The organism is uncultured Dysgonomonas sp., from assembly GCF_900079725.1.
Taxonomy (GTDB): Bacteria; Bacteroidota; Bacteroidia; order Bacteroidales; family Dysgonomonadaceae; genus Dysgonomonas.
Window position 1 is genome coordinate 288,357 of the sequence record NZ_LT599032.1, and the last position, 115,343, is coordinate 403,699.

At 39.1% G+C, this 115,343-nt stretch carries 88 protein-coding genes, 3 tRNA genes and 3 rRNA genes (2 of these 94 cut by a window edge); 27 read left to right on the forward strand and 67 right to left on the reverse strand.

Going from position 1 to position 115,343, the window contains the following annotated elements:
- The 3 genes from QZL88_RS01160 to QZL88_RS01170 form a co-directional block, all read right to left on the reverse strand.
- Positions 1-370: the 5' portion of a methyltransferase domain-containing protein gene (locus QZL88_RS01160; RefSeq protein ID WP_296938091.1), read on the reverse strand. Its footprint begins 257 nt before the window's first position; only the first 370 of its 627 coding nucleotides appear in the window; it begins with the start codon at positions 368-370; the stop codon falls past the left edge of the window.
- 10 nt (positions 371-380) lie between these two features.
- Positions 381-950 carry a DUF5698 domain-containing protein gene (locus QZL88_RS01165; RefSeq protein WP_296938093.1) on the reverse strand — a complete coding sequence of 190 codons (570 nt, stop codon included), beginning with the start codon at positions 948-950 and terminating at the stop codon, positions 381-383.
- Between the two features lie 278 nt (positions 951-1,228).
- Positions 1,229-2,104 carry a hypothetical protein gene (locus QZL88_RS01170; protein WP_296938094.1) on the reverse strand — a complete coding sequence of 292 codons (876 nt, stop codon included), beginning with the start codon at positions 2,102-2,104 and terminating at the stop codon, positions 1,229-1,231.
- A gap of 202 nt (positions 2,105-2,306) precedes the next feature.
- On the opposite strand from QZL88_RS01170, the gene QZL88_RS01175 reads away from it, so the two are divergent.
- Positions 2,307-3,317, forward strand: a complete 1,011-nt coding sequence (locus QZL88_RS01175) for a pirin family protein (RefSeq protein WP_296938096.1) — start codon at positions 2,307-2,309, stop codon at positions 3,315-3,317.
- A 35-nt stretch (positions 3,318-3,352) separates the two neighbouring features.
- On the forward strand, positions 3,353-3,868 hold the full coding sequence (locus QZL88_RS01180) for a 5'(3')-deoxyribonucleotidase (protein WP_296938098.1): 516 nt from the start codon (positions 3,353-3,355) through the stop codon (positions 3,866-3,868).
- 675 nt (positions 3,869-4,543) lie between these two features.
- Here the strand turns inward: QZL88_RS01180 and QZL88_RS01185 are convergent.
- The 9 genes from QZL88_RS01185 to QZL88_RS01225 all read right to left on the reverse strand — a co-directional run bounded on the left by QZL88_RS01185 (position 4,544) and on the right by QZL88_RS01225 (position 17,081).
- Positions 4,544-5,068 (reverse strand): DUF1573 domain-containing protein, encoded by a 525-nt coding sequence (locus QZL88_RS01185; protein ID WP_296938100.1) that lies wholly within the window; start codon positions 5,066-5,068, stop codon positions 4,544-4,546.
- Positions 5,069-5,082: 14 nt separating this feature from the next.
- Complete coding sequence (locus QZL88_RS01190) at positions 5,083-7,230, reverse strand: DUF4838 domain-containing protein (RefSeq protein ID WP_296938102.1); 2,148 nt, start codon at positions 7,228-7,230, stop codon at positions 5,083-5,085.
- Complete coding sequence (locus QZL88_RS01195; RefSeq protein WP_296938103.1) at positions 7,217-10,045, reverse strand: tetratricopeptide repeat protein; 2,829 nt, start codon at positions 10,043-10,045, stop codon at positions 7,217-7,219. The genes QZL88_RS01190 and QZL88_RS01195 overlap by 14 nt, the downstream gene beginning before the upstream one ends.
- Before the next feature lie 30 nt (positions 10,046-10,075).
- Positions 10,076-11,539, reverse strand: coding sequence for a glycosyltransferase (locus QZL88_RS01200; RefSeq protein ID WP_296938104.1), 1,464 nt, complete (start codon positions 11,537-11,539; stop codon positions 10,076-10,078).
- An 11-nt stretch (positions 11,540-11,550) separates the two neighbouring features.
- Complete coding sequence (locus QZL88_RS01205; RefSeq protein WP_296938107.1) at positions 11,551-12,723, reverse strand: HEAT repeat domain-containing protein; 1,173 nt, start codon at positions 12,721-12,723, stop codon at positions 11,551-11,553.
- 350 nt (positions 12,724-13,073) lie between these two features.
- Positions 13,074-13,514: a DUF1893 domain-containing protein gene (locus QZL88_RS01210; RefSeq protein ID WP_296938109.1), complete on the reverse strand. Its 441-nt coding sequence runs from the start codon at positions 13,512-13,514 to the stop codon at positions 13,074-13,076.
- Positions 13,515-13,525: 11 nt separating this feature from the next.
- A complete protein-coding gene (locus QZL88_RS01215) occupies positions 13,526-14,932 on the reverse strand; it encodes an aldo/keto reductase (protein WP_296938110.1) in 1,407 nt (468 codons plus the stop codon).
- Positions 14,933-14,944: 12 nt separating this feature from the next.
- Positions 14,945-16,462 carry a 4Fe-4S binding protein gene (locus QZL88_RS01220; protein WP_296938112.1) on the reverse strand — a complete coding sequence of 506 codons (1,518 nt, stop codon included), beginning with the start codon at positions 16,460-16,462 and terminating at the stop codon, positions 14,945-14,947.
- Between the two features lie 49 nt (positions 16,463-16,511).
- Positions 16,512-17,081: a flavodoxin gene (locus QZL88_RS01225; protein ID WP_296938115.1), complete on the reverse strand. Its 570-nt coding sequence runs from the start codon at positions 17,079-17,081 to the stop codon at positions 16,512-16,514.
- Positions 17,082-17,455: 374 nt separating this feature from the next.
- Here QZL88_RS01225 and QZL88_RS01230 point away from each other — a divergent pair, with 374 nt between their 5' ends.
- Positions 17,456-18,082: a DUF1062 domain-containing protein gene (locus QZL88_RS01230; protein WP_296938117.1), complete on the forward strand. Its 627-nt coding sequence runs from the start codon at positions 17,456-17,458 to the stop codon at positions 18,080-18,082.
- A gap of 11 nt (positions 18,083-18,093) precedes the next feature.
- On the opposite strand, the gene QZL88_RS01235 is transcribed toward QZL88_RS01230, so the two are convergent.
- From QZL88_RS01235 to QZL88_RS01290, 12 genes are all read right to left on the reverse strand, one after another.
- Entirely contained in the window at positions 18,094-18,993 is a 900-nt protein-coding gene (locus QZL88_RS01235; RefSeq protein WP_296938119.1) for a response regulator transcription factor, read from the reverse strand.
- Between the two features lie 98 nt (positions 18,994-19,091).
- Entirely contained in the window at positions 19,092-20,075 is a 984-nt protein-coding gene (locus QZL88_RS01240) for an aldo/keto reductase (protein WP_296938122.1), read from the reverse strand.
- 22 nt (positions 20,076-20,097) lie between these two features.
- Entirely contained in the window at positions 20,098-21,240 is a 1,143-nt protein-coding gene (locus QZL88_RS01245; protein ID WP_296938124.1) for an aldo/keto reductase, read from the reverse strand.
- 628 nt (positions 21,241-21,868) lie between these two features.
- Positions 21,869-21,977 (reverse strand): 5S ribosomal RNA (rrf, locus tag QZL88_RS01250).
- 176 nt (positions 21,978-22,153) lie between these two features.
- A 23S ribosomal RNA gene (locus tag QZL88_RS01255) occupies positions 22,154-25,042 on the reverse strand.
- A gap of 185 nt (positions 25,043-25,227) precedes the next feature.
- A tRNA-Ala gene (locus tag QZL88_RS01260) sits at positions 25,228-25,301 on the reverse strand.
- A gap of 103 nt (positions 25,302-25,404) precedes the next feature.
- Positions 25,405-25,478, reverse strand: a tRNA-Ile gene (locus QZL88_RS01265).
- 199 nt (positions 25,479-25,677) lie between these two features.
- Positions 25,678-27,204, reverse strand: a 16S ribosomal RNA gene (locus QZL88_RS01270).
- Together the 16S, 23S and 5S rRNA genes with 2 tRNA genes alongside form the textbook arrangement of a ribosomal RNA operon.
- Before the next feature lie 356 nt (positions 27,205-27,560).
- Complete coding sequence (gene nth, locus QZL88_RS01275; protein WP_296938126.1) at positions 27,561-28,196, reverse strand: endonuclease III; 636 nt, start codon at positions 28,194-28,196, stop codon at positions 27,561-27,563.
- 83 nt (positions 28,197-28,279) lie between these two features.
- Positions 28,280-30,388, reverse strand: a complete 2,109-nt coding sequence (locus QZL88_RS01280; RefSeq protein WP_296938128.1) for a SurA N-terminal domain-containing protein — start codon at positions 30,386-30,388, stop codon at positions 28,280-28,282.
- 107 nt (positions 30,389-30,495) lie between these two features.
- Positions 30,496-31,119, reverse strand: a complete 624-nt coding sequence (gene lptC, locus QZL88_RS01285; RefSeq protein WP_296938130.1) for an LPS export ABC transporter periplasmic protein LptC — start codon at positions 31,117-31,119, stop codon at positions 30,496-30,498.
- Positions 31,120-31,190: 71 nt separating this feature from the next.
- Positions 31,191-32,492 (reverse strand): outer membrane protein transport protein, encoded by a 1,302-nt coding sequence (locus QZL88_RS01290; protein WP_296938132.1) that lies wholly within the window; start codon positions 32,490-32,492, stop codon positions 31,191-31,193.
- Between the two features lie 390 nt (positions 32,493-32,882).
- On the opposite strand from QZL88_RS01290, the gene QZL88_RS01295 reads away from it, so the two are divergent.
- The gene (locus QZL88_RS01295) at positions 32,883-33,611 is read left to right on the forward strand and encodes an archaeosortase/exosortase family protein (RefSeq protein WP_296938134.1); all 729 of its coding nucleotides are present in this window, start codon (positions 32,883-32,885) and stop codon (positions 33,609-33,611) included.
- 25 nt (positions 33,612-33,636) lie between these two features.
- On the opposite strand, the gene QZL88_RS01300 is transcribed toward QZL88_RS01295, so the two are convergent.
- The 3 genes from QZL88_RS01300 to QZL88_RS01310 all read right to left on the reverse strand — a co-directional run bounded on the left by QZL88_RS01300 (position 33,637) and on the right by QZL88_RS01310 (position 37,380).
- Positions 33,637-34,812 (reverse strand): glycosyltransferase, encoded by a 1,176-nt coding sequence (locus QZL88_RS01300; RefSeq protein WP_296938136.1) that lies wholly within the window; start codon positions 34,810-34,812, stop codon positions 33,637-33,639.
- 82 nt (positions 34,813-34,894) lie between these two features.
- The gene (lysA, locus tag QZL88_RS01305) at positions 34,895-36,052 is read right to left on the reverse strand and encodes a diaminopimelate decarboxylase (RefSeq protein ID WP_296938138.1); all 1,158 of its coding nucleotides are present in this window, start codon (positions 36,050-36,052) and stop codon (positions 34,895-34,897) included.
- 14 nt (positions 36,053-36,066) lie between these two features.
- The gene (locus tag QZL88_RS01310; RefSeq protein WP_296938140.1) at positions 36,067-37,380 is read right to left on the reverse strand and encodes an aspartate kinase; all 1,314 of its coding nucleotides are present in this window, start codon (positions 37,378-37,380) and stop codon (positions 36,067-36,069) included.
- Positions 37,381-37,530: 150 nt separating this feature from the next.
- Here QZL88_RS01310 and QZL88_RS01315 point away from each other — a divergent pair, with 150 nt between their 5' ends.
- Positions 37,531-39,864: a glycoside hydrolase family 20 protein gene (locus QZL88_RS01315; RefSeq protein ID WP_296938143.1), complete on the forward strand. Its 2,334-nt coding sequence runs from the start codon at positions 37,531-37,533 to the stop codon at positions 39,862-39,864.
- 11 nt (positions 39,865-39,875) lie between these two features.
- Here QZL88_RS01315 and QZL88_RS01320 read toward each other — a convergent pair whose 3' ends face one another.
- Positions 39,876-41,132 (reverse strand): DUF5103 domain-containing protein, encoded by a 1,257-nt coding sequence (locus tag QZL88_RS01320; RefSeq protein WP_296938144.1) that lies wholly within the window; start codon positions 41,130-41,132, stop codon positions 39,876-39,878.
- A gap of 88 nt (positions 41,133-41,220) precedes the next feature.
- Complete coding sequence (locus tag QZL88_RS01325; protein ID WP_006801617.1) at positions 41,221-41,949, reverse strand: YebC/PmpR family DNA-binding transcriptional regulator; 729 nt, start codon at positions 41,947-41,949, stop codon at positions 41,221-41,223.
- A 288-nt stretch (positions 41,950-42,237) separates the two neighbouring features.
- Here QZL88_RS01325 and QZL88_RS01330 point away from each other — a divergent pair, with 288 nt between their 5' ends.
- Positions 42,238-42,513 carry a cation transporter gene (locus tag QZL88_RS01330; RefSeq protein WP_296938148.1) on the forward strand — a complete coding sequence of 92 codons (276 nt, stop codon included), beginning with the start codon at positions 42,238-42,240 and terminating at the stop codon, positions 42,511-42,513.
- 74 nt (positions 42,514-42,587) lie between these two features.
- Here the strand turns inward: QZL88_RS01330 and pheT are convergent, their stop codons facing one another.
- A complete protein-coding gene (pheT, locus tag QZL88_RS01335; RefSeq protein ID WP_296938150.1) occupies positions 42,588-45,053 on the reverse strand; it encodes a phenylalanine--tRNA ligase subunit beta in 2,466 nt (821 codons plus the stop codon).
- Positions 45,054-45,785: 732 nt separating this feature from the next.
- Here pheT and QZL88_RS01340 point away from each other — a divergent pair.
- From QZL88_RS01340 to QZL88_RS01355, 4 genes are all read left to right on the forward strand, one after another.
- Positions 45,786-46,631, forward strand: a complete 846-nt coding sequence (locus QZL88_RS01340) for a methylated-DNA--[protein]-cysteine S-methyltransferase (protein WP_296938154.1) — start codon at positions 45,786-45,788, stop codon at positions 46,629-46,631.
- Positions 46,632-46,697: 66 nt separating this feature from the next.
- Positions 46,698-46,931, forward strand: a complete 234-nt coding sequence (locus tag QZL88_RS01345; RefSeq protein ID WP_296938155.1) for a hypothetical protein — start codon at positions 46,698-46,700, stop codon at positions 46,929-46,931.
- Positions 46,932-47,568: 637 nt separating this feature from the next.
- Complete coding sequence (locus QZL88_RS01350) at positions 47,569-48,153, forward strand: NfeD family protein (RefSeq protein ID WP_006801613.1); 585 nt, start codon at positions 47,569-47,571, stop codon at positions 48,151-48,153.
- 29 nt (positions 48,154-48,182) lie between these two features.
- A complete protein-coding gene (locus tag QZL88_RS01355; protein ID WP_296938159.1) occupies positions 48,183-49,745 on the forward strand; it encodes a flotillin family protein in 1,563 nt (520 codons plus the stop codon).
- Between the two features lie 59 nt (positions 49,746-49,804).
- Here QZL88_RS01355 and QZL88_RS01360 read toward each other — a convergent pair whose 3' ends face one another.
- The 14 genes from QZL88_RS01360 to QZL88_RS01425 all read right to left on the reverse strand — a co-directional run bounded on the left by QZL88_RS01360 (position 49,805) and on the right by QZL88_RS01425 (position 66,289).
- A complete protein-coding gene (locus QZL88_RS01360) occupies positions 49,805-50,980 on the reverse strand; it encodes an SAM-dependent methyltransferase (RefSeq protein WP_296938161.1) in 1,176 nt (391 codons plus the stop codon).
- Entirely contained in the window at positions 50,977-55,365 is a 4,389-nt protein-coding gene (locus QZL88_RS01365) for a translocation/assembly module TamB domain-containing protein (protein WP_296938163.1), read from the reverse strand. The genes QZL88_RS01360 and QZL88_RS01365 overlap by 4 nt, the downstream gene beginning before the upstream one ends.
- 370 nt (positions 55,366-55,735) lie before the next feature.
- Positions 55,736-55,933: an Arc family DNA-binding protein gene (locus tag QZL88_RS01370; protein ID WP_296938165.1), complete on the reverse strand. Its 198-nt coding sequence runs from the start codon at positions 55,931-55,933 to the stop codon at positions 55,736-55,738.
- 84 nt (positions 55,934-56,017) lie between these two features.
- Positions 56,018-56,917, reverse strand: a complete 900-nt coding sequence (locus QZL88_RS01375; RefSeq protein ID WP_296938167.1) for an SPFH domain-containing protein — start codon at positions 56,915-56,917, stop codon at positions 56,018-56,020.
- A gap of 142 nt (positions 56,918-57,059) precedes the next feature.
- Positions 57,060-57,578 (reverse strand): alpha-ribazole phosphatase, encoded by a 519-nt coding sequence (cobC, locus tag QZL88_RS01380; protein WP_296938169.1) that lies wholly within the window; start codon positions 57,576-57,578, stop codon positions 57,060-57,062.
- 24 nt (positions 57,579-57,602) lie between these two features.
- Entirely contained in the window at positions 57,603-58,364 is a 762-nt protein-coding gene (cobS, locus tag QZL88_RS01385; protein ID WP_296938171.1) for an adenosylcobinamide-GDP ribazoletransferase, read from the reverse strand.
- 71 nt (positions 58,365-58,435) lie between these two features.
- Positions 58,436-59,473 carry a nicotinate-nucleotide--dimethylbenzimidazole phosphoribosyltransferase gene (gene cobT / locus QZL88_RS01390; protein ID WP_296938172.1) on the reverse strand — a complete coding sequence of 346 codons (1,038 nt, stop codon included), beginning with the start codon at positions 59,471-59,473 and terminating at the stop codon, positions 58,436-58,438.
- 465 nt (positions 59,474-59,938) lie between these two features.
- Positions 59,939-61,231, reverse strand: a complete 1,293-nt coding sequence (locus QZL88_RS01395; protein ID WP_296938173.1) for a folylpolyglutamate synthase/dihydrofolate synthase family protein — start codon at positions 61,229-61,231, stop codon at positions 59,939-59,941.
- A gap of 8 nt (positions 61,232-61,239) precedes the next feature.
- Positions 61,240-61,878 (reverse strand): chloramphenicol acetyltransferase, encoded by a 639-nt coding sequence (locus QZL88_RS01400; RefSeq protein ID WP_296938174.1) that lies wholly within the window; start codon positions 61,876-61,878, stop codon positions 61,240-61,242.
- A complete protein-coding gene (locus QZL88_RS01405) occupies positions 61,875-62,099 on the reverse strand; it encodes a hypothetical protein (protein WP_296938175.1) in 225 nt (74 codons plus the stop codon). The genes QZL88_RS01400 and QZL88_RS01405 overlap by 4 nt, the downstream gene beginning before the upstream one ends.
- A 37-nt stretch (positions 62,100-62,136) precedes the next feature.
- Positions 62,137-62,553, reverse strand: coding sequence for a hypothetical protein (locus QZL88_RS01410; RefSeq protein WP_296938178.1), 417 nt, complete (start codon positions 62,551-62,553; stop codon positions 62,137-62,139).
- A gap of 21 nt (positions 62,554-62,574) precedes the next feature.
- Positions 62,575-63,942, reverse strand: a complete 1,368-nt coding sequence (gene radA, locus QZL88_RS01415) for a DNA repair protein RadA (RefSeq protein ID WP_296938180.1) — start codon at positions 63,940-63,942, stop codon at positions 62,575-62,577.
- Positions 63,936-65,771: a serine protease gene (locus QZL88_RS01420; protein WP_296938182.1), complete on the reverse strand. Its 1,836-nt coding sequence runs from the start codon at positions 65,769-65,771 to the stop codon at positions 63,936-63,938. The genes radA and QZL88_RS01420 overlap by 7 nt, the downstream gene beginning before the upstream one ends.
- Positions 65,768-66,289 carry a shikimate kinase gene (locus QZL88_RS01425; RefSeq protein WP_296938184.1) on the reverse strand — a complete coding sequence of 174 codons (522 nt, stop codon included), beginning with the start codon at positions 66,287-66,289 and terminating at the stop codon, positions 65,768-65,770. The genes QZL88_RS01420 and QZL88_RS01425 overlap by 4 nt, the downstream gene beginning before the upstream one ends.
- 249 nt (positions 66,290-66,538) lie before the next feature.
- Between QZL88_RS01425 and QZL88_RS01430 the strand changes: the two genes are divergently transcribed.
- The 6 genes from QZL88_RS01430 (at position 66,539) to QZL88_RS01455 (ending at position 71,877) form a co-directional block, all read left to right on the forward strand.
- Complete coding sequence (locus QZL88_RS01430; RefSeq protein WP_006801597.1) at positions 66,539-66,919, forward strand: BlaI/MecI/CopY family transcriptional regulator; 381 nt, start codon at positions 66,539-66,541, stop codon at positions 66,917-66,919.
- A gap of 2 nt (positions 66,920-66,921) precedes the next feature.
- Positions 66,922-68,445 (forward strand): M56 family metallopeptidase, encoded by a 1,524-nt coding sequence (locus QZL88_RS01435; protein WP_296938188.1) that lies wholly within the window; start codon positions 66,922-66,924, stop codon positions 68,443-68,445.
- A 329-nt stretch (positions 68,446-68,774) separates the two neighbouring features.
- Positions 68,775-68,851 (forward strand) — tRNA-Asp (locus tag QZL88_RS01440).
- 242 nt (positions 68,852-69,093) lie between these two features.
- The gene (locus tag QZL88_RS01445) at positions 69,094-70,326 is read left to right on the forward strand and encodes a site-specific integrase (RefSeq protein WP_296938190.1); all 1,233 of its coding nucleotides are present in this window, start codon (positions 69,094-69,096) and stop codon (positions 70,324-70,326) included.
- A gap of 12 nt (positions 70,327-70,338) precedes the next feature.
- Complete coding sequence (locus tag QZL88_RS01450) at positions 70,339-70,695, forward strand: hypothetical protein (protein ID WP_296938192.1); 357 nt, start codon at positions 70,339-70,341, stop codon at positions 70,693-70,695.
- A 147-nt stretch (positions 70,696-70,842) separates the two neighbouring features.
- On the forward strand, positions 70,843-71,877 hold the full coding sequence (locus tag QZL88_RS01455; protein WP_296938194.1) for a PDDEXK nuclease domain-containing protein: 1,035 nt from the start codon (positions 70,843-70,845) through the stop codon (positions 71,875-71,877).
- A 335-nt stretch (positions 71,878-72,212) separates the two neighbouring features.
- Here the strand turns inward: QZL88_RS01455 and QZL88_RS01460 are convergent, their stop codons facing one another.
- The 6 genes from QZL88_RS01460 to QZL88_RS01485 all read right to left on the reverse strand — a co-directional run bounded on the left by QZL88_RS01460 (position 72,213) and on the right by QZL88_RS01485 (position 75,698).
- On the reverse strand, positions 72,213-72,506 hold the full coding sequence (locus QZL88_RS01460; protein WP_296938196.1) for a helix-turn-helix domain-containing protein: 294 nt from the start codon (positions 72,504-72,506) through the stop codon (positions 72,213-72,215).
- A gap of 1 nt (position 72,507) precedes the next feature.
- On the reverse strand, positions 72,508-72,783 hold the full coding sequence (locus QZL88_RS01465; RefSeq protein ID WP_296938198.1) for a helix-turn-helix domain-containing protein: 276 nt from the start codon (positions 72,781-72,783) through the stop codon (positions 72,508-72,510).
- A gap of 218 nt (positions 72,784-73,001) precedes the next feature.
- Entirely contained in the window at positions 73,002-73,592 is a 591-nt protein-coding gene (locus tag QZL88_RS01470; RefSeq protein ID WP_296938200.1) for a hypothetical protein, read from the reverse strand.
- Positions 73,592-74,029: a DUF3408 domain-containing protein gene (locus QZL88_RS01475; RefSeq protein WP_296938202.1), complete on the reverse strand. Its 438-nt coding sequence runs from the start codon at positions 74,027-74,029 to the stop codon at positions 73,592-73,594. Before QZL88_RS01475 ends, QZL88_RS01470 begins: the two co-directional genes overlap by 1 nt.
- Positions 74,029-74,805, reverse strand: a complete 777-nt coding sequence (locus QZL88_RS01480) for a ParA family protein (protein ID WP_296938204.1) — start codon at positions 74,803-74,805, stop codon at positions 74,029-74,031. Before QZL88_RS01480 ends, QZL88_RS01475 begins: the two co-directional genes overlap by 1 nt.
- A gap of 683 nt (positions 74,806-75,488) precedes the next feature.
- Positions 75,489-75,698, reverse strand: coding sequence for a hypothetical protein (locus QZL88_RS01485; protein ID WP_296938206.1), 210 nt, complete (start codon positions 75,696-75,698; stop codon positions 75,489-75,491).
- 111 nt (positions 75,699-75,809) lie between these two features.
- On the opposite strand from QZL88_RS01485, the gene QZL88_RS01490 reads away from it, so the two are divergent.
- The 6 genes from QZL88_RS01490 to QZL88_RS01515 all read left to right on the forward strand — a co-directional run bounded on the left by QZL88_RS01490 (position 75,810) and on the right by QZL88_RS01515 (position 84,585).
- Positions 75,810-76,160, forward strand: a complete 351-nt coding sequence (locus QZL88_RS01490) for a MobC family plasmid mobilization relaxosome protein (protein ID WP_296938208.1) — start codon at positions 75,810-75,812, stop codon at positions 76,158-76,160.
- On the forward strand, positions 76,150-77,511 hold the full coding sequence (locus QZL88_RS01495; protein ID WP_296938210.1) for a relaxase/mobilization nuclease domain-containing protein: 1,362 nt from the start codon (positions 76,150-76,152) through the stop codon (positions 77,509-77,511). The genes QZL88_RS01490 and QZL88_RS01495 overlap by 11 nt, the downstream gene beginning before the upstream one ends.
- Before the next feature lie 132 nt (positions 77,512-77,643).
- Positions 77,644-77,865, forward strand: a complete 222-nt coding sequence (locus QZL88_RS01500) for a hypothetical protein (RefSeq protein ID WP_296938212.1) — start codon at positions 77,644-77,646, stop codon at positions 77,863-77,865.
- 224 nt (positions 77,866-78,089) lie between these two features.
- Complete coding sequence (locus QZL88_RS01505) at positions 78,090-80,324, forward strand: AAA family ATPase (protein ID WP_296938214.1); 2,235 nt, start codon at positions 78,090-78,092, stop codon at positions 80,322-80,324.
- Positions 80,321-81,505 (forward strand): exonuclease SbcCD subunit D C-terminal domain-containing protein, encoded by a 1,185-nt coding sequence (locus tag QZL88_RS01510; RefSeq protein WP_296938216.1) that lies wholly within the window; start codon positions 80,321-80,323, stop codon positions 81,503-81,505. The genes QZL88_RS01505 and QZL88_RS01510 overlap by 4 nt, the downstream gene beginning before the upstream one ends.
- A complete protein-coding gene (locus QZL88_RS01515; RefSeq protein WP_296938218.1) occupies positions 81,502-84,585 on the forward strand; it encodes an AAA family ATPase in 3,084 nt (1,027 codons plus the stop codon). Before QZL88_RS01510 ends, QZL88_RS01515 begins: the two co-directional genes overlap by 4 nt.
- A gap of 146 nt (positions 84,586-84,731) precedes the next feature.
- Here the strand turns inward: QZL88_RS01515 and QZL88_RS01520 are convergent, their stop codons facing one another.
- Positions 84,732-85,658: a site-specific integrase gene (locus tag QZL88_RS01520; RefSeq protein WP_296938220.1), complete on the reverse strand. Its 927-nt coding sequence runs from the start codon at positions 85,656-85,658 to the stop codon at positions 84,732-84,734.
- Between the two features lie 84 nt (positions 85,659-85,742).
- Here QZL88_RS01520 and QZL88_RS01525 point away from each other — a divergent pair, with 84 nt between their 5' ends.
- Positions 85,743-86,900, forward strand: a complete 1,158-nt coding sequence (locus QZL88_RS01525; protein WP_296938222.1) for a restriction endonuclease subunit S — start codon at positions 85,743-85,745, stop codon at positions 86,898-86,900.
- Here QZL88_RS01525 and QZL88_RS01530 read toward each other — a convergent pair.
- Genes QZL88_RS01530 through QZL88_RS01545 form a run of 4 tightly spaced genes read right to left on the reverse strand, consistent with a single transcriptional unit; the run spans position 86,893 to position 93,337 of the window.
- Positions 86,893-88,047 carry a restriction endonuclease subunit S gene (locus QZL88_RS01530; protein ID WP_296938226.1) on the reverse strand — a complete coding sequence of 385 codons (1,155 nt, stop codon included), beginning with the start codon at positions 88,045-88,047 and terminating at the stop codon, positions 86,893-86,895. The genes QZL88_RS01525 and QZL88_RS01530 overlap by 8 nt on opposite strands.
- Positions 88,048-88,096: 49 nt before the next feature.
- Positions 88,097-89,638, reverse strand: coding sequence for a type I restriction-modification system subunit M (locus tag QZL88_RS01535; RefSeq protein WP_296938229.1), 1,542 nt, complete (start codon positions 89,636-89,638; stop codon positions 88,097-88,099).
- Between the two features lie 10 nt (positions 89,639-89,648).
- Positions 89,649-90,554 (reverse strand): DUF5655 domain-containing protein, encoded by a 906-nt coding sequence (locus tag QZL88_RS01540; RefSeq protein WP_296938231.1) that lies wholly within the window; start codon positions 90,552-90,554, stop codon positions 89,649-89,651.
- Positions 90,555-90,568: 14 nt separating this feature from the next.
- Positions 90,569-93,337: a type I restriction endonuclease subunit R gene (locus QZL88_RS01545; RefSeq protein WP_296938234.1), complete on the reverse strand. Its 2,769-nt coding sequence runs from the start codon at positions 93,335-93,337 to the stop codon at positions 90,569-90,571.
- Between the two features lie 197 nt (positions 93,338-93,534).
- Here QZL88_RS01545 and QZL88_RS01550 point away from each other — a divergent pair, with 197 nt between their 5' ends.
- Positions 93,535-94,641 (forward strand): Fic family protein, encoded by a 1,107-nt coding sequence (locus QZL88_RS01550; RefSeq protein WP_296938236.1) that lies wholly within the window; start codon positions 93,535-93,537, stop codon positions 94,639-94,641.
- A 178-nt stretch (positions 94,642-94,819) separates the two neighbouring features.
- Here the strand turns inward: QZL88_RS01550 and QZL88_RS01555 are convergent, their stop codons facing one another.
- From QZL88_RS01555 to QZL88_RS01580, 6 genes are all read right to left on the reverse strand, one after another.
- Positions 94,820-95,581, reverse strand: coding sequence for a class I SAM-dependent methyltransferase (locus tag QZL88_RS01555; protein ID WP_296944997.1), 762 nt, complete (start codon positions 95,579-95,581; stop codon positions 94,820-94,822).
- A 559-nt stretch (positions 95,582-96,140) separates the two neighbouring features.
- Positions 96,141-97,001, reverse strand: coding sequence for a carboxylating nicotinate-nucleotide diphosphorylase (gene nadC / locus QZL88_RS01560; protein ID WP_296938238.1), 861 nt, complete (start codon positions 96,999-97,001; stop codon positions 96,141-96,143).
- Positions 96,998-98,578: an L-aspartate oxidase gene (gene nadB / locus QZL88_RS01565; protein WP_296938240.1), complete on the reverse strand. Its 1,581-nt coding sequence runs from the start codon at positions 98,576-98,578 to the stop codon at positions 96,998-97,000. Before nadB ends, nadC begins: the two co-directional genes overlap by 4 nt.
- 102 nt (positions 98,579-98,680) lie before the next feature.
- Positions 98,681-99,685 (reverse strand): quinolinate synthase NadA, encoded by a 1,005-nt coding sequence (gene nadA / locus QZL88_RS01570; protein ID WP_296938243.1) that lies wholly within the window; start codon positions 99,683-99,685, stop codon positions 98,681-98,683.
- A 1,156-nt stretch (positions 99,686-100,841) separates the two neighbouring features.
- Positions 100,842-101,837, reverse strand: coding sequence for a class II fructose-bisphosphate aldolase (locus QZL88_RS01575; protein ID WP_296938245.1), 996 nt, complete (start codon positions 101,835-101,837; stop codon positions 100,842-100,844).
- Between the two features lie 117 nt (positions 101,838-101,954).
- Positions 101,955-102,860 (reverse strand): sugar phosphate nucleotidyltransferase, encoded by a 906-nt coding sequence (locus QZL88_RS01580; RefSeq protein WP_296938246.1) that lies wholly within the window; start codon positions 102,858-102,860, stop codon positions 101,955-101,957.
- 299 nt (positions 102,861-103,159) lie between these two features.
- Between QZL88_RS01580 and QZL88_RS01585 the strand changes: the two genes are divergently transcribed.
- Positions 103,160-104,422 (forward strand): putative DNA modification/repair radical SAM protein, encoded by a 1,263-nt coding sequence (locus tag QZL88_RS01585; RefSeq protein ID WP_194226176.1) that lies wholly within the window; start codon positions 103,160-103,162, stop codon positions 104,420-104,422.
- 44 nt (positions 104,423-104,466) lie between these two features.
- Positions 104,467-105,228: a TIGR03915 family putative DNA repair protein gene (locus tag QZL88_RS01590; protein ID WP_296938247.1), complete on the forward strand. Its 762-nt coding sequence runs from the start codon at positions 104,467-104,469 to the stop codon at positions 105,226-105,228.
- A 109-nt stretch (positions 105,229-105,337) separates the two neighbouring features.
- Here QZL88_RS01590 and QZL88_RS01595 read toward each other — a convergent pair whose 3' ends face one another.
- From QZL88_RS01595 to QZL88_RS01615, 5 genes are all read right to left on the reverse strand, one after another.
- Positions 105,338-106,675: a TolC family protein gene (locus tag QZL88_RS01595; protein ID WP_296938248.1), complete on the reverse strand. Its 1,338-nt coding sequence runs from the start codon at positions 106,673-106,675 to the stop codon at positions 105,338-105,340.
- A gap of 21 nt (positions 106,676-106,696) precedes the next feature.
- Positions 106,697-109,756 carry an efflux RND transporter permease subunit gene (locus QZL88_RS01600; protein ID WP_296938249.1) on the reverse strand — a complete coding sequence of 1,020 codons (3,060 nt, stop codon included), beginning with the start codon at positions 109,754-109,756 and terminating at the stop codon, positions 106,697-106,699.
- A gap of 72 nt (positions 109,757-109,828) precedes the next feature.
- On the reverse strand, positions 109,829-110,932 hold the full coding sequence (locus tag QZL88_RS01605; RefSeq protein ID WP_296938250.1) for an efflux RND transporter periplasmic adaptor subunit: 1,104 nt from the start codon (positions 110,930-110,932) through the stop codon (positions 109,829-109,831).
- A gap of 294 nt (positions 110,933-111,226) precedes the next feature.
- Complete coding sequence (locus QZL88_RS01610; RefSeq protein WP_296938252.1) at positions 111,227-112,087, reverse strand: DUF6599 family protein; 861 nt, start codon at positions 112,085-112,087, stop codon at positions 111,227-111,229.
- Between the two features lie 16 nt (positions 112,088-112,103).
- Positions 112,104-113,291: an aldo/keto reductase gene (locus QZL88_RS01615; RefSeq protein ID WP_296938253.1), complete on the reverse strand. Its 1,188-nt coding sequence runs from the start codon at positions 113,289-113,291 to the stop codon at positions 112,104-112,106.
- Between the two features lie 290 nt (positions 113,292-113,581).
- Here QZL88_RS01615 and QZL88_RS01620 point away from each other — a divergent pair, with 290 nt between their 5' ends.
- Positions 113,582-114,790, forward strand: coding sequence for a hexokinase (locus QZL88_RS01620; RefSeq protein ID WP_296938254.1), 1,209 nt, complete (start codon positions 113,582-113,584; stop codon positions 114,788-114,790).
- A gap of 58 nt (positions 114,791-114,848) precedes the next feature.
- On the opposite strand, the gene nadD is transcribed toward QZL88_RS01620, so the two are convergent.
- Positions 114,849-115,343: the 3' portion of a nicotinate (nicotinamide) nucleotide adenylyltransferase gene (gene nadD, locus QZL88_RS01625; protein WP_296938255.1), read on the reverse strand. Its footprint extends 102 nt past the window's final position; the window shows 495 of its 597 coding nt (coding positions 103-597); its start codon lies beyond the right edge, outside the window — the gene reads right to left on this strand; its stop codon occupies positions 114,849-114,851.

The following is a 115,343-nucleotide window of genomic DNA, read 5'->3' on the forward strand; positions in this document are numbered from 1 at the left end:
TTCTGTTTTCTATATATTGTAAAACGTTAAAGGTGGTAATAACCTGAAAAAGAACACCATGAAACATCTCGTCCAATATTGTTATTTTAAAGAAAAAGGCATTACCTATATTTTGATTTTTCCGGTTTATTTCTGCCCGTTCCAACATTCCTCCGGATATGTCTACCCCATATACTTTATTCGCATTTCTCGCTATGCGGAGAGTTATTGTTCCTGTTCCGCATCCGAAATCAAGAACGGTATCATCAGGCTTGATATGTATTCCGAATTTACTGTTTATGCATTTTACCAAGGCAGAGTTCGAGGCGCTCTCTGCTTTGCTCCAGCCGGATACCCTGTCCCAGAACTTATATAATTTATTCTTCTCCATGTTGTTCTGCTCATTTTCTCTTACTGGCAGCAATTGTTCTGTTACTCCATTTGTTCATGGCGAATATACCTTTCTTCTTATAGCGGATATCTTCTACCAGATAGAATGCATCAGCATCGAAGCGGGTAATCATTGCCACCACTTCATCGAGAGACTTACGGCTGATAACTATCTCAATAATATGTACCTGAGAGACGGCACCTTCACCTTTTACGAAGGTTGCCCCTATATTTTGTTTATTGAGATCTTTTATCAATTCCGGAACATCTTTCTTTGTATACACTCTCAATAGCTGATAGCCGAATGCGATACGGTTCTCAACCAATATTCCCACATAGTTCCCGGCAGCGTATCCGGCAGCATAGGCCACATATGCTATGATACTGTTGGCATGAGCAAATATCTGAGATATAATTACCACCCAGATGAATACTTCGAAGAAACCCACGATAGGAGCCTTATATCTTTCACCTTTCGATACGAAAATGATACGTAAGGTACCAAGGGTTACATCACAAATACGGCCGAAAAAAATCATCAGGGGCAATAGCCAGGGGTAAGTTTCGAAAATTGTAAACATGATATACAGCTTTTACGGGTAAGAATATATAAGAGCATCTGCAACTATAAAGATACGGAATAATCGCCGTATAAGCCAATATTTCTATACCATTGTACTATTTTACATTTACAATGTGGATTCAAATACCTTATTTTGCAGTATACAATTATTCTTTTATAATACAATCGCATAGGTATTTTAGGTTAATATAAGGTTTGGATTAAAAGATAAGGCTGCACCGGGATGGATGCAGCCTTATCCTTTTCATTTACAGCAATCAGTAATTAGCCTATTTTCTAATTAAAATATGTGGTTAATATTTCCTTATATTTCTTGTCGCGACGGATATTATTGAAATCCTCATCGGCTTCGATACGTTTTTTGTCCAACACATCCATTTTTATGGGATATTGCTTTACAATAGATTTCTCGAGCCATTTGTGAGCTTCTTCTTTTTCTTTAGCAAGGGAATAGTAACATGCCAGATTATAGGCAGCCGATTGGCTTCCTTGTTGTTCTGCCTTCAAGTACGATGATACCAGCTCTTCCCCGTATTTAGTGTGATCTTTCTCCATTTTCCCCAAACGCAAACATGCAAACCCCTTTCCCGTATTAGCATCAAGCGAATTAGTATCCAGTTCCAGCACCTTATTATATTTCTCAATAGACTGCTTGTAAAGTTCTGCATCATTTTTGTCCATAGCCAACTTCAGCAAAGTTTGTCCCCAGACCAGATAAGCCTGTATGAAACGGGGATTCACATCTACTGCCTTCTGCAATTTGTCGAAGCATTCTTCATACACGCTGTCGTCTTTTTTAAGGTTGGCGTAGAAGATAAGTGCTCCTGCCCACAGCCCGTACACTTCGGGCGATTGTTTTAGCTGTACAGATTTATTGAACTTCTCGAAGCTCATTTCATACAATCCCGTGTCGGAATCTTTCTCGGCACGCTTCATAGCCAAAAAGCCCCATATGGCATATAGATCGGCGTGCGAAGGAGCGGCCTTTACTGCTTCTTCCAATATAGCTGATATTTCGTCCATACTACCACCTTCGGCTTCCTTACCTACAGCCATTGCAGCCAGCGATTCGGCTCGCACTTTATTTTCCGTTTCCTGAGCATATGACGAGAGACCAAAGGAGAGTAAAAGGACAAAAAATAGATGTTTCATAATGAGCAAATCTATATTAGAAGGAGCAAATATAGGTATTATTTCGTATATTTGTTAAAATGTTAGAGGACATAAAATCTGTTACTTTACAGAACAGAAGAACGGGTAGTTTTTAGATATATTACATTTACATTCTTTTTTTACAGCTACCAATGTATCTCATTCCCTCCTTTCTGATAAATATAAACGAAAATTCAGCTATATGAAAGTAATAAAAATAGAAGAAATGGAATTTCAGTTACAAGTAAAAAATCCCTTTATTGTATGTTTCCATCACAAAGATCTTTTCCCGAAAGGAAACGGAAAAATGGAACCCGCTTATTATCTCGAAAGCCGGAGAATCGGTGAAGACTTCGACCACAATGCCCCGTGGCGTATGTATTATGGTGACACTGTCCCGGGATTTCCTGTTCATCCTCACCGCGGATTTGAGACAATAACGGTAGTAACAGAGGGTTTTGTTGACCATTTCGACTCCAAAGGCTCTAAAGGCCGTTACGGACAGGGCGATGTACAGTGGATGACGGCGGGAGCCGGTATTCAGCATTCCGAGATGTTTCCCATACTATCCGAAACCGAAGATAATCCGATGGAACTCTTTCAGATCTGGCTCAACCTGCCCCGAAAAGATAAATTTGCAACCCCTGCTTATAAAATGCTTTGGAACGAGCAAATCCCCGTTATAGAGGAAAAGGACGCAAATGGACATATAAGCAACATAAAAGTGATAGCCGGAAACTATAAAAATATACAATCGCCCGACCCCTTGCCTGCATCCTGGGCTTATAATAAAGATAATCATGTAAACATATGGCTGATAACGATGCAGCCGGAAGCAGAAATCACCATTCCGAAGGCATCGCCAACACTCAACCGTATGCTTTACCTCTATGAAGGTAGTGAAATGGACATAGAAGGGCAACAGCTTACTGTAAACCATTGTGCCGAACTTAACGGGAATGAAAATATCGTATTGAAGAACGGCACAATCGAAAGTCGGTTATTACTACTTGAAGGTGAGCCGATCCGTGAGTCGGTAGCGACATATGGCCCTTTTGTGATGAATACCCGAAATGAAATAGAACAGGCAGTTGCCGACTATGAGGCTACACACTTCGGCGGGTGGCAATGGTATAGCCCCGGGCCTGTAAATAAAAGTGGAGACGGACGTTTTGCCGATTATGAGAATGGCAAACAAGTGGAGAAACCTTGAGATTTTTGAAAGAATAAACTATACAATAACAAAAAATGAAACAGCAACTATTAGTAGACATGGACGGCGTACTGGCCGACGTATATTCCCAGTTTCTCAAACTCGAGTTTGAGGAGCTGGGTATAAAACAATCTTTGAAGGATCTGGAAGGGGTATTGGAAATGAAAGCATTTGCCTATGCTGAAAAATATGTACGTACAAAAGGATTTTTTCGCAATGCGCCCACTATAGAGGGAAGCGTGGAAGGATTGAAATACCTGAACGACAAATACAACATGCTGATAGTATCCTCGGCAACTGAATTTCCTGACAGCCTGAGTGAAAAACTGTACTGGCTCAACGAGCATTACCCGTTCATAACATGGGAACAGATGATTTTTTGCGGCAAAAAGGATTCAGTAAAAGGAGATATTATGCTCGACGACCACTTCAAAAACCTTGACTACTTTGAAGGAAAAACGGTATTATTTACGCAGCCGCACAATGCAAAGATGGATAATGGGAGGCATATAAGGGCTAATAACTGGAATGAAGTAGTGAGTATACTATAAGCAATTTTAGGATTAGAAACCTATAATACAAAATTTATGAAAAAACCAATAATAGCGATTCTTCTTACATGCTGTTTATCTGCAAGCCTTTCCGCACAACAGAGGAGTAGGCACGAGATTACTTTAGGTTACGGTATGGGCACTACAAGTGAACTGCTGGATGCCTTGACTGATATTATAGTATGAGGCATCACAGTTGGAACAACCTCATCAGACGACACTTACAGCGGTGCATTCCACATTGGATACAAATACAGTATTACCGAAAGACTTTCTCTTGGCGGGACTTTTCTCTACGAAAATGGAAAATCTGACGCATATTTTAAGGGCAATAGAACAGGAGAATTTAATAGGAATTATTATACCTTTGCCGCCGAAGGAAAGGTTAAATACCTGAATAAGAAAAACCTGGCACTTTATGGACTATTTGGTACAGGAGCCACCATCTACGAACAAAAATTTACAGGTAACGATAATACTACGGATAAAAATAGTAATTTGCATATCAATTTCCAACTCACCCCTATCGGCATACAATTTGGCAAGAATATCGGGGGCTTTGCAGAATTGGGTTGCGGATATAAGGGTATTATCAGTGCAGGGATCTTCACCAGATTCTGATTTCGGAATTTAGGTATATATTATAAAGCGTAGACAGATCCTACACTTTTATTTTTACTGATCTGTTTTTGAATCTATGTAATACCCCTTATTCCCTTCATTGCTCACATCATCCTCATCTTCATCCTTCTCTCTATTCTTGTTTTCCAGATATAGTTCTTCATAATCTCTTGTATTCAAAGAGTTAGGAACTACATGCACATCAAATTTTATTTCGGCTTTATCCAAGGTTGTAAGATTACCATAAAGAGTAACGTAATGCTCCACATATCCAATATTCTTGGTGGTATTGTATTTCAATATCAACTTACCTTCTTTTCCCGGAGGAATAGCTTCAATAGCAGATTTGTCAGGTACCAGACAGCCACAAGATGTAAAAATATCTGATAACATAAAAGGTACCTCCCCCACATTTTTTATTACAAAAACCATATCCAGTTCGGGTCCTTGAAGAATCGGGTAATAATGTCTGTTATTATCTACGATTTCCAAAGTTGTCTTTTTATTTTTAATATCCACACAAGCTGAAATACCAGTAGCCAGGATCAGGATCAGAATTATATAGCCTTTTTTATACATTACAAATTGGGATTTTAATTCAATACAGTAATCTCATCACAAGCAATGATACTCTTTGGAGCCTGCTTACGAATAAATTTTAAATCGACATTTTTAGTTCCTACCAGATTAATGTCCATAGTGTATTCTGCGATATTTCCAAAGACCATTATTTGATTGGAATAAATTTCTTTGACTATCTGGCCATCTAGACTTACGAGTATTTTTTCGGGTGGATATATACCATGTCTCTCATTACTCAAAAACCGCAATTGTATTGTTTTTGCCCGTTGTAGATTCTCTGCAGAAAAGCTAATGTGCATATCATCCGTACTGCTCAGATACCATCCTTGGTGATAATCCATGGCAAAGCCCGGCACACCATTATGCAGTAAATCTGTTTTTTCAAAGCCTTCGTCAGGTTTTGATAATAATTTGACAGATACATCCATCAAGGCATTTGTATAATTACCTTTAGTCATTACCTGTTTCCATTCGGCAATATAGTCAGATAAGGCTCCGTCTGTTTCTTTATAATTAGTCAGGTTTGAAAATTGCGGTGCGCCTTCCAGTGTTTGTACAAAAGTATCTATTTCGGGTTTAACCGTTATTTTATCGCCTTCTTTTACAGCAAATCCAAGATCATCGTACCCCTTTACATAAGCTATTTGCAAACGGGTATAACTGAGTGCCGTATAAAGTTTCTCCAGTTTTCTCTTTTCCAGATCTTTTGTATTTGGAATTACTTCTTTTAGGGTATCATAGAACTCGATAAATTCATCTGTATCAAAATATGAATTCATATTTTCTTTCATACTTCCATACATATTATAAGCCTTCTTCTTTGCATAAAAAGCATGCTCTAACTGCAAATAATAGTCGGAAAGAAGTTTATGACTTTCCGGGTATTTCCTCTCAAAGAATTTCCTGCAAAGGTCATTTACATCTATATTTACATCCATCATAAGCGCTTCGCAAACAAATGTCTTAACATCATTAAACGAGGAATAATCATATCCGCTTGCATTAAGAAAAATTCCCTTTACGCCCAATTCTTTAAAAAACTGAAACTGCTTCTGTAAACCGAGTAAGACTGGTATAGGGGTCAAATAATCATCAAAGTTGGCAGCATAGTCCCACAAATATATATTGGGAGTTTTTTCTTTCCATGTATCCAACCGATCTATAAATTGTTTTGTTGAAGCCTTCTGCATATCTGGTTCTATCCCCTTTGGCAAGTCGATAGTACTAAAGAATACACCTGCATTATCTGGTAATTTATCAGATGGTGTTTTTGCTGTTGTCCTGTAAGCCGTTGTAAAAAACTGGTGTTTAGGAAAACGCTCAGCAAGCTTATGTATCAGATTTGCAACAGCCGGAGTTGCATTATCCGGCGTATTTCCCAGTTGAGTACATGCAGGACAAGTACATACCAAATCATTATCTTCGGGCATAATCATAAAACGATACGTTTTCTTATTTCCCACACCATAATTTTCGGCTATGTAATTACTTAGAAACTCGAAAAGTTCGGGTGATGAAAAAGAAAATTGTGATTTATTCCGCTTACCATTTACGAGTGCATATATATTATCACTCTGATTTCCTTTCATTATCTTAGACAGATTATGTCCCCATAACCCCCAATCCGTTTCCACATTATTAGCACCGATAATAGGAGAATGCTCGTGCCTCAGATTCGGAGCAAAATGGGGCTCGCGGTATGTAAAATCGAAATCCTTACATTTAGAGTCAAAATTGATTATTGCAGGAGGTAGATCTTCGGCAGAGAAACGGTTATCTTCTTCGGCAATATTATTTATCAACTGATAGACTATCCATAATGCGGTCTCGTTATTGCGTACCCGGATATGTAGCTCATTGATTGTATGCTCGATACAATAATCATTTTCCAAATCAGCAGCTACTTCGAAATGGATATTCTTGGCTCCCAGGGGGATATCACCGAGCTGTCCACCCTTTTTTAAAGAGACAATAGATTTGGCTTCTGTTCTTTTCGATAAATGGCTAAAAAGATATTCACCCCAGCGCTCACCAGGCGCATCTTCTTCGTAAGTGATAATATAACTCTCAGCTTTGAGCGGTGGTTGAGTATTTGCTGAGCAACCTGATGCCAATAGCATGATTAGCAATAGGTTTATATAATAATTAAAATGCCACATTAATATTGAAATTTAGATTATAAAGATTTCTATAATTAGTATCATTTGCTTTGAAGTTATACCATGTGCCCAATAGTCCGGCAGAAACTGTCTTTGTTATCATATGTCCTATACCTGCTCCTACCATGCTATTTGTTACCGAAAAACCATTATATAGCTGGTAATTAATTATATCAACATCAGGAGAAGAACCCACACTAGCCACTGCTGTAAGATAACTCTTAGGTGAGGAAAGATAGTATCGTACATTTGCAGAGAGACTATACAGCCATTCACTTTGAAAAACGAAATTATTGAAGCGAACATTCACTCTCCATGATTCCGTATCTTTGGTCATACCGATTACAGCATTAGAAAGACTTTCCTTGTCTTCCAATTTTCTATATCCTACTCCAAATTCAGCCTCTATTCCGCTAAAAATATTAAGGTCCCGGTATATGGATGCACTCAGAGCTACTTTTGGGAAAAATTTATTAGCGAAGCCAACATCTATCTGACTGCGAGTATGCTGATTCCATTCTCTGTACCATTCTCCCTGTACCTGAATACCTTTACCTAAATCACGCCCTGTATAATTTATTCGCCCTACATAAGTATTGGCTCCGGCATAACGACTGTAATCTATTGTCGCAACCGAACTAACTGCATTATTATCATCACCAAAGCTATTACGCATATAATAGACTCCAACTTCATTGCGATAGCTTTTATATTTAAGATAATTCAGATGTTGCCTGAACTCTCCTATTTCCATCGCCGACGGATCATAAAACGATTGATAATAATAAGCCGAATCGAAACGGTGTATACTTTCCCACGCCAATCCTTTCATATATTTCAATGATTTGTTTGCAGGCGAATAATATAGAGCAGTATCTATTACAGAAAGAGCCTCTTCAATCCTTTTATCTTTAATGAGATTCTTACTGTAATCTTCAGATAATTGAATGAATGCATTAACGAGATCTTTATGATATGGATTTTTTATCAAACTCTCGTGAACGTCATTGTAAGTTTCCGCATATAAATCAGTATTCTGAGCTTTAATGTCTGCAAGTTTTATTTTGAAAAAAATATCATCAGGAAAAGACATATATCCTTTCTCTGCGTATAATTGTACATCATCCATTTTCTTTCTGCTATACGACACGTTTACAGCATAATGCAATGGCAAAGAATTAGAAGTATCATAGGTTATCCATCTTTCTATATATTTCATGGCATCGTCGAAAAGATACTGTTCATTTAGCTCTTTTACAATCTGTGTAAGCATATCAGTATACCCTCCTATATATTTGGCCTTGTATTCTCCATTAGTCATATCAATAGCTTGCTCATAAGAAGAAACAGCCATAGGATAACGCTGTTGCTTATAGTAAATGTCTGCTTGTTTCACAAGTATATCAGTTATGTTTGTTCCCTGACTTTTCAGAATATCCAGAATATTCAGGGCATTACTATAATCACCCATACCCATGTAAGCATTATATAGAATGTACTGCGCATTTCTTTGCGTTTCTTCATCTCCATATTGTCTTACCAGATTCAGACTGGTAATAGCCTCTGAATAGTTATTATCTGTCATTTTACTTTTTGCATCGGCTAACATAATATTTACATAAGCTTCACGTAAAGAAGAATCTTCAGGATATTTTCCGAAAAGCTGCTTTGTGACAGCTATAACACGTGTTGTATTCCCCATCCGGTTATGCACCATTAATTCTTTCATTGTAAGAGATTTGGACTCTCCTTTTACTTTTTTATACTTATTGAGAATACTCAAAGCTTCCTCATATTGAAGATTAGCTATCGTACTATTAAATACATAATTGAATGCTTCTTCATTCCCCGGGTTATGTTCCAGAACCTTTCCATATAAAGTCGCAGGATCATTATTTCTTGCCTCCTCGGCAGCCTCTTCCAAATAATAATTGTATTGCTGCTGCAGAGTTGCTGGATTGCCCTTTTTCATTTCCTGTTGCAAAAAAGATAATAATTCACTGTAACGCTTTTGATCAGCAAGAAAACTTGTTTTTTTATCAATAAATGACAGGTTTCCGGGAAACTTATTAAGCCCTCGTTGTGTAAAAATCATCGCATTGCTCTGATCTCCGGCTTTTAAATAGTCATTAATCAGATCTAAGTAATATTCTGCATTTCCGGGTTGTTGTTGTACCAGTTCTCTACTCAAAGATATTGTTTCGTCCAACTTCCCTTCCTTTCTTCGGGCATCAGTTTCCAGTTCGATATGATAACGCAGATCTTTCTGTATAATACTATCGTTAGGATATATCGTGCTGATGCGTTTACGAAGTCGGTTAGCATCGGCCGCATAACCCTGAAGCTCATATAATTGTATTTTTTTTTGCCATAAACTTGGCTTATATGGAGTAATTTCAAGCAATTCATTTATATAACAGATAGCACTGGAGTAACGTCCCGATTCTGTTTCTACATTTATAAGTATCTCTTTGGCACTTACATTATTGGGATTGTATTCCAATGCCTTATTTAGTTCATAGCGTGCTTTATCATGCAGTTTAAGATGCTCATAATACTTTCCGGCAAGCATCCTCAGATCAGATTCTTTGGGATATTTCTCAATTCCCTCGTCCATAATATTCTTCCCTGCATCCCAATTATCCTGATCAAACAAATCTTTAATTTGCTTAGCGTAATTACTTTTTTCGTCAGAAAGTATCAAAGTTTGGGCTATAATACTTCCACAAGGAACTATTACAAGTAAGAATATAGATAGAATCTTAAATAAAGTATTCTGAGAATGTATGTATCTTTCTTTTATATGTCTTGCCATTATAATATGCTATATATTGCCTTTGTTATTTTATATATTGGATTCCGGAGTAGTTTCGTTAGGAGTGGGTGTAGTAGTGCTTTTAGCAAACCCTTGCCTGGTCATTGAACCCCATTTGAAATCTTTCTGTGTGAGATATTGCCAATATCCACGAAGTGTAAAAATGACGATAAGAGGATGGTAAACAAAAGCTTCGAAAGAGGAAAAAACAATAAGCTTTATATATTCGCTTATATTATTATACCATTTCTTCACCCACAAATCTAATCCTACTGTTATAAGAGACATAGTTATCCCTGTCAGGAAAACAAATAGTAGCATCAACCAGAAAGTATTGAAATTGATATGCCCCGTAAGGAGTAAAAAAATCATACAAATTACCCCTGTAAATTCAATTATGGGAGCAAAGAATTCAAAGAACAAAGCATATGGAGTCACGGTGAGACCGACTCTTCCATATTTACGATTAAACAAGAACCGGCGATGTGTTATAAAAATCTGCAATAATCCTCTACCCCAACGAGTCCGCTGTCTATTCAGTACTTTTATAGTAGACGGGCCTTCCGTCCAACAGCAGGTATCGGGAATCTGAACTATGCGGTATTCCTTTTTAATGCTTCGCATATATGCAGCTATACGAAGTGTCATATCCATATCTTCTGCATGTGATTTTGGATCGAATCCTCCGGTATTGATTACTACAGATTTATTGAATAGTCCGAATCCTCCGGAAACATTAGGTATTGCATTCACAACAGACCAACCCATCTTTGAAACTAAATAAGAGCGCAGATATTCCGTTTCCTGAAATGTAGGAATAAGTGCTTTTGGCGGTTTTACACGTGTTAGTACCCCATTCTCAACCTCGCAGCCGTTCGACATCCGCATCGTGGTCCCAACAGCGATTACAGGTATTTTAGAATCCAACACCGGCAGAATGACTTTACTCAAAGTATCGCGAGCAAGGATTCCATCCACATCCGTATTGATAATATAATCATATTTAGCCACATTTATTCCGGCATTCACTGCATCGGCCTTTGTTCCTCCATTTACCTTATCTACTACGGTCAGTCTTTTAAATTTGGGATTTACAGATTTGAAAATTCGTTTTACAGGACGACAACGTATTTTTTCGATATATGGAAAATCAACTTCCTCCAAATTAAAATTTTTGATCAACAAATCCAATGTATTGTCTTTACTTCCATCATTTACAACTACAACTTCGAATGTAAGGTAGTCCAGATTCAATAATGAGTTTACGTTGTCTATAATAATAACTTCCTCATTATAAGCAGGAGCTACAACCGAAATGCCAGGTACTCTTTCAAATCCGATCTTAAGTAAATCTTCTTCTTCTTTCGTATACTTAATTTTCGACTGGGAAATGTTATAATAAGCCAACAATGCTAATGTCACATAGGCTGCAGTAATAGATAAAGCATAAAAAAAGATCAGGAATTGGTAAATGGAAGCAATATATTCTAACATATCTGATAAATTTAAGCTATGGATTCATTGGTTTCTATTTCGGTTTGTTCTGCGTTTGCAAATACGGATTTGCGGAAGATATTCGTTGTCACATCTTTTAGCCTTAGGTAGGTCTCTTTTCTGCAATCTATTAAATAAATATTACGGACAATTTTTATAAACAATTCATCATCTGATGTTTGATTGTATATCACTTCAAGAAACGCTAGAGCTTCAGGAGTTGCAAATTGCCCCATAGCATTGATTATACTAGCCTGCACAAATTCAGGATTTGAATCATAATTGAGAGTAAGAATAGGTACAGCTTGTGTATATTTCAAAAGCCCAAGTGTTTCGGCAATACTAGCCTTTATTCTGAAACTCTTTGTATTTTGATACAATTCGAGTAATTGCGAAGCACTTCCCGCCTGTTTAAAAAGCCCTATCTCCTTTATCAGAAAACATTTATAAGCTTCATTCTGTGCAGTATTTACCCAACGGATCAATAATGGCAGCGACTTGAGCTTAGCCCTTTCTTTAAGAGAAGCATGTATCCTTATTTCATCCAAAGGATTGAGGTCTCCATCAAAATCTTCTTCCAGGAATTTAAAAGCATCATGCGATGCAAAACGTATATGTTCCGATTTTGCGTATTTGCGTAAATTCGAATTGAGGCCTTGAACCTTATTGGCTAAAATGCTACCCGGTATGTTAATACCAAGGCTATCCAGCATTCTTAAAGCTTGCATATTTTTTTCGAGGCTCTTGTCCCTTAAGTTTTCTTCCCAAAAACTAATAAGCCCCAAAGCATCTATTACCGCTAAATAATTGTTCACATTTATTTTTTCTATTTTTTTTTCTTGCTTTATTGATAAAATAAGTTGGGTAATATCTACTTTTTCCCACTTTTTGAAAGAAACGTTTTCTATCTCCAACTCAGACTTTACAGCGTCCGGATAAGTATTCAATGTCGAGAAAAGGATATCCTTCAGTTTGATGGTATATTTTTGTTTGACTTGTTCAAAGTGCTTCTTCTTCCTTTCTAAACTGTATGCTAAATAAATAAACCTGAATAAGGAAACGATATAAAGTATTGCTAATAAAATAACAAGAGTAGATACGATACGGATAACTATCGGAAAACCGATAAACTGGGAATCCCAGTAATAGATGTAAAATCTGACTGTATCAAATATTTCTTCCATGATTAAAACGATCAAACAGAGGTTTAGTATTATTTAGATTTTTTAGATGATCAACAAAAAACATATCAGATTGATACATTTCGTTACCGAATGAAATCCAGCTGCTTGATTCATAAAATTTCAGTCGCATTGTGAATTGTTAATTATTGTTTTATATTTATTTAAACAATGAGATTGAAATTATGTTTTACATTTATTAAAATAAATTTTAATTAACTACGATTGAAAAAAAAACGACAAAAAAGCAGTTTCCATCTATCGGTTAACTGATAGATGGAAACTATTTTGAAGCAGAAAAGACTCTTCCCCCTTAACAATCTGGCTGTAAAGATTAATTCCGGATTTTTATCCTATATATGTGCTAATTCAGATTCCTTAATATTCTGCATCTTATTAAGAAACTCATCTATCAGTGGCAAAATAGCTTCCGCTGATGATTCATTATAACATAATCTTTCCAATGGGCACCATCCGGTCTTATCCCGGTTCGAAATGAATGGCACTACCCGCTTAAAATCTGCTTCGATAGAGGCCTCCCTCAATAAAATCAAAGCTGAAAGGCTTATAATATCTGTATATAATTGGTCTATACCTCCCAGAATCATTAAAGCGGCAGCAGCCTTGCCTACTACCTTATCTGCAATAGAAGCACCTTTAAGAAATCCCGGTTTATTCTTTACCATATCGTATAAATCAGATACACCACGCTGGGTGAATGTGTATGTTTCATCATAGTTTCGTACAACGCAGGAATAATCCCCATCGTGTAATATTTTAATTAACTCGTTCATTTTGCATTTATTTAAAAGTCTATCTTTTGTTTTAATTGCTCTGCATACAAATCTATCCGGCGCATTTCATTTGGTATATCAATAGTCTGTGGACAATGGGGTTTACATATCTCGCAACCTATACAATGGCTCGCCTGACGAAGTTTAGGTACATTCCTGTCATATCCGATAAGAAAAGCACGGCGTGCATCTTTAGAACTTTCGTCTTTAGAACTTTTCAGCCGCTTACCAGCGCTAATAATACGATTGTAGTGCCCAAATACACCGGGTATATCGACTCCATACGGACAAGGCATACAATATTCACATTCAGTACACTGCACATATTCGTCATTCATCATAATCTCTGTTACCTTATCCAGTGAATTATATTCTTTTTCTGTTATAGGGTCGAGAGGCGAGTAAGTACGAATATTTTCCTGTAGGTGCTCCATATAGACCATCCCACTTAATACTGTAAGTACATTTTGAGGAGTACCGGCATAACGGAAAGCCCACGATGCAGCACTTTCTTCGGGACGTATTTCTTTCAATAGTTTCAGTGCCTCTGAACTCAAACGGGATAGACGCCCTCCCAAAAGAGGCTCCATTATAACGGCCGGAATATTTCGTTTCTCAAGTTCGGTCAAAAGATATTCTGCATTGGTATTCCAACCGGAAGCATGTAACCAATCTATATAATTCAGCTGTATCTGAACAAAATCCCAATGAATTTTACCTTCATCCTGTTGAGACAACAGGAAATCAAAAGCTTCTATATCGCCGTGGAAAGACCATCCCAGGTTACGGATACGACCGACAGCTTTTTCTTTTACCAAAAAGTCTAACATTCCATTATCATAGAATCGTTCCATAACAGCTTTCATTCCTCCCAAACCTATAGCATGCAACAAATAATAATCAATATATTCAACTTGTAGATTTTCTCTCGATTTTTCATATAATGCTTTTGATCCCGCAAATGTGCGTAATTTCGGGTCTTCTCTATGTGTCGACAATTTGGTTGCAATAAAGAATTTATCTCTCGGATGACGTTTCAGGGCAATACCCGTCGCTACCTCAGACCATCCACGAACATATGTAGGAGCCACATCGAAATAATTAACTCCATGAGCAATGGCATAATCGACCAAGTCATTGACTGCGTCCTGATCAATCTCTTCTCCATTCCCATCCGGTTTTTGACGCAAAGGCCAGCGCATACAACCGTATCCAAGTAAAGACACTTTATCTCCGGTATTATGATTGATACGATAAGTCATCTTGTCGGTAGGGACTTCACCTATTGCCCCTCCTTCGGCAGTGATTGTATTATTCGGTTTGCATCCGTATATAGCTGCTGTGGTCGTTACTGATGCAGTTCCTAATGCTTTGAGAAAATTCCGACGGTTTATATCTTTCCTATCTTTATTTTTCATAATATTCTGTTCTTATATTGAATGATGTCTTACATTTCCTTCCACATAGATGGCACTGAAAGGGCGTGCCGGACATAAATTTTCGCATGCTCCACAACCAATACAGAGTTCTTTATCAATAACAGGTATTTTTAGAGAGTCACTGTAACCCGGATCACGATCGGCTAAAGCAATAGCCCCTGTAGGACAATGACGCTCACAATTATTACACTGTACTTCATCTGAATTTATTACACAATTATCTTTAATCCATACAGCCAAACCTATTGATATAGCCGATTTGTATGCTGAAGTAATAGGTGTTATTGCTCCTGTGGGACATACCTGTGAACATTCGGTACATTCCGGACGACAATATCCTCTTTCATACGATATTTCAGGTTGCATGAATGTTGCCAGTTTATTCGATGGACTCAGTATATTGTTTGGGCAGGCTGACACGCAAAGCTGACACGCCGTACAATGATTTTTCATATTTGCGGCACTAACAGCTCCAGGTGGAATTAGAGGAATTTTCCTTTCCGGCTTCTTTTTGTCTTCAATTTCTGCCAATCCTCCATCTACATGTAATTGTTGTGCTCTCACAGTACGCGATATCGCCATCATACCTACTAATGATAATAAATTGCGACGGGTAAAACCTTTCTCATTATGGCCTGTATCAGCAGCATTGTCTATTACATCAAGCGTTTCTTTTTTATGTTTGATCTTTACATATCTATATTTCATGGCACCGGCCCTGCATCTCTCTATGCAATTGAAACAAGTAACACAACGGCTATAATCTATATTCTTAGCTTTTATATCAATGCAGGAAGATTTACAATTACGAGAGCATGCTCCGCATCCATTACACTTTCCTTTATCTAAAACCGGCTTAAACATGGAGAATCCTGATAAAACACCCAAAATAGTACCTACCGGACAAATGGTATTACAATATATACGACCGTTACGCCAAGCCAGTATAGCAACTATGATCAAAGTAACTGCTGCTATACCAAACGTAATCCATCCTTTTATCCATACCTCTGTGGAGTAGAATGAATAGCTGTCTGCCCTTTCGGCAAACCAGGCTAATAGGTTATTTCCCCATCGATACACCGGAGCAAAGGCATTGGAAGCTATCCGCCCGTAAGCAGCATAAGGATCCAGTAGTGAAACAACCACACTAATACCTAATATCATTGAAAGAACAAACAGACCAAGTATAATGTAACGCAGCCACAACTTAGCAGATGAATATTTGAAGCGATTTTTCTTACCTTTTCTATTTCCAGCTATATGTGATATTCCATCCTGAAATATACCGAGGGGGCAAATTACAGAACAATAAAGTCTGCCGAAAAGTAATGTAAGTAATACTAATCCAACTATGACTGATAGATTGACTGCTAATATTGCCGGAATAAGCTGTATCTCTGCCAGCCAGCCAAACCATCCGTGAAGTACACCCGTAAAGTCTAGAAACAATAAGGTTGTCAATAGAAAGAAGATACCTGCAGCTATAACCCTGATTTTTCGTAGCATATTTTTCTTTTATGAAATGTAATTATTTAGTACTGATGAATATGGTTGATTATTTGACCATATCCAAGTCCTTCAACCATACTTTCACATCCGGCATAGAGCTACTGACAGAGCCGCCACGTACCGGAAGTCCTTTGAGGACAGTTGCTTTCGGTGCCAGTTTTTTTATATCTGCTACACTCGATCCGAGACGACTTCCTTCGTGTGTGATAAAAGGAACAATGGTTTTGCCTTCAAAATTGTAACTATCGAGAAATGTCATTACCGCTGGCGCAATTGTATTCCACCAGTTAGGAGAACCCAGATAGATAATATCGTATTGATCGAAGGCTTGTACTTTGCTTTTCAGCGGAGGCCTGTATCCCGATTGAAGCTCTTTCTTAGCCTGCGTAGTTACATCGTTGTATGCAGATGGATAAGCATCTACAGTTTCGATCCTGAAAATATCACCGCCTACATTCTTTTGTATATGTTCGGACAAAATACGGGTATTTCCATTTCGTAAAGAATAATAAGCTATCAGTACTTTTTTTCCTGATGCAATTGTTTGTGCCTGTAATTTATTACTCATGCCTATACTCATAATCAGAATTGCTAATATTAAAACTTTGATTTTCATGCTATTCAAATACTTAATTATTTGATACAAATATATCCAGATAGCCAATCTTTAACTATTGCAATTCAAACCATCACTTGTTCAAATCAAACAAATTACACTGAATACTTATTGAAGCCGGAATAAAACTGTTATCTTTGAAGCCGAAACCAACATTATCACAATTTGGCAACTATTCGTTTATATATACTGGCATAATATTAGCTTCAGATACCACAAGCTAATAGTTCCTCTCGTTTGAGTTTCGTACTCGAACTGGTATATCTGTTTAATTTATTAATTCATTACCCTTTCTGACTTAAATACACTTTGTATATAAGTTGCATATTGCTATGTGTGATATAGGGTAATATATCCCGGGAGGATTTGCCAACATGAAAAAAGCGAAACGATATACATGGGAAATATGTATACAAAATACGCCTTTATTAAAAAGAAAGTGCGCAAAATGTAATAACAGTAGCCAGTTCTATTGCAGTGATAAATTCAGAGTCAACGCTCAAAAAAAGATTATAGATGTATGGCTGATATATAGGTGTATAGAATGTGACAGTACATTCAATCTCACTATTCTATCCCGGATAAAGCCAGAGTCTATTGATAAAGAGCTATATCTAAAATTCTTATCTAATGATACAAATATAGCATGGAACTATTCATCCGATTTGGAATTGATGAAAAGGAATAATGTAGAAGTCTGCTATAAATCAATAAAATACGATATCATTCATCAAATAATATCTCTCGATGATATTATAAATATGGAGGAAGAAAAAATTGAATTTTGCATAATAACAAAATACAATACCCATCTAAAATTATCATCTGTTATCCGTCAATGTTTAAATATCTCTATTAGCAAATTAGAGAAAATGATAGCGGCTAAAATTATAGAACTACCGGAAGGTATACACTTAAAGAAATGTATAATCAAAGATCAAATGTTAATTACTTTAGACAGCCATAAGCTTAAAAACTTTATAGAGCAACTCATAAGGTAGCTTGCTTCTTATTAAACAGTTTGTAAGGAACGATGTGCGCTCGGAGATAAATTTGTATGTTTTTTTATGAAGTTGCTAAATGATGCGAGTTCTTCAAAACCTAGCCCGAAAGCTATTTCTCCGATTGTATAATTAGAATGTTGCAAAAGCTGTACACTTTCTTGTATAATACGGTTAGTTATAAGCCCTGAAGTTGTTCGTCCCGTAGTTGATTTGACGACTCTATTCAAATGATTTACGTGGACGGACAAACGTTCTGCATAATCGTTTGCTGTTTTCAGGCTAAGAGATTCGTTTGGAATATCGACAGGAAACTGTCGTTCCAGTAAAGCAAGGAATAGTTCGGCTGTACGCTGGCCTGCGTTTTTTTGAGGTATATATGTACTGATAGTCTGCATCTTCATGGCTTCATGAACCAACAGATGAAGATAGCAACGTAAGATATCAGCCTTTTGTGCATAATCTGATTTAAGTTCCTCCTGCATTTTCTGAAATAGTTCTTTAATATTGTTTACGGTATTATCGTCAAGGAAATAGATACGCTCTTTAGATATATCGAGTAATGGAGTATCAGCCAGCGAACTATGACGATCGCCTGTTTTGAGAAAGTGCTCGTTGAAAATACAGTAAACACCTCTTTCCTTGCCAGCATCAATAGCTTCCCATGCATAAGGAATCAGAGGATTGGAAAAAAGGATTGCAGGACGGTCTACCATAATCCATTTATCAGCATAGTATAATTTGCCAATATCCAGGACAAGGGCTACTTTATAAAAGTCCCTATAGCTGAAAGAGGTTTTTCCGATATTACATCTGCTCTCATTAATATCAAGGTATTCTTCCCCCTTATTCAATACAACAGGGCCAATATTATTTATCCGTTTATAAAATTCTGTAAGGCTTTCTACCATATGCTGCAGTTTGATTAGATTTTTAAATGTAATAATTTTTATTACAAAAGATAGGCATACACACGAATTGTATCCTATCTTTTGTATTTTTTTATTATTTATAGTCCTGTCGTACGTTCTATCTCCTCGGGATAACGGTCTCCGATAATAATTATTTTAGCGCTGGCTTCATTTATATTCTTCAAATCAGCAACAGTCAGGTCGATATCTGCAGCCCTCATATTTTCTTTCAAACGATGAAGTTTTGTTGTTCCGGGTATTGGTACAATCCATGGCTTTTGGGCCAATAGCCAAGCTAAAGCAATCTGAGCTGGAGTCGCACCTTTTTCGTCAGCTATCTTTTTCAGTAAATCTACAATTGCCTGATTAGCCGCAAGAGCTTCTGAAGTAAAACGTGGTAGAATATTACGAAAATCACCTTTTTCGAAAGTAGAATCAGCATTAAAATTTCCTGTCAGATAACCTTTTCCGAGAGGGCTGAATGGTACCAGACCAATCCCCAATTCTTCTAAAGTGGGAATAAATTCCTCTTCGGGACGTCTCCACCATAAGGAATATTCGTTCTGAACTGCCGTGACGGGTTGTATTGTATGGGCACGACGAATCGTTTTCGCTCCGGCTTCCGACAGCCCGAAGTGCTTTACTTTACCTTCCTGTATCAAATCTTTCACGGTGCCTGCAACATCTTCGATAGGGACATTGGGATCTACACGGTGCTGATAAAGCAAGTCTATATAATCTGTCCTTAATCTTTTTAAAGATTCTTCCACTACTTTACGAATATGATCAGGGCGGCTATTTGTCCCGGATTGTTTACCGTCTGCTATATTAAACCCGAATTTGGTGGCGATAATAACTTTATGTCGAAAAGGACCTACAGCTTCTCCAACTAATTCTTCATTAGCATAGGGACCGTAGATCTCTGCGGTATCAAAAAATATTTCACCCATATCATATGCAGAACGAATCAATGCAATCATCTCAGCCCTATCAGGCAGAGGCGTATAGCCAAAACTCATCCCCATACATCCCAGGCCAATGGCTGAAACATCCATACCATTACCTAATCTTCTTATATTCATACTTTATATTTCATTTTTATTATTAATAGTTTCTCTCCCGTTGTCCCGCAATATTAATATTAGAAACAGCAGAGTCAATCTCTTTTATTTCATCAGGAGTCAGTTTTATATCTATAGCCCTCAGGTTCTCTTCCAGATGTGAAAGTTTTGTAGTTCCCGGAATAGCTACAATCCATGGCTTCTTTGCCAGCAACCAGGCTAATGCGACTTGAGAAGAGGTAAGACCTCTTGTCCTACCGAAGTTATAGAGTACATTAATTATTGGTAAATTAGCTCTCATGGCTTCAGGAGTAAATGTAGGTGATGTTGAACGATTATCATTCTCCTGATCGAATTTGGTAAATTCATTAAGACTACCACTAAGATATGCTCTGTTTATCGGACTATAGGGTACAAAGCCGATTCCAAGTTCTTCAACGACAGTAAGTACTTCTTCTTCAGGTTGCCTCCACATTACCGAATATTCACTTTGAATAGCTGTTAATGGCTGTTCTACATGGGCACGACGGATAATCTGTCCATTAACCTCGCAAAGTCCATAATGCAAAACTTTACCTTGACGGATTAGATCACCAACAGTTCCGGCAACATCTTCTATAGGTACATTCGGATCGAGCCGATGCTGATAGAGTAAATCAATCCTATCTGTTTTTAGCCTTTTAAGTGATTGATCAACTACTCGGCGTATATTTTCGGGACGACTATTCAATCCAGACGAAACATTTCCCTTAAAATTGAATCCAAATTTAGTACAGATCTGAACTTTATCCCGAAATGGGAGAAGTGCTTCCCCTACCAATTCCTCATTACTAAATGGGCCATAAACTTCAGCTGTATCAAAAAAAGTGACACCATATTCAACTGCGTTGCGAATCAATGCAATGTTCATTTCTTTACTCGGATGAGCACTTCTGTGATAACTCATTCCCATACATCCCAGACCAAGGGTGGAAACCTGCATGCTGCTTTTTCCCATACCAAGTGTACGACGTTGATTCATAGCAGATAAATTAAAATTAGAATTTGATTCTCTGATTTGCTGAGCCGATGCAATACTATTCAATGCAGGCTGTAGGCAGATAGCTGCTCCTAAGGTTGCCCCAGTCCTAAAAAAATTACGACGGCTCAATTCTTTTGGTTGATTCGAATCTGATTTCCTCTTCATATTTCGCTTCTATTGTTATTATACAATACAAATTTAAGGCATACAAGTATTATCAATTTTCGCCAATCAAACTATTAGTTGTTCAAATCAAACATAATCACGTTAAATAAGTTATCTCACAACCCAAAATAAGCCTGAGATAAATGGATTTATTACAGGCTTATTTATCTATATATATGAGCAGGTAGAATCTGAACCTATCGGCTTTCGTCCTTTGATAAATTGAGTTAGGGGTTAAGGTTTTAAAGCAGGGAAAAAGTGTTACATATGTTACTTTTTAACTGGTAGTATGTTTTAGTTATAAGCCGTTGGTATTTGTTTTTTGGTAAAGGCTAATTAGCTCCGCTGACTGCTGGTTGTTACCTTTTAACAAGTAGTAAGTATTGAGTAATAAGTTGAAAGTTATATGAGACACGAGGTACAAGTTGTTAACTGCTAACTGTTGACTGTTGACTGAAATATGTGTTACTTTTGTTACTTTTTAGATGAAAGTCTTCGGGGATACTGATATTCATCGGTATGGTTTCTGCGATATCCTACAGTGCTTAATTCCGTGGGGGCATGTACTCACAGAGCGACAACAACAAAAAAGTCCCACACTATATCTAGTGAAGGACTTCTCTTCTTAAAACGGCGGTAACCTACTCTCCCACTTGCGCAGTACCATCGGCACGACCGGGCTTAACTTCTCTGTTCGGAATGGGAAGAGGTGGAGCCCCGGTGTTATAACCACCTGAATGCTTTTTATAGTGGATAGTTGATAGTGGACAATGGTTTATATGTAACTGTCAACTCTCAATTTTCAACTATATTGACTGATGTAAAAGAGTAAGTATTGTTATGATTATTGTCTAATATAGCAAACCTCTGGTTTGTTGTTCGGTGCCAGTTTACTACGGTGAGTCTACTGGCACCATTGAAAGCGTCCGGGCAATTAGTACTACTCGGCTATGACATTGCTGCCTTTACACCTGTAGCCTATCTAGGTCGTAGTCTACAACCACCCTTAATGGATATCTTATCTTGAAGTCGGCTTCGTACTTAGATGCTTTCAGCACTTATCCAATCCGGACTTAGCTACCCGGCGATGCTCCTGGCGGAACAACCGGTAGACCAGGGGTCCGTCCAACACGGTCCTCTCGTACTAGTGTCAGATCTCCGCAAATATCCTGCGCCCACGATAGATAGAGACCGAACTGTCTCACGACGTTCTGAACCCAGCTCGCGTGCCACTTTAATGGGCGAACAGCCCAACCCTTGGGACCTGCTCCAGCCCCAGGATGTGACGAGCCGACATCGAGGTGCCAAACCATTCCGTCGATATGAGCTCTTGGGAATGATCAGCCTGTTATCCCCGGAGTACCTTTTATCCTTTGAGCGATGGCCATTCCATACTGAAACCACCGGATCACTATGCTCTAGTTTCCTACCTGATCGACTTGTGGGTCTCTCAGTCAAGCGTGCTTATACCATTACACTCTACGAACGGTTACCAATCGTCCTGAGCACACCTTTAGAAGCCTCCGTTACTCTTTTGGAGGCGACCACCCCAGTCAAACTACCCACCATACACTGTTCCTGCATCCGCAGGTTAGATTCCAAACAATTAAAGGGCCGTATTTCAAGGTTGGCTCCACAAGTACTAGCGTACCCGCTTCATAGCCTCCGGCCTATCCTACACATCAAGTGCCCAGAATCAATGTAAAGCTATAGTAAAGGTTCACGGGGTCTTTTCGTCCCATCGCGGGTAATCGGCATCTTCACCGATACTACAATTTCACCGAGATCACAGTTGAGACAGTGTCAAGATCATTACACCATTCGTGCAGGTCGGAACTTACCCGACAAGGAATTTCGCTACCTTAGGACCGTTATAGTTACGGCCGCCGTTTACTGGGGCTTCAATTCAATGCTTCTGATTGCTCATGACATCTCCTCTTAACCTTCCAGCACCGGGCAGGTGTCAGGCTATATACGTCTTCTTTCAAATTTGCATAGCCATGTGTTTTTGTTAAACAGTTGCCTTGACCTATTCTCTGCGGCCAGCCGTGAAGCTGGCACCCTTTATCCCGAAGTTACAGGGTCATTTTGCCTAATTCCTTAACTGTGAATCGCTCGAGCGCCTTAGTATTTTCAACCCGACTACGTGTGTCCGTTTGTGGTACGGTTGCTATATAGATTAGCGTTTAGCGGTTTTTCTAGGCAGTCTGTTTACCTGCATTATCTACGCTCCCGAAGGATTGTAGTACTATCAGTTTCAACTCTCACGGCGGATTTGCCTACCGTAATCAACGTCTACTTCCTTTAACCAAGTAATCCGTCACTTGGCAGCAGTGTCACTCCTGCGTCCCCACATAACTCTAGATAACAGTACCGGAATATTAACCGGTTCTTCCATCGGCTTCGCCGTTCGGCTACACCTTAGGGTCCGACTTACCCTGATCCGATTAGCGTTGATCAGGAAACCTTAGTCTTTCGGCGAGGGGGTTTCTCACCCCCTTTATCGTTACTTATACCTACATTTGCTTTTCTACACGCTCCAGAAAGGCTTACGCCTCGCCTTCAACGCTGAGTAGAATGCTCCCCTACCGATAATATTTTATCCCATAGCTTCGGTAACATGTTTATGCCCGATTATTATCCACGCACGACCACTCGACTAGTGAGCTGTTACGCACTCTTTAAATGAATGGCTGCTTCCAAGCCAACATCCTAGCTGTCTTAGTAGTCATACTTCGTTAATTCAACTGAACATGTATTTGGGGACCTTAGCTGATGGTCTGGGTTCTTTCCCTCTCGGACATGGACCTTAGCACCCATGCCCTCACTCCCGGTATTAACTTATGCCCATTCGGAGTTTATCTGGACTTGATAGGCGGCGAAGCCCTCGCATCCAATCAGTCGCTCTACCTGACATAAGTAATTCGCCGAGGCTGCACCTAAATGCATTTCGGGGAGTACGAGCTATCTCCAAGTTTGATTAGCCTTTCACCCCTACCCTCAGGTCATCCGAAAGCTTTTCAACGCTTACCGGTTCGGTCCTCCATTTGGTGTTACCCAAACTTCAACCTGCCCAAGGGTAGATCACTTGGTTTCGCGTCTACTCCTACTGACTAAAGCGCCCTGTTAAGACTTGCTTTCGCTTCGGCTGCGTACATCTTTGTACTTAACCTTGCCAGTAAGAGTAACTCGTAGGTTCATTATGCAAAAGGCACGCCGTCACAATTTAATGCTCCGACCGCTTGTAGGCACATGGTTTCAGGGTCTCTTTCACTCCTCTGTTCGAGGTGCTTTTCACCTTTCCCTCACGGTACTGGTTCACTATCGGTCTCTCAGGAGTATTTAGCCTTACCGGATGGTCCCGGCAGATTCACACAGGATTTCTCGTGTCCCGCGCTACTCAGGATACTGCTAGGCTTCGGATATGATTCGTATACGGGATTATCACCCTCTATGATCGTTCTTTCCAAAACGTTCTACTTCAAATCGTTCTTGCCACAGCGCAGTCCTACAACCCCGGTATTGCCTAAACAATACCGGTTTGGGCTCTTCCCATTTCGCTCGCCACTACTTTGGGAATCATTTTTATTTTCTTTTCCTACGGGTACTTAGATGTTTCAGTTCCCCGCGTTTGCTCACTACATACATAGTGTAATATCCTCTTCGGATATTGGGTTGCCCCATTCGGAAATCCACGGATCAAGGGTTATTTGCACCTTCCCGTAGCTTATCGCAGCTTATCACGTCCTTCTTCGCCTCTGAGAGCCTAGGCATCCCCCATGTGCCCTTTCCTACTTTCTTTTTTTCTATCTAATAAACTCCCCGAAGGGGGCTTATTAGCAGGGTTTGATAGATTATATCATAATCTAACTTTACTTGCTCTTTTTTTACATCATGTCAAAGATCGTTTTTCTAATTGAGAATGGATAGTGGATAGTTGACAGTTCTTTTTGTCAATTATTAATTGTCAATCCTCAATTGAAAGTGTGGAGAATAACGGATTCGAACCGTTGACCCCCTGCGTGCAAGGCAGGTGCTCTAGCCAGCTGAGCTAATCCCCCGTAAGGTAATTAATAATGATGAATTAATAATTAAGAATTGGTTTTTACCGTTATTGTTAATTGTTAACTGTTAATTATTAATTGCGATGCCTCTGCATTGCGGTAGTCCCAGGCAGATTTGAACTGCCGACCTCTACATTATCAGTGTAGCGCTCTAACCAACTGAGCTATAGGACTGGCGGTTCTGCCTGAAACTGATTGCCAGCTTCTTGGTTTCTCTTGGTCAGTGAACAGTGAGCAGTGAACAGTTAACAGTATATTTAAACTCTAACCCTCTACCTACTCCCGTAAACTGAGTATATCTTAAAACAACAACATCATTTAAGAGTGCAGCACCTTTTTTTAAAGGTCTACCCAACTCGAACAGTATCTCCAGAAAGGAGGTGTTCCAGCCGCACCTTCCGGTACGGCTACCTTGTTACGACTTAGCCCCAGTCACCGGTTTTACCCTAGGACGCTCCTTGCGGTTACGCACTTCAGATACCCCCAGCTTCCATGGCTTGACGGGCGGTGTGTACAAGGCCCGGGAACGTATTCACCGCGCCATGGCTGATGCGCGATTACTAGCGAATCCAGCTTCACGGAGTCGAGTTGCAGACTCCGATCCGAACTGGGAGTGGCTTTGGAGATTAGCATCTTGTCACCAAGTAGCTGCCCTTTGTACCACCCATTGTAACACGTGTGTCGCCCCGGACGTAAGGGCCGTGCTGATTTGACGTCATCCACACCTTCCTCGCATCTTACGACGGCAGTCTTGTTAGAGTCCTCAGCTTGACCTGTTAGTAACTAACAATGTGGGTTGCGCTCGTTATGGCACTTAAGCCGACACCTCACGGCACGAGCTGACGACAACCATGCAGCACCTACACATCTGCTATTGCTAGCTTACAAGTTTCCTCGTAATTCAGATGCATTTCAAGCCCGGGTAAGGTTCCTCGCGTATCATCGAATTAAACCACATGTTCCTCCGCTTGTGCGGGCCCCCGTCAATTCCTTTGAGTTTCACCGTTGCCGGCGTACTCCCCAGGTGGATTACTTATCGCTTTCGCTTAGTCACATACGGTATATCGCATACAACTAGTAATCATCGTTTACGGCGTGGACTACCAGGGTATCTAATCCTGTTTGATCCCCACGCTTTCGTGCTTGAGCGTCAGTTATAGCTTAGTAAGCTGCCTACGCAATCGGAGTTCCTCGTTATATCTAAGCATGTCACCGCTACACAACGAATTCCGCCTACTTCATCTATACTCAAGACTCCCAGTTTCAACGGCAGTTCCAACGTTAAGCGTTGGGATTTCACCGCTGACTTAAAAGCCCGCCTGCGCACCCTTTAAACCCAATAAATCCGGATAACGCTCGCATCCTCCGTATTACCGCGGCTGCTGGCACGGAGTTAGCCGATGCTTATTCATCAGGTACATGCAATAAGTTACTCGTAACTCTTTTTATTCCCTGATAAAAGAAGTTTACAACCCATAAGGCAGTCTTCCTTCACGCGATTTGGCTGGTTCAGGCTCTCGCCCATTGACCAATATTCCTCACTGCTGCCTCCCGTAGGAGTCTGGTCCGTGTCTCAGTTCCAGTGTGGGGGACAAACCTCTCAGTTCCCCTATCCATCGTTGGATTGGTGAGCCGTTACCTCACCAACTTCCTAATGGAACGCATGCCCATCTACAACCGATAAATCTTTAACAAATATTCCCATGCGGGACCCCTGTTTTATGCGGTATTAGTCCGAATTTCTCCGGGTTATTCCCCTGTTGTAGGTAGGTTGCATACGCGTTACTCACCCGTGCGCCGGTCGCCATCTAAGTATTGCTACTCTCTGCTGCCCCTCGACTTGCATGTGTTAGGCCTATCGCTAGCGTTCATCCTGAGCCAGGATCAAACTCTTCTTTGTATATTCTTTTTTTTAAGTCTTTTGATCCTGTTCAAGCTTTTTTTATTACTATTGGGTAATAGTAATTGACGGTAGCACCTTTTTTAACTATCTCTAGTTTTTTCGGATCTTTAATTTAATAAAAACCCAAATTGTGTACTACACTCTATAATGTTGTTATTTCATTTCCTTCAAAGACCTCTCTCTTTCCCTACGCAAACACCCTTCTTTAAGCGTGCCCTTTAGTGGTAAAGCGGGTGCAAAGATATGTAAAGTTTTAGTATCATTCCAAATATATTAAGAGGTATTTTTAAACTATTTTCAAGTATTTTTTCAATATACTAATAACCAAGTTATTACTAAAGGCTAATTTTTGGTCATTTTTTTGAAAAAAACTTACAATACGGAATTAATCCGCATTCTTCACATTTAGGTTTTCGCGCAACACAGATATATCTACCATGTAAAATTAGCCAATGATGAGCTTTTGATAAATATTTTGTGGGTATATATTTTATCAATTCTCTCTCTGTCTGTTCAGGATTTTTCGAATTATCGGTTAGTCCAATTCGATTGGAAACCCTAAAAACATGTGTATCGACTGGCATTGCCGGTTTATTAAAAGCTACAATAAGCATTACATTTGCTGTTTTGCGGCCTACTCCAGGTATAGTCTCCAATTCTTCCATCGTATCAGGCACCTTCCCACCGAAGTCATCTACGAGCTTCTTTGCCATGCCTAACAGGTTTTTCGCTTTATTATTGGGATAAGACACACTCTTGATATAATGATAGATGGCATCTGTACTCGAAACAGCCATCACTTCCGGTGTGGGATATGCTTCGAACAAGGGCGGTGTTATCATATTGACCCGCTTATCTGTGCACTGGGCAGATAAAATGACAGCAATCAATAGATGAAAAGGGTCATCGTAATGCAATTCTGTTTCTGCTACAGGCATATGTTTGTCAAACCAACTAATAACCCCTGCGTAACGTTCTTTCTTTGTCATACTCTCTTTAATTAAAAAAGTCCCTTATAGCTTTTGCTACAAGGGACTTTAAATATAGTGATTAAATTTTTCTTTAAAAAATTTTACCAGAATTTCACTCTGTTATCTTCTACATTCATTTTATTTCTCAATATAGATACGGCCTGTGACATCATCTGATAATAATTGGCTTGCTTCAATGACTGTTTTGTCTGTTCTGCATTAAATTCTTTTGTATCTTCTGTTTTGTTTGTCACATTCAATACATATACTCCGGATTTTCCTTTCATAGGAGCCTCCAGTTTATTTACCTGACCTAATTTAGAATATACATTCATTAGAGGTTCGTAGCCAATACCGGATAAGTTATTGGTCTGGAATGTAACAAAATTAACAGTATCCACCTTACCTGACACAGCTTGCGCATAAGCATCTAAAGACGTCAAATTCTTAGCTTTTAAGTCAGCAATGATTTTCTCCGCTTTTTTATCATTTATAAGTTCAGCTTTTAATGCTGTTGCTACTTCCGAAACCGGCATATAGTCACCAGTAATTTCGTTTTTCACAATTGCAACCACACGTTTATCGGACATATCGAATTTCTTTACCGAACCAACCTTTTCATTGAAAGCCCAGTGTATTACCTGACGAGTCCCTGTCGCCTGGCCTAATGCTATTTCGGAAGGTGAGATAATTGAATTCTGAATCAGACTGTAGCCTTTAGCCTGAGCAGCTTTGTCAAAATTCTCAAGATTTCCATTTTCACTTACAAACTGGTTCAATTCGTTATCTATAGCATTCTGAGTCTTATCACTAATTATGACAGGTAATTGTATTACAGCTAACTTCACCTTTGGAACCGGGTTAGTCTTATCTGTTATACGAATCAACTGATCCTGACCTCCTACTTTCAATTTCAGAACTTCACCTTTGGCTGCGGCAAAACATTCTTTTGCAATTCCCGCACTAGCCAACATTGCTTCGTTAGTCCAGCCAAGATCACCGCCATTAGAGTTGGGGAATAGTTCGTCTGCTACAGCTCCGAAATCCTTACCACCTTTAAGAACGCTTTGTATACTATCAACTATATGTGCTGATGTTTTTTCATCAAGTCCCTGAGGCAATGGTATTATTTGCAGTTTAATTGAATCCGCAGCATTTGTCCGGTCTATTAGTTTATACATCAGGTAAGTCTGATCTTCGCGAACCGGTCCAAAAATATCACCTACAGATGCAGATTCCACAAATGTTTTAGCATCAGCCGGCAATGATGATACTGCCATAAAAATATCCTGATATGTAGATGAATACTCACTTAGAACAATAGCAGGATTATCTGTCATTTTCAACTTTTCGTATGCAGCATTCATCTCTTGTTCTATAGCGGCATAATCTTCATCGCTAGGAACAACATCTTTGATGAAATATGAAATCTTCCGAAGTTCTGTATCCAGTTTATAATTATTCTTACGCAAATCGTACAGAGCCTTTATTTCTTTATCTGAAACCTGAACTGCAGAATCAGCCAAGGTCGAATATCTCTGTACAACATATGCTATATCTGAAACATTCTTAGAATCAGCATAAGCAGCTTTTGCCTCTGTATCGCTAACTAAAACCGAACCGGCAACTAAAGATGCATATTTTTCTTCAAGACGCTGATATTTCATCATATTCTGTATGAATGCCCAGATCTCTCTTCTGGCCATAATTTCAGATCTATGAGGTTCTTGCACTGCAGTCGGATCCTGATTTATATCGGAAAGGAATTGCATCAGATATGCTTTATCGAATTGACCTGTCTGAGGGTTTGCGAAAAAAGGTATTTGGTACAATATAGGAGCCACAACAGGTCCATATACCATATCATTTAATTCTTCAGGTGTAACAGCTAGGCCTAATCTGCCGGCCTCTTCGTCCAGCATTATTTCTTTTACCATCTGCTGGTAAGCCATTTCTCTGATTTGAGAATTTGTGAATTCATCCAATGAGGATTGATTCGACATAATCTTCTGAAAGTTTTCCCATTGAGCGATTTTGTCCGAATATTCCTTCGTTGTAATCACTTTTCCATCTACAACAAATGCTTTGTCTCTCATTTTATTAACAAAGGTCGTAACTTCACCCCACGGAAATACAAATGCTAATAAACCTACCGCGATTATACCGACAAGCAGGCCTGATTTGCTCCTAATTTTCTGTAATGCAGCCATCTAATTAATAATTACTTTTTATTTTGTTTATTTCAAATTCTTAAAGATATAGTTTTCAGCGTGCGAAGATAATAAATTGAGATTGAATTTCATTCATATTTGAAAAACTATTCTGCTTTTTCTTCTTTGTTTTCTTCATCTTCGTTCACATAAAACACTGTTTTCTTTCCGGCATTCTCCCCTACTTCCATAAATTCGTATGCTGTCATTTGCTGGTTAGCTACTAATCCGTTGCGGGCTACTAATATACCTTTTTCCGGTCTGTTTACTTCAACCAGCTTATCTGAATATATTTTTTGTTCCTGCTGATTCCAAAATAATTCATCACCTGTGAATGTTTCACCTATGATATTTCTTACAAAAACGTGCCCTTTGAGTCTCCATAGCTTACGTCGGGTATAATTCCATGCGGTATCAGCCTTAATTGTAACAACAACAACAAAAGCAGTATCAAATTGCTCAAGATAAAGTCCTTCCGGAAAAAACCAATGAGGATCTTTCGCTTCATCAAAAACATCCCAAGTTTTAGTTATCATCTTGTATTTGATAAGTCCCGAATCGGAAATGAGCATCCGCACACTGTCTGTATGCATGGATGGCACAATCTCTTTATCATATTTGAAATTTACGGCAGAACTGACTTCTTTCTTACAGGATGCAAAAAAGAATGGCGCAGTAAATATTGTAATTACTGTTACCAGAAACAGTTTTTGGAGTGGCATTAACTTCATTAGGCTAATATACTTAAAAACAATGAGCCTCAATCAGTAATTGAGGCCATTTATCTTGATTCTGTATTTCTTTATTCAACTTTACGACGGAAGAACCAAAGTTCATTGATATTGACATTCAACGATACTCCAAAGTATTCTTCACTTATCATATTACTAAGTTTCGGCTTTAATTTTTTGTATTCGAAATTAATGTTGATATATGACACTCGCTGACCGATATTATCCCGGATAGGTAAACCGAATCCTAATGTTGCTCCATATTCTTTATAGCCATCTATTTTTCCAGAGGCATCCATTACATTCAGGTATGAATTGGCATAATTAACCCCTCCTCTGAATCTGATTTTCTTAAAGAAACTCCTGTCATATGGGTCTATCATATATTCAGCACCAACGCTATACTTCCACCTATCATTGAATCGATCGGCATCACTCAGTCCGTCGTTCATATACGAAGTATATTTAGCCTTACTCCAGCGTTGATAAGTAGCATCTGCTCCAAATACAAGCTTATTGTTACTGTTTACTGTAAATCCTAATCCGTAAGTCTCTGGTATTCCGGCATCAACCCCCTTATAAATAGTAGTATCTCCTTGAACTAGAGTATTAGACGCAGATATTACATAACGTTTATTATCATAATCAGCAGAAGAATTAATCTTAGGAGAATAAACTGCACCGATTGTTAATATTTTATTTTTAGCTATTGGCATTTCATACTGAAGCCCTATATCGAACTTTGCTGCTTTAATAGATAATTCGGTGTCATCTCTGGATGTATATGTAGTACTACCGGTCAATGCTGGCAAACTCCGGGTATGGTCTAATGTACCAAAAAGATAGGAGACATTCGCTCCGGCTGATAATCCTTTTATGGGGGTAGAATATCCGAGTCCTCCATATATCTGACTTAATCCTCCGCTACCGGAAAATGTTTTGTTGTAAGATACTGAGCCATTAGTTTCCGTTGATCCAAATTTATAACCTACCGAAGAAAAAGGTATAATACCAAAACTAAGGCCGAGACCTTTCTTGAGGGGAACGAGTATTGTTATATAATCGAGCCCTCCACTGTACTTCTTATCAGAATTAATTCCGTCAGTCAATTTTCCACTGTTGAAGTTAACGCCTATATCGAATAGAAAGGTTAGTGAGTCTACTCTGGAATATGATGCCGGATTCAGCGGATTTGCACTCTGGCTGTTTCGAAGTCCATAACCTATACCTCCCATTGCCTTTGATGGACCTACGGCCTGGTCTCTGAGTACTCCGTAGCCATATCTGCTGTATGGAGAATCGGTTTGAGCTCTTAACGAGCCTACAATACAAGCCAAAAGGGCTATTAAAAGAAGATTTTTACTCTTTAGCATTTTAATTCAATATACGGTTTAATCCTGTAAATCTCAATCTGATATAAAAATACCTGTTCTGTCAGTCATTTCGTATTCTCATCTATAAACATATTTTTAAGCAAATTATTATTCAGGTATCGCAAAACTTAGAAAGAAAGCTAAATAATCATCCAAAAGCCTTACTGATATTAGGATTCTTTGTTCAACTTATCTAATTAATAAACAGCTTGTTTTATAACGAATATCCTTTATTTACTACTAAATTCACTTAAAAACAGATGAAATTTGTGCAAAGTAAATTAAAAAAAACCAGTAAACCGACGTTTTAGATAAAATGTCATATTTTTTTTGCCTTAAAAAGGTTAATTATCCTTATTTTAGTACCTTTGTTCGCGATTTCTAAGCTCAATGAATAATAACGGCAAATACTACATAAACATATTCATAAACAAGCTGAAACCATTCAAAGATATCATCTGGTTTTTATGCTTGTTTCTCATATTTGAATTTATTTGGAAACTTTGTATACATCAGGGAGAAGACGAAAGGATACTCCTCGTGCTGGGTAAAGACTTGACCGCATATACCGAAGGTATGAACCTATGGACAGCAGACGCTGTATACCGGGTCGTACATGACCTGTTCGGATATCATGATTTTAAGATCATCAACGGGTACACACTCTATTTCGAAAATTCCATTCCCGTAGATATTATATGGGGATGCACGGGATTGAAGCAACTTTTCATGTTCACCTTTATACTCACGTTCTATTTTGGACCGGTAAAGAAGAAGTTGTGGTATATTCCGATGTCGTTGGTTATCCTATTGCTAATTAATATTCTTAGGCTGGCCATAATACTTATTATTATACGTAATCCTTTCCCCGAATGGTTTATACCTGTAAACGAATGGTATAATAACTGCCAATGGGTAAACACCAAAGAGTGTTATCTGAAATTCTATGAAGACTGGTTTAATGTCTTCCATCGGGATGTGTTCGTCTGGATATACTACGATGGAGTTATCTTTGTGCTATGGTTGATTTGGGAAGAGAGAATCCGGAAACCTTATCTGAGACTAATCAATACCCCCCCCGAAACAAGCGGAAATCCACAGAAACATATAAAAAACTAAGCGTAACTTAAAACCTGATTCAGAATCAACGGCGACCTGTAGCCCGATTTTTATGGTTGGTTCTGAACCTGAAATTATAGAAAGGTTGTAAAAAATCCATCAGGATCAGAGAGAAATGGAACTTCCCCGAACGGAAGTACTGGGCTGATTTATTTATTATTATCCACTGTACAACTAATCTGAAGAGAAATAAAAATACAGTGATGCCCAATAATGCCCAATGAAAAGATATTGCAGAGTACACAATAAGAGCAATCAGCATTAAATAAAATAAATAACGGGTAACTGCTTCCAAACCGAATAAATTGATTGGTGCTTTACTTTTAAAATGCTTTTTTGTAATCGAATAAGATTTCTTTACTTGTTTCCACAATGAAAACCGATCGTTAGAAGACTCCACAAAACTATCGGACGATAACGCCACGGAAGTATTACTATCTGTTATTATCTGATTGATGAATACATCCTCTCCATTCTCTAAATTAAGGAACGCGGCAAAGCCCTTATTATCGAAAAAGAGATGCTTGCGAAAAGCCAGATTGCGGTATATCCCTGTAAACGGTTTACCTTTGAGAGCCATGGATATATACTGCATAGAGAACAAATGATTGTCGAAACGGGCGATACGATTAAAAAATGTCTTTGTCCTATTATAAAAAGAATAACCCAGAACAACATCTTTCCCGTCCGGAAGCCCTTCCATCATAGAGGATATCCACTGGTCAGAGAGCGGTTTGGAATAAGGTTCTGTAAACAACAGAACCTCACCTTTAGCAGCCTTAATTCCGATGGTCAGTGCCAACTTGCGGCGACCAAAAGTTATATCGTTCGAATAAGGCAAATATGTGATATATAAATGAGGATATTTAAGTTGCAGAGACTGTAACAAAGTTTCGCTCTCATCCGTGGATCCGTTATTAACAACAATAACCTCAAAATCGGGGTAATCCTGTGTCAGTATAGCAGGCAGATTTTCAGCTAACTCGTCCGCTGCATTTTCAGAAGCTATAATAACAGACACTTTAGGTTTCTGACAAAATGGTTTGTAATTATCCTTCTCTCTCTTGCAAACAACAGAATAGGGCTTCCTGTAATAATTGAAATAGAAGAAAATTTGAACAAGAAACAACAGGAAGAAAAATATTATTCCTGCAATTTCCATTTCGTTAAACATGAAGTAATGTAAGATTTGCTCAACCATTGCCTGTATTCTAAAAAAATGTCTTCATAAAAAAGCAAGAGCCATATATTCATACGACTCCTGACTTATATTGTTGTACGATTTATATCTTATCCGAGTAATATGGTTTAGGCAATTCGCGGCAGTTATATTGCGAAGCCATTATTTCACCATATGCACCGGCCGAGCGAAGGACAAGCATATCCCCTCTCTGTGTTTCATTCAGCTCGTAATCCTTTGCAAACACGTCTGAAGATTCACAGATAGGACCTACCACATCATATTTCTTAACCGGAAGGTTAGAAGAAATATTCTCTATTTTATGATATGCCTGATATAGTGCCGGACGAATAAGGTCTGTCATACCTGCATCCACAATCACGAATACTTTGTTTTCTCCGTGCTTCACATATGTTGTACGAGTGACCAATGCTCCGCACTGAGCTACGATGGAGCGTCCTAATTCGAAATGAGCTATTTGTCCGTCTCTTAGTTTCAGGCTTTTATTGAACAAGGCAAAATATCCGGCGAAATCAGAAACCGGATGAGCATCCGGATTCTCATAATCTATACCAAGCCCTCCGCCAAGATTGATATGTTCCAGTTTTATTTCTTTTTCTTCGAAATATACCTGTAATTCATTCACACGTTCACATAAAGGCTCGAAAGTCTCCGCTTCCTCTATCTGAGAGCCTATATGAAAATGTATCCCTATCAGTTTGATCGCTTTCAGGGATTTCAGTTTCTCTATTACGGCATCAAGATGCGCCATAGCAAAACCAAATTTATTTTCATTCAGACCGGTAGTTATATATTCATGTGTATGGGCATCTACATTCGGATTGATTCGCAATGCTACCTGAGCCAGTTTACCTTTCTTGCTTGCAAGTTCATTTATTACTTCCAATTCGGGCAAAGACTCTACGTTGAAGCAGAAGATATTAAGGTCGAGAGCCAGATTTATTTCTTTATCTGTCTTGCCTACTCCTGCAAAAACAATCTTTGAAGCCGGAAATCCTGCATTTACCGCTGCTTTCACCTCATTTCCGCTTACACAGTCGGCGCCAAAACCTTCCGAAGCAATAAGTTCAAGAATCCTGCGGTTTGCATTGGCTTTTACAGCATAGTGCTGAACAAATCCGTATTTTTTTGTCTCTTCTTTTACGATTTTCAATGTCTTTTTCAACAAATCCATATCGTAATAATAAAAGGGCGTTTCGATACCTTTTAGCTTGTCAACAGGAAAATTTCCTTTTGTCATTTGGAATTTAATAATTAATTAAACAATTTGTCATTCAGTATTTGGAGCGTCTTCTCTTTATCTTTACTTTCTATCAGAAATGAAAAGTTGTATTTACTACCGCCATACGAAATCATACGAATAGATATGCCTTTTACGGCATTTAATATCGTAGACGCAAAACTGGCGTCTTCCGATTCCAGATTTCCTATTACGGAAATAATTACCATATTTGAATCAACAGAAACCGTACCATATTTTTTCAGTTCGTCAAGAATAAGCTGTATATTTTTGTCATCATCTATAGTCAGCGAAACCCCTATTTCGGAAGTAGCCAACATATCAATAGATGTCTGATAATTTTCGAATACTTCGGTTACACGGCGCAAAAAGCCATGCGCAAGTAACATTCTGCCCGATTTTATCTTTATCGCCGTAATGTTTTCCTTTGCGGCCACGGCCTTTATGGCACGGGCTTCCGTTTCGTTAGAAATAAGTGTTCCTACAGCATCAGGATATTCAGTATTTTTAAGACATACAGGTATATCAGCCAATTTTGCAGGCAATATGCTTGACGGATGAAGTATTTTTATACCAAAATACGCCAACTCGGCAGCTTCATCAAAATTCAGGTGACGGATAGCTGTAGTTCCTTTTACATAGCGCGGATCATTGTTCTGCATAGCATGTACATCAGCCCAAATCTGAATTTCATCTGCTCCTACTGCAGCTCCAACCAGCGAAGCTGTGTAATCACTCCCACCTTTACGTAAATCATCGATCTCGCCATATGCATTGCGGCAGATATATCCTTGTGTGATATACAAATCCGCACCTTTGGCCGCATCAAGTAAAGCTGTGAGTTTTTCCTTTATATATACGGGATCCGGCGCCGAATTCTTATCAGTACGCATGTATTCAAGTGCAGGTATCAATGCTGCATTTATCTTTTTCTCGATAAGGTACAAATGAAACAACTCGGAGCTGAGCAGTTCACTTTGAGCCATTACCACCCGTTCTTCAAAAAGGGTAAACAGGTCTTTGGTGAAGGTGCGGATATAATTAAACTTCGCCGTAATTACCTCTTCCGCTTTTAACCTGAAGGCTTCTTCACTAAAAAGACCGGAAATAAAATCGTGATATTCCTTCTCCAGCCTGTTTATTATTTCAATAGCTCCTTCCTGATTCTTTTTGTACAGATAGTCCGATACTTCAGCCAATGCCTCTGCTGTTCCCCGCATCGATGACAACACAATAATATTATTACCACCCGGGGCAACAATATTTGCTACATTTTTCATCTTGTCTGCTGTAGCAATAGACGCACTACCAAATTTAAGGACTTTCATCTTCTACATTTTAATTAAACTGTTAATTGCATAACGACTATACAATCAAGGTGCAAAAATATAAATTTTTTGTGGCAAAAATTTCAGAATAAAGCATATATTTGATATTTGTTTAACTTTTTATCATATAAAACACAAAATCATTCATTTATGTTTAGAAATTTTCTTTGTCTGTCTACTCTTTTATTTTTTATTGCCTGTACTTCTGACAAAACTACTCCGGTAGCCAGTTATGATATAATACCTATGGTACAGGAAATAAAAACAACAGACGCTAAACCTTTCATCCTGAATAAGACTACAAAGATATCATTTCCTGCCGCAAATAGCAAGCTTGCCCAATCTGCGGCTTTACTATCCGAATATATTGCGCAAATAACAGGCTTCAGACTTGAAATAACCGACAAACAGGATATTGAGAATGCTATAAAACTCACCATTGATTATTCGAGTGATAATCCTGAAGCCTATATCATAAATGTAAATTCTTCGCTCATCACTATCAACGGATCTTCTGAAGCTGGTACCTTTTATGGAATCCAAACTATCCGAAAATCAATTCCAGTAAATGCTGATAGCGAAATAGAATTTCCGAGTACTGAAATTACAGATTATCCCTCTTATGCCCACAGGGGTGCCTCACTAGATGTATCCCGACATTTTTTTTCCGTTGATTTTGTAAAAAAGTATATTGATATACTGGCCATGTTCAATATCAGTATCTTTCACTGGCATCTGACCGACGACCAAGGATGGCGTATTGAGATAAAAAAGTACCCTAAGCTAACCGAAGTAGGTTCTAAACGTGAACATACAATCATAGGCCGTCATACTGGTGAATTTGACAATAAACCCGTTAGTGGATTCTACACGCAGGAAGAAATAAAAGACATTGTAAAATATGCGGAAGAGCGTTTCATAACCATCATCCCGGAAATAGATATTCCCGGACATACATTAGCCGCCCTGGCTTCATACCCCTATCTGGGTTGTACGGGAGGCCCCTATCAGGTAGGTGCCGAATGGGGTATCTACGAAGACGTGCTTTGTGCAGGTAATGAGGAAGTGTTTACGTTTCTCGATGATGTGATGACCGAGGTACTCCCATTGTTTCCCGCCCGGTATATCCATATAGGAGGTGATGAGTGCCTTAAAAACAGATGGATGGCATGTCCCAGATGTCAGGCAAGAATGAGACAATTGGGATTCAAGAAATCTCAAGAACACACTTTGGGTGAACAGCTACAGAGCTATTTCATAGCCAGAGTAGAGAAGATCATAAACAATAAAGGCAAGAGCATCATAGGTTGGGACGAAATACTGGAAGGAGGTATTGCTCCCAATGCAACAATCATGTCGTGGCGGGGTACCGAAGGCGGTATTTATGCTGCAAATAAAGGACACAACGTGATAATGACACCTGAGCAATATGTATATCTGGATTATTATCAATCTCCCGATGTAGAGAATGAGCCTTTCACTTTTGGCTGGTTAACTGAACTAAAAAAGACATATTCATTCAATCCAATGCCTGCCGGTTTAGATGAAAACAGCCAGAAGCACATTTTGGGTGCGCAGGTTAATATATGGGCAGAATATATGCCTTCGGGACAAAATGTAGAATATATGCTGCTCCCCCGTATGTGCGCTCTGGCTGAGACAGTATGGACCAATCCCGAAAGGAAAGATTATAACGAGTTCGTATCGCGCTTATACCGTCTCTCTAAACACTTCGACAAACTGGGATATGAGAATTGTAAGCAAGCTTATGAAATACAGGATTCTATTGTAGTGGATACATTTAAGAATGAGATAAACCTATATATGTCTACATTCGATAACAGCCCCATTTATTATACATTAGCTGATAAAGAGCCGACCGCCGAATCTGCACTTTACACATATAACAGCCCAGTAACGATAAAGAGCAATACTATATTCAAAGCCGTCACTTATCGGGAAAATGTAAGAGGCAAGGTTTATACTAAAGACTTCATTGTTCATAAAGCTTTTGCCAAACCCATAACATTGAAATATGAGCCGGATAAGCGCTATATGTTCGATGGTGCAACAACATTGGTTAATGGGCAATTAGGTTCTAATGCCAGTTACCGCACGGGTATGTGGCTGGGTTTTCTCGGTACTGATTTTGAAGCACATATTGATATGAAAGAGCTTACCGATATCTCATCTCTGGATATGAATTCATATGTAAATACCAGAGGGGGATTATTTGCACCTAAAAACCTCGCGTTGTTAATATCTGCGGATGGTAATACATATAAGGAGGTGTTTAAGGAGACATATGAAGGACATACAGAACATATAAGTCCTAAAGTGATTACTTTATCGGCTAATCTGGACGAAACAGTGAAAGGCCGGTATATAAAAGTAATTGCCGAATCGGTAAAAGTATTGCCCGAATGGCACGAAAAGAAAGGGGACAAGGCTTACCTGATGATAGATGAAGTAAGGGTTTATTAAACTCGTACCCCTTACTTCGCCCGCGACTGTATATTCTGCACACCTATCAGACTATCGTAACGCTGACCAGTAGGGCGGTAGTAAACATAAATAGAATATTCATTCTCAGTCTCGAAATAATTGCCTTCGATATTAGTAGTAACAAAATTGCTCCCGTCTTTTGTAAGATAGAGATAATTATACATACCCTGTTTCAATAATAAGGAGAGGCGGTATACCTTTTCATTGCTATCATATTTCATCTTGTATTTGTCGGTAAAGGTATTATCTGTAAAATTTCCGTTTATGTATATACTTTCCAACAAAGGGTCGTCCATCGCCAATGCAAAATTAGTAATAAAATAATCAGCCTCTGTTTCAGGATATTCACTATCATTATTCCGTATAAAGAAGCGGCCGTTCTGATCCTGATCGTAGCTATAAGAACGTCCGGCACGTACCTTATCCGTTTCAATATCCATTTCATAACCCGGACGGACATATCTGATGTGAGCAACATTCATACCATTATACCTGTAGCTCGATGTTTCAAAACGGCGATATTCATTACCAGCTGGGAATATAAGGTCTCTGTTGTGTTCATATATCAGTTTATTAGGATTTATATATGTCGGCTTCAATTTCCGTTTTTCATTATCCAATCTGTTGTTTTGTTGTACAAACACCATTATTTCGGTAAAGGGATCTCTGATATCCATACCCTGATGATGAATCGTGAAAGATACCTGCTGATGGCTTTTATTAAAGTCTATGTCGGTATTGGATGAGACTGTGGCCGCTATACTTATAGCCGGATCTACCACCGAGAAGCAGGCTGTAAGTAATACTATACCGGGTTCACCGTCCTCATAAACTTCGACAACATAATTTCCCGATATTTTCAGGCTCACATCCCTGTTTGGTATATCCAGATTGAAATGTGTATATTCGACTGTGGTGTTGACCGATGGAGCATAATCATCTATAGGATTGTCATTAAATCCGTTCAGATAATCGATCTCAGAGATACCTTTACTTTTTAACCAATAAGCATCGCAATGTATAATGCGATACCGTAGTCGGTTGAAGGAATTATCCGACAAGCGGTCAAAACTGATATTGATATTATCATCACTATTCAATCTAGCCACGGGATTCTGCCCCCATATTTCGTTCAGATTTACCTGTATTGTATATATTTCGTCAGAAAGGGTCTGCGTCCGGTATGCCTGTGCTGAAAGTATATTGCAAACGAACAGAAGTGCCGCTATAAGCTTGTATTTCATCATCGCTCTATATTTTTATATTGACAAATGTAATAAAAAAACTGCAAGAGTGGTGTCTTGCAGTTCCTTATATGGCATCATCAAAGCAGAGTCACTCTTCTTCGAAATCTTCTTTCATATTATGGAATACGTTCTGAACATCGTCATCGTCTTCGAATTTATCCAATAGCTTTTGTATTTGTTCCTGCTGTTCCTTTGTCAGTTCTTTCAGGTCATTCGGGATGCGCTCAAACTCGGCGCTGTGTATTTCAAATCCGTTTTCTTCGAGATATTTCTGTATTTCGGAGTAAGACTTAAACTCTCCGTAGAGTATTATATCATCACCGTCATGCTCTACTTCATCAACACCATAGTCGATTAATTCCAGTTCCAGATCCTCCAGTGAAACACCTTCCTTTGCTCCGATCTTAAACACACATTTATGGTCGAACAGGAATTCAAGGCTTCCTGAAGTCCCCAGCGAACCATTATGCTTATTAAAGTAGCTGCGCACATTCGCTACAGTACGTGTAGGATTATCGGTTGCAGTCTCTACCACGATAGCAATACCAAACGGCCCGTATCCTTCATATACAACCTCCTTATAATCGGCTTCATCTTTCGATATTGCTTTTTTGATGGCACGTTCTACATTTTCCTTTGGCATATTCTCCTTCTTCACTTGCTGCATCAATACACGAAGACGGGGATTGGTATCGGGCTCGGGACCACCCTCTTTTACTGCTATTGTTATTTGCCTCCCTAGTTTAGTGAACACACGGGCCATATTGCCCCAACGTTTCATCTTTGTCGCTTTGCGGTATTCGAACGCTCTTCCCATAATATTATAATATCAATCGTTTATTCTTTTGGAAGGCAAAAGTATAAAAAATATCGGAGATTTAGGATAAGGACTATTTATTCATTTTCACTATTGAGAATTTTCTTTCATCTCCTATTGCATCAGCAATCGTTTCATAACAAATAATCACATCAATCATTCGGTTTATATAATCATTATTAAAAACAATCTCCTACCGAAACTTATCTGTATCATATTTGTTCTTAAAAATATGGAATTCCATAAATCTATATCCCCATTATTATCAACCTTTAAAAATCTATGGATATGGATATTATATACAATAACCTAAAATACGCAACACTTACAGTTCATGGCAATTGTGAGATATGCAAACAACGGATAGAAAACGCGGCTTTATCAGTAAATGGCGTATTCTCCGCAACATGGAACGTACAGAATGGCAAACTGCAAATAGGCTTTAATCCTGAGAAAACAAATCTCGGAGAGATTAGTGAAGCTATTGCAAAGGTAGGCCACGACACCGATAAGAACAAAGCCGACAAAGTAAAATATGATGAGCTGTCCGACTGTTGTAAATGAGTTGTACAATCAATACAAAAAGCGATAAGGATCAATACCTTATCGCTTTTTTATATATGTCCTTTTTGCGAACCTTATCTCAATTGTGCACCGAGTTCACTCTCCAGCGACTTCTGTATCTTCTGCATAATGGCATCTATCTGTTTGTCGTTAAGCGTCTTTTCATCGTCCTGCAATACAAACTTCACAGCATACGACTTCTTGCCTTCAGGCAGATTCTTACCCTCATACACATCAAACAGTCTTACCTCTTTCAGCAACTTGCGCTCCGCCTTGTATGCTATTTTTTCTATCTGGTCGAACAATACAGCCTCATCCAGTAGCAATGCCAAATCCCTTTTCACAGCCGGGAACTTAGATATCTCCGAATAAGTGATCGTATTCTTCCTGATCTCCTTCATCAACGCATCCCAATTTAGTTCTGCAAAATAGACCTCGACACTTATATCCTGTGCTTTAAGCAGCTTTTTGTTTACGATACCCAATACACCCAGCGATTTTCCTTTACCCTTTGCCTGGATAGCTATAGCCGTGCTGAATATCTCATTCGAAAACTGCTCATAATCATATTTAGAGACAGATATCCCCAAACGGGCGAGTATATTTTCCACATAGGCCTTCAACTGGAAAACAGACGATTTTTCATTAGCCGACGTCCAGCTATTATCTATGCTGCTTCCGCTGAGCCATATACCTAGATGGTATTCCTCGCTATATTCTCTCAGTGTTTCACCTTCCATTTTCTTTTCGGCATCATAGAAATAGCAATTTCCAAATTCGTAGAAACGGATATCGGGATTCTGCCGATTACGGTTATAAGCAATACTCTCCAATCCTCCGTAAATAAGCGTCTGGCGCATAACATTCAGGTCGGTACTCAACGGGTTGAGCAGATACACACACTTAGAAGCAGGATATACCCCTGAATCGGTATAGTAAGCCTCTTTCGTAAGTGAGTTGTTCATTATCTCATTAAACCCGCTTCCTGTCAATTGCTCCGAAACCAGATTCTGGAGATCATATCCCTTATCGGTAGGAGTTTCGTATGACAGGTTCGATTTCAGGTTATCGCCTATCTCTATATTATTGTAGCCATATACACGCAGTATGTCTTCTATCACGTCCACATCACGCAGCACATCTACACGGTATGTCGGTATCTCAATAGTGAGCATATCATCGCTTTCTTCTGTGATAACCATTTCCAGATTATTCAGTATGGACCTCACCGTTTGCTTGTCTATAGCCTTACCTATAAGTGAGTTCACCTTCTCGTATGATAATTTTACAATCGGCTTCGCCACAGGATTAGGATATACGTCCTGAATATCTCCCGTAATCTTACCTCCTGCAATCTCTTTTATCAGCATTGCAGCATATTTCAGCACATAGATCGTATCGTTAGGATCGCATCCACGCTCGAAGTGGAAAGACGCATCCGTATTCAGTCCGTGACGGCGCGCTGTTTTGCGTATCCATGTAGGATTAAAATAGGCTGATTCCAGAAACACCTCTGTTGTACTTTCAGTCACACCCGATTTCATTCCTCCAAATACACCTCCGATACACATACCCTCTTTATCATTGCATATCATCAGGTCCCTGTCGCTAAGGGTACGCTCCACTTCATCGAGCGTAACGAATTTGGTACCTTCGGGTAATGTCCTCACAATTACTTCTCCGCCTGTGATATGAGCCACATCGAAAGCATGAAGCGGATGCCCCATGCTATGCAATACATAGTTGGTGATATCTACCACATTATTAATAGGCCTCTGGCCGATAAGGGTAAGCTTTTCTTTCAGCCAGTCGGGACTTTCGGTTACTTTCACACCCCGGATTGTAAGTCCTGCATAACGCGGACAAGCCTCTGTGTTTTCTACCCTTACAGTAATTGCACCCGTCGGTTCATCGATCTTGAAGTCATCCACAGATGGCAATGTGAGCGCCCCTTTCAGTTTATTCTGACGCAAATAGGCTTCCAGATCGCGGGCTACACCGTAATGCGACGCTCCGTCTATACGGTTAGGCGTAATATCTACTTCGAGAATATAATCGCTTTTGATATTGTAATATTCTTTGGCCGGCATTCCTATCTTCGCATCGGCCAGCAATACGATAATTCCCTCATGGCTGGTACCGATACCGATTTCATCTTCGGCACATATCATCCCGAAAGATTCCGTACCCCTGATTTTGGATTTCTTGATTGTAAACGATTCTTCACCCTGATACAGTTTAGTACCCACAAGAGCAACCACTACTTTCTGTCCGGCAGCTACATTCGGTGCGCCGCAAACAATCTGCAACGGTTCTTCCTGTCCCACGTTAACGGTGGTTACATGCAGGTGGTCGGAATCGGGATGATCCATACAAGTAAGCACTTCACCGATAACAAGGCCTTCCAGCCCGCCTTTGACAGTTTCTACTTCTTCCACACCGCCTGTTTCCAAACCCAAAGATGTAAGGGCAGCGGATGTTTCCTCCGGAGTTAAATCGAAATCAAGGTAATCTTTCAACCAATTGTACGAAATATTCATTATATGATAGTTTATATTTTTTTATTTCATTTGCACTCAACACAATCAAAATAAATGTTGCTTCTGATATTGCTTTTTGAAACGTTCAAAAAAAGTCCGTCAAAAATACAAAATATATTTTAGTAAACAGTAATCAGAAATAAGCAAACAACATACATAAGATATAAAAGGTAACAAAAGTAAGATATATATCAGTTAGCAATCAGCAGTTATCTGTTAACAATAAAATCCTCTTTATACATCTTGTCCAACATTTTTCAACTTTCCATTCTCAATTTTCAATTCAAAAAGGTAACAAAGGTAACAGATATTTCTGCTATTAGCTGATAGCGGTGCGAAGCGACAAAACTTGTAATTTATTACCCCGTTCACGTTTGTCAACTATATTTAGTTAAAACCTGACACATCTGACAGTTTTGTTACAAAATACGAGTAGGGGGCGGAATATTTTCCGCCCGCAAACCTTTTTCTATTTCGGGTGGAAGATATTTAGCTCCGCCGATTTTCAATTCGCCTCTACAGTCTTTCAAAAAGTAACAAAGGTAACAGATATACTAATATGCCAATGACGCGAGGCGACAAAACTTCTAACTCGTAACTGCTCTAATCAATACATCAAAGAACTAACAGCTAAAAGCTATCATATATAGATAATTATTTTCCGCAAGAATCGGGTTTATTTTCTAATTCCCCTACCCTAACTTCGCTTTATAATATTTAAATTTGTTCCTTATGAACCAGCAAAACAATATAGATTTCGACCGCATCAAAGATGCTATCGGATATATAAATGATAATTACAGATCGCAACCCGGTTTGGACGATATAGCTGCCCATGTTGCCCTTAGCCCTTACCATCTTCAACGTATGTTTACCGAATGGGCGGGAGTAAGCCCTAAAAAGTTTCTCCAATACATCAGCGTCGAAAATGCCAAGAAGATACTCAAAGAGAGCCGCGCCACACTCTTCGATACTGCTTTTGAAGTCGGTTTATCGGGTACAGGACGCTTACATGACCTGTTTGTAAAAATAGAAGGAATGACGCCCGGAGAATATAAAAACGGTGGAGAAAACCTGACTATCAACTACAGTTTTGCAGAAACACCCTTCGGCGAAATTCTGATAGCATCTACAGCGAAAGGTATTTGCTATATGGCTTTTTCTGATAATGAAATGATCGCGCTGGAAGAATTACAAAGAATATTCCCGAACGCAGACTATAAACAACTGACAGATAACAATCAACAAAGCGCACTATATATATTCAAACAAGACTGGCAACAACCGGAACAAATAAAACTACATGTGAAAGGTACCGATTTTCAGCTCAAAGTATGGGAATCCCTACTGAAAATACCAAGGGGTAAACTATTAACTTATAGCGACATTGCCAGACAAACAGGCAACCCCAAGGCAAGCAGGGCTGTAGGTTCTGCCGTGGGCGACAACCCTGTTGCATACCTTATTCCCTGCCACCGGGTAATACTATCTTCGGGTGCATTCGGTCAGTATCACTGGGATAGCAGCCGTAAGGCTGCAATAATAGGATGGGAAAATATAAACATACATAATCGTTGAAAAGCGTTTTGCATCTTTGCGAGAGATTTCTTTATTAATAATAGAATCAGTCGTTGAGTTTTAACGTTGGATTCTTTTAAACACAACTACAATCTTCGTTTGTTTTATGACAAGGCTCATTACTGCCGCGCCCTCCTGGGCTTGTCCTTCCTTTTGGCATTGCCCAAAAGGAAGCAAAAAGCTAGCGCTAAGTTCCTCGGCGACCCACAATCGGTTTGCCGGCTGAAAGTGACAAACAGGCTATCGCCCCGTCCCTTTCTACGCCGTCTTCACTGCGTGGGTACCCGCCTACGGAACTAATGCGCGTCTGCTGACGCCATAGTAGGGTAGACCCTTTCGAGAATAAAATATGCGTCAGCCCGCGCCGTTAGCTTTATGGACGGGCACCCGTCAGAAGAGAAAGGATAAAAAACGAAAACGTGTTTGAGCTTATCCGACAATTCGGGTATCAGAAACTTTCCAGCGAGTTTTTTCGTTTAGCCGTCTCTGCTGTTAACGGTTCGGCCTTTGAAGCGGGCGCTAAAGAGTTTTTGATTACTTTTGCGGCTTTGGCCAAAAGTGATACAAGGAATTTTCAATTCCGCGTAGGAAAAATGTAGAAAGAATCCAACATTTTAAGTAGCGAGAGCAGAAGCAAAATTTATTTTGATTATGCCGAGTCACGAAAAACGACTAATGTAATTGAACATTAAAACTCAACGACTGATTCTCATTAATATCAAAAAAATCAAACTCTCCGAAATATTTTTATTTCATAACCTTTCAAAACTATTGTATATTTCGGAAAAAATCTTATTTTTGTATTAAGCTAAAAATAGCGAAATAAACTAAGGTCACAGACCTATTTATTACTTTAGTAAGCAAAACAACAAAAGTGAGTTATAATTCGACAATTTATCATTAAATACTTTCTTTTACCTATTAACAAAGAACTGCCATGAAAGAGTTTTTTTCAAGTATGGACGCTACACAACAGTTTTATTGGTATGTAGCCATAGGAGCTAGTGTTATATTTATAATCCAGACCATTATGACTTTTATTGGTGCCGATTCCGATACAGGAGTAGATGCCGACTTTGACGGCAATCTGGATAGTGCAGATGCTCCATTTCAGTTATTCTCTCTCCGTAATCTGATTAATTTCCTTTTAGGATTCGGATGGACAGGCGCGGTATTATACAATGCATTCGAAAGCAAGTTCGTAGTGGGCATAGTATCCTTTTTGGTAGGAAGTGTGTTCATATTGCTTTTCTTTGTCATAATGCGTTTTATCTGGAAACTATCCGAGGATAATACATTCAAGATGGAAGACACAATAGGGAAAACCGCAGACGTATATATGAATATTCCCGCATCAAAAAGTGGAAGAGGAAAAATATTTGTCAGTGTGAAAGGTTCTTCCCGTGAATTATATGCCGTTACAACAGCCGGCGAAGCGCTAAAAAGCGGATCATTGGTGAAGATTATCGGCATAGAAGGGGATATATTGGTCGTAGAGCCATTCAGTAATATGAATAACTAATTTTTTTAACTCATATAATTTATACTAACATGTTTGAAGATCTATTAAATGGAGGAGGCGTCGGAATACTGGTTGTAGTTCTGGTTGTTGTCCTCATTGTTACTGCTTTGGCGATGATATCGAGATATAAACGATGTCCGTCCGATAAAATCCTGGTAGTATATGGAAAGACAGGTGGTGCATCAGCCAAATGTATTCACGGTGGCGGTGCATTCATTATTCCCGTTATACAGGATTTCGCATATCTGGATTTGAAACCGATATCTATCGAAGCCAACCTGACCAGCGCACTGAGTAAACAGAATATCCGTGTAGATGTTCCGTGCCGCTTTACAATCGCCATTTCCACCGAAAAGGAAAATATGAATAATGCGGCAGAAAGACTTCTTGGCCTGACTACTTCGCAAATACAGGAACTGGCTAAAGACATCCTGTTCGGACAATTGCGTTTGGTTATCGCGACCATGATGATTGAAGAAATCAACTCCGACCGCGACAAATTCTTAGATAACATTGCGAAAAATGTTGACACAGAGTTACGCAAGATAGGTCTGAAACTGATAAATGTAAACGTTACCGATATCAATGACGAATCAGGCTACATAGAGGCTTTAGGAAAAGAAGCTGCTGCAAAGGCGATCAATGAAGCCAAAATCAGTGTGGCAGAACAAGAAAAAATCGGGGAAACAGGTAAGGCTGTCGCCGACAGAATGCGCGATGTACAAATCGCCGAAACTCACAGAGACAGGGATGTATCCATCGCTGTGGCTCAAAAGGACAGAGAAGTAAGCATTGCAGGTGCTGCCAGAGACGAGTCTATTGGTAAAGCTGAAGCAGACAGAGATACCCGTGTAAAAACAGCCGAAGCAAACGCTATCGCCGTTAAAGGAGAGAATACTGCCAAAATTGAGATCGCCGGTTCAGATGCCCTTCGTCGCGAAAAAGAAGCCGAAGCCGCGCGCTTGGCTGTTGCCGCAGAAAAAGTACAACAGGCAAAGGCTCTCGAAGAAGCATATCTGGCTGAACAAAAAGCTGAGTTGGCACGTTCGGAAAGAGAGCGTTCGACACAGATAGCCAATGTTGTTGTTCCTGCCGAGATAGAAAAACAAAGAATAATCATTGAAGCGCAGGCTGCTGCCGAACGTGTACGTGAACAGGCTAAAGGAGATGCAGACGCTATCTTCGCCAAAATGGATGCGGAAGCACGCGGTTTGTATGAAATACTGACCAAACAGGCAGAAGGTTACAAGGATGTGGTAAATGCGGCAAAAGGTGATCCTGTGGCAGCTTACCAGCTATTGTTGATAGAGAAATTGCCTGAACTGGTTAAAACTCAGGTTGAGGCCGTTAAGAATATCAAAATTGATAAAGTTACTGTCTGGGATACAGGAAATGGTGCGGGCGACGATGGCAGAACATCTACTGCCAACTTTATATCCGGCCTGATGAAATCTGTACCGCCATTGAACGACTTATTCGGAATGGCAGGAATGAATCTTCCGTCTTATCTGAAAGGACAGGCGGAAAAGGATAAAGAGGTAATAATCCCACTGGCTCCTACACCTGCTGAAGATGAGAAAAAGAAAAAATAATAGCAGTAAATAATTGAAGAAAAGCCTTGCAGGAAGAATTCTGTGAGGCTTTTTTATATTCAGGCTTTACGGCAAATCAACAATACCTTCCTGTCATCGGCTAATGTGGTGGCAAATATGTATATATCTCCGCCATCTTTCAGGCCTGTTTTTTTCCTTATTTCCTGAACGGACAAAGGAAAATTACGAGTAGTAATATTCGCCTGCTTAATACCTGTCAAAAAATCTTTTACATCTTTCTTATTCAGAGAACAGATATTATCGACAATAAACTTACGCCCCGGGAAATTCTCACACAATACATCCGACACATACAGATGGCTACTGGGGTTAAGCTTGTCCAGAGAATAAGCCTTTGCAATACTTTTGTATGCACCGCCTTTCAGAATCGACGCATTAGGTTCATACAGGTATTTTGCAATTTTAGTAGCATAATCTAAAAAGAGATCGTCTTCATCCTCTTTCCGGAAAGTGTAGATATCCGTATTACTATTCTGTATGTTTACGCAATGGTAGAGAGTTTTATCCGTATTTCCCCTCTTCTTGATAAAGAGCAACTCTTTGCACTCATTATTCACGCTGATAATATACACATCCGATACAGATTTCATTGATCTTACTGCAAGAGAAATATCCAGCATCGGCGACAACTTTATCATTACCTGTTCCGATTTTTCTTCCAGCAACGATTCTATATCGAGAATGTTCGGAGTACAGTCGTCTATCTGTACTGTCTTTTTCCCGGTATTATCCCTGCGGGCAGGATCAATATATATCAGGCTGGCAGGAGACATGGCCGACAGATACTTTACCGCATCTTCATTTACCACCTTTATATCCTGCTCCAATATTTTAAAGTTATGGACAGCTATTTCAGTCAATTCCGATTGTTGCTCTACATAAGTGACATCCTTGAAACTATGTGCAAGAAAAGAACAATCTACCCCGAAACCTCCGGTAAGATCAGCCATAGATTCTCCACGGCATAGCGAAGCCTTAAAACGTGCTGTCTGCTCCGACGAGCATTGTTCCATCGACAGGTGTTTCGGATAAACTATGTTGTTATTGGCATGCCATGAAGGTATTTTCTCTTTAGCTATCTTGCGTCCGGCAATCTGACGAATAGCCATTTGCATATCTATATCGGCATATTGCTTTGCCTGTAAAGCGAGCGAATGCACATCATCAGCCTCATGGGTACGTATAAAAGCCTTTAATTCGTCACTGAGGTTCATTTTTTCTTCATCTTGATGAAAGGACTTAACGCACTGCCTTTCTGTGTAGAGTCTGGCACAATTGGAGGAGGTGGCAAGACGGTATCTTTTTTGTGCCTTATCCATGGATAATTGAACAAATCTTGCAGCCCGTCAAAATCTTTCTTATAGATGATACCCACACCTTGCGTTTGTGTCGCATGATCCAGATAGTAAAATTTCTCGTTATAGTGATTGTAAGCCTTTATGCGCCATGTACCGGCATTATTGAGTAAGTATTCGATGTCTATATCGGTTATCATGGCTTCATTTTTCAAATTAATGTCGTTTCGGTAACCGAAGTTTCCATTTATAAGGAGCCTGTCGTTCAATAATTTACTCGACAATAACAATTCAGCCTCCGTATACATCAATTCAGCATCACTATACCGTATGTTTGTACCCAGTTGCCATCTGTCATCGATGTTGCTCACTATTTTTGTCAACTGATTGGATAAGGTAGCAGAAGCCACTGCTGCAAAATCTGATGTCTGTGCACCCGGCGTAGCATAATTAGGCGCTTTGAATTTGGATAATATCAGCAAGTATGCAACCTGTTTATTTATTTCGTCCTGCGTATTCAACAGATTTTTCACCTGTCGCTCTACCTCCGCATCTGTAGATGGCAATGCTATATCCAGGTCTACATTAGGGTGCTTGAGCGGACCACTCAGATTGAGTACGCAATTGACCGGGATAGTTGTTTGCCCTACCCTTTTAGCCAAATCATCATCCAAATCGTTAAGACTCGCATTCACTTTATATACAGCACTCACATTCAGGGTTGCGTCAAATGGGTCTCCTCTGAATTGTACATTGCTTCCATCCTGAATATCGAACCGTCTTTCCATCAGTCGCTGGAAAGTGAAATTATAACTTCCTCTATTGATATTATATGTACCATAAAGACGTGGAGAGGACTTCAGATTCCATTCGAAACGCATAGCCCCGCTACCGGTTCCCCTCAGTATATCGCCGCCCACAGGGTCCATCAACAGTTCTAAAGTAGCATCAGGAGTTACATCAGCATAAATATTCATATTGATGTCCATTCCCGTATCATTACGGGGTGCCAGCATCGATGGCTTTGCCTGTTTAACCGTATCTTGGTCCTGTTTTTCCTTATATGTTATAAATGAATATTCGGTAACCACATCTTCCATAAAATTCATACGTACAAGGGTATTGGGTTCTGTACGCATTCTGATATTTACATCCACAGCACTTTCATCACCACCTATAGTACCATTCCCGCTACCAAACACTTTCCCATGAAACAAAGGATTTACGGATGATGAAGCATTATATACAAGGAAATTATCGGCCCTCAAGTCGACCTGATACATAAACTTACTGAAAAAATCATGCGCCACTTTTCCACTTGCATGCGCTCTGTTATTGAATTGGTCTATCAGTGTTATATCATTAAAATAGATAAGATCTTTCTTCAAATAAACAGTATCGGAAAATGAATAGCGGGTATTCAAAAAACGGATTCCCATACTTCCGTCTTTTATAAATGCTTTCCCTTCCACCGTTACATTCGAAAAGTCGCCATACAGATGTACTTTACCTGTACCCCGACCTGTTATATTATCAAAAATCGTTTCAGCATACTTATTCAGGAAACCGATATTAATGCTATCGGCATCGAAATTAATGGATAACCTCTGTTTTACAGGGTCTAGAGTTCCATCTACTTTTGTCCGCTTATTTTCCTTGCTCACAATAAGTCCGTCGAGCATAACCTGATTTGTCTCATCATCCAGTTCGCTGAATATATTCAGTTTACCTAATTCCGCCCCGTTAAATTTAAAATCGGTTATTTCGAGGCGTGTATTGGCATATGGTTTTTTCTCTATACTAGACACGAACAGGCTGCCTGTGGCTGCCCCGCCAAACTGGAGAGCGTCTATAGCCAAAGTCTGGAAAACATATTCGAGGTTAATATTTTTGAGTTCGGCTTTTAATATGTCGTTCGAATCTTTTTGGGTATATTTCCCATTCACTTTTACCTCCTGACTGCCATCTTCATTATATATCCGGAAATTATCCACAGCCACCAAGCCATCCTGTATCGCTATATGCGACTGGTTCATCTTCCAATCGGCATTGTTCAACAACAATTCGCTAGGCAAGGTGTTTATATCTACCCTGAGCGGCTCTGCTTCATTTTTAGTGAGCAGCGTATTTATAGAGAAATTCCCCCTGGCTTTCTGCGCACCTGTATTCACAAGCGATATATTGGTATTGATCAGGTTATCCTTCACTTTAGCGTTGATGGCAACGTCGTTGATTGTATTTTTCTTACCTGCGATCAATACATTAATCTTAGCATCTATTGTATCGTGCGGATTGCGTATGGCAATATATCCCGACTGTATACTCATACCCGCAGCTTTTACCGAGGGGGCAAATATTTCGAGGTTAAACCTGTCATTTATATTATTATAAGACCCGATTACTTTCGATGTACTCAATATTGTTACGGGCAGATTGAGTATATTGCTTAATGATTCACTATTGTTTATCTGTAAGTCAAAATTAAGCATATTCGGCTTCTCTTCCGGTCTTTTCTTATTATCAGGTCTTATCAAGGCGGGCAAATACATGCTCAATGTCTGCTTCACACTATTTATCATCGATGACATGGAATATACCCCATTGATATCTCCTTTTAGTAAATCAGACCTTATACTCAACCTGCGATTGTCGGGAAAACCGGCAACCCTTGCAACAAGACTATCCATCTGAAATAACTTATCTTCCCTGATAAAATCTATAGAGTCTATCCTTACATATCCTTCTGCATTATCGATATGGCTACCTATAAAATCTGCATCTATAGCAAAAGAGAGATAAGAATGCTGCATCTTTTCGGCCAAATGCAGATTAGCCAGCTGAACGTTCTTTACTCTGGCTTTGAAATTCAACTCCGGATTCTCTTTATCTGTCAGATCAAACAACCCATTTACATTTAATATACCGTTCTCATCATTTACATCCAGTTGTCCGTCTACCCGTAAACCGTCGTAAGCAGCATCCAGCGAAATTTCTTTATATGTATATCCCTTGAAATCGAAATTGTGAATATCTCCGTCCGCCGTCCCACGGATTTTACCATATGTGGGTTTTTCTAAATCGACAGACAAATTAAATGATATCTTATTCAGATCTTTGTTATCTAGAAGTTTTCCCAGTTCAAAGTCTGACGTATAAACTTTCCCATGCACAAAGGAACTTATACCATTTCTAGGATTCAGACCAAAAAGCACATCTGTTTTGACAATACCTAAGTCAGTATCCAAACTACCAAAAGCTGTAAGTTGTTTTAAATAGCCCGAAATATCACCTATAAACGATAGAGTACCCAGCTTTTGTAATTGAGGTGGTAATTGAGTCTTGTTTTTAGAAAAGTTATTAAGAATGCTTTCGACTTCTCTGACTCCGATAGTTAATTCATCAACACTGCCCAAAAGATACGTTTTTTCGGAATCCCTTATATCTTTGACCTCCGCATTAGCTATCAAATGCATCTTTTCCCCATAGTCCACAGACAATTCCGAGAGAGTCAGATTATCGAACGAACCTGAAATATGTGCGCGTATATTAACTAAGTCTTTGAAGTTCTGTAATACAGGCGCAAATGCTGCGATATCTTTCGGAGCGATGTATGAGGATGCTACCCGGCAATCGATAACTGCATAATCGAGTATTTTAGCTGTATCACTGGTAGGCGTAAGATCTATTTCGCATCTTTCCAACGCCAGATAGGAAGATGGCAGGTTCAACTCAAATCCCCTGACCGATATCTTTTTATCCTGACTTATTACTCTAAATACAAGGTTAGATATTTCCAGTCCGCTTCTTTCCTTCAGGCTAATTTTTTTCACCTGAATATTTAGCGAGTCTTCCAATACTGACTTTACAGTGAACTTAGCGTCTAAAGCGGATACTTGTATGTGATTTACGTCAAATTGATTATCCTTTAAAGGGCGGTCTTTTACATCATATGAAAAGCGGCCGTTAGACAGATTGATCGCATTCAGTTTTATATCCAGTTTTGCCTTCGGTTTATCATCTTTCGATTTGAATGCATCAATTACATACTGTATATTCAACGGCGCACTTGTACTATCTTTTGATAAGTGGATTTCAAAATCGGTAAGCCATGCGGAAGTGATTACTAATTTACCATTTATAAGGGCAAGAATATCAACACCAGCCGAAACCTTCTCAGCCATCAAAACCTTCTCATTGGATTGATCGTAAAGATACAAGCTATCGATTGCAATGGTATTGAACGGCTCAAAGTGAAGACTGCCTATCCCTAGTTCTGTTCCCAATTTAGCCTTCAGTTCTTTCACAATAAGGTCTTTGGCGTATTCCTGAACAGCAGATGTGTTCAATAAGCCAAACAGCAGGATAATCAGACCGAAAATTATCCCGAAAATGGTGAGAAATATTTTTTTAAACCGTTTTATAACTCTTTCCTTTAAGGTCGCAGACCTATTTTTTACTTTGGTAAGTATAATAACTAATGCAAGTTATTGTTCGAAGATATATCACAAAATACTTTCTTCTACTTTATAGTGCAAAAGTATTAAAAAAATGAGATTTTTCCCTATCCCCATATCGCTATCTTAAACAAAAGGAATGAAGTTAAGATAATTTATAGAAAAATCCTTTTCATCGCAAAAAGAACCGATTTATCAACCGGTTCTTCTTGTGTAACAATCATCCATTATCCGTCTTAGGTTTCTTCTCCCTTTTTATTCGTCCTGCTTTGCGAAGTGCTTGATCAAGAATATACTGTATCTGCCCGTTGGTACTACGAAACTCGTCGGCAGCCCATTTTTCGATCGCATCCATCATCTCCGGATCAATACGCAGGACGAAACTTTTTACAGTAGATTCTTTTTCTTTTTTAGCCACAATAATATTAATTTCAAAATTGAATGATTTAAAGATTTCAAAATTGAAAAATATCATTTTGAAATCTTGAAACCTGAAATAGAATTAATGATGCAGTGTTCCCGCATTTACAATTGGCTGAGCCGCCTCATCAGCGCAAAGAACCACAAGCAAATTACTCACCATGGCAGCCTTCCGCTCCTCATCAAGCTCCACTATCTGATCTTTTTGCAATTTATCCAGAGCCAGCTGCACCATACTTACAGCTCCCTCAACTATCTTTTCTCGGGCGGCAATAATCGCATCAGCCTGTTGGCGGCGAAGCATCACGCTAGCTATTTCGGCTGCGTAGGCCAAATAATTAATGCGGGCCTCAATAACTTCAATACCTGCAATTGCCAATCGGCTGTTAAGTTCGTCTTCCAACTTTTGACTCACCTCATCTCCGTCGGAACGGAGGGTTATCGCATCAGCTTCGTGATTATTATTATCATATGCATACATACCCGCTACCTGACGCAAGGCGGCATCACTCTGTATTTTTACAAAGTTGGCGGCTGCAGTCATTACGCTGCTTCCGGCTGCATCTATATCGAAAGATGCTTTGTATGTATCTTTTACTTTCCAAACCAATACTGCGCCAATCATTATAGGATTACCAACCTTGTCATTTACCTTTACCGGCTCTATATCCAGATTCCGTGCACGAATAGGAATCCGGCGTGTGGAATAAAAAGGATTCACCCAGAAAAATCCATTCTCTGTAAACGTACCTCTATACTTTCCAAAGAATATCATTACACGGGTTTCGTTAGGCTCTATCATTATCAACCCATAAAATATCGCAGGAACCAGCAACACACAACAAACTATACCGCCTGCCACTCCTGTTATCGTCTCTGTTGTTATAGCAAGAATACTCACTCCAATCAAAATCAATCCTATTACAATAGCTGCAAATCCTGAGATTTTAGCACCTTCAAATTTCTTTTCCCGTGTTTCCATATTATTTATATTTTGATATTAAAATGATATCATAAAGATATAAATAATTTTATTATATACAAATAAAAAAGAATATATTTAAATGAAGAAAGTTTCATGGCGTAATACCATGAAACTTTGCTTAGATAATATTTTATTTGGATCAGATAAGCTCAAACTCCGATATCTGCCCGTATTCCGACATATCGTCAAATGCTCCACTCAAATCTGTTTTACCGAAATATACTTTAAAACAATTTATTACCCCGCCATGAGCAAAGATTGCCACAGTAGAGTGATCCTGCCCTTTAAGTTCGTCGAGGAAAGATGCTATACGCTTATACATTTGTGCAAAAGATTCTCCGTTGGGCGCAGGGGTATTTATCCAGTCTTTTTCCCATTCTGTCATATCTATTTTATCCCACTCCTGCATTTCCCACTCGCCGAAATTCAGCTCTTTCAACCTATCCTTGAGGCGTATATTTTCATAGCCGCAATACTCGGCAAGTTTTTTTGCACGACTCAACGGACTGGAAAATACAGCATCGAAAGATATATCTTTCAAATTTTGTTTTACCACCTCAGCTTCACTTTCAAAAGTATCTTTCAGGGGTACATCTGTTTGCCCGTAACAAACTCCGTTTACACCTACCGCTGTATGTCGTATAATATATATTTTCATAAAATCAATTAATAAATTAGCCAATTAAACTGCGAAACAATTCAATATTACCACAACTCCCAAATAAAAAGACAATTCACACATCAGAAATGTAGCGCCGCAACAATCACCTGTATAGCCCCCGATTTTCTTTTTCATCAGGAATATCAATCCGGCAAAAACAAAGATAGGAAATATTATAGCCGGCAAAAAGTCAATTTTTAATAATAAAATAAAAGGAAGCAGCCCAAATGAAACAGAGATAATACCCGTTTTGGCTGACATTTTATTATAAACCACTTTCGATTTGCTAGTTTCCTCGTTCCGGGCATATGGCAGGAACAGAGTTATCAGTGATCCTATGAATTTACACAATGGATCTGCCGATAATATGATAAGGCAAGCTGTTTCGAGACTAAGATTACTTAAAAGAAGATAGAAAAGCGAAAAATAAAAAATAAGACTGATAACCCCATATGTACCAATGTGCGAATCCTTCATTATCTCCAGAGTCCGCTCACGCGTATTTCCACCACCAAATCCATCGAAGAAATCAGCCAATCCGTCTTCGTGCAATGCCCCTGTAACCAGCAGTCGACTTAGTATTGCCAAAATAACCGCGATCGAATACGGCAGAATATGTGCTGCGCCCCAAAGTACTCCTGCCATCACAGCAGCCGTAAGCCATCCGACAACAGGCCAGTAATTGATTACCTGCTTATAGTATACAGCAGGTACATTAAAGGCCTTTAACCGCCAGAATGGTAAACGGGTAAAGAAAACAAGGGCGGCAGCTATATTTTTCATTATAAGAATAGTTAGTTATACGGGTTATAAGTTATAAGTGGCTTGCGCTATTCTTAATTCTTAATTAATTTCTAAAAATACTTCGTTACTTTTATTTCCTTAAACGAATGCATCTCGTTTATCATATGCAGGGCAGATGCCACAATAGGATAAGCACACAACGCGCCTGTCCCCTCTCCCAATCTGAGTCCAAGATTCAGTATAGGTTTTGCTTTCAGATAGTCCAGAATAAGCTTGTGACCTGCTTCATCGCCCTGATGACCGAATATAGCATAATGTAATACGTTTGCGTTTAACTTAGATGCTACAAGCATACAATTGGTCATAATGAAGCCATCTACAAGAACCATCATTTTCAACTCTGCAGCTTTGAGCATGGCCCCCACGGTCATCACCATTTCGTAACCTCCAAAGTAGCGCATAATATCCTCTACGGAAGCATCTCCTTTGTAATTCTCCATCGATTGCTTCAGTACATTGTATTTGTGGCTGATGATCTTACCCGTATGGTCACATCCTGCACCGATACACTGATCTAACGGAATTCCTGTAAGATAGGTCATCCATAAGGAAGAGGACGAAGTGTTCGTTATCCCCATCTCTCCAAAACCAATGACATTACACCCCTCATCGTAGCATGTCTGCACACATTCTGCTCCTTGTTGTATTGCCAATTCCATTTCTTCAAGTGTCATGGCTGCTTCGTGCAGATAATTGCGTGTACTCTTACGGATTTTCTTATCTATGATAGGGTCTCCATCTTTGAAATCGAAATTAACACCGGAATCCACCACTTTAAGATTGAATCCATGTTGACGGGCCAAAAAATTAATACCTGCACCTCCTGCCCAGAAATTAAGTATCATCTGGTATGTTACTTCCTGCGGAGAAGGACTTACTCCTTCGGCTGCTATACCATGATCACCCGCGAATACAATATGGCAGGGATTTGTCAGTTTAGGGCTAAGAGACTGTTGCACCCAACCGATTTGCATGGCAAGGTCCTCTAATACACCTAATGAACCTTTTGGTTTAGTAAGATTATCAATTTTTTCCTGTAAATACGAACGGACTTCGTTGTTTGGTTTTTCGATGTTAAATTGTTGCATTATATTTTAGTTTATACTGCCAGCGAATACAGGCAGATTATATTAGTCTCTTTGATCCTTTCGGATTTGCATTCCGAAAGTTTTATACTATTTATAATCAGTATAGATTTTGTTAAAAAGTAACAAAGGTAACACATATACCAGTTATCAACTCGTATCTCGTGTCTCATATAACTTAAAACTTACGACTTGTTAAAAAGTAACAAAGGTTACAGCTTTTTCAGTCAATAACTCGTATCGTGTATCTTGTCTACTTGTAACTTTTTTCAAAAGGTAACAAAGGTAACACCTTTTCGATATTTTTCACACTGTTACTTTTCTATCGACAACACGCTTGTTATCTGTACCGTATAGATAAAATGATATTAAAAAAGCAACAGTTTCCGGGTCTGTAGGGACAAAAAAAAACATTCACCCATTAATCAGGATAAATTCTTTGTTTCTATGGAATCACTCGCAACTATTCTATTTATACCCGAAAGCATTCAATGCATCGGCTACTACAAAATTACTGCCTCCGATAAATACAAAATCATTTGATGCCGCCCAATCTTTTGCCGCGCGTACAGCTTCCGCTACAGTGGGGTATGAATATCCCATTAAGCCTTTTTTTTGGGCCAACATTTGCAGCTCCCTCTCATTCATAGCACGGGGAACAGATGCTTTGGTGAAATAATAAATGGCCTTACGTGGCAATAGTTCGAGCACAGAAGTAATATCCTTATCATTTACCATTCCCAGCACAATATGTAATGTATCATATTTTTCATTTGCCAGTTGATCGGCTATATATTTTATTCCTGCAACATTATGTCCCGTATCGCACACGATCTTGGGATGCAACTCCTGTAATATCTGCCAGCGTCCCATCAGCCCGGTCAGTTTAGTTACATATGCAAACCCGTTATAGACAGCTTTGGATGGAATAGTATATCCTATTTTCTGTAATTCCTTGACAGCACATAATACTGTAGCTGCATTTTTTATTTGCGCATAGCCTGACAGTTCGCCCTTCAGCTGCAGATAATATTTCGTATCGAAAAGCCAGCCGCTTGCAGTTTTCAGGCTCGATTTTATGATATGTTCGTCTTCAGCAAAAAGAATGTGAGCTCCTACCCTTTCGGCTGTATCAGTAAATACATTTTTCACCTCACCTTCTGCTTCCCCTATAATTACAGGTATATTTTTCTTTATAATACCGGCTTTTTCGGTGGCAATCTTTTCCAGTGTATTGCCAAGGAACTGCATGTGGTCGAAACTGATATTTGTTATTACACTCAGGTCAGGCGTTATAATATTGGTACTATCAAACCTACCCCCAAGTCCCACTTCTATGATGGCAACATCTACGTGCATATCTGCAAAGTAGAGGAATGACATCATCATTGTCAGTTCAAAAAACGAAGGCTCTATAGGTTCAAAATATTCACGGTGCCTATCTACAAAGTCGACTACATACTGCTGCGATATCTTTTCCCCATTAACACGTATACGTTCCCTGAAGTCTACCAAATGCGGTGAAGTGTACAATCCTACCTTATATCCGGCCTCCTGCAATATCGCGGCCAACAGATGCGAGGTAGAGCCTTTACCGTTTGTTCCGGCTATATGAATTGTTTTATATTTAGCATGAGGATGAGCGAAGTATGTATCGAGGGCAAGACTGTTGTCCAAACCTTCTTTATAGGCACTCCCTCCTATCTTTTGATATACTGGCAATTGGTTGTATAAGTATTCTATGGTCTCCTGATAGGTCATTATCCTGATTATATTAAATGTGAATGGATGCTATCGTGCAGTTTATCCAGAAATTGTGCGACATGCAATCCATCCATTATAGCATGGTTTACAGTTATAGAAACAGGTAAAAGTATTTTTTGTTCTTCTGTAAAAAATTTACCTGTCGATATTTTAGGTATAGCACCATTATTACCAAACGACACAGCATGTTTCATATCCGTAAAACGTATCCAGGGTACAGATGAATAATGTACAACATCTGTACGTTCAGAGTTTTCGTCTAATCCCAATCCGGATGATTGTTTTACTTTAGCTATGATTTGCAAGGCATTTTCTTCAAAATCTTTCAGGTCCGGGTAATAGTCAAAAAAAGAAAAACTAAATGTACCGTCATCACGTCCGACTGTGGGCGCAGGATGTACAGTATCGTATGAAACGACATCATCACCTTCTATCCTGTAGCGAAATACATCTATGGCATTCACAGTCTGCATAATCTTGTGTAACGAATGAAGAAAAAATGAGGACTTCTTATCTTTGCTATAGTTATAAACAGGGGTAAAATCTACATTTGCCGTCATGCCGAAAAAAGGATCATCAAACGTTTTGAAGAAATTGAAATGTTCCTTCCTGTTCCATTTTTCGATATCTATGGGAGTTCTCACTGTTCTGTCGCTTTGTTTATAGGTGTATATCCTGTTTTTTCTATTAGATATTGTCCTTGTTCTGATAAAATCCAGTTTACAAAGTTAGTTACATTTTTGTTATTTGCGCCTGTTGTTATAGCATAAAAATCACCGGTAAAAGGATATGTATTGTTTTCTATCGTATTTTTGTCCGGGTACACTCCGTTTACCTTTATCAGTTTAATTTGATTATTCCACACATTCAACAATGCTGCAATAAATTATTTTCATTACCCATTAGAGCTGCAAATCATAAATATATACCGTATCTCCCTTTTGCTGCATCCAAAAACGGAACTGAGGGTTATGTGGCGATTTGTATTGGATAAATGTATCGGGAGGGAAGAACCAACTCGGTACATCTTTCGGACAATACCATTCGCTTGTATCCATTGTGAGATTATTGAGTCGGATGAGTTCATCGCACCAATCTCTTGAAGCTACAAGTTGAAGATAGGCTTCATATTCTAATGTGAGATGACCAGACTGCCAATATTTTCCATTTAAAACTTCTACTTCACTATTTGGTAAAGGGATATGTGTCCAATACCTGAAAGCCTTTTCTGGATTCTCGGTATTTATCTGAAAACATCCAGTTAGAAGAATAAATAAGAGTATTATAAGGGAAACATATAGCTTTTTCATCTTATACATAGTGATGCAATATTGATCAGTTTATCCGAAAAGCTGCCTGAAAGCCTCTTCTACCTTTCTCACCTGAATGATTTCGATATTGACTTTCGATGTAAATCCTTTCAGATTATTTTGTGGCACAAGTATTTTTGAGAACCCGAGTTTTTCTGCTTCCAGGATACGCTGTTCGATACGATTTACCGGACGGATTTCTCCGGACAGACCGACTTCACCTGTCATACATACATGCTTTTCTATAGAAATATCGAGACTGGACGATAATACGGCACTGATAACGGATAAGTCCATGCCGGGATCGTTTACTTTCAATCCTCCCGCAATATTCAGAAAAACATCTTTTTGGATAAGTTTGAAACCCGCCCGTTTTTCCAACACGGCAAGAAGCATATTCATCCGGCGAAGATCAAACCCAGTGGCCGAACGTTGCGGCGTACCGTATGCAGCCGTGCTGACCAATGCCTGCGTTTCGATTAAGAAGGGGCGGATGCCTTCGATAGAGGCAGAAATGGATACACCACTCAATCCTTCATGATTTTGAGTTAATAACAACTCTGAAGGATTGCTGACTTCACGTAATCCATTTTGACGCATCTCGTAAATACCTAGCTCTGCAGTACTACCAAAACGGTTTTTAATACTGCGCAGAATACGGTACATATAATGCTGATCCCCCTCGAACTGGAGTACTGTATCCACTATATGCTCCAATACCTTTGGCCCGGCTATACTACCTTCTTTATTGATATGTCCTATCAGTACAACAGGTGTATTTGTTTCTTTCGCAAACTTGAGTATTGCGGCAGAGCATTCGCGCACTTGCGATACGCTACCCGGTGAAGATTCCACTGCATCGGTAAAAACCGTCTGAATGGAATCGACAATGACTAATTCGGGATTCAGATTCTGTATATGCACGAATATCTGTTCCAGGTTAGTTTCGCAGACTATAAAACAATTTTCACTGTTAGAGTTGATACGGTCGGCACGTAGTTTCAACTGGCGTGCGCTCTCTTCTCCCGATATATATAACGTCTTTATTCCGTTCAGGCCTAATACAGTCTGCAATATCAAAGTAGACTTACCGATACCGGGCTCCCCTCCTATCAATACAAGAGAGCCTGGAACAAGTCCTCCTCCCAGCACTCGGTTGAGCTCTCCGTCGTGCAAGTCGATGCGCGGCTCTTCACCTGTCTGAACATCTTTTAGGAGCAAAGGTTTTGCTTTCGTGGTGTCGAATATATGCAACCCGCTTTTAGCCGATGATTTTTCTTTACTTATTATTTCTTCTACATAGGTATTCCATTCACCGCATACAGGACATTTACCCAGCCATTTGGGCGAATCATTTCCACAATTGCTGCAAACGTATACCGATTTTATCTTTACCATGTTATTTTCTCTGCTTTCTTTGTCCCGTTTTTGGTCATAGTTTGTATGATATATGTATCCCTTGGTAAAATACTCATATCTATTACCTGTTCTTTTACATCAAGGCCTTTTTTATCAATGACCGTATCGCCGTTCAGATTGATTATACGAACCCGCTTGATAGAATCGTCTTCCTTGTTGAGTGTTACTGTAAGCGTTTTTGTCCCTGTTATAGCATATTTCACAGTGCTAACCACCTGAACTTTTATTGCAGCCATTTTGCTTTTTTTATCTCTAACCTCAATAATTGCCGCCCCATATTTAAGAGCCGTTATCGTTATCTTATTATCATTTATTTCTGCTGCTGCAATTTTATTGTCCGATGATGAAACTGTATAATCACCGTTACCATCAAGAATTGTAACCTCTGAATTTGTATTCAAGATAATGGATAAATCGTTATTATCTAAAACAATATTCTTTTCTATATCATCATTATTATTCAGCCCGGCCAGTTTCGTTACACCGGAGTTGGCAGGGTCTAAATATTTGCTCATATGCCTGCTCGCATCCGGATATTGATCCCAATGGTACCACAATTTTCCATAATAATCAGGCTCGGTCAGATTACAAAGCTGATTGTTACCACCTGTCAGCGTACCTATTATCAACCCTGCCGAATTGAATATAGGGCTACCTGATGAACCGCCCTGAGTTGCCCCTTTCGAATAGGTAAGTACCCAATGTGTACCGGATGGCGAACTCGAATTCCATCTGCCGGATGCAGGTTCTTTTTCGTAAAATGATATTTTCTTTACATCCCCCATCGGATGGTGAATTACAGCTCCACTGCTAGTTGCTTTATTCTCCCTGTTCCATCCGTTAAAATATACATCCCAATCGTCAGGAATACTCTCCGAGAGTTTGAGCAGCGCCCCATCGCTGCCGCCGCTTATCGGATTGATTACCATGACTTCCGAACCTTTGTGGTATTTATATTTCGGAGCCTCCGCCCCTGTTTCTATTTGGCAGGTAGGATATTCATATTCAAAGATAAATGAAGTATTATCCGGAATCTGAGCGATACTCATATTTTCGAAACAATGGTCAGCTGTAAGTAAATATGGTGTCTTATCATTGTTTGTATTATTGATAAGAGAGCCCGAACACAAGTAAGTTTTATTATCGCTTTTTGTCATTCTTAATAGTACTACTCCTTTCTTTTGGTATTGCCAATTTTCTGCATCAGGACAATTTACATTAATCATACATGAAGCAGATGTCTTGAAATCGGAATGCTCCCCGTTTCCATTTGTGTATTTATATCCTACATCGGATAAAAGTATACGCGGGTGTTCTGTCACTTTATCCGAAACAACATATTCCAGCACTACATTATCACCCTTTAAATTTTCTATAGAATACGCCCCACCGGAAGGATTATCAGTATGGATATACACAACAGCATCGCTTGTGTTATCTTTATTGTAGACATATAGCTTTGCCCCTTCGGGTAAATAAAAATCATCGAACCGGACAAAGAATCCTGTTGCCTGGGGTACATCTATGTTCAACTTCCAGATTTTATTTTTGTTCGACAAGGCCGACCAAGACCCGATAGTATCCATATTTATACCAAGTGTATACACTTTGGCTTCTAATAGCGCGGTTCCCCGTTTATTGTATTGAATGTCAGCAACAGTGTATTTGGTCTGCTTCACATCTACAATCAATGAAACTTTTGACTTATCTTCATTCAGTGTGTATTGTTTATCCTGGGCAATAGCAAAAATGGTGGATGTAAGCATTATTACACTTACAAAAAACTTCTTCGATAGATTAGATTTCATAATTTATCAATTAATTGCTGAACATATTTATTAACATCATCTCGATTTACCAGTTCTTCTGTTTCGAATACAATTTGGGCCTGAGTATAATACGGATTTCTTTTTTCCAGGCTCTCTACTACGAAAGCAAAAAGTTCGTCTTCGCTTTTATCTTTTATGAGCGGACGTTTTTCCTTACATGTATTTAATCGTGCAGCGAGTGCCTCTGGCGCTGCATTCAGATACACCGTAGTTCCAACCTTATTCATATAGTCCATATTATCAAAGAAACATGGAGTCCCCCCCCCTGTAGAAATGACTACGTTTTCAAATTCGCCAACTTCTTTCAGTATGCTGCTTTCTATTTTACGGAATTCTCCTTCGCCAACATCCTGAAACAATTGACTCACTGTTTTTTGGTAGCGCGCTTGTATAAAGTGGTCTAAATCTATAAATTCAAGTTCGAGAACTTTTGCAAGTTCTTTTCCGGCAGTAGTTTTCCCGGCACCCATATACCCAATTAGGAATATTCTCTTCATTTATATTATTCGATATATACTAATCGTACAAAAATAGGAATAAAATAGTTAAAGAAGATTAGAGACCTTAATATTATTAAGTTTTAACGACTGTAAATATCCTTTATCAAAATCTGAGATTCCCACGTCTCAAAATAACAAAAACAGTTAATCGACTAATCACCTGTTTTTTGTTTAGAAAATAGTACAAAAAAATTTCGTCGTCTAAAAATTTAGACATACATTTGCATTGTAACCAATAAATGTAGTATGCAGCTCACAAAAGCCGAAGAACAGATAATGCAGATACTGTGGACTATGGAAGAAGGCACAGTACAGGATATACTGAAAGGATTTACTGATAATAAACCTGCCAGAACAACAATAGCCACAGTATTAACCATTCTGGAAGGAAAAGATTTCGTATCGCACCGTAGCGAAGGACGTGTAAATATATATAAAGCCCTTATTTCTAAAGAGAATTACTCAAAAAAACAACTGTTCGGATTTGTGAAAGACTATTTCAACGGATCATTTTCTTCTATGGTTTCATTTTTTGCAAAAGAGACCAACCTCTCTATTGAACAGATGGATGAAATGCTGGATGAAACGCGTAAAGCGCTTGAAGAAGAAACCAATAAAACCAAATAGCCATGGAAACATTCATTATTTACATAGCTAAGACTGGCATTTGCCTGGGCATATTCCTTGTCATATACTCCTTATTTTTGCGCCCGACCACATTCTTTCGTTTCAACAGGATATTCCTGCTATTCGGTTTTGTGGTGTCATTGATTATCCCTGCTATTAAGTATACTTATGAAGTAGTTATTCCGGTTTCTGTATTTCAAAATATAGAAATGGTTTCAGAGTCTGTACCTGAAACACCTGCCTCCACAATCAATATCTGGATTGTATTATCAAGCCTATATCTGATTGGTACATTAGTACTGATAGGTCGTAATATGTATGCTTATACAAAGCTACGGAAACTTGTAAAAAGCGGAGTAAAATACAATAACAAAGGCTTTAAACTTGTAGAGAACGCCGATATAAATTCACCGTTCACCGTGTTGAATTATATATTAATGAATACAAGCAATCTGAGCCAGATAGAAAAAGATTTGATTCTTAAGCACGAGATAACTCATGTAAGTCAAAAACATTGGGTAGACCTCCTATGTAGTGAATGTATACTGATCTTACAATGGTTCAATCCTATGGCATGGGTTTATGTAAAACTATTGAAAGAAAATCATGAATTCCTGGCAGATAAAGCTGTGATAGACTCCGGAGTTTCCCCGGCACTTTATCAAGCAGTGTTGATTAACCAAAAATTTCAGGGACCTGTATTCTCGTTTTCCAATTCATTCAATTATTCCAAACCTTTAAATCGCTTATCCATGATAAAAAAAGCAAAAAGTTCCCCTTGGAAGAGGGTTATAGTTTTAGCCATCATCCCTATCTTCGGATTGTTTTTGTGGGCTTCGTCGGAACCTCGTTATGTATTTGACCGGTCGGAGACACAAGTCGTTCCTGACGATTCTATCGTTGTGGTCGGATATGGATCAATGGATAAGGTTTCTACCGACTCTCTTATAAAGACAAAGAAGATAATAGTGCAGAAAAGGAAAGATTCTGTTTCTACTGATAAGAACAACGAAAGAATTGAGATCAAAGGAGTGTATACCGGGTCTCAAGATAAAGCAATAATCTTTATTGATGGTAAAAAATCTGATAAAACAAAAGTTGAGAATTTAAACCCTAATGACATTGAGTCTGTCTCAGTACTCAAAGATGGTATGGCTGTAGAAATGTATGGAGAAAAAGCAAAAGATGGCGTCATTCAGATTAAAACGAAAGAATATGCGAAGAAACACCCGGAACAAGAAATCAAGAAAATACAAGATATAAAGGTAATATCAATAAGAAAAGATAGTACAAACAAAAGTGATAATAGCATCATCATTAGAAATACGAATCATTCGTCTGGAAGTGAGCCGTTATTCTTTATTGACGGGAAGAAAGTGAAGAGCATCCAGGGATTGAACCCCGATGATATAGAAAGTATCAGCGTATTAAAAGAGGAGACAGCCATATCCATATATGGTACCGAAGGTAAAAATGGTGTAGTACTAATAACTTCAAAGAAAAAGGGTAACACTGAACAGAAATAAATAATAAATAGGGACTGAGAACAAAAAGAAAGAAGACATTGTCTAAAATATAGTATATCTGAATTCTTTTGATCCACATTAACTTTTGGTTACTTCAAGAAAACAGTTTTTTGCATTTTACAGAAGCCCTATATTGTTCTTTATTAATCAAATTTATATATACTCTTAATTATTTACATTTTTCTACATTTTTAATCATCTGGAAAGCAGCATCTTGAAATTTTATTCTAAAAAATCTTCTCAAAGCTATTGCAGGATTCAAATCCTTGTCATATCTTTGCATCGCATTTGAGAGGAAATGCTGCTAATAAAAAAAGTAAAATAGAAATGGTGTGGTAGTTCAGCTGGTTAGAATACCTGCCTGTCACGCAGGGGGTCGCGGGTTCGAGTCCCGTCCATACCGCCAATAAATCAAGCAATTGTAAGTAAACCTCAGAAAATCAAACGATTTCTGAGGTTTTTCTTTTGTGGTAAACAGTCGTTTGCAGCAGAAAAAAGCATCTAAAACGAGGAGTAAAAGGAGGACTAAAATCTAGAAATAAAAGTCCTCCGACAAGTCCACCTGTTGGATTATTATTCTTTGATTATCAATATTTTGCATAGCTATTAAAAGACGCAGAGTATCTAACTTTGTAAACAAAAAAAGCTATGAACGAGAAATTATCCAGCAATTCCTTATCAGTATTATTTTTCATCAAGAAAGCCAAGTTGCTAAAAAATGGTGAAGCCCCTATCTGCATGCGTATCACCGTAAATTCTCACCGCAGCGAGGTGATGATCAAACGATCAATTCTTCCTGCAAAGTGGAATCAGGTAAAAGAGTGTGCCACAGGCAACGATCATTCAACTCGTGAACTGAACCATTATATTGAGGTCTACCGCACCAAAGTCTATAAAATATTTCGACAATTGGAGATGGATAACCGTACAATTACGGCTCGCACCATTGCTGATATTCTTATCGGCAAGGAAGATGCTGCCCAACCCAAAACCCTTATTGAGCTCTATGCAGAACACAATTCACAGGTTCACGCATTGGTCGGAGTCGACTTTGCAGAGGTTACTGCTAAAAAGTTCGATACCTCCCTACTTCGCCTCACGGAATATCTGAGTTATAAATACAGGGTTAAGGATATTCCTCTTGCAAAAGTGGATGGACTATTTGTACGAGGATTCGATCTGTTTCTGAAAACTCAGTGTGGTTGTCATCACAATTCTGCTTTGAAGCACTTGAAAAATCTTAAAAAGATTATTCGCATCGCAATGTCGAACGATTGGGTAAAGAAAGATCCGTTTTTCGGCATTCAGTTCAAAGAACAGGAAACTCATGTGGAATTTTTATCTAAAGAAGAGTTGAATACAATTATTAATATGGAATTTAAGATTCCGCAACACAGTCAAGTGCGTGATATATTTGTTTTTTGCTGTTTCACTGGTCTCTCTTTTGCAGATGTAAAAGGATTGAAGCCAGAACACGTAATGGCTGACAATGAGGGTGAATTATGGATTAGAAAGCCGCGTGAGAAAACGGGAGTTATGTGTAATATTCCTCTAATTCCAGCCGCAGTTAAACTGATGGATAGCTACAAAGAGCATCCGATTTGTGAGGCACGAGGTGTTGTGCTGCCAGTATTCAGTAATATTTGTATGAACGATTATCTTCGGGATATTGCTAAATTATGCGGGATTACGAAGCCTCTAACGTGTCATATAGCCCGGCATACAGCGGCTGCGGTTGTGTTTTTAGCAAATAAAGTTTCGCTGGAAAATGTGGCTAAGATTCTCGGACACAAAAGTACAAAAATGACTCAGCGTTATGCCAAAGTATTGGATTCTTCTATCAAGCGAGATATGGAAAATGTAAGAGCTATGTTTGGGTAAATGAAGTGGATTATGAAAAGAAAATTAATCACAATCAGCGACAGCGCAAGTGTATCCGTTCCGAGTGAAACAAAAATGAGTATCAGCGAGATTGCAGATTTGTTTGGCATCTATTATCAGACAGCAAAGCGACATATCCGTGCCATTGAGAAATCGGGCGTTGTCAATGGTGACTGCTCAATGAGCTGTGCTTTTGATGGTTCAAAAGTTTATCCCGATTATTATGGAGCCGATATGATAATAGCTGTGGCTTTTCGCGTGCAGTCAGAAAAGACGGAGATGTTCAGAAGGTGGGTAGTTCGCAGGGTAACTAAAAGTGACATACAAATTGTGCTTACTTCACTGAACAATAAAGCGATGATGAATTGATAAACTATTTTTAAGGGGTCGAATTCGACCCCTTAAAATGTAATGAACATGAAGAATACCAATATTTTCAACTAAATTTGTAGAACAAACTCCAAACCTATCGAATTCGATAGGTTTAGGTTGCATACCAATTCAAATATATCGGATATGAGTAAACAAAATATAGTACCGACCATCAACGAGAACGAATATGCACAGATACTGCAACAAGCTGTAGCAGAAATTCGGACAGCTCGAACTGCTATTGCCAGACAAGTAAACAGCGCAACGAATGCTGTATATTGGAATTTGGGTAAACTTCTCGTTGAAAAGCAATTAGAAGAAGGATACGGTAGTGGTGTGGTTAAGCGATTATCTGTCGATTTGAAAACTGAGTTTCCCGATATGGGCGTTTCTCCACGTAATTTGTGGAATATGAAACGTCTGTATGAGCGTTATTACCAGTCAGATGTAAAACTGCTACAAGCTGTGGCACTTTTGCCTTGGGGACACAATCTGCTACTGCTGGACAAAGATATGTCGGCCGAAGAAACGTTATTCTATGCAAACGAAGTCGTTGTAAAAGGTTGGTCGAGAGATCTGTTGCTCAATGCCATCAAAATGGATAGCTACTCTGTAGCAAAGAAGCAACTCAAATCTAATAATTTTGATATTACCTTACCCGAAGCCCATGCCGAATATGCCAATGAGGTATTTCGGAGTTCATACAACTTAGGTTTTTTGCGAACTACCGAACCTATACGCGAGTTGGAACTTGAGCAAAGGTTGGTTGCAAAGATCAAGTCTTTCGTTTTGGAACTTGGTAAGGGGTTTAGTTTTATAGGCAATCAGCACCGCTTAGAATATAATGGAAAAGAGTATTTTGTCGATATGCTTTTCTTCCACCGCGGATTACGGTCATTGGTGGCTATTGAATTGAAAATAGGGAGTTTTAAGGCGGAATATGTGGGTAAAATGAACCTTTATCTTTCGTTGCTCGACCGTTTGGAACGGGGCGAAAATGAGAATCAATCGATAGGAATTATCCTTTGTGCTGACAAAGACCATTTGGATGTGGAGATAGCTCTGCAAGATATAAATAAACCCATCGGTGTAGCCGAGTATCAACTCCTACTACCCAAAGAGGAACTTCAAGCACTGCTATTAGATGAGATGAAAGCAATGGATGAAGAAGTGGACTAAACAATTATTTCAGAAAATTGATAAGCGTTGTATTTATATTTATGAAACAGGCTTCGGATATTTCCCGAGGCCTGTTTCATATATAACATTGAAAACCAAACAATAATAGAATTGTTGAAAAAACCTTTTCTTTTTCATTCGGACACAAATTTCAACGGCGGGAATAAAACGCCAACCCCAAGCCCTAAAGGGTTTTTCGGACAATCTTCCTCTTTCCCTATCGGGCGAGCGTATTCTCCTCAAAAGGGTTGCCTTATTTATTCTCCACCATTAGAAGGGTGTTTACCGATTAAAAAAGGAAAAAAATATGCAGTTAGGAGGGGGCTTTCGGGTGGCTACTCGAATACGCTACGATAGTGCTCATCCAGTAACTTTTGAATATCCGACTCCCTATACAAAGTTTTGCCACCTAACTGAATATAGGGGATTTTTCCGTTTGTGCGGTAATCTTGCAGCGATCTTCGGCTGACCCTTAACCGTTCCGACACTTCTCTATCTGTTAAAAACCGTTCGCCGTTCAAGGTTGGTCGGTACCCTTTAGTATAATTTTCGATGCTGTCCAACATTCGTTCGATGGAGTGAAAGAATCCTTTGATTCGTTCATTCTCTTTGGTAATGATTTCGCTCATATTATTTTTGCTTTAGTTTGGTTATGACTTTTTCCACATCTTCGGGCTTGTAGAATACTTTGTGGTTAACTTGCGTATAAGCCAGCGTTCCGTTGTCCCGATACGTTTGGAGAGTACGCTTTGAGATATTGAGTATCTGACAAACGTCCTGATTATCCAACCAGTGATGCAGACTTTTATCCTGACCCTCGCATAATTTCTCTACTCGCTGGGCGAATGCCTCAAAGCGGTTCATCATTGCTTCGAAAGTTTGGGCTTCTATATTTACTATTTCCATATCAATATATTTTGAGCGGTTAATATTATTTTCCGCTGTAAATATAGATACAAAAAATAGGTTAAACAGCATATAATCAGTAGGTGGATGCTTGTGGCAGGGGTTGTCCAGGGTAAGGATGTGAAATTAGTTGGTTTTGCCATAAAAATGATGCTCCATGAAATAAAGAACAGCCCTTGGATTAGTTTTCAAAGGCTGTCCTGTTTGGGTGCAACATATTATTCCCGTATAAACTTTCGGAACTCCTCATTTTTGACCGAGTCGTAAGGCGATTCCCCTTCTGCCTGCTCAAAAGCCAGCAGGATACGCTCTTGGGCACGAGGTATCCGGGCTATTATCTGTTTAAACAGATCCGTATCACAAAGATTGAATGCTGTTTTTATCGCAGCTTCCTTCACATCACGATCAACCGCTCTGCCCATAGCTAACTGCCCTAATCGTTCAAATTCCTCGTAAGGAATTCCCTTACCAGACCGGCTAATCAGCTTTGCTCTTGCGATAGCAGAGACTAAATTCTTATGATTCAGTTCCTCCAACAGTTCTTTCTTTACCAACGTGCGGACAACTTTCACCCGCAGTTCGTAGGTACAGTCTTCCATATAGAGTGCTGTCTTCTTATATTTTAGTGAAAACCAATCGACTATCTTTTTAATGAGTTTTTCCACTTGCCCGAAAGAAGCATCATATATTCGTTCTGCTAAACGCAGGTGCATATCGCCGAACGCCTTGCGCAGTGGTTCGCTTAGGAGCATCCCTGCCCAAAACCACAGGCTTATCAGCACATATACTTTTATGAATTTTCCTCCCATTATTCTGTCGGGTTTAGATTATTCGTTTGATAGATGGTATCAATATCTTCCTTGAATGTCTCCAAGTGATTCAGGATAATATTTTCCACATAGCTGCTGATGGTGGCTTTCGACTCATCCATCAGGTGAACGATCCGCATCAATCGGCGATGAGTCGCAGCCGTTATATAGAGCGGTTTGCGGTGCGTAAAATCTATACGGTTGAAAAACACATACTGATAGTCCACTTGTGGTTTACGCTTGCGCTTCTCGACAGGTTTAGCTACCTGAGAAGATTCGGTTTGCTCAACTATTTTCGTTTCCGACTGTGATTCCGTAACCGCATCAACAGATTTTCCCTCTTCTTCGGTTGGTACGGTATTCTGTTCAGATTTTTCAAACGGTACGCCCTGATGCACTTTCGAGAGGAGTGCCTTGTATTTACTTTCTTCTGCCATTATGATTGATGTTTAAGGTGAATAATTTCCGAAATTTCATCGACCAGTAAATCCAGATTGCTGCCTTTCAGCAGGCTCTTGTCAGCAGGGAAGATGGTCGATAGAAAAACCGCATCGCTACCCTCAATAGATTGCTCCTTATCGTAGCGGACAGATTGCGGAATAGCGGTTTTCAGTAGCGGTAGCCCGAATTGTCGGATAACTCCCTCGTAGTGTTCGAGCCATTCTTTTTTGATACGCCCGTCCACACGATTCCAAAACAGATGGACAGCTTTCAGGTTCAAATCTTTATGCTCCGTCAGTAGCTCGTGGACTGGGATGATGAACGAAAGTGTACTTTCCATCGACATCCTCGAGGGAGCCATCGGAACGAAAACGTAGTCCATCGCCATAAAGGTGGAAATTACACCATCGTTGTTGATGGTTCCAGGCAGATCGAAGAATACCACATCGTATTCGGTCGATTCTCCTGCCAAGAACTCATGGGCTTTGGAAATTGCCTCTTCGGGCTTGGCACAGACTATTGGGTAGGTCTGTTTGCCCAGCGATTCAAACATGGAGATAGCTTTGGACTGGTAATGCAGATTAGTTTCGAGTTGGCGGATCTCCCGCTTACGCATCTCATAAACGCTACACTGCGGATAGTCGCAATCCATCACGGCAACATTCAGCCCTTTCAGGTAGTGAAGATAGCTTGCACCCAATACGGTAAATGTACTTTTGCCGACACCACCTTTTTGAGTGGAGAAGGCGATAAATAAAGGTTTTGTTTTCATCTTTTCAAATTTTAGAATGAGACATATTGTTGATTATAAAAGTGTAAGATTTTCAAATCTTATTATTTGATTGAAGATTTGTTTTCAAATTCCCAAACCAACAAATCTTCAAGTTTGAAAATTTTCAAGTATTCAAAACCGAAAAACTATACGCAAAATATCAAATCAGAAAAATGGCAGATTTTCAACCTTTACAATTTTATTGGCAGATTGAAATTGGTCTATTTTGATATTTGTAAGATCTGCAAATAATAGACTTTTAAAATCCTCAAACGCGAATATATAACAATCTATTTATCAATGCCTAGTGTCGGTTTATGTTGCAATGAGATGCTTTGTTTTGCTCCGATATTTGTTAGAGAGATAGCCTTTTTTAGATTATTTTGGATGTCCGCTCGAGTCTTTTAGAAGTGTACATGCTTCGACCGCTTATCTGATTTTTCAACTTGGCAAATCGGAGCAGTCCGCACTGATTATTTTGCCCTCGAAAGAGCAATGTGCAGCACTATTAAGCACAAGTAACCGACTGATATATAATATTGAAAATCAGCCGAAAATTGTATTTTCTTCGTGGTCTGAACAGTTAAATCAAGCAGACTCATGAACGAAGAAAACAACTTAATGGTGGCATCCGAATCAAGCCACATTTTGGGAAAGCATTTTGCAATTGATGCTTTTATGTCTCAAAAAAGCGAATCGCTCCCGCATTCGTTTTTTTTCGATAGTTTCAGTAGCAAGGTAATCTTTCGGGTAACCCAAAATTCGCCTGTTGGCTCTTTTGCATCCCCTCGAAAACCTTGCTCTGCGAGGCTGCCGATCCCTCCTTCTGCGCCCGATGGTTGCATACGAAGAAGTCGGCTGAAACCGAAGCCCATTGCTCCCGATGGTAGCAACTTTTGGGCATTCGGTCGGAGCGTACCTGTTTGTGTCCGGTACGCTTGGTCGGCACTTTCCGATGGTCAGTGTCCGATTAGTGCTGTCTCCAATTCTTGAAATTTACGGCTATGGATGACAGCACAAAAAAGAAGAAGCAAAAGGGTCGCCCACCAAAGGAAGCGGACAAGTTATCGCGGTCTATCAACCTCAAATTGACGGTTGCCGATTATGAAACAGTACAGAAGAAAGCGGAAAAAGTCGGGCTGACGGCAACTCAATATGCACGGGAAATAACTCTGAAGGGAGGGGTGAAATCACGTTTTACGGTCGAAGAATTGAACCTGATACGTCAGCTATCGGGTGAAGCAAACAACCTGAACCAGCTTGCAAAACGGGCAAATCAGGCAGGATTTACTCATGTTGGCAATGAGATTTTTGCAATAATTGAATGGATAAAAGCACTGTTTTATGATCGCTAAAAATATAAAAGGAAAAGGTTTTGCGGGCTGCGTTCGCTATGTTTTGAGTGACAAACATGAGCTGCTGGAAGCCGAAGGTGTGCTGGCGGATAGTGCCGAAAGCATCATCCGCAGCTTTGCCATGCAACGCTCTATGCGAGGCGAAATTACCAAACCTGTGGGGCATATACCTATTTCGTTTGCTCCAGAAGATAAGCCCAGAATGACTAACGAGTTTATGCTGCAACTCGCCAAAGAATATATGCAAGAGATGGGGATCGGAAATACGCAGTATATTGTGGTGCGCCATCATAATAGCGATAACGACCACTTGCATATTGTGTACAATCGTATTGACAACGACTTGAAATTAATATCCGTCAACAATGATTATAAGAAGAATATTAAGGTATGTAAGAAGCTGAAAGACAAACACAGTTTAACATACGGCACAGGCAAAGAGCGGGTCAAACGGGAGAAGTTGAACCACCCCGACAAGGCAAAATACCAGATTTATGATGCTATTCGGGCGGCTATTGTCAATAGTCCCGACTATAAAACACTTGAAAACCTGCTTAAACCTTATGGAGTGACTATGCAATTTAAGCACCGCAGGGGAACGGATCTAGTTGAAGGAGTTTCGTTTGCAAAGAATGACTGTTCGTTCAAAGGTTCACAGGTGGATAGGCTGTTCAGTCACAAAAAGCTCAGCGCTATGATGGATATTGTCCGGCTGCATCAAGAGACGGTTCGACAACAGGGGCAGCAACCGAAAACGCCAAAAATATTCGGACTAAAACTGACCGTTGAGCAGTATGATACGTTGAAAAAAGAAGGTTTTGTATTCCTCGAAAATATGACCAACAGCAAAGGCAAGCTTTTTTCGGGTTATGTATTTTCGGATGATAAAGAGAGTCGGTATTTTGCTCTCAAAGACCGTCCCGACGAGTTTGTGAAATACGGACAGTACGAAATGCGAAGAATGGATAAACGGCTCATTGAAGCGGGATATATCACCAAAGCAAAGGTAAAGTGGTATGGTGACGGTTTTGCCTATCCTTACCTGTGGAAGCCTGATTCAGTAAAGGATGAAGCAGCGGCACAGCTTGTAGGGTACGAACTTTTGGACAATTCCGATTATTGCCAGTCGTGGGGTGATCCGAGAGAGAAAATTTCCGAAATAACACCGATTTCATTAATAGACGCTCCGTCAATAAGCGATACCATTGCAGACGTTGGAGATACATTAGCGGATGCAGCTTCTACCATGGGTGGGTTATTCGATATCCAGCCTTCTTCGGGCGGTGAGCAACAAGAGATACCCAAAAAAAAGAAGCTCCAAAAGCAAAAGAGACGGGGACGGAGGCAATAAAGTCAGGAAAACCTCATGAGTGTAGCCATTGCCGGATAGCGAAAAAGTGCATTTTAGTAGGCTTTTCTAAGAAGGATACACGGGAGTTGACACAAGGTAAAACCGTTCAGTTTATGGGCAAACTCTACTCCTATGAACACAAACGTAGCTTCAAAGCCGACAATATTGCAGTTCGTATTGAACCCCTACCCTGAAAAGAAAAGCCGTTTTCACATGACTATCGACAGCACACCCATCGCCGAGTGGCTCAAGAATCTTGCCCGAATAATTGAAAAAGCGGCTAAGAAAATAATTGCTCCAAAGAAAAATACGGACAGGAGCATAAAACTCAACACAATACTGATTGAAAAGTAAATTCGCAAAGTAGACAACAATATTAAGATTATTCGGTACTATTTTATTACTTTTGTTAATGAACCATTAAGAGTCAACAAATGAGTATCTTTCAAAGCATTATTAGGGAAAAATATATTATATATCAGATTTTCACCGACCACACCATTGATCAAATGGTGTATGAATTGTATGACTTGACGGAAGAGGAAATAATGATTGTTGAAAAATAAAAAGCTTATACCATGATTGAGAAAATAACAATAAAAAATGTAGCAACTTATTCGTCTGAGGGTATTACAATTAATAACCTTAAGAAAGTGAATTTCATTTATGGTTCAAATGGTAGTGGGAAAACTACCATTACAAACTTTATTGATTCTCCTAATTCTCCTGAATTTCAAAATAAGGGCTGTGAACTTATTTGGGAAAACACAACTCCATTAAAAGTGCTGACATATAACAAAAAATTTCGAGATAAGAACTTTGGAAAAGGTAAAATAGATGGGGTATTCACGCTTGGAAATGCAACAAAAGAACATCTTGAGGAGATTGCAAAAATGCAAAAAAAGCTCTCTGAGATAAAAGATGAGGGAACTCAAAAGGCTGATACTATTAAAAATAAGAATGAAGAAAAAACTCAATTAGAATCTAGTTTTCAAGATAACTGTTGGGCGAACATTTATAAAAAGTTTGAAAATATTTTCAATCCTGCTTTTGATGGCTCAAAGTCTAAAGAGCGATTTAAAAACAAACTACTATCAGAATATCAATCAAACAAAAGACCTGTAAAGACGATTGACGAACTGAAAGAGAAGTCCAAAACGATTTTTGGAGAAACTCCTACAACAATGAATATCTTTGGCATTATTGATTTCCGACGATTAACCGAAATTGAAAATAATACTATTTGGAATAAAAAAATTATTGGCAAATCAGACATTGAGATAGGTAAATTAATCCAGAGATTGAATCTAAATGACTGGGTTAATCAAGGAAGATTACTTTTAGATAACGAAACCGAAATATGCCCATTTTGTCAGAGGAAAACGATAGATAATGATTTTAGACGCCAACTTGAGGCATATTTTGATGAATCATTTATTTCTGACACCAAGACAATTAATGAACTAAGCGAAGAATATGCTAATGGCTCACAAAATATATCCAACATTTTAGAAGCAATAGAATCTGCTGAATCAACGAACAAAAATACCAAGCTGAACATAGAGATGTTTAAGGCTTATCTTAAAACTCTTAATCAACAGTTTGTCTCTAATAAAGACCGACTAAATAATAAATTAAAAGAGCCAAGTCGGAGCATTGATATTAGTTCATCCCAAGAACAATTAGAAAACATTCAAGGGTTAATTAACAAAGCTAATATAGAGATAAATGAGCATAATAACATTGTAGCCAATTTTCAAGTAGAAAAGACCAATCTCATATCTGATGTTTGGAAGTTCCTTACAGAAGCTAATAAAGTTGAAATTGATAGATTTGTAAAACAGTCAGAAGGAGGCCAGAAAGGGATAGATGCTCTACAAAAGCAAAAAGGTGAATTAGTTAATAGTTATAAAGAGTTAGAGGCTAAAATTAAAGAAGCTAATAAAGGTGTAACAAGTGTTCAACCATCGGTGGATGCCATTAATGACACATTAATGGCATATGGGTTTGATAATTTCAAAATAGTATCATCCCAAACAGAACCAAATCAATATCAAATAAAAAGAGAAGATGGAAGTATCGCTGAAAAAACACTAAGTGAAGGAGAGGTGACTTTTATAACATTTCTCTACTTTTTGCAATTAGCAAAGGGCAGTATTTCAGAAGATTCAATATCAGAAGATAGAGTATTAGTCGTTGATGATCCAATATCAAGTTTGGATAGTACTGTGCTTTTTGTGGTCAGCTCTCTTCTGAAAGAGGTTATTAAGTCCATAAAAAAAGGAGCAGGTAATATTAAACAACTAATTATTCTTACTCACAATGTTTATTTCCATAAAGAAGTTTCCTACATAGACAGAAAAGACAATAATCGAGATGATGTTCACCATTGGATTTTACGAAAAAATGGTAGCACATCGAATATTCAAAATTATCTTAAGAAAAATCCAATTAGAGGATCTTATGAACTACTTTGGGATGAACTAAGGCATGCCGATAAACTCTCAGGTATTACTATTCAAAATACTATGAGAAGAATTCTTGAAACATATTTCAAAACTATGGGCAAAAAAACGGATGATGATATAATTGATTGTTTCTCCAACCCTCACGAAAAAGAAATATGTAGATCGCTTCTCTGTTGGGTTAATGATGGCTCACATTGTATTTCTGACGACTTGCATGTTGAGCATCCAGATGCTATCAATGATAAATTTTCAACTGTTTTTAAGAGAACTTTTGAAAATATGAATCATATTGACCACTACAATATGATGATGGGTGTCGGATCTGAAACACAAGAAACTGTATGAAAATCCTACACACCGCCGATTGGCACATAGGGCAGACATTTTTTGAATACGACCGCAAGGCGGAGCATCTTCAATTTTTGGCATGGTTGAAAAAACAAATACATGACTTGAAAGTAGATGTGCTTTTGATTGCGGGTGATGTGTTCGATAGTCCCAACCCGTCCGCAGAGTCGCAAAGAATGTATTATCGATTTTTGCGGGAGATGACGGCTGAAAATCACGATCTGCAAATAATTATCATTGCGGGCAATCACGATTCGGCAGCCCGGCTCGAAGCACCTAATCCGCTGTTGGAAGATATGAACATCACTGTTCGGGGAGTAGTTAAACGCAATACCGATGGCGAGATTGATTTCAAGCACATGGTAATTCCGATCAATAAAGGCGGATATTGTTTGGCAGTACCCTATCTTCGTCAAGGCGATTATCCCCATGCCGAAACATACGCACAAGGCGTTAAGGCAATGTATGAAGCCATATTCGAGCAGATAAAAGATATGAAACAACCTATAATTGCAATGGGGCATTTGCAAGCTACGGGTTCGGAAATTTCAGAGAATGACCGTTCGGAACGTACTGTTATTGGTGGGTTGGAGTGTATTTCGCCAGACTCTTTTGCAAAAGAGATTACCTACACAGCACTTGGACACCTGCATCGTGGACAAAGGGTTTCGGGACGAGAGAATGTGCGTTATGCGGGTTCTCCTCTACCTATGTCGTTTGCCGAAAAGAACAATAAACAAGGCGTTGTACTCATCGATATAGCTGAGACGACAAAGATTGAGCGTATTCTATTCGATGCACCTGTCAAACTGTTGAGCATACCTTCCGAACCAATGCCCCTTAGCGGAGTGTTGAATGAAATAGCAGCGTTGCCCGATGGAGAAATATCCGAAACATCGCCTTATCTTGAGGTAAAAGTATTGATAACCGAACCTGAACCATCGTTGAGACATCAAATAGAACAGGCACTGAAGACAAAATCTGTACGACTGGCTCGTATTTCCGCCATTACTCCTAAGTACGAAACAGGGTCTAAGGCGATAACTTACGAAGAGCTACAGACCATCAATCCGATGGACATGGCAAACGATATTTTCAAACGAAAGTATGGAGGGGAGGATATGCCCGAGACAATGAAATGTTTGCTGGAAGGCGTAATACAGGAAGTTGAACGATGAAAATATTAGCAATTAGAGGAAAGAATCTCGCCTCATTGGAGGGGGAGTTTGAAGTAGATTTTACTGCTGAACCATTAAAGTCGGCAGGAATATTTGCCATAACAGGTAGTACGGGTTCGGGTAAGTCGACTCTACTCGACACCTTGTGCTTAGCTCTCTTTGACGATATTCCCCGCAATAGAACAGCAGAGAGTATAAGAATAATCGATGTTAAGGATAAAACAATTAACCACACCGACAGCCGTAATATTTTAAGGCGTGGCACCAGTGATGGATATGCAGAGGTTGATTTCAAATCGCTTGGTGGCGAAACATTCCGTTCTCGTTGGAGTGTTCGCAGATCGCGCGATAAAATTGACGGTTCACTGCAAAATACTGAGTTTAGACTTACGAATCTAACTACAAATCTTGAAGTACAGGGGCGTAAAACAGAATTGTTAGCCAAAATAGTTGAACTTATCGGACTTACCTTCGATCAGTTTACTCGTGCTGTATTGCTTGCTCAGGGAGATTTTGCCACATTCCTTAAAGCTACACAAAAAGAAAAAGCCGAGTTGCTTGAAAAATTGACAGGGACAGATATTTATTCGCGTATTTCATCGTCCATTTATGAGAAATCAAAAAATGCTGAGCAGGATTTGACTCTATTACAAGAGCGTATCAAAGGGATAGAACTGCTTTCGGATGATGATTTGGAAGCATTATCTACCGAGAAGCAAGCAATATTGCTGGAACTCGAAACGCTAAAAATTGAGGTAACGCAGCTGACCGCAAAAATCAAGTGGATAACTGATGAAGAACTTCTTGCTAATGGTGTAAAACAAGCAGAACATCAGCTGGCGGATTCTCAAAAGGCGATTGAAGAAGCAAAGCCAAGATATGAGTATCTTGCCAAAACCGATAGAGTACAAGGTATTAGAGACGACTATAATGCACTGAAAAATTCACAGGAACAACTTGCGGACAATCGTGCTAATCTTACTAAACAACAATCTGATCGTGACGCCAATGCCTTGTTGTTGAAGCAGGCTACAGAGCAACTTATGGCTTGTGAGAAGGAACAAGTGCGACATTTAGAAGAAGTTAGTAAAATAGAGCCGCAAATAAAGAAAGCTCGGGAATTGGATATTCGCATTGTTGGAGCCAAATCTAATTTAGAGAGTGTAACAAAGGAGTATCAGCAAACGATTGAATCGAAGATAAAAATAGAAAAATCTATTCTCGCTACACAATCAGCGATGGAAACGGCAGAAAAAACGATAGAAAAAAATAATCTTTGGTTTGCCGACCATAAAGAATATGTCCATATTGTTCCGAGGGTTGATTTAATTATCAATCTACTCAACGATGTTGAAACTGCTCAAAAACAGGGTACAAATAATTCGAAGACACTAGCAGAGTCCAAAGAGATACTTTATAGAGAAGAACAAAAACTTGTTGGGCTAAAAACGGAAGCTGAAAGATTGAATAACTTACTTCCTGCCGAGATTGCGGTACTGAGAGCAAAGCTACAAGACGGGAATCCTTGTCCTGTATGTGGAAGTCTGCATCACCCGATGGCTGATATTCAGGGTGAAAGTCTGGAAGAGGCGGAGCTAAGCAGAGCGAAAAAGGAGGTAAGCGATAAAATAACATCACTTGCAGATAGTATAGACAAAGGCAAGAGTGAAAATATTCGGCTACAATCGATGATTGACAGTTATGCCACTCAATCCGCTGAAGCGCTTGCTAAATTAACTGATTGTCTTGGTGGGTTACCTACTTGGCAACAGGAATTTGAACAAGGGCAGTTACAAAATAGACTAAAAAAAATAACAGAACTTTGGAATAAATATATTTCGGAGCAAACAACAACCAATGAGCAGATTGGTAAGTTGAAAACTTCATTGGAGCATGAACATAAAAATCTAGCAGAAATCAAAGAGGAGGCATTGAGTAAAGAGGCTAAATATAAAAACAGCAAGACTGAGTTAGAAAAACTGCAAGGCAATCGGTCAGAAGTTCTTGATGGAAAATCTGCCGATGCTATTGAAAAAATACTTGGTGATACCACTAACAAAACGGCCGACAGACTCAAAAAGCTAACTACATCAAAAGGAGAAATAGCAACCAAAGGCGAAACATTCGCAGGAATTATTAGTCAGATTTTGGCTGACATTTCGAACCTGTCTAAACGTTGCGAAGATTTACAAAAAACAATTGATGCTTGGCTTATCCTCCAAAATGGAGAAATTTCGGCAGAGCAATTGACGGAACTGTTATCAAAGGACAGTAGCTGGCTCACATCCGAACGAGAAGCTTTAAGCCGATTTCGGGAAAATAAAACATCAGCCCAGGCAACACTTGCTGAACGTAGAAAAAACCTCGAAAAACATTACGAGGCCGAAATTAAGCTTGCGGATGGAGAGGAGCAAGAAATACTAAAAACTATTTTGGCGGAAAGAAACTCATATATTGAACAAAAGACGAAACGGAATACCGAAATAGATATGTTAGTCGCTAATCACGAAAGGGGGCAGATTAAGATCAAGGCATTCGAAAAAGAACTTACAGAAAAGAGTACTTTATCTGAGAACTGGAAAAAATTGAACGATATGTTTGGCTCAGCTGATGGTGCAAAGTTCAAGGTCTTAGCTCAGGGATATACACTTGAAGCTTTGCTGACTTATGCGAATAAACATCTGCAAGAGTTATCCAAACGTTATGAATTACAGCGTATTCCCGATACATTAGGTTTGCAAGTTGTAGATTTAGATATGCTAGGCGAGGTGAGAACAGTACATTCTCTGTCCGGAGGAGAATCATTTCTAATTTCCTTAGCTTTAGCATTGGGCTTATCCTCTTTGTCATCAAATCGTATGAAAGTAGAGTCACTATTTATTGACGAAGGCTTTGGTTCGCTCGATATAGATACATTGCGTATAGCGATGGATGCACTAGAACAATTACAAACCCAAGGTCGAAAAATCGGGGTAATATCGCACGTAGCTGAAATGACCGAACGAATCACAACCCAAGTCAGAGTTGTTAAAACCTCAAATGGAAGAAGTAAAGTTGAGGTGAGCGGTGGTTATAAATAGAAACAGGTAAATTACAAATCAAAAATTGATTTTGCCCGAAAACCTCAAGCCACACTCAAAGAACGGAGGGTATTATATTATCAAACTATAGAATATTATGGAGTTTTATAAAAATAACGGGAGTTCAAAGGCTCCCGTCTTAAATACTACTTCAAAGTCTTAAACATCTTATCTATACATTTTTTCTTTTGCTCTAAATTGGGGTGTACATATAGATTCAATGTCGTAGTTATATTAGAATGTCCGAGAAGTACACTTACTGTTTTATAATCGCACTCACTTTCGATGCAACGTGTAGCGAAGCTGTGCCTCAAGCCGTGAAATTTTAATTCTGGAATACCCAATGCTTTTATAAATTGCTTAAAGTAGCTTCGGTAGGTTCTTGGCTCTGTTGGTTTAGCTTCGTTTGTCAAGACAAAAAAATCTTTATTAACCACCTTCTTGATGGGTTTCAAAATTCGAGACAATTCGCGAGTCATTGGAATATCCCGAATAGAATTTCGAGTTTTTGGAGTGTCAAGTATTACTTCGGTATGTCTATTGCCTGCTTCCACAACATATACACGCTGAATTGTCCGCCTAATGCTTATTATCCCCGTATCTGTGTTGATGTCGTCCCAAGTCAGTGCACAAACTTCCCCAATTCTCATCCCCGCAGCCAGACACACATATATCCCCAAATTTCTAAAAGTAAAATGCGTTTGAACATAGTTCATTATTTTCTTCTGATCCGATCTGCTCAACACTTCAATATTCTGTTTTTCTCGCTGTGTAGGGAACTTAATATCAAATGGGTTATAATCAAACAAATCACCTTTTGCTCCGAACTTCAAGACCATCTTCAAAACTATTAAAATATCCTTGATAGACTTTTGGCTCAACCCCACTTCTAGTTTCTCAAAAACAAACGACTGTACCTCGGCTTCTTGTATTTTGTCCATATCCCCAAAAGCAGATAGTATGTGATTCTCGATCAGGAGCATATAAGCCGAGTAGGTCGATTTTTTCACATATTGCTTTTTGTCTACCGCCCATAAGTCAATGATTTCTTTGACTTTTTTTTTGTTTTCCATTGTTGTTTTATTCTAAATTAGTTAATACTTGTATCAATTAAAAGATACAAAAAATCCTGAAGTTTTATCCTTAAGGTTCCAAATTTGAGATTCCCTGAATTTGAGGGCGAGTGGGAAGTGACATTTCTTGGAAATGAGTGCACGGTTAACCCGAAAGTATCTACTCTAGAAAGTGAATTTGTTTACGTCGATTTAGAGTCAGTAGTTAAAGGAGTATTGATAAGTACAAATCATATAAATAGGTCGGAAGCTCCGAGCCGAGCTCAAAGAGTTCTTTCGGATAAAGATATATTATTTCAATGTGTACGCCCCTATCAGTTAAACAATTATATTTATCATAGACAAGGCAGTAAGCAATGGGTAGCTTCCACAGGATATGCACAAATACGGACAAAGCATAATATTGATTTCCTTTATCAATTATTAAATTCTCCTCAATTCAATCAAGAAGTAATGCTTCGCTGTACGGGTACAAGTTATCCTGCAATATCGGGTACAGATCTTGGAAATATCCCAATATCAATTTGTTCCAATGAAGAGCAAAAGAAAATAGGAGGGCTATTATTTCGGATAGACGATCAGATTGCCACCCAAAGCAAAATAATTGAGGGTTTGAAGGAATTAAAAGCTTGGCTCAGCAAACAACTATTTAGTCGCAAGCTCCGCTTCAAAGATGAGAATGGGAATGATTTTCCAGAGTGGGTGGAAACGAAATTAGGGGAAATAGCAGAAACGTATTCAGGCGGAACACCTACTTCGACAAATAATAGCTATTATATTGGGAATATTCCATTTATTAAGTCGGGAGAAATTTCATCTGATAAAACAGAACAGTTCATCAATGAGGAGGCTTTGAAAAATTCGTCAGCAAAAATGGTATCTAAAGGCGATTTACTACTAGCCTTATATGGTGCGACCAGTGGAGAGGTTGCAATATCTCAAATAGCAGGTGCTATAAATCAAGCAGTGTTAGTTATTAAGAGTATGCAAAATACTAATTTCCTTCATCATTTCTTAAGATGTAATAAGGAAAATATAATTTCTACATACCTTCAAGGTGGACAAGGTAATTTATCGGCACAAATTGTAAAAAATATAACTATAAATCTTCCATCCCTCACTGAACAGAAAAAAATAGCCGATTTCCTTTCTGAAATCGACAATAAAGTAGAAGTTGAAACTACAACATTTGACTTGCTGACCAAACAAAAACATTATCTTTTACGACAGATGTTTATATAAACATCTGTTTGAGGAGGTATTTTTTCTGAATTTCTAATTGTTGTAATACTTTAGACTCTATTCTGATCTTATAATCATAAGAAGAAAGAAAATCAGTTATTTTGCCCTGTTCCTCCATGCAAGGCTGTTCAAATCTAATTTTGGAGAAATTTTCATAAAATAAGTAATCCCTCACACCTCCTTCAACATTCTTCAAAACTTCTTTGTTAAATGAATTAGTTTTAAAGAAATGAAACAAGAAATTATCGTTTATGGAGTCTTGGGTTTTGAAACAAACATATAATGAGCTAATAATTATATTCTCTAAATTGCCACTATACCCGATTGAACCAACGTTTATTCTTGCTGGATTATATGCAAAAGTGTGTTTGTTTATTACTTTATATAGTTTGATGTCATAACCTCTATCATCACTATCAATTCCTTCAAATTGTTCATTTTGAGGAACAAATCCGTCTTTGTTATTTATTGAATATACTGGAAGTTTTTCATTGTTTTTATTTCTTTCACTTACAACCATTGTAACATTTCCTAATAGCTGCGTTTTCCATTCTGGAAAATCTGCCCCATCATCATCTTTGAAGCGGAGCTTGCGACTAAATAGTTGTTTGCTGAGCCAAGCTTTTAATTCCTTCAAACCCTCAATTATTTTGCTTTGGGCTGCAATACGTTCGTCTATCAGAGATAAAAAAGAAGCTATTTTTTGTTGCTCAGAAATATCGGGAATAGAAATCTCGATCTGTTCTATTGTACTTTTTGAAAGACTAGGAACACCAGATGCTTCATTATACATTAACCAATTTATCTGTTCAAAAACATTGAATACAAATTTAGGTAGAACGTTCTTGTACGAATAAGTATAAAATAACGTATCCACAGTCCAAAACTTACCATTATAATAGAATGGTTTGTTAATTGTACCTTTTCGCCCAATACATACCGACTCCCCATCAAAAAGAAATTCATTCACAGAGGTCATATAGCCTCCAGTACCAAAAACAGGAATATTTCCTTCTTTTAGATGTTTATAATCTCTACCACTCCCAACTTTAAGAATCTCTCCCAACTTCTTCACTTCCCACTCGCCCTCAAATTCAGGGAATCTCAAATTTGGAACGTTGCCCTTATTTTTTCTCTCTTCTTTCATACCAGTCATTGTAATGCTTTGCAATTTAACATTGAGGATTTATCCAAAACTAAAAAACCAATCCTAACTCTTTTAGATACACTTCAATTTGGCTATCCAAATCGCTGCGTTTTGCTTCGAGTTCTTTAATTTCACGCATTACGGCATGAATATCTATTTCCTCTTCTTCTTCGAACGTGTCTACGTACCGAGGAATATTTAGATTAAAATCGTTGTCAATAATCTCTTGTAGTGAAGCGCGATGAGAATACTTTTCGAGTTCGGCACGAGTAGCGTAAGTATCCACAATCTTGTCTATATGCTCCTCTCTCAACTTATTCTGATTCTTTACTTTCTCAAATGCTTTTGAGGCATCAATAAACAAAATATTATCGCCATCTTTTCGGCATTTTTTGAAAACTAGTATACATGTAGGAATACTAGTTCCATAAAATAAGTTGGCTGGCAGTCCAATAATGGCATCAATATAGTTTTTGTTCTCAATCAAATAGCGGCGAATCTTACCCTCGGATGCTCCACGAAACAGCACCCCGTGAGGAGCCACGCAAGCCATTGTACCACCATCACTTAAGTGATGTATCATGTGTAGAATAAAGGCATAATCGGCTTTGCTTTTGGGGGCTAATGCTCCGGCACGGCTAAAACGATCGTCGGTATTATATTTGCTATCGGCAGTCCAATTAGCTGAAAATGGAGGGTTTGCTACAATGGCATCAAACACTTCATTCTCAAATTGGTCGTCCTCTAACGTATCACCACTACGTATTTCGAACTTATCGTATCGTTGATTATGCAATAGCATATTCATTCGGGCGAGGTTGTAGGTAGTAGGGTTCTTTTCCTGCCCATATATAAATTCGGCTCCGCCCTCTTTGGCTACACGTAACAGCAGCGAACCCGAACCGCAGGTGGGGTCATAAACATTACGTAACCGAGAATGATCTACCGTAACAATACGTGCGAGAATAGTTGACACTTCCTGCGGAGTATAAAATTCGCCTGCCTTTTGTCCAGCACCGGCAGCAAATTCTCCGATCATATATTCATAAGCATCTCCTAAAACATCTATTTCGGCATCTTCCAGTCGAAAATCTATTTCGTCGAGAGCTAATAAGAGGCTACTTATTAATTTATTTTTATCGTCCGCTGTCTTACCTAGTTTGGCAGATGTCAAGTCCACATCATCGAATAAGTTTTGAAAATCATCTTGCGAATCGGCGCTCAATGTACTATCCTCGATGCGCTTGAATGCTACACCCAAAACCTCAAGTATAAACTTGCCAACCTTGGCATCTGCAATGAGTGTAGAAAACAGAAACTCCGACTCAAGGAAATATCCTATTTCTTCAATGGCAGCCTCTCTCAGCTCTTGCTTAAATTCCTCGTCCTCGGTAGCCCATGCAATTTGAAAGGTTATTTTGTCGTTTTTAAGTTGTTCATTAATGTACAACTCTATTCGCTCAGAGAGGTATTTGTAGAATATCAATCCCAGTCCATAATTCATAAAGTCACTGGCATTCATATTTCCACGCATATCGCACGCCATCTTCCAAAGCTGTGCTTTTAGTATTCTTTGTTGTTCTTCGCTCATAATATTGTACTTAGATTGCTTGTTTAACAAGACTCATTATATACTCTAGATTTTTATCATCGGCTACTTTTACTTCATAGTCTCCATTTCCGAGATGCCCGACAGATGAAATATCACGAGTAATATTTTTGGGGTCATCAAGATTACCCCTCTTAATATTGATAGTTAATTTTAAACCGTTTTTCTGTATCTCAAAATCACAAACGTTATTATTTCCTATTTTGAATGCAATATAAAATTTCTGAGGCCTAACTTCTATTCCATCAGCAAGATTGAGAATGGATGATTTAAATTTTTCATATAACTCTATAACCTCCTCGGATTTTCCACGCAGAAGATCCTCCTCTGTATAAACCTTTATCTCGTTTGTAACTTCCTTTAGTTCTGTATTGGTTTGAGTTATTGGCTTAATACTCTCAGCCGATTTTGTTTTACGTATAGGCGAAATAGTAACCGTTCCATTCTCGAATCTCTTAAACTCCCAGAGTTCGATAGCAAGATCTTTGAAATTAGTTGCTTCTTTTTGATTTTCAGTAAAATCAGTAGAAACAAATACAACTCGGGTTTGCGACCAGTCTACACTATCACGTGCCAACGTTTTCTCTAGTCCTTCATTGTACTCTAAAATGAAATCTGCTTTGTTTTGGAGCATCAAACTTAAATATGTAAACCCTTGATCAACAACACTTGCATTCCGATCTCGTTTGTATTCGATAATAACAAAAGCCTTTGATTGTGGGTCGTAGGCAAGTGTATCTATACGTTTACTCTTAATGGTAAATTCAGATTTGACTAATTCTAACCCCATAATGAGAGGTAGATTTTGTTCAAACAAATTCTGAATATCTCTTTCGAGCTTGAAAGGTTTCTCTTTAATCTGCTCCAATTTATCACCTAGGGATTTGTATAGTATCATAAATTTAATTTGCCTTAATTCCAACTAAACAGTTTAATAATATCTTGCATTTTTTCAATAATGCTTTTTTTCTTCGCTTGGTTTTCCCTAAATGTTAATATCAGTGGTTCAATCGCCCTTTTGATAATTTCATTCTTGGGTTTACCAAGATACTCAAATTCTGTGATATATTCATGCAACAATTCTTCGTTGACACCCTCTTCGGCAGCTACTTTTCCAATGGCTTTTGCACGTTCGGCTATGATATACTTATCTAAATCACTTTCTATATCACTGGGTGTGTCTTTATCCTGTCTACCATCTATATGGATGCGTATAAATTCGTCAATAAGTCTACTTTTTGATCTCAAAACAGGATCGCCATTCACTGTGTCGAGCACCGCTTTTCGATCTTTGTTATATGATGCCGACTCTGGGCGCAATTCTTGCAACAAAGCAAGAATATACATTACATTGATGATGTCACGATGGATAAGCTCCAGCTCAAAATCAATATCCGATAATATGCTTTCGGCATCTGGATTTATTGGTTTAACGGCAAGTTGATTTGACATATCTAAATATTTGCTCTGAAAGTCAGCAAATAGCTGATCTTTTATCTCTAAAGCATTTCCATTGAATTCATTATATCCTTTCATCTGAGTCCGTAGACGGAGCATCGCTCTGAAAAGCATGACGAATGTACGCTTATCTTGTTCCGACTGAAACTCCGATATTGAATCTATTGTGGGGTATTTTTCTAAAAAACTAATAGCCTGATTATTGAATTCTTCAACTAAGCTTTGGTATGGTTTCATCAAAACTATTTCTGACGAATTGCTATTAGAGTATAGCGAAATAGCTGCATCTGTATTCTCTTTCAAATCTCTAAAACAGACTATTTTGCCAAACCGTTTTTTCTCATTCAAAACCCTGTTCGTTCTCGAAAATGCCTGCAACAAACCATGATAATTAAGATTCTTGTCTACATAGAGTGTATTTAACCGCTTAGCATCGAATCCTGTGAGAAACATATTTGCTACTAACAAGAGGTCAATCTGACGATTTTTCATTCGCTTGTTGATATCATCGTAGTATAGGTTGAAATTATCGGTGTTGAAGTCCGTTCCAAACATCTCGTTATAATCTCGGATATACCCCTCCAAAATATCACGTGTGTTGCCATCTGAGACAAAACCCTCGTTCATTCCGGTAAGCTCATCCTCGCTGTCTTCATTTTGAGTATAAGTGAATATTGTTGCTATTTTTAAATCGTGGTTCCTACTCTTGAATAGATCGTAATATTTTGTAACCATGGGTACGCCCCCAACAGCAAACATCGCATTAAAGTCACGTTCGTAGGTAGAAGTATTATAGTTGTCCAAGATAAAATCTACAATATCTTCCATACGTTTGTCGCTCATCATTGCCTCTCGCGTATCAATAGATTTGACCTTTTTGTCATCTTCGTTTCTTTTTTTCCATTTACCATGATATTCCACCAAAAAGCTCAACACATTTTCATCCGCAATAGCATCTTTGATGAGATATTCATGCAGACGTTCCCCAAAAATATCTTTCGTGGTTCGTCCGTCATTCGCATTTTTAGCAAGAATAGGTGTACCTGTAAATCCAAAATAGCGAATATGATTGAAGAAATCTGTTATATTAGTGTGCATATCCCCAAACTGACTCCGATGACACTCATCAAAAATCATCACAATATTTTTTTCTTTCACGTCCTGCAATCCTTTACTAAACCGTTCTTTTTGAACGGCATTGTTTAGTTTTTGAATTGTGGTAATCATCAACTTTTTGTTTGATTGTAATGCTTTTACAAGGGCTTTGGTGTTATCTGTACTATCTACAGCTCCAGGTGAAAACGCATCATATTCTTTCTTGGTTTGCGTATCAAGATCATGTCTATCAACAACAAACAGCACCTTATCTATGTCAGGCATCTCAGAAATTAATTGAGCAGCCTTAAACGATGTTAGTGTCTTTCCCGAACCGGTAGTATGCCAAATATATCCGTTTTTAGTTGAATTGGCAACCTTGTCAATCAATGCTTCAACAGCATAGTATTGGTACGGACGAAGTATCATAAGACACTTATCTGATTGATGCAATACAACATATTTTGCCAACATTTTACCCAGTGTGCATTGGTCAAAAAACATCGCTGCAAAAATATCAAGACGGTCTATATGATTGTTTTTGAAATCTGCCCACGGAAATGTGAATTTATATCCCTGATTAGGATTGTTTGTGAAATATCGGGTATTAACACCATTGGATATTACAAATATCTGAATGTATTTGAATAATCCTTTGAATGCAGTTTTATGATAACGTTGCACTTGGCTGTATGCTTGTTTCAGTTCTATACCTCGTTTTTTCAATTCAATCTGAACTAAAGGAAGTCCATTCACTAAAATCGTAACATCATAACGCGACTTACGGCGTCCTTCGTCTGTGATTTGACTTGATACCTGAAACTCGTTCTTACACCACTCTTGCGTGTTAAGAAATTCGATCCATTTCGTTGTACCATCTTCACGAACTAAGGAAAATTTGTCGCGCAACTTGATAGCTTTATCGAATATAGAACCACTTTCGAGATGAATCATTATTCGCCCGAATTCGTCGTCTGAAAGAACTATCTTATTGTGATTATCAAGTTGTTTTCGAAAATTGTTAATAAGAGCTTCTTCATCTTCAATTTTTACAGCTTGGTAATTCATCGAAACGAGGGTCTTTATTAGACCTGATTCTAAAGCTTGTTCGGATTGGGTTGATGTCATTATTTATTATTATTGGCATATTCTTCAAAGGTAAGTATTTGTTGTTAGTTGTCAAAAACTTTCACTCCTTGAAACCGTTAGTTATTATTAGAGAGAAGAGAGGTATACCCAAACATTTTTTGCGGTGAATAAAACTTATATTCTCCGCAAATTTACGGAGAATAATTCGTATTTTTACCGCATAAATTAATTAAACAATGGCAAAATATATTTACCAATATCCGCAATGGCCTGATTTTAGTTGGGATGACAAACAAATTCAACCTATACTTGGAGAGGTTCGTCATCTGCAAGGGAAAATCATCGGTCAAATGAATGTTTTGGGCTTTTCTTTGAAAGAGACAACTTCATTAGCTACATTAACCGAAGATGTTATTAAGTCATCTGAGATTGAGGGAGAAAGGCTTAATTACGATCAAGTACGTTCTTCGATTGCGCGTCGTTTGGGAATTGAAACAGCTGGGATGGTAGCTTCGAACAGATATGTGGAAGGTGTTGTTGACATGATGCTTGATGCAACGCAAAACTATCAAAAACCAATTGATAACGAGCGACTTTTCGGATGGCATGCAGCATTGTTTCCTACAGGTAGAAGTGGTATGCAAAAAATTGAGGTGGGGCAATATCGCACAGGAGAAATGCAGGTAGTTTCGGGGGCGATGGGTAAAGAAAAAGTACATTTTGAAGCTCCGCCTGCAGAGAGTGTTCCCAAAGAGATGGATTTGTTTATTACGTGGCTCAATAGTGATACAAAGTTAGATTCTGTATTAAAATCTGCTATCGCTCACTTTTGGTTCATTATTATACATCCTTTTGATGATGGTAATGGTCGTATTGCTCGAGCAATATCCGATCTCTTACTTGCACGTTCTGATAATAGTAACCAGCGGTTTTACAGTTTGTCGAGCCAAATACTTGCACAAAAAAAGAGATATTACGAGATGTTGCAGAAAGTGCAACACAGCAGTGGAGATATTACTCCTTGGTTTAAGTGGTATCTTGATTGTTTATATGATGCACTCGATGTTACTGCTTTGACTTTAAAAAAAGTTTTATCTAAGTCCAATTTTTGGGAGCAATATAAAGATATACAATTCAATCATCGTCAAAACTTGATTCTCAATAAGGTCTTGGATGGCTTTGACGGTAAACTCACATCATCGAAGTGGGCAAAGATAGCAAAATGTTCATCTGACACGGCTCTTCGTGACATTCAGGATTTGATTTCGAAAGGTATACTTCGCAAAGAGGCACAAGGTGGGCGGAGTACTAATTACGAACTTGGTTTTGATGTTGAAGAATAACTTGGTTTAGTATCTCTGAAATAGACTATTTTGATTATATTTGCAGTGACAATAAAGCGTTCTTTAATAGTATTGTAACTTGTTGATAATCAACCCACCTATCAAAAGGAGGACTTTTAGGAGGATTTAATTTTCGAGGTGTTATAAATACTTGAATATAAGGTGATTGTACGTGAGACTATTTGTCCCGTCCAGCATCATAACGTTGAAGTTCTACGAATTCTTCTGCTGTTTTATTTCCGGCATATTTATCAAGAAACGCCTCCTGTGCTCTGATCATTGGCGTAAAATAATGATCTGTCCAGCAAGTTTCGGGTAAGATAAAGGTGGCAACGGGCATATATCCCGCAGTCTGTATTTGAGCTACTTTATTGGAAATCGTATTCATTTCAGGGAAATGCGGCATACAATAATTTTCAATTTCTGCCGGACGCTTTTCTGTAAACCAGGCACTTTCAGTTACAGCTATATATCCCCCCGATCTCAGAAACTTACGCCACTCTCTCAGCCCCCGTTCAAAACCGATATTATAAATAGCTCCTTCACACCAGATCAGGTCTAACTCCTCATTCTGGAAAGGAAGATTATCCATTGAACGTACAATACCTTTCACCCGGCCCTGAAGATTCAAATCTTTGGAATTACAATTGAGCCGGTCAATGAATTGAGGAAAAAGATCGAAACCTGTAATCTGTCCGGGTATATGCTGAGCCAGCGCCATAGTCTGCCCGCCGGTTCCACAACCGATGTCAGCAATAAAGGATTTGTCGGTAAGATTATCTATAAAGCTCAATGCTTTCAGGGTTATTTCAGGGCTACCGGGCCCTTGACGTTTCATTTTTAAAAAGAATTCACAGATAAAATTAAAATCGAATTCGTGAATAGTGGTAATATTTTCGTTACTCATTGTTGTAATGTATGTAGCATACAAGGAAAGCATAGCAATGCTTTTGATCACTGTACGCAAGATTAAAAACTATAATTATAAATAATAGAAAATCACTCTCAAAAGGAGTTATCCGAGAGTAAACGAAAGGACAATCTGTATAAGAAATACAAATTGTTTACTAAACCAAATCCGTTTTAAGTAAATTACGTGTCATGTTGCAAAGGTATGAAAAAATAATTAATGGTGAGAACTTATAATATTTTCTAACAAATAAACAATCCCGGAGGAAGATCGAGGGCATTAGCTTGCTTCTAGATATTAGACTATATACCTAATTAATAACCTAAATTCAAATCCCCGAATAAAAAAGTATAATGGGATTCCTGATTTTCAAGATCATTTATAACTTTTAAAAACTTACTGACACACTGTTGTCAACCTTGTATAATATTTTTGCATCAATAATCGAAATCCAAAAACATTAGAATATGAAACTTAAATCTTACTTAGTATTTAATGGTAATACAAAAGAAGTACTAAATTTTTACGCAAAAGTATTTAATGGGACGAAAAGCGGCTGGACTTTCGCTGAAATACCTTAATTAGTTACTTAGAAAGCTTTCAGGCTCAGGTCAATATTCGGAGCAGCATATATTATCGCTCCCGAAGAGATATAATCCACACCCGTTTCGGCTATTGCATGCACTGATTCTTTCGTGATTCCACCCGACGCCTCTACCTTAACAGCACCATCAATGAGCTGTACCGCCGCTGCCATTTCAAACAGTGACATGTTATCCAGCATAATCACATCCACTGCATTTGTAGCCAACGCTTCTTTCACTTCGTTAAGATTACGGGTCTCCACTTCTATTTGCAGATCTTTTCCTATCTCTTTCAGATATTTCACTGTAGCTTCCACAGCTTTGGTTATACTTCCGGCATAATCGTTATGATTATCTTTCAGCATTATCATATCAAAAAGCCCGTAACGGTGATTCTTTCCCCCGCCGATATACACAGCCCATTTTTCACACATACGGAAGATAGGAGATGTTTTGCGGGTGTCGAGTATGCGGGTATCGGTATCGGCCAATAACTCCACCATTTCGTGCGTATAAGTAGCTATGCCGCTCATGCGTTGCATACAGTTGAGAACCAGTCGTTCCATTGTAAGGATAGAACGCGCCGAACCGGATACAATGAAAGCAATATCGCCTTCCTTCACGCTATCCCCATCATTCTTATATACTTCTATCTCCAGGCTCTTATCATAATAATGAAATATCTCCTGAGCAAGATCTACACCAGCCAGAATACAGTCATGCTTGATTAGCAGTCGTGCTCTCTGTTTCAAACCGACAGGGACACTGGCTAAAGTAGAGTGATCACCGTCTCCGATATCTTCTTTTATAGCTTCATCTATAAAATGATATAGTCTTTCATCCGTTACATAAGGTGGTCTATTCATTTCTTATCCAAATCTTTATTATAAAATGTACCTCTATTTTCTGTTTGTTCCATACTTTGGGTTATTATCAGAAAGGCGACACTTACCAGATTACGCAACTCTGATAACTGGGGTGACAAAATGGAAAAGTTATATATTTCTTTCACCGACCTGTATATCTCTTCCTCTTTCTGTTTTGCCAACTTTAGGCGTCTATTACTACGAACTATACCCACGAGGTCACTCATCAATGTCTGTAATTCTTTGCGCAGATAATTCAGTAATACCATTTCCTCATTTACTTTCATTCCTTCCTGATCCCATTCCGGAATTTTATGAAGCTGTTCATAGTTAAAGTTGTCCTCACGCAGTCGTTCCAACGTTTTCACAGCTGCACGATGACCGAACACCAACGCTTCGAGCAAGGAATTCGATGCCAAACGATTTGCGCCGTGCAATCCCGTATTGGAACATTCGCCTACAGCAAACATATTTTTAATTGTGCTTTGTCCGAACAGGTCTACATCTATACCTCCACACAGATAATGGCTGGCAGGTACAACAGGTATCAAATCCCTGAACATATCCAGTCCGGCATCTTTACACTGCTTGTAGATATTTGGAAAATGTTCCATGAACTTACCCTGGTTTAGATGGCGACAGTCGAGACATACATAATCGTCTCCTCGCAGCTTCATTTCGCTATCGATAGCACGGGCCACAATATCACGCGATGCCAACTCTTCCCTGTCATCATATTTATGCATGAATGCTTCTCCCGATGCAGTGCATAGTTTTGCACCAAAACCTCTTACAGCCTCCGAAATCAATGGCAATTGCCCGGTGGTAAGGCTATAAAATGCAGTAGGATGAAACTGGATGAACTGCATATTACTGATTCTGGCTTTCGCTCTGTGTGCCAGACCTATACCATCTCCTGTAGCGATTATCGGATTGGTTGTATTCTTATATACATGTCCGCAGCCACCTGTTGCCATAAGTGTTATTTTGGCGGACATCTTCTTTATGCGTTGCGTCTTCAGATCGAGGACGTAAGCTCCGTAACAGTTCAGATTATATTTATCGAATGATTCACCCGGAATATGATGTTCCGTAATAAGGTCTATCACATAATGATGATTGAGCAGCTCCACATTAGGTAACCGCTCAATAGCTTTCAACAAAGCTCTTTCTATCTCTGCTCCGGTAATATCTTTATAATGTACTACACGATTTTCTGTATGGCCGCCTTCACGTCCCAAATCATATGCCTGAAACTCATTTTTGTCGAAGTTAGCCCCCCACTCCACTATTTCGCGAATACGTTCAGGCCCTTCGGTCACCACTACTTCCACAGCTTCCCTTTTGCATAATCCGTCTCCGGCACGTAGGGTATCTTCGATATGTTTTTCGAAACTATCTTTTGTAAAATCCGTTACAACAGCTACACCACCCTGGGCATACTTTGTATTCGACTCCTCATCATCCGATTTGGTTATGACTGTAACTTTAGCATCCGGTTTCTGCTGCGCTATTTTCATCGCATAAGAAAGTCCTGATATGCCTGAGCCGATTACAAGAACATCTGTATAAATCATTCTATAAATTAAAAAATTATGAATGAAGAATTATGAATTATGAATTACTTAGCGTCTGTGCCATTTTTCATTCTTAATTCTTAATTCTTAATTTCCTATTATCTACTTAATTGCTTTCGAAAGTTCCAGCATCTTATTTATCGGACGCAGTGCCTTAATGCGTATTTCTTCATCCATCAGGATTTCAGGAAGTTCGTATTTCATGCATAAATACAATTTTTCCATTGTATTCAATTTCATGAAATGACATTCACTGCAATTACATTTATCATCGATAGTAAGTGCCGGAATAAGTTTCTTTCCGGGCGCCCGTTTACGCATCTCGTGCAATATACCTTCTTCGGTGGCTACAATAAATTCCTCTGCCGCATCATTTACTACATAATTAAGCAGATTTGCAGTAGAACCGATATAATGTGCAACCTGTAATACAGGTTTCTGAGCTTCAGGGTGTGCTATTAACTTCGCCTTCGGATGATTCAGCATTTGCTCTGCAATCCTTTCCAATGAAAAAGCTTCGTGCACAATGCAAGCTCCATCCCAAAGTATCATATCACGACCTGTCACCTGATTGATATATCGTCCCAGATTTTTATCAGGAGCAAATATTATTTTTTGCTCTTCAGGCAGCGAATTTATAATATGCTCGGCATTGGATGAAGTTACTATGATGTCGCTTTCGGCTTTTACGCCCGAGTCACAGTTGATATAGCTTACCACAATCGCTCCGGGATGTTTCTTTTTCAACTCTCTCAAACCTTCTCCTGAACAGGAATCTGCTAATGAACACCCGGCCAACAAATCAGGTAATATCACTTTCTTGGTCGGATTAAGTATTTTAGCAGTCTCCGCCATAAAGTGAACACCACAGAAAACAATCATGTCTGCATCCGTTTTTTCGGCTGCACGTGCCAATTGCAGGCTGTCGCCAAGAAAATCAGCTATATCCTGAATGTCTCCTGTCTGATAATAATGAGCGAGAATTATAGCATTCTTCTCTTTCCGCATACGGTTGATCTCTTCTATCAGGTCTATCCCCTTTGGTATTTCCATATTCAGATAGCCTTTTACTGGTAGTAATTCAACCGCTTTATCGAATGTTGTCATATCTTTTGTGAAATAGAATTACTCGTTTTTTTAGTAAATAAGTATTGTAAAACATTTATCATTAAGCTCTTCAACTATAGCTGCTTCAAATATGCTTTAGTTTTTAAGTTTAGCAAACAAAAATACTTATAAAAACTGATTTATCCGAAAATCGGATGTATAAATGAAAGGCTTGTACATTAGCTCCTGTTACTATTATCCGCAAGAAATAACATCTCAAGTATCCATGCAATTACATTTTAACTAAAAATCAATTGAAACGCTCTTTTAATTAACCTTTATTTTCATTATATAGTTAAAAGGTAACAGATGTAACAGTTTTTCCTAACTTTCCTGTTTGTTACTTTCTTCGTTATCAAAACACCACAATAAAATTCCAGCATAATCATTTCAAAGAACCTTCAGCATATAATTTCTATGTATAGATAAACAAAAAGAAATATTATAAATCATTCTGCGGTTTATTATAGAGATTAAATAGTTGTATTTAAACGTTGTATTCTTTTCATAAGTATAAGCATTCTTTGTAAAAACTGTTATCATTCGGATCAAGACTGCCGCGTCCTCCCAGGCTTGTCCTCACTTTTGGCATTGCCCAGAAGTAAGCAAAAAGCTAGCGTTAAGTTCCTCGGCGACCCAAAACCGTTTTGCCGGCTGAAAGTGACAAACGGGCTATCGCCCTGTCCCTTTCCACGCCGTCTGTACCGTGTGGGTACCCCGCCTGCGTAACTAATGCGCTGAGGCTGACGCGTACAAGTGAGGGGAGCTTTGCCCATATTAGTGCGTCAGCCTGCGCCGTTAGCTTCATGGACGGGGTACCCGTAGGATGAAAAGATGAAAAAAACGGAAACGTGTTTGAGCTTATCCACCGATTCGGATTATCCAATTTTTCCAGCGAGTTTTTCCGTTTCGTCTTTTCATCCGTTACGGGTCGGCCTTTGAAGCGGGGCGTTAAAGCATTTTTGATTACTTTTTTTGCTTAGGAAAAAAGTAATACAAGCAATCTGTGATTGCGCGTAGTAAAATTTGCATTAAAGAATCGAACAATTTTATACGACAAGAATAATTTCAGCTACAGATTGAAATGATTACTTATTATAACAAAAGAAGCTGCCCCACCGGGGCAGCTTCTTTCTATTATCTAGGCTTATTAGTATTAAGCTTTTCCTGCACTACCAAGCACTGCTTCAATTTTGTGCTTGTATAGTTTCTTCATGTTATCGCGAGCTGGTCCAAGATATTTACGAGGATCGAATTCACCCGGTTTAGTAGCAAATACTTCACGTACCGCAGCAGTCATAGCCAGACGGCTGTCAGAGTCGATATTGATTTTGCATACAGCCGATTTTGCAGCTTTACGAAGTTGTTCTTCAGGAATACCGATTGCATCTTTAAGTGCACCACCGTATTTGTTAATAGTTTCAACTTCTTCCTGAGGTACAGAAGATGCTCCGTGAAGTACGATAGGGAATCCCGGAAGTTCTTTTTCGCATTCTTCCAATACATCGAAACGCAATGGAGGCGGAACTAGATGACCGTTAGCGTCTCTTGTACATTGTTCCGGAGTAAACTTGTTTGCTCCGTGAGAAGTACCAATAGAAATAGCCAATGAATCACATCCTGTTTTTGTAACGAAGTCTACTACTTCTTCAGGTTTTGTATAAGTGTGGTGTTCTGCAGACACTTCGTCTTCTACACCGGCCAATACACCTAGTTCACCTTCAACAGTCACATCGAACTGATGAGCATATTCCACTACTTTTTTAGTAAGAGCTACGTTCTCATCATATGGAAGATGAGAACCGTCGATCATCACAGAAGAGAATCCTGAATCGATACAGTCTTTACAAGTTTCGAAAGTATCGCCATGGTCTAAGTGAAGTACGATTTGTGGTTTTTCCCAACCTAAGCTTTTTGCATATTCTACAGCACCTTGAAGCATATAACGCAACAAGATAGGGTTTGCATATTGACGAGCACCTTTAGATGCCTGTACGATAACCGGTGACTTTGTTTCAGCAGCAGCCTGAACGATAGCCTGCAACTGCTCCATGTTGTTAACATTGAACGCAGGAATTGCATATCCGCCTTTTACTGCTTTAGCAAACATTTCTTTAGTGTTTACTAATCCCAAGTCTTTGTAACTTACCATTGTTTTTGAATTTTTATTTATAATAATTGTGAATAAAATAAATCCTTTAATCGTTACAAAAGTAACAAATTTATACGATATTAAGTGCCTAAAAAAGATAAAATAACCTAATCCGCATTATTTCCACAATGGGCTTGGATACTCTCCTTTTTCTACTAGCTTTTGTAATTTCTCCACTACTCCTGCTCTGTCTTCGGCATATGTAACACCAAACCATTTGGAAGGAGTATCTAAAACTTTCACATCAGCAGTCTTATTTACGATAAGATGGTCCACCATCAGTGGGATAAAGTATTCAGCCTTGTGATTACCTGCATTTTGTTCAAGAAATTTGACAAAATACTTGTCAGAATGCTCGAAATAATCAGGCGTAAATCCCCACATATTCATCGATACCGGAGCGTTTTCCGGAATTTCGAACCAGTAATTTTCAGCATCTTTATATTGTATCTTTCCATCTTTGCGTTCGATGTGCGTACGTTCAACCACGCTTTTCAGGAAATGATTGTCATCTGTTTCGCAAACACCTCTGGCTACTGCCCCGCTTTCAGACAATGTATTGCTCAAACGATAGCCTACCATACAATAATGGTTTTCGGTACCGTTCATTTTATTTAATTGCTCAGCTAGGATAGCGTAGCTCTCACGGCCGTAAAAGTCGTCGGCATTGATAACTGCAAATGGTTCTTTGATAACATCTTTCGCCATCATCACGGCATGATTTGTCCCCCATGGCTTTTGTCTGTCGGGATGTAGTTGAAATCCTTCTGGCAGGTTGTCCAGTTCCTGATAAACTACTTCTACCGGAATATGGTTTTCATATTTGGAAACGATTTTTTCACGAAAGTCCTTGTCAAATGATTTGCGGATAACGAAAACAACTTTTCCAAATCCGGCTCTAAGGGCGTCATAAATAGAATAGTCCATGATCGTTTCCCCGTTAGGCCCAAGCCCATCCATTTGCTTAAGACTGCCATAGCGGCTTCCCATACCGGCAGCTAGTACATACAAAGTAGGTTTCATAATAAATATTTTTCAGTTAAATTTTTGAAGCCACAAAGATAAACTTTTAAGGCTTAAATCTGATAAATTTCTATAATTATTGAACTTTCATCTATCAAAAAGGTAAATATTATTCCTATAAAATATTGAAAAACTGTCTTTCGTGCTTTTTCGGGATAACTACTTTTATTATTTAACAGTTGATCCGCATAAATAAAATAATGACAATAATATAAGCCTGTTTACTTTTCAACATCATATCAAATTTTAATATTATTTGATACAAATCTGTCATCTTAAATGCTTTTCTTTGTAATAAGATGAATGATAATGTACTCGAAAAACTAAAAGTATTGGCAGAGTCGGCGAAGTACGATGTTTCCTGCTCTTCCAGTGGTACCGTCCGTAAAAACAAAGCGGGCGGGCTGGGAAATACTGTTGGCGGAATGGGTATTTGTCATAGTTTTACAGAAGATGGACGATGTGTTTCCCTGCTTAAAATCATGCTTACAAACTTTTGCATCTATGATTGTGCATACTGCATAAACCGCAGGACAAACGATATTCGCCGGGCAACATTTACTGTACAGGAACTGGTGGAACTTACCATCGAATTTTACCGTCGCAACTATATAGAGGGACTCTTCCTCAGTTCGGGTGTCATCAACAACCCCGACTATACAATGGAGCGTATGGTACGGGTAGTCAAAGACCTGCGCACGGTATACCGCTTCAACGGATACATACATATGAAAAGTATTCCGGGAGCAAGTCAGGAATTGATAAGTGAAGCCGGACTTTATGCAGATCGTATGAGTGTGAATCTGGAAATTCCCACCGAGGCGAACCTGAAACTGCTGGCTCCGGAAAAAGACCATCGCAGCGTATATAAGCCGATGCGTTATATACAGATAGGTATGCAGCAAAGCATTGAAGACCGTCGCAAATTCCGTTCTGCACCACGTTTTGTTCCGGCAGGACAAAGCACACAGATGATTGTGGGTGCCACAAATGAAAAGGATAAGGACATCTTGCGCGTGTCGTCCATACTCTATCAGCAGACGCAAATGCGAAGGGTATATTATTCGGGGTTCATTCCGGTGAATAGTTACGACAATCGCTTGCCTGCACTGAAACAAGCTCCCCTGGTGAGAGAAAACCGTCTCTATCAGGCCGACTGGCTTATGCGATTTTATCAATACCGTGCCGATGAAATTGTGGACGATGCTTACCCTGACCTCGACTTAGAAATAGACCCTAAACTGGCATGGGCGCTCCGGCACCCCGAAGCATTCCCGATAGATATAAATAAGGCGGATTATGCAATGATTCTGCGTGTACCGGGTATCGGCGTAAAGTCTGCGCAATTTATCGTGATGTCGCGTAGGCATGGCCGGATAAATGCATCGCAACTGAAAAAGATAGGTGTAGTAATGAAGAAGGCGCAATATTTTATTACATGCAACGAACTGCCAATGTATACTGTCAATGAAGCAACCCCGGAATATGTTCGCAAAATTCTTACAGAACCGAAGAAAAAGAAGATAGACGACAAACAGCTATCAATCCTTTTCCCCGATTAGGAGCCTGAATTCTTTATTATCCATTCTTAATTCTTTATTAAAAATTGCTCGTCTTTTTTTACGATAAAACATTTGAAGGTTTGCTCACCGCAATCTTCGACGCCTATAGCCGGAAGACTTTCCCCGACAGATTATTAGGCGAAGGAGAAATTGCGCCTATGTTTATGGAGGATAACCATACTGTGACCACTATGGAGGACAGAGCTACCCGGGTATGGACTTCCCTGCAAAATAAACTGAGTAAGGGTGCACAGAATATGGTCACGTATGCTTGGCTGTCGGAAGAAGAAGGCAGTGACGAACTGCTGTTCCGGTTTATAAGGAAATCATTTGACAGTAAAATATCTATCGAGACTAATTTTGGAGATGAAGATGTGCTTAAGATGCACCAATTGGCAAAAAGAGTTGCACATGAGGAATTGTATATAAAACAATTCGTACGCTTTCAGAAAGCAGCCGATGATATTTTCTTCTCGACCATATCGCCCCGTCATAATGCATTACCTCTGGCAATAGAACATTTCAGAGACCGTTTTTCGGATCAGAAATGGGTTATTTATGATCTAAAGCGCAGGTATGGTTTTTACTACGATTTGCACACAGTAGTAGAGATGACTCTCGATAATGACGAACATCTGTTGAGCGGAAAACTGGATGAAAACTTAATGGCAGAAGATGAGAAGATGTTTCAGGAATTATGGAAAGGATACTTCAAATCGATGACAATAAAAGAACGGATCAACCTGAAACTACAACGCCAGCATATGCCAAAACGCTTTTGGAAATACCTGACTGAAAAACAATAATTATAATAATTAATTAATGTGCCGATTAGCCAATATGCCAATGGCGCTAAGCGTACATCAGGCACTGCTTACAGCTCATTGCTCATTACTCACTGTTTACTGCTCATTGTTAACTGTTAACTGATTTATTGTCCATATACTTCAAAACCTGACCACTGATCTGCATCAGAGAAATTTCACACAGCTTTGTATTAAATTCAGCTTGCACGAGACGCTCTTCCGCTTCCAATAAACTGTTTTGTGCTTCACGAAGCTCTATACCGGACAAGTCGCCTAGTTTATAGCGTTCTATTGCTATCTCGTGGTTCTCACGGGCAGTTTCCACATTCTCCTTTTCCAGATTGGTCAATTCTATATTATTGCGGTAAGCCATCCACATATTGGCCAGATCAGCTTTCAGCGACAGTGTGGTTTGTTCATATTCCAGTTGCCTGTTTTCTATCTCGATCTTGGCATTTCGTTGTTTTCTCTTGCGGTTGAAACCGCTGAATAAATTAAGCCCTACTGTAAATCCATAATTAAGGCCTAATGTACGCTGATTATCTATGGTTCCGGTATTATAAATATTCTTTGTGATGCCATATCCTGCATTGAACTTCAGATAGGGATAATTCTCGCTCTGGGCAGTCTTCAGATCCAATACACTTAGTTTCTTATTTTTGTCAGATAATAGTAGGAAGGTATTGTTAGAAAGCATACCCTGCATAATATCTCTCTGGTCGAGAAACTCATTGTATATAATGACCGAATCTTTGGTTTCTATCATCTGGTCTATTTTTTCCTGAGCCATCAGTTTATTCAGCAATACACGGGATGTATATAATACTTCATATTGCTTGATAAGTTGGGAACTGTCACTGTTGAAGTCTACACGTGCCTGTTGCATATCCAGCCGTGAACCTGCTCCTATTTCGTAACGGGCTTCTACTATTCGCAAGCGCTCTTTTGACAATTTTACGGCCGATTTCAGATTTTTCAGGCGGATGGTTTGCTGTATATAATTATAATATTCGGAAGTAATATCAGCAATAAAGGTCTCGATAGTAAGCTGTGTATCCAGTTTACCCATTTGCTGCAACTCTTTCAGGCGATTGTAATTTGTCTGTATATTGAACCCGTCAAAGATAGTCCAGTTAAGATTTATCCCTGCATTAAGGTTTTGATTATTTACGCCACTATTCGAATTTGTCTCTCCCGATTCCAACTTCTGCTTTACATTGTTCGATGTACCTGAATAACCACTTGTAAGATCTACTGTAGGTAAATATCCGGCATTGCCGATAGTCATATTATTATCGGATACCTCCTGATTATTTCTCGATATGCGGATGTCATAGTTATTCATCAGTCCCTCCTGTATACATCTGCTCAGGTCATAAATATTTTGAGCTTGAGATACAATAGGCAATATAAGTAACAGTAATATAGCGGATAAATATTTTTTCATATAATATTGTGATATAATACATTAACCATTAACAATAATCGTTGCGTCTTCTTTTTCTTTCTTCTTTCCCCTGTCTGTTGAAATATACAAATACATGGCGGGTACAATGAATATCGTCAGCAATGTAGATACCATCATTCCCCCGATAACAGCCACTCCCATCGCCATACGTCCGTTTGCCCCTTCAGCGCTGGCGAAGACGAGAGGCAGCAAGCCTAGTACAGTCGAGAAACTAGTCATGAGAATCGGGCGAAGACGCTGTACAGCGGCTCCCTGTATAGCTTCCAGTTTACTCATTCCTGTTTCCTGCCGCTGATTGGCAAACTCAACAATAAGGATACCATTTTTGGCTACCAGCCCTATGAGCATGATAATCCCAATCTGGCTGAATATATTCATCGTTATATCTTTTATATACATGAACAGCAGCGCTCCGGCAATCGCCAACGGAACTGTAAGCATAATCACAAACGGATCTTTGAAGCTCTCGAACTGTGCAGCCAGAATAAGGAAAATAAGCAAGACTGCCAGTACAAAGGCAAACATCAGACTGGACGAACTTTCCCTAAAATCTTTCGAATCTCCGGCTAATGCCGTACGGAAGGTATCGTCGAGCGTTTCTTTCGCTATACGGTCCATCTCGTCTAGTCCAGCACCAATAGTCACACCGGGAGAGAGTCCAGCAGATATTGTAGCCGAATTGAAACGGTTGTAACGATAAAGCTGTGGAGGTGCCACACTTTCTTCGAGACGCACCAGATTACCCAATTGGATCATGCTGCCCGTCTGGTTTTTTAGGTAGATTGACTTCAAATCGAGCGGAGTATTTCGTTGCTGGCGATTTATTTCACCTAGTATCTGATATTGTTTCCCGTTCATATAGAAATAGCCCATACGCTGACCACTGAGCGCATATTGGAGTGTTTGCCCTATATCCCTGGTGCTTACACCTAATAAGGCTGCTTTATTACGGTCAATGATAATTCTTGTTTCCGGCTTGGTAAACTTAAGATTCACATCAGCCATCTGGAACAATGGGCTTTCCTGCACTTTTTCCATAAATGCGGGGATGAATTCCTCCAGTTTAGCTATATTAGGTGCTTGCAACACATACTGTACAGGCATACTGGAACGCCTGCCTCCGAATGTGGATTGCTGCTGCACGAATGTACGCGCAGCCGTTTCACCTCTCATAGCGTCAGTTAGTTTGGCTGCTATATCCATCTGGCTACGGCTCCTGTTCTTGATGTCGGGCAAGCTCAGATTTATCATACCACCGCCTGTCCACACCCGCATTGTATTTATAAGCCTTTCGGGTGCAACCGAATCTGCAATGACAGCAATATTCTCAGTATAATTTCTATTATATTCATATGTAGAGCCTTCCGGCCCGCTGGTTCTTATTGTTATTTGCGAACGGTCTTCCAGAGGAGCCATTTCGGCAGGGATGACGTTTATCAGATATCCGATTGCTACCAATGTTAGGATAATGATAGGCCATATGATAATCTTAATACTTAAGAACTTATGTAATGCATTATGATAACCGTTAGTAAGTCCGTTGAAAAACGGTTCGGTCTTACGATAAAACCAATTGGGTTGATCTGTCTTTTTCAACAACTTAGTAGATAGCATCGGTGTAAATGTCAGAGCCACAAATGCTGAAATCAGCACGGCTCCGGCTACAACAATGCTAAACTCACGGAAAAGCCGGCCTGTCATACCCTCAAGGAATACAATAGGGAAAAATACGGCCACAACAGTAATGGTTGTAGATATAACGGCAAAGAATATTTCTTTCGATCCTTCTATACCAGCCTCTTTGGGGGTCATCCCTCCCTCTATCTTAAGATATATGTTTTCCGTGACTACAATAGCATCGTCTACCACCAATCCCACTGCAAGCACTACTGCAAGCATAGATAGCACATTGATAGAAAATCCTGCGACATACATGACAAAAAATGCACCTACAAGTGATACCGGTATGACCACGCATGGCACAAGAGTTACACGCCAGTCGCGCAGAAAAAGGAAAATAATGATAACGACAAGGGCAAAAGCAATGTATACAGTTTCTTCCACTTCGGCAATCGATGCACGAATAAACTTAGTATTATCAAAAGCAACATCAATGAATACATCTTCGGGAAGGTCCTTCTTCAATTGGTCGAGACGTATCATTGCTTCATTCGATATTTCTATCTGGTTTGCTCCCGGTTGGGGTATGATAACAGTACTCACCGCCGGCACACCGTTGCGCCGCATGATACTGCGGTGATTTTCCGTTCCCAGCTCAGCAGTACCTACATCCTTGAATCGCACAACATTAAAATTATCTTCCTTGATAATCATATTGTTGAATTCTTCCGGTGTCTGCATTAAACCTAATGTGCGGATAGTAAGTTCCAGTGCGTCACCTTCTATACTACCCGAAGGCAGCTCCACATTTTCACGGTCAACAGCATCTTTTACATCCATCGGGGTGATACCGTATGAAGCCATTTTCACCGGATCGAGCCAAAGACGCATCGAATATCGGTTTTGCCCCCATATTTCCACTGCGCTCACGTTTGGTATTGTCTGCAAACGTTCTTTTACCGTAAGTTCAGCGATTTCACTGAGTTCCAACAACGAACGCTTTTCGCTCTGAATACTGATCTGTATAATCGGATTGGCATCAGCATCGGCTTTCGATACGGTAGGCGGATCGCAGTCGCGGGGCAAATAACGTTGCGCACGTGAAACTTTATCACGAACATCATTAGCCGCCGTTTCCAAATCCACAGTAAGTTCAAACTCCACGGTAATACGACATGAACCTTGGCTACTACTGCTGGTCAGCGACCTGATACCCGGAATACCATTGATATTCTGTTCCAGGGGTTCGGTTATCTGGTTTTCTATAATTTCGGCATTTGCACCGGGATAGGTAACGTTAACCGAAATTATGGGGTTGTCTATATTAGGATATTCACGTACACCCAGATACGTATATCCAATCATACCCAAGAGGAATATGACCAGTACAAATACTGTAGCCAGTACCGGGCGTTTAATGCTTATTTCGGATATTGTCATCGGTTATTGATTTCACATTTCAAGATTTGCGCAGATTATAGAGTCTATAAATCTGAAATTTTGAAATTATATTTAATTATTATCCACAAAATTATCTATTGTCACCGGCAGTCCGTCGCGCAATTGCATAACACCTGTGACGAGTAACGTATCGCCCACATTCAGCCCATTGAGTATCTGGACCGTAGTTGCTGTACGCATTCCTTTTTTTAATGTCACCTGATGAGCTTTTCCGTCTTTGTATATATAAGCTATGTCACGTCCCATCTCCGCGATAGTAGACAAACTAGGTACAACAATAGTATTCTTTATTTCCTGCAATCTTATTTCTACGTTTGTAGACAATCCCGGTTTGAGATGTCCGCCAACATTGGGATATAAAGCACGGGCTTTTAGAGTCAGCGTTACTTTGTCGAGATTCGACTCCACTGCATATACTGTGGCACCGTAAGTACTCAGGTCGTTATCGAACGTAAAAGTGATAGGAGTTCCGGCTTTTATATTATTTACATAGGCTTCGCCCACCGAAAACTCGACTTTCAGTGGTGATATTTTGGTCAGATGCGTCACAATAGTCGACGGAGAAGCATAAGTACCTTCACTAACCAGACGTAAACCGACAATACCATCGAATGGAGCTCGTAATTCGGTCTGCGCGATACGCGATTCGGTAAGTTCTATGTCTGCCATCAGCTTATCCAGTTCTGTATTTACGGATTCGTATGCTTCCTGACTCACTGCATCTTTTGCCAGCAGGGCTTTTTGACGGAATACACGGTCTTGCGCCAAAGGCACTTGCGCTTTCAACTTCTTTAGCTCAGCCTGTAGTGGTTTATCGTTTACTTTTGCCAGTAATTGCCCTTTTCGTACATTAGAGCCTTCATTGAAATGTATTTCCGTGATTTTTCCTGAAGTTTCGAACGACAGATCTACTTCTTCATCAGGTATAAGCAAGCCCTTTTCCCTTATCGTTTCGGTGAGATTATCCGGCTTCAATATCATGGCGTTTACATTCAAGGTATTCCGTACCCTGTTGCCGCCCGGACTACCATCTTCTATAGTAGGGCTTATTTTTTCTTCAGGCGATACGATTTCCTTTATTTTAGGATAAAATGCCATTCCGGCAATAAGCAGCACAATGATAACGATAAGTGCTATTTTCGTTTTTTTATTCATAGTAAATATTCAATTTCACAATTTCATCTATCGTTCTTCCACAATGACACAACCAAAATAAATTTTTCCTTGCCCATTGCTTAATGAAAGCGCCCTTATTTCGGGCTTCTAAACTCTACTCTCGGAAAATGTGACAGCAAGTAAGTAAAAAGGTTTAATTGCTGAATGCAATTTTAGTCTTTATTCACATTACTAAACAGAATTTACACAAAGAAGTTTTATCTGAAAATATAAAAGCTCAATGAAGTTTTTCATTGAGCTTTTATTATATGATAGTTAAATGGATTTCATTTTTTAAAGTACTTCGGATATTTTTCCCAAGATAATATCCGCTCCGGCTATTTTATCTCCGTTTTCGGAAAATACACCTATTATGTATTGCCCTTTCCAAATAGCAGGTATATCTCCATTATAGCGGTCTTTTATAATCAGATTTCCCTCTACGAAGTCTAAGGGCTGTTTTGTAAAGGCAAAATATTTATTCAAAATATCTTTTGCCCCATCTGCTGACTTTGCATCGACAACAAATGCCTGGCATGTTTCGCTATCTATCTTGTATTTAGCCGTATATACCATATTAAGAAAAGTATGACCTATATAATTAGCTGTAACATATGCTTCTGTATGCGGAATCATATTTTCTTTTGGGAAAGCGTTTACTACAGGGGGATAACCAGCTGTAGCATCTATACTTCCGGCCAAATGTGTTGCTATCGCTCTCATCGTTTCCGACACGTTTTCTTGTGCACTACTCCACATTTTTACATATATATTGCCGGCAAAAAAGAAAATACCTGAATTGTCGCCCTGAGCTTCTCCCCCGATAGGAAAAAATTTCAGTTCGGACGAACGTTCCGAAGCATACATTCCGAACGCATCTTCCGGGCTTGCATGGCGGTATGCCTGTATGGAGATATAGTCATCCCCCCTGGTGTATTCCATCTGTGTCATTTCCCTGAAATTATTTTCTAAATATAAAGGAGCGGCTCCATTTATCCGATCGAACAAATTGTCCGGTTCAAAAATTTCAATTTTGTCCGAAATTGCCCAACCTTCGATTGCTGGCAGCCACGACTTCAACTCGGCAGGTGTCTGAGCCGAAACGGAATATACCGCACAATAAAAGAGAATAATAGTATACTTAAATATTTTCATATATTGTCTAATGTAATTAGGTTAAGAATTCATTAGGCACATGCATCACAGGGATAATCGCCGCTATCTTTTGCGAGACATTGAATCCCGATGGACAGTCTACAGTGCATGAGTTACAGCCGGAACAAACATTTTCTTCCAAATTTAACACTGTAAGTGTCTCCTTCGACAGTTGTGAATATTTATATCCGTAGGTGTACATATATGCACGCATAATGTCAGGGATAGGAAGATGTTCGGTACACTGTGCTACACATTTATTACATTGCTGGCAAAACATCATTTCTTTGTTGCACAAAGCTGCCAGATATTCCTGTTCGCCCGTTGTCAACTGTGGATTTTGTGCTGCAGCTAGACACTCATCGAACTCGTCATAATTGGAGAATCCGGGGATAGCCGTTGTTATGTGTTCGTTTTCCCATGCCCATTTCAGGCAAGCCTGAGCATTGATTTTTTTCTTACCATCAGCGTCCTCCACTCCACCTGTCATCGTTTTCATGGCTACTATACCAATACCAGCTTCTGATGCACGCTTAATTGCTTCCTGCGTTTCTTTCAGATTATTCAGTTTAAAATTATAACTGATGAGTAATACATCATATATCCCCGCCTTTATGGCCGCATCTATCAGCTCCGGTTTATGTGCATGAGTGGAAAAACCTATAAAACGGGCTTTGCCCTCTTCTTTTATTTTACTGAGCGCTTCAATTATCCTCTGATCCAACACTTCTTCCACATCGCTGTAGGCATGTGCATAGAAGATATCCACATATTCCATTTTGAGGCGCTTGAGGCTTAGTTCCAGTTTAGTATTCAGGTCTTGCTCAAAATCAGGCTTCAATGGGTAGTCAATTTTAATTTTTGTCCCCAGAAAATAGCTTTCGCGCGGTTTACCTTCGAAGAAATTACCCAGCATCTCTTCGTTTCGCCCGTTCTGATAACCATGCGCCGTATCGAAATGGAAAATACCCGAATTATAGGCTGCCCGGACCACATTCGGATTGTCGGCACGCATGACCCCCATACTCAGAATCGGAAGCTTAACACCTGTACGCCCCAGTGTACGCATAGGTATTTCGTCCATTTTAGCCTTCGTCGTCTTACTTAATGTAGATGCTGTGGTTCCCGGAACAATCAGAGCTCCTGCACCCATAGTGGCCGAAAACCGGAGGAAATCTCTTCTGTTAACACCTTTCTTTTTCATATTAGTAACTGAATATTTTAAGGTTTAGAATATCTGTGTTGGAATATGGGTATCTAGCGATTAATCGGTTTTCACAAATATAGCAATATTTTTTAAATCAATACATTACGATATAAAAAATATAGTAATAGATTCCTTTTTTACATAAAAAAGTAGTAAATCCGGTGTTAAATCGTAATAAAAATAGTTATTCATTTGCCAATATGTTTATATAAATGACCAATATTCAAGATAGATTTATATTTTTGTATGACGATTTAATCCGCCTAATTTAACGATAGATATACCCTATGAAGAAAAACATCTTTAAACTGAAAACGAAGCAACTGAAAGAAATTGCACAATCGCTCCAAACCAAAGTTGAAAACGGTCTTGGTAAAGACAATACAGAAATACAATGTATTCCGACTTATATCAATCCCAAAACATCGGGAATAGAAGGTTCGGCACTGGTACTCGACTTAGGAGGAACCAATTATCGTGTTGCCACAATTGATTTTGTTGACGGAAAGGCATCGATACATCCCGAAAACGGATGGAAAAAAGACCTATCAGTAATGAAAACTCCGGGCTTCACGGAAGCAGACTTGTTCAAAGAGCAAGCAGATCCAATCGGCGAAATAAAGATGGAAGGAAAGATGCCAATCGGTTATTGCTTCTCATATCCGGCTGAATCTATGCTCAATGGAGATGCTTCCCTCATCCGTTGGACAAAGGGGGTGGACATAAAAGAAATGCTGGGAAAACCTGTAGGCCAGCCACTTCGTGATTATCTGAACAAAGAAAACGGAGATAAATTTACCGAAGTAAAAGTTATAAACGATACTGTAGCCAGTCTTTTTGCAGGACTTACCGATAGCAGCTACGATGCTTATATCGGATTGATAGTGGGTACCGGTACAAATATGGCAACATTTATCCGTCCTGATAAAATAAAGAAACTGAATCCTGAATATAAAGGAGAGGGTTTGATTCCTGTAAATCTGGAATCAGGCAATTTCTATCCGCCGCACCTGACAGTGATAGATGATAAAGTAGATGCCTGTTCGGACAGTAAAGGAGCACAACGCTTCGAAAAGGCTGTATCTGGCATGTATCTGGGTGAAATTCTGAAATCGGTTTTCCCTTGTGACGAATTTGAAGAAAGATTCGATGCTCAGAAACTAACCAACATCATGAATTATCCTGATATCCATAAGAAAAGATATGTAGATGTATCGCGCTGGATATATAAACGCTCGGCTCAATTGGTAGCTGCGTCACTTGCAGGGTTGGTGATGGTACTCGTATCACATGACAAATCTATAAAGAAAATTCATCTGGTGGCTGAAGGCAGCCTCTTCTGGAGCGAAGACCGCAAAGGAAAGAATTACAAAGACCTGGTATCGGAAGAACTTCGCAAACTGTTGGTAGAATTTAACCTCAGCGATGTACATGTTCACATCAGTAAGATGAAAAACGCCAATCTGATAGGCTCGGCGATTGCTGCTTTGTCCTGATTGGATTTAAAGATACAGATATATTACAGGATGCTGATATAATGCCAGCATCCTGTTTTTATTTAATATAAATCTTATTCTCGATGAGATATTCATATTCTCCAATAGGCAGAAAACTGCGGATATCTTTATCTTCCTTTATTGCATTTCTTATAAAGGTAGAAGATATTCCAATCAGAGGAGCGCTTACTTTTCGTACATTTTCGGGTAGATTGTCACTAGCCTTGCTATCTTTTCTTGGATAAATCAATATAGAAACTTCTTTTCTTATCTGTTCGCTCCGATACCAATAATGAAAGTTGATCCAATTATCTTCACCTAACAATAATATAAATTCACGCTCGGGATACTGCTCTTTGAGGGCAATTATCGTATTTATCGTATAATAAGGCGGGGATAACCTTAGCTCTATATCGCAAGGCCATATATGCTGATACGGGAGACAAAAACGGGTTAAAATATCCAATCGTATTGCGGCAGCTGCCATATCGGCACTCTTATCCGAAGGGCAACGTGGAGTAACTACCATCCATACTTCATCCAGATTCTCGAA

What these genes read in the sequence shown, in the direction of transcription:
- QZL88_RS01165 (WP_296938093.1), bottom strand. Translation starts at nt 950, where the DNA reads ATGTTTACAATTTTCGAAACTTACCCCTGGCTATTGCCCCTGATGATT.
- QZL88_RS01170 (WP_296938094.1), bottom strand. Translation starts at nt 2,104, where the DNA reads ATGAAACATCTATTTTTTGTCCTTTTACTCTCCTTTGGTCTCTCGTCA.
- QZL88_RS01175 (WP_296938096.1), top strand. Translation starts at nt 2,307, where the DNA reads ATGAAAGTAATAAAAATAGAAGAAATGGAATTTCAGTTACAAGTAAAA.
- QZL88_RS01180 (WP_296938098.1), top strand. Translation starts at nt 3,353, where the DNA reads ATGAAACAGCAACTATTAGTAGACATGGACGGCGTACTGGCCGACGTA.
- QZL88_RS01185 (WP_296938100.1), bottom strand. Translation starts at nt 5,068, where the DNA reads ATGTATAAAAAAGGCTATATAATTCTGATCCTGATCCTGGCTACTGGT.
- QZL88_RS01190 (WP_296938102.1), bottom strand. Translation starts at nt 7,230, where the DNA reads ATGTGGCATTTTAATTATTATATAAACCTATTGCTAATCATGCTATTG.
- QZL88_RS01195 (WP_296938103.1), bottom strand. Translation starts at nt 10,045, where the DNA reads ATGGCAAGACATATAAAAGAAAGATACATACATTCTCAGAATACTTTA.
- QZL88_RS01200 (WP_296938104.1), bottom strand. Translation starts at nt 11,539, where the DNA reads ATGTTAGAATATATTGCTTCCATTTACCAATTCCTGATCTTTTTTTAT.
- QZL88_RS01205 (WP_296938107.1), bottom strand. Translation starts at nt 12,723, where the DNA reads ATGGAAGAAATATTTGATACAGTCAGATTTTACATCTATTACTGGGAT.
- QZL88_RS01210 (WP_296938109.1), bottom strand. Translation starts at nt 13,514, where the DNA reads ATGAACGAGTTAATTAAAATATTACACGATGGGGATTATTCCTGCGTT.
- QZL88_RS01215 (WP_296938110.1), bottom strand. Translation starts at nt 14,932, where the DNA reads ATGAAAAATAAAGATAGGAAAGATATAAACCGTCGGAATTTTCTCAAA.
- QZL88_RS01220 (WP_296938112.1), bottom strand. Translation starts at nt 16,462, where the DNA reads ATGCTACGAAAAATCAGGGTTATAGCTGCAGGTATCTTCTTTCTATTG.
- QZL88_RS01225 (WP_296938115.1), bottom strand. Translation starts at nt 17,081, where the DNA reads ATGAAAATCAAAGTTTTAATATTAGCAATTCTGATTATGAGTATAGGC.
- QZL88_RS01230 (WP_296938117.1), top strand. Translation starts at nt 17,456, where the DNA reads ATGAAAAAAGCGAAACGATATACATGGGAAATATGTATACAAAATACG.
- QZL88_RS01235 (WP_296938119.1), bottom strand. Translation starts at nt 18,993, where the DNA reads ATGGTAGAAAGCCTTACAGAATTTTATAAACGGATAAATAATATTGGC.
- QZL88_RS01240 (WP_296938122.1), bottom strand. Translation starts at nt 20,075, where the DNA reads ATGAATATAAGAAGATTAGGTAATGGTATGGATGTTTCAGCCATTGGC.
- QZL88_RS01245 (WP_296938124.1), bottom strand. Translation starts at nt 21,240, where the DNA reads ATGAAGAGGAAATCAGATTCGAATCAACCAAAAGAATTGAGCCGTCGT.
- nth (WP_296938126.1), bottom strand. Translation starts at nt 28,196, where the DNA reads ATGACAAAGAAAGAACGTTACGCAGGGGTTATTAGTTGGTTTGACAAA.
- QZL88_RS01280 (WP_296938128.1), bottom strand. Translation starts at nt 30,388, where the DNA reads ATGGCTGCATTACAGAAAATTAGGAGCAAATCAGGCCTGCTTGTCGGT.
- lptC (WP_296938130.1), bottom strand. Translation starts at nt 31,119, where the DNA reads ATGAAGTTAATGCCACTCCAAAAACTGTTTCTGGTAACAGTAATTACA.
- QZL88_RS01290 (WP_296938132.1), bottom strand. Translation starts at nt 32,492, where the DNA reads ATGCTAAAGAGTAAAAATCTTCTTTTAATAGCCCTTTTGGCTTGTATT.
- QZL88_RS01295 (WP_296938134.1), top strand. Translation starts at nt 32,883, where the DNA reads ATGAATAATAACGGCAAATACTACATAAACATATTCATAAACAAGCTG.
- QZL88_RS01300 (WP_296938136.1), bottom strand. Translation starts at nt 34,812, where the DNA reads ATGGTTGAGCAAATCTTACATTACTTCATGTTTAACGAAATGGAAATT.
- lysA (WP_296938138.1), bottom strand. Translation starts at nt 36,052, where the DNA reads ATGACAAAAGGAAATTTTCCTGTTGACAAGCTAAAAGGTATCGAAACG.
- QZL88_RS01310 (WP_296938140.1), bottom strand. Translation starts at nt 37,380, where the DNA reads ATGAAAGTCCTTAAATTTGGTAGTGCGTCTATTGCTACAGCAGACAAG.
- QZL88_RS01315 (WP_296938143.1), top strand. Translation starts at nt 37,531, where the DNA reads ATGTTTAGAAATTTTCTTTGTCTGTCTACTCTTTTATTTTTTATTGCC.
- QZL88_RS01320 (WP_296938144.1), bottom strand. Translation starts at nt 41,132, where the DNA reads ATGATGAAATACAAGCTTATAGCGGCACTTCTGTTCGTTTGCAATATA.
- QZL88_RS01325 (WP_006801617.1), bottom strand. Translation starts at nt 41,949, where the DNA reads ATGGGAAGAGCGTTCGAATACCGCAAAGCGACAAAGATGAAACGTTGG.
- QZL88_RS01330 (WP_296938148.1), top strand. Translation starts at nt 42,238, where the DNA reads ATGGATATTATATACAATAACCTAAAATACGCAACACTTACAGTTCAT.
- pheT (WP_296938150.1), bottom strand. Translation starts at nt 45,053, where the DNA reads ATGAATATTTCGTACAATTGGTTGAAAGATTACCTTGATTTCGATTTA.
- QZL88_RS01340 (WP_296938154.1), top strand. Translation starts at nt 45,786, where the DNA reads ATGAACCAGCAAAACAATATAGATTTCGACCGCATCAAAGATGCTATC.
- QZL88_RS01350 (WP_006801613.1), top strand. Translation starts at nt 47,569, where the DNA reads ATGAAAGAGTTTTTTTCAAGTATGGACGCTACACAACAGTTTTATTGG.
- QZL88_RS01355 (WP_296938159.1), top strand. Translation starts at nt 48,183, where the DNA reads ATGTTTGAAGATCTATTAAATGGAGGAGGCGTCGGAATACTGGTTGTA.
- QZL88_RS01360 (WP_296938161.1), bottom strand. Translation starts at nt 50,980, where the DNA reads ATGAACCTCAGTGACGAATTAAAGGCTTTTATACGTACCCATGAGGCT.
- QZL88_RS01375 (WP_296938167.1), bottom strand. Translation starts at nt 56,917, where the DNA reads ATGGAAACACGGGAAAAGAAATTTGAAGGTGCTAAAATCTCAGGATTT.
- cobC (WP_296938169.1), bottom strand. Translation starts at nt 57,578, where the DNA reads ATGAAAATATATATTATACGACATACAGCGGTAGGTGTAAACGGAGTT.
- cobS (WP_296938171.1), bottom strand. Translation starts at nt 58,364, where the DNA reads ATGAAAAATATAGCTGCCGCCCTTGTTTTCTTTACCCGTTTACCATTC.
- cobT (WP_296938172.1), bottom strand. Translation starts at nt 59,473, where the DNA reads ATGCAACAATTTAACATCGAAAAACCAAACAACGAAGTCCGTTCGTAT.
- QZL88_RS01395 (WP_296938173.1), bottom strand. Translation starts at nt 61,231, where the DNA reads ATGACCTATCAGGAGACCATAGAATACTTATACAACCAATTGCCAGTA.
- QZL88_RS01410 (WP_296938178.1), bottom strand. Translation starts at nt 62,553, where the DNA reads ATGTATAAGATGAAAAAGCTATATGTTTCCCTTATAATACTCTTATTT.
- radA (WP_296938180.1), bottom strand. Translation starts at nt 63,942, where the DNA reads ATGGTAAAGATAAAATCGGTATACGTTTGCAGCAATTGTGGAAATGAT.
- QZL88_RS01420 (WP_296938182.1), bottom strand. Translation starts at nt 65,771, where the DNA reads ATGAAATCTAATCTATCGAAGAAGTTTTTTGTAAGTGTAATAATGCTT.
- QZL88_RS01425 (WP_296938184.1), bottom strand. Translation starts at nt 66,289, where the DNA reads ATGAAGAGAATATTCCTAATTGGGTATATGGGTGCCGGGAAAACTACT.
- QZL88_RS01430 (WP_006801597.1), top strand. Translation starts at nt 66,539, where the DNA reads ATGCAGCTCACAAAAGCCGAAGAACAGATAATGCAGATACTGTGGACT.
- QZL88_RS01435 (WP_296938188.1), top strand. Translation starts at nt 66,922, where the DNA reads ATGGAAACATTCATTATTTACATAGCTAAGACTGGCATTTGCCTGGGC.
- QZL88_RS01445 (WP_296938190.1), top strand. Translation starts at nt 69,094, where the DNA reads ATGAACGAGAAATTATCCAGCAATTCCTTATCAGTATTATTTTTCATC.
- QZL88_RS01450 (WP_296938192.1), top strand. Translation starts at nt 70,339, where the DNA reads ATGAAAAGAAAATTAATCACAATCAGCGACAGCGCAAGTGTATCCGTT.
- QZL88_RS01455 (WP_296938194.1), top strand. Translation starts at nt 70,843, where the DNA reads ATGAGTAAACAAAATATAGTACCGACCATCAACGAGAACGAATATGCA.
- QZL88_RS01460 (WP_296938196.1), bottom strand. Translation starts at nt 72,506, where the DNA reads ATGAGCGAAATCATTACCAAAGAGAATGAACGAATCAAAGGATTCTTT.
- QZL88_RS01465 (WP_296938198.1), bottom strand. Translation starts at nt 72,783, where the DNA reads ATGGAAATAGTAAATATAGAAGCCCAAACTTTCGAAGCAATGATGAAC.
- QZL88_RS01470 (WP_296938200.1), bottom strand. Translation starts at nt 73,592, where the DNA reads ATGGGAGGAAAATTCATAAAAGTATATGTGCTGATAAGCCTGTGGTTT.
- QZL88_RS01475 (WP_296938202.1), bottom strand. Translation starts at nt 74,029, where the DNA reads ATGGCAGAAGAAAGTAAATACAAGGCACTCCTCTCGAAAGTGCATCAG.
- QZL88_RS01480 (WP_296938204.1), bottom strand. Translation starts at nt 74,805, where the DNA reads ATGAAAACAAAACCTTTATTTATCGCCTTCTCCACTCAAAAAGGTGGT.
- QZL88_RS01490 (WP_296938208.1), top strand. Translation starts at nt 75,810, where the DNA reads ATGGATGACAGCACAAAAAAGAAGAAGCAAAAGGGTCGCCCACCAAAG.
- QZL88_RS01495 (WP_296938210.1), top strand. Translation starts at nt 76,150, where the DNA reads ATGATCGCTAAAAATATAAAAGGAAAAGGTTTTGCGGGCTGCGTTCGC.
- QZL88_RS01500 (WP_296938212.1), top strand. Translation starts at nt 77,644, where the DNA reads ATGAACACAAACGTAGCTTCAAAGCCGACAATATTGCAGTTCGTATTG.
- QZL88_RS01505 (WP_296938214.1), top strand. Translation starts at nt 78,090, where the DNA reads ATGATTGAGAAAATAACAATAAAAAATGTAGCAACTTATTCGTCTGAG.
- QZL88_RS01510 (WP_296938216.1), top strand. Translation starts at nt 80,321, where the DNA reads ATGAAAATCCTACACACCGCCGATTGGCACATAGGGCAGACATTTTTT.
- QZL88_RS01515 (WP_296938218.1), top strand. Translation starts at nt 81,502, where the DNA reads ATGAAAATATTAGCAATTAGAGGAAAGAATCTCGCCTCATTGGAGGGG.
- QZL88_RS01520 (WP_296938220.1), bottom strand. Translation starts at nt 85,658, where the DNA reads ATGGAAAACAAAAAAAAAGTCAAAGAAATCATTGACTTATGGGCGGTA.
- QZL88_RS01530 (WP_296938226.1), bottom strand. Translation starts at nt 88,047, where the DNA reads ATGAAAGAAGAGAGAAAAAATAAGGGCAACGTTCCAAATTTGAGATTC.
- QZL88_RS01535 (WP_296938229.1), bottom strand. Translation starts at nt 89,638, where the DNA reads ATGAGCGAAGAACAACAAAGAATACTAAAAGCACAGCTTTGGAAGATG.
- QZL88_RS01540 (WP_296938231.1), bottom strand. Translation starts at nt 90,554, where the DNA reads ATGATACTATACAAATCCCTAGGTGATAAATTGGAGCAGATTAAAGAG.
- QZL88_RS01545 (WP_296938234.1), bottom strand. Translation starts at nt 93,337, where the DNA reads ATGACATCAACCCAATCCGAACAAGCTTTAGAATCAGGTCTAATAAAG.
- QZL88_RS01550 (WP_296938236.1), top strand. Translation starts at nt 93,535, where the DNA reads ATGGCAAAATATATTTACCAATATCCGCAATGGCCTGATTTTAGTTGG.
- QZL88_RS01555 (WP_296944997.1), bottom strand. Translation starts at nt 95,581, where the DNA reads ATGCTTTCCTTGTATGCTACATACATTACAACAATGAGTAACGAAAAT.
- nadC (WP_296938238.1), bottom strand. Translation starts at nt 97,001, where the DNA reads ATGAATAGACCACCTTATGTAACGGATGAAAGACTATATCATTTTATA.
- nadB (WP_296938240.1), bottom strand. Translation starts at nt 98,578, where the DNA reads ATGATTTATACAGATGTTCTTGTAATCGGCTCAGGCATATCAGGACTT.
- nadA (WP_296938243.1), bottom strand. Translation starts at nt 99,685, where the DNA reads ATGACAACATTCGATAAAGCGGTTGAATTACTACCAGTAAAAGGCTAT.
- QZL88_RS01575 (WP_296938245.1), bottom strand. Translation starts at nt 101,837, where the DNA reads ATGGTAAGTTACAAAGACTTGGGATTAGTAAACACTAAAGAAATGTTT.
- QZL88_RS01580 (WP_296938246.1), bottom strand. Translation starts at nt 102,860, where the DNA reads ATGAAACCTACTTTGTATGTACTAGCTGCCGGTATGGGAAGCCGCTAT.
- QZL88_RS01585 (WP_194226176.1), top strand. Translation starts at nt 103,160, where the DNA reads ATGAATGATAATGTACTCGAAAAACTAAAAGTATTGGCAGAGTCGGCG.
- QZL88_RS01595 (WP_296938248.1), bottom strand. Translation starts at nt 106,675, where the DNA reads ATGAAAAAATATTTATCCGCTATATTACTGTTACTTATATTGCCTATT.
- QZL88_RS01600 (WP_296938249.1), bottom strand. Translation starts at nt 109,756, where the DNA reads ATGACAATATCCGAAATAAGCATTAAACGCCCGGTACTGGCTACAGTA.
- QZL88_RS01605 (WP_296938250.1), bottom strand. Translation starts at nt 110,932, where the DNA reads ATGAATAAAAAAACGAAAATAGCACTTATCGTTATCATTGTGCTGCTT.
- QZL88_RS01610 (WP_296938252.1), bottom strand. Translation starts at nt 112,087, where the DNA reads ATGAAAATATTTAAGTATACTATTATTCTCTTTTATTGTGCGGTATAT.
- QZL88_RS01615 (WP_296938253.1), bottom strand. Translation starts at nt 113,291, where the DNA reads ATGAAAAAGAAAGGTGTTAACAGAAGAGATTTCCTCCGGTTTTCGGCC.
- QZL88_RS01620 (WP_296938254.1), top strand. Translation starts at nt 113,582, where the DNA reads ATGAAGAAAAACATCTTTAAACTGAAAACGAAGCAACTGAAAGAAATT.